Raw genomic sequence first — 115,343 nt, 5'->3', positions numbered from 1 at the left:
AGAATATGGCTTTCGTCTGGCTCAAAACCACGGTGCTGCAAGTAATCTTTAAAGGCTCTCAATCGTGTTCTTACTCCACCGTGCTCTAGATTCCCAAGGAAACCTATACTGTGGTGACCCAGCTCGATTAAATGATCGAGAGCTAGATGAACGCCTTTGGCGTCATCTGTTCTTACCTGCGGAATTGGTAGTGAACTGTCCCCGGTAATCGATACAATGGGGGGACCGCTTTGTTTGCTGCGTTCCAGAAGAGAATGGGTGGACAGATTTCCAATTAGAACGAGACCATCGAACCAATGGTTTATCATGAAATGCAGCTGACGCTCTGCAGTATGCGCATCGTAATCGGCGTGTCCCATAAGCATTTCCATTCCTTTATCGTGAGCGGCTTTTTGCACTTCACGTACAAGAAGCGATAGGAAGGGGTCATGAATGTCGCGAATGATCGCACCGATGACTCCTGAGCGCTTTGATCGGAGAGCAGCGGCGAAAGGATTGATCTGATAACCGAGTTCTTGGGCCGACTGCAGCACTTTTTGCCTTGTCTTTTCACTGATCTTTATACTTCCATCGCGGCTGTTTAGCACTCGAGATACTGTCGCAAGCGAAACGCCGGCTTTGGCCGCCACATCGGCAATCGTAATATTAACCATTAATCTCAACCTTCCCGTGTATTCTACTTCTTTAGGATATCAAAAAGCATTTAGATTGCAACATTATACGTATAACGTTTTCATTATTGTTCGGATATCTTTTTGATGTACAAGTAAAATGAAGCGAAAGAGCGAAAAAATGTGCAGAACAGGACAATATTGTAGGGGATTTTATGCTTATCGGAGCGATTGAAGCTGGAGGGACAAAGTTTGTATGCGGTATCCGTAATAAGCATGGAGTCATATTGGATAGTGCTGTTTTCCCAACAGAAACCCCGGATCTAACCATGAAGAAAGTGATCGAGTGCTTCCGACTGATTATTCGGTGTTGGATGAGTTTCTGCCGCACCATCATTATGCACGTAAACATGTTGCTTGCATCCTTGATATAGTTGGAGAACATGCCGGGGGGCCGTTGACGGGGGTGATTCAATGTAACTATAATGGTTTTATTGAAAGGGGGTGCCTCGCATGATCATCGTCAGCCGTTATACGATCGCGCTTCATATTTTGACTTGGCAGGCTTTTTGGGTGGAGAAGGACGAACCGAGGAGAGCCGCTCACCAGAGGGGATCGGAGAAGCACAGGCCGGGAACAGCTTCTGGCTCGGAGAAGCCGAACGACCGAAGGACCTGAGTCATCGGAAAAGGGAATCGGTCGCAGGAGCCGTCCGAGGAAGCCGGTCTGCCGTTAGAGTAAGCCGATTGGCGTTATTTTCCGCGTCGATCAATGCAACTAATTCAGTAGCATTGAGAGAGTAAGTGACATTGGGATCCCCAAGCAGCTGTATTTTTTTATAGGCCGACGGAGGGGGCGTATCTCGGTGTTCAATGAAACTGATTTAGTTATGTTGACGTTGAGAAGACCTCTGGTTCCAGCCGTGAATGAACCTGGTTATAGTTTTCATTGCGATGGCTTGAGAAGGGTCATGATCGGCGGCGTTGCATGTGTCGACGGCGATTGCCGGACAGCTGGTGACGGTGTTCTCGCTTGTTTATCAGTGTCGTCGCCGTTGCTGACGACACTGCCCGGGAGGATAGAACGCAGGAGATTGTTGTTCGGTTTGCTGCTACTGCTTGCCGTTGGAAACGTGGTCTGCGGATTCGCTTCCTCGTACAGCCTGATGCTGACCGGACGGATCGTAGCCGCGTTGGGGACATGCCTGTTCTCACAGGTGGCCGTCCCCACGCCTCCACTCTGGCCGTGCCCGCAAAGTGGGGGAGCGCGGTGGCGATCGTCATTGCTGGGCAGATCATCTCGCTGATCCTGGGCGTCCTATTCGGGACGTGGGTTACCATGACGTTCGACTGGCGCACGACGTTCTGGATCGTCTGAGGGGTTGTCCTGCACGCCGCGCTGGCCATCCGGCTGCTGTTCCCACATGTAGCGCCGAAATGCGTTATAGCGTATTTTTTGGACATTATAACAAACTAGCAGAGGAGATCCAAGATGCCTGTATTTTCGTTTTTAGTCTATATTTTAGTGAGCACCTTTACCCCGGGCCCCAACAATTTCATGGCGATGTTGTTTGCCCACCAGTACGGTTTTCGACGAACGATCCCATTTTGTCTGGGTGTTGGCGCCGGTTTTTTTGTCGTTGCGCTGCTGTGCAGTTACTGCAATCTGTTGCTTAAACATCTCATTCCCGGCATCCGGTGGTGGATGACGATTCTGGGAGCGGCCTATATGCTGTATCTCGCCGTTAAAATCGTGTTCCATCGCAAGAAAGCTACGAGCAGCAGAGAGGACAAAAACAACCGCTTTCTGACGGCGGTGCTTCTGCAGTTTATCAATCCCAAAGGCATTTTGTACGCCATAACGTCCGTATCGACTTTTATTCTCCCGTACCATTCTTCCCATCTGGCCTTGATCAGCTTCTCTTTGTTTCTGGCACTCTTGAGCGTGATAAGCACCTTCTGTTGGAGCATGTTCGGCTCCATATTTCAGCGATTGCTGTCGGCGTACCAAACCCCGTTTAACGTCGCGATGGGCCTGCTTCTCGCATACAGCGCGGTTTCCATCTTAATCGAATAAAAGGCACAGTGCCCTGCATACCATCCACGGAAACTAGCAACACAGAGACTAGCACGCATAATGCGCCACTTTACTCAGCAGGATCAGGTAACGGCCCACTCTCCATTCTTATGTAAAAAGGAGGCGTCCCCGGCTCCTTCTCTATGTACGTTTTGATCCGCTTTACATTGTTTCGCTCAGTCATGCACCATGCTGCCTTCCAGGAACTTCTCGTAGTCCATGGCTGCCATGCATACGGTTCCGGCAGCGGAAATCGCTTGACGGAAGCGCACGTCCTGCACGTCGCCGCAGGCGAATACGCCCGGAATGTTCGTTTCGGTCGTTCCTGGCTTCACCTGAACGTAGCCGGTTTCGTCCGTCCGTCAGGAACTTGGTGTTCGGCGTGTGGCCGATCACCGCGAAGACGCCGGCCGGGTAACTGGACGTATATCATCCATGCTTGGCGATTTCAATGCGGCGTGACGATAGAGAAGGCTTCACAGCTCATTGGTCATACAAAACGGTATCGGAAATCGAACCGCTGTGGTCAGAAATTTTTGCACCGTCCAGGAGGTCTAGTGCTTGTTTGAAGATGAGCTTGAATATAGCGAAAAGGAGTGTTGATATGAACTTCCATATGCATGAAGCCTTTGAGATTTTGGAGCGCACGCCGGAAACCTTGGAGTGCTTCTTATCCGGTCTATCCGAGGGATGGCTGCATGGCAATGAAGGGGAGGGAACCTGGAACACGCTTGAAGTCGTTGAGCACCTCGTTGAAGCGGAGAAGCATAACTGGATCCCGCGGATAGCATCCATTCTTGCGGAAGGGGAAAACAATCCGTTTCCCGTATTCGACCGCTATGCCCACTTGAAAGACACTTCCGAGAGAACCGTTGAAGAGGCATTATCAGAGTTCCGTGCGATTAGAATGGCGAACATATCCAAACTGAGGGCAGTCGTCAATCCTCACGATCTTGAAAAGACCGGTATGCATCCGGAATTCGGCGTCGTGAAGTTAAGGGAGCTCCTCTCTGCATGGGTTGTTCATGATTTTACGCACATGGTGCAAATGGTTCGGGTGATGGCGGAGAGATACCGGGCTGACGTTGGACCGTGGAGTGCATACTTAGGCATTTTAAAAAGGAGCTGATTTCTTCTGCTTTCGAAAAGTCAGGAAATTCATTGATAGATGGGTTCGTCAGGGTCGAATTGCCTGATACCGGACGGAAGCAGTTGGAGGATTAGCTTTACTACAAGGATGCAGGAGGGAATATAGGTATGAACAAAATTCAGGAGTTTAAAGTACTACATCAATCAAACGAGCTTTTATTGTTAGGAGTCGCGTGGGACTTGTTTTCTGCGTTGTCTCTGGAGAAAGCCGGATTCAAAGCTATCGGTACAACCAGCTGGGGAATAGCGAAAAGCTTGGGTTATCCGGATGGTGAAAGAATTGAATTTGATACAATACTAAATCGTGTAAAAACGATATTGGATCATGTGAACATCCCTGTTTCTGCCGATATAGAGTCGGGTTACGGAAAAGATGAAAATACGATCGTCGAGAATGTATTGAAACTTGCCGATATAGGCGTTGCGGGGATCAATATAGAGGATTCTCGCAAGAATCAAGCAGGACTCAAACCATTGAACGAACAATGCAGGCTTTTATCGAAAATCAGAGGGGCCCTAGAGAAGAGTGGCTATAAAGATTTTTATATTAATGCAAGAACAGATACCTATTTGCTGAGTATGGATCCGTACAACGAAATGACAGTCCGGGCGCAAGCCTATGTGGAAAGCGGCGCAAGTGGAATTTTTGTTCCTGGATTGAAGGACGATGTCGAAATAAAAGCGGCTGTAGAGCAAATTGCCGCGCCTCTAAACCTTATGTCTGTGCCAGGGCTTACAAGTTGTAAAAAACTCCAGGAACTTGGCGTCAAGCGGTTAAGTCTCGGCGGCGCCTTATATCGGAAGCTTCAATCATTACTGGATACGTGCGCGGCTCAAATTTATGAATCTCAGGATACGTCTTTGCTATTCGATTAACTGAAGAAAGGATAACGTAAAAGTTCCACAACGATTTACTGGATGTGTGCGGCGGCTCACGAACGGCGCGAGAGTCGTGCGGGCGTTCCATGAGTCGACGTGGGAAGCTAAAATAGAGGGCTCGTGAAAGGCACTTCATTAGGTGCCTTTTCTTTTCACTCTATAGATGATTCCTCCTATAGATGATTCCTCATTACAGATGTAGTTTTAAGCATTTTATAAACTGAGTGCGATAAGCTGATACCCGCATAAATGGAGTTACAAAGCCAAAATGGCTTCAGCATTAGGCTAAAGGGCAGGATAGTTCATATAAAGTAACGAATTGTTGATAATTCACATTTCTTCGAGAAAGGGATTCATTAAATGAAAAGAGTAGATGTTGCCTACGTGCTTCTCTTTGATGAACAAGAAAAAAATGTATTGATGGTCAAAAACAAGGGTATGAAATCTTCCTACTATACACTTCCTGGTGGAACAGTTGAACGTGGAGAAACACTTGAAGAAGCTGCTATTCGTGAGGTAAAAGAAGAAACGGGCTTAGAGGTTGAAATAAATGGTATTTTCAGTGTAAGCGAAGCGTTTTTTGTAGATAGGGAACATCACACAATTTTCTTTACCTTTAGGGGGAATGTAATTGGTGGAGAAATAAATATCTCATTTCCAGAAGAAATTGAGGAAGTTACTTGGATGGAACCACAAAGAGCAGAGGAATACATACATATACCAAGTGAGTTAAAGGGACTTATAATTGGTAAATCATCAGCACCATATGTACTCAGAGGAACTATCAATCACAATTCTTAATACAGTTTGTTGAAGTAAGGGGAAACGATAGTTGAATAAACGAACAGGAAGAAGCTGTCGATCAGCACCCAGGTACAATTAAACATCCAGCTGGATGTACCTTGCGATTTACCGACTAACGTAATCCGATTAGAAAAAAAGGAATACGAGCGGAACAGTTTCAGTTAGTATTCAAGAATGTTCGATATTCGGAAGGATGGCAGTTATTTTAAGAAAAGACGGGGATGCATCAGATAACGGTGACCATCCTGTAAGACGACAAAAACATACATCTTTAGTGCCGCTTAGCTGCTGCTTTTTCTATTATATATATTGGATATGATTTAAAAATGTGAGTATGTCGAGGTGAAAAATGGAGATTCGTATTTTGGATTCAAAAGATGCTGAAATATATCGTGACTTAAAGTTAAAGCCTCTGAAGGAAAATCCAGAGGCAATAACGGTCAAGTACATAGTCACCCACTAGGCGCATCAGTAGCCGTGTTGTTCAATCCGTGGCAGGCCATACCCTACCACTTCTTTCCATATCAAGACGGTAGTCGGTATATTTGCGCACGAATAAGTCGCGCCCAAGCTGCTCTGCAGCCTGCATGGGTAAACCCGGATCGTGGATCACTTCTCCACGGCTATTGCTGACCCCGCGGACGACGCCGACGAACTCGGAGTGAGTGTATCGGGAAAATTCCTGAAGTTGATGAATGATTCCGAGCGTAGCTCCCGGGTACGTCTCCTCGGAAGATAACACAAGTCCAATGCGTTTGCCGGACATGCGCTGGATGATCTGCGCCGAATCGGGATGGGAAGCCGCATTGTAACAAAACGTGCGGTCAAAGAATGATTTCGTTTGGGCGGATAATCCGTACCAATAAACCGGGGAGCAGAACACGACTCCGTCAGCAGACAAATAGTCGTCGATAAACAACGAACGAAAGTCGTCAGCGATTGAACATTCTCCGTCAGGCTTCCGGCATATCCTGCAGTCGCGTAGAAAACTCGAAATGTAATCGTCTATAAACCTTATTGCCACCGTAGCTCCGGCTTTCTCCGCACCCCGACGGACCGCATCAGCCAGCTCGGAAGAGTTGCCGTTCCGTCGGGGACTTCCTATAAGAACAAGCACCTTTTGATTCTCTGTCGTTGAAGTCATCTTTTACTCCTTTCCACCTCCGGGTGTAAAGTCATTTTCCATAAGCAAATTGTAATCTAAATAATCCATACCGTATAATGATTGGTATTGATATATCCATCTTTAATATTGATGGGCTTTCGGAGGAATATAGATATGGAAATGATGGACCTTAAAGTGTTCATAAGCGTGGCAGAGGAAGGCGGGATTTCCCGCGCGGCGAAAAAACTGGATTATGTCCAGTCTAACGTGACGGCCCGGATTCAGAAGCTGGAGTCGGAAATCGGAGCCGATTTATTCCATAGATATCCCAAAGGGGTCCGACTGACGGAAAAAGGTGCCCAGTTTCGCGATTATGCGCTCGCGATCTTGAGCCTTGCCGACGAAGCAATTAGAGCGGTGCAGGAGAAGTCGCATCCCAGTGGACCTCTTGTTATTGGGGTGGTGGAAACCGTGACCTGCGGCAATTTCATGAATGTGTTGTCGGATTTTCAATCCTGCTATCCTGAAGTGTCGTTGTCATTGGTAACCGGATCCTCATCTGAGCTGCTGTCAATGGTGATGGACCGTAGGCTTGACGGAGCATTCGTGACGGGCGATATAGCGCCATCGCAGTTGATTTTCGAATATACGGTAAAAGATGAAATTATGCTTTTGACCAGCGGGATGGCTGGCGCGTACCCAGATTTATCGAGCGCAAGATGGGCGGTTTCTCCAATAGGTTGCCCTTTCCGAAGGGTGCTTGAGGAGTGGCTTGACAGTGCGGGAATTTTGCGAAAGAACTTCATTGAAATTGGTTCGCTGGAAACGCTGATGAGCTGTGTCAAGTCGGGGCTTGCCTGCACACTGCTGCCGGCATCCGTCCTTAAAGGGGAGTACCGGTCGTTAGGGTCTTACCAGATACCGGAACGCCTTCGCTTTACGAGCACGAGTCTCGTTCGCCGAAACGACCGATTCAGCAGCAAAGCGTTTGCGGCTTTTGCCGAAATGGTACGCTTGAAAGGGCTGTAATTGAACGCGTCTTGACGAAAATGAGTTAATCTGCGGAGTTGTCGGCACACCTGTTTAAGGATCGCGCTCGGTTTAAATGATCTTTTCCCCATTGTTCGAGACAATCCAGAACGGGTCCAAGACTTTTCCCATGATCTGTAAGTGAGTATTCAACCTTAGGCGGAATTTCCGGAAAGACGGTCCGGTGAACGAGTCCGTGATTTTCCAACTCACGCAGGTGCTTTGTCAATATTTTTTGTGTAAGTCCGGGAATAAGCTTCGGAAATTCGCAAAAACGGACAGTCCTTTTTCGTAAATGACACAAAATTAGTAGACTCCACTTGCCGCCGATCATGTTCAGTGTGACGTAAGCGGCATAGTCGTTTTCCTCGTTTTTCACGGTTCTCCCTCCTGTTTAATACTTTCTTATTGGAAACTAACGCAATTAAAAGTGCCTACTTAACAAGCATGCATGTTCCCTTTATGGTAAGGATTGAAATTAATTTTATTTTTTATTATATAGGGAGGCTTCTCAAATGAACAAGAAGGTGTTCGTGACCGGTGCGACGGGCTATATCGGCGGGTCGGTCGCGCTCAAGTTGCGTCAGGCAGGTTTTCAAGTAACAGGGTTGACCCGAACAGACGAGGGAGCTGCCAAGTTAAGGGAATTAGGTATTTCACCATATATCGGCACTCTAAACGATTTCGAACCGCTCATACAGGCGGCAAAGGAAGCTGACATCGTGGTTAACGCTGCGGACTCGGATAACATCTTCGCGGTGACGACGCTATTAACGGCGCTTGAAGGAAGCGGCAAAACGTTCGTTCATACGAGCGGTTCCAGTATTGTCGGGGATAAGGCGGCGGGAGAATACGCCAGTAAGGTGTATCATGAAGAAATCATCGAACCACTTCCCGAAAAATTGGCGCGCGTCATGATCGACCGGACAGTGCTCGCGGCCGCCAATCGCGGCATACGTTCGATGGTCATTTGCCCTTCGCTGATTTATGGCACAGGTTATGGTATCCATAAGGATAGCATACAAGTTCCTTGGCTGATCGAGCTTGCATTGAAGCGTGGGGCAGCGTGTCATATCGGAAAAGGCGAGAATGTCTGGTCGAACGTTCACATCGACGACCTTGTCGAGCTATATCTATTAGCGATAGAGCGCGCGCCGGCCGGTTCTTTCTTTTTTGCCGAGCACGGCGAAGCCTCCATGAAAGAGATTGGTGAGGCGATCAATCGGGCATTCGAATTAGGGCCGGAAACGGAAATGATGAGTCTTGATGAGGCGATTAAGCAATGGGGCCCTGAAGCTGCTCATTTTGCTTTCGGTTCCAATAGCCGCATTCGTTCGACAAAAGCACGAAAAATGCTGGGATGGAATCCGAAAGGGACTGCGCTGCTCGAAGAAATTGAAAATGGGTGCTATAAAAAGTGACGTTCTGATATGAGCATAGGAGTCAAAAACGTTCAACATGCCAGGCATTCAGACTGCAAAGTTTGAATGCCATTTTTTTGTCAAAATGCATAGTTAGACGCAAATTTACTGTAAGATGACAAGATCATGCACACTTAAAGCCGCGTAACAGCGGCTTTGTTTGTTGTAACGATCTATGTTCTTGTAAAAAACCGACGACAAGAACATATATGGTTAATCGTGCTTGATAAGAAGTATCAACCACGGATGTGCTTGCCTGGGTAAATGCACGTTGTTCGGTTACCAGAAATATAAGGCATAAGGCAATGGGTTATTTCGTGCAGGTATTGGGGGATAGTTCTAAGCTTCCAAATATGCGTGGCTGAGCAGGGCGAAAGAAGAACCAACAGCGATAAGCTGCTGTCCGCGCTGACGGAGTTATATAGCTTATAGCTTTATCTGGGCTGCGTTCCGACAGATTGAATATATTGTAGATTTGTTTGCATTTCGAGAGCGGGGCGTGAGGATAGGTGTATGTCCATTGACAATATACCTCATCATCCAGTTGATGGAGGAATCTAAAGTGTCTGTGCTAAGATGAGTGTAAATTATGATTCAAGCTGGGGAACAAGGCTAGAAGGGGTGCACATTGAAGAAAATACTTGTCATTGACGATGAAGTCGCAATCAGAGATTTAATTGAGCTTGTACTGAGAAGAGAAAACTACGTCGTTCAAACGGCTGAAAACGGTAAAGTAGCCCTGCAGCTGCTCGATGCTTTTGGGCCGGACCTGGTGGTGCTTGACTTGATGCTGCCTGACTGCTCCGGATATGACCTGTGCAAGGAAATCACCGGGAAACGTGCTGTTCCTGTGATCATGCTCTCTGCCAAAAATGAAGTAATCGACAAGGTGTTGGGACTAGAGCTAGGGGCGGAAGATTACATGACCAAACCCTTTGACAATCGTGAATTGCTCGCTCGGATCAAGGTGATTCTGAGAAGAAACGAGAGCAGGGAGGAATCAAGTGAAGGAACAGAAGTGAAAGCTACACGCATCATTCATGAAGAGCTGACATTTGATCTGGAAAGCCGAAGGGTGCTGAAAAACGGTGTACCCGTGTCTTTAACGGCAAAAGAGTTTAAAATTCTGGAAACGTTACTCAAAAGACCAGACAAAATCTTTACCCGGGATGAGCTGCTGCAGATCGGATGGGGATATGACTTTATGGGAGACAGTCGAAGTGTGGATATGACCATCATGCGATTACGGAAGAAGCTGGAGGATAACGCAGACGAACCGAAATATGTCAGGACGATCTATGGATTTGGCTATCAGCTTGGAGGTGGCGAGGCCTGAAGTATGCAACCCGGTTACTGCTGAATTATTTATTTTTCTCCGTGCTGTCCTTTGGCATCATCATTTTTGCGGTGAATAAAGCCATCGATTACTACAGCTTCATTACCATTGAAAAACAGATGATGGAGAAGGCGGATCTGTCCGAGTTATCCTTTCGTGAGGTGTTGGCACAGCATAGATCATCGACAGGAGAGCCGCAGACAAAAGAAATCGTCAGACTTGCTCTGGAGAAGCTGAAAGCTTCAGGCAAGGAAGTACGTATATATGACAGCTCCAAGAAGTTGCTGGGCTTGGCTGTGGATGGCATCATCATTCATGATGGCAAACCTCTTATTTTTGAAAAGAATATTGAGAAAGCCCTGAGCGGCAGTTACGCCTACACCGTAACGGAAAATCATCTGCTTTATTTTGCCACTCCCATTCAGGATCAATACTACCAAAACGCTTATGTGTATGAGTTCGTGGAGGACATTTCCTACTTCTATGCGATTATGGATCAAATCCGTTATATCCTGTTTGCGGGTGCAGGCGGATTTATTGTACTGATTACGTTATCCAGTCTGTGGATTGCCCGCAACACAACCAAGCCGATTAAGCTGTTGCTTGGCGCCGCGCAAAGTTTCTCTAGACAGGAGTTTCGGAGAGTTCATCTAAATCGGAAGGATGAGCTGGGCATGCTGGCAGATGGGCTGGATTCCATGGGTCGGCAGCTTCATGATTACATTCAGTACCAGAAACAATTTGTCTCTAACGTATCTCACGAGTTAAAAACACCATTGGCAGCCATTCGTGGTTTCTCTCAATACTTGGTTGAAGGGGAGAACGAGAACAAGGAGCTGCAAAAAATCTATGCTCATCTGCTTCAGGAATCGGATCGGCTGACGCGCTTGATTAATGAATTGTTGTTGCTATCCCGATTCGACAAGGCTGGTTCTAACGAACTGGAAGTCGAGAGGACGGAAATGAACGGACTGATTCAGCAAGTCGCAACGAATATGGGTGCCAAGGCCAAAGACAAAGGAATCAAGATTATGTTCAGGGAGGCGGAAGCGGAACCGGAGGATAAGCTTCTGACGAGAGTCCACGCCGACGTGAATCCCATGCTGATGTCCCATGCGATCGCCAACCTTGTGGACAATGCCATCAAATATTCAGGCAGTCCATCGCTAATCGAATTGAAGTTGGAACATACGCCAAGCGAGGTAGTTATACGGATACGTGATCAAGGTATCGGTATCGCGGGTGATGAGCTGGAGAGAGTGCAGGAACGCTTTTACCGGGCGAAAAATGCAAGCACAGCGAACGGTTCAGGTCTTGGACTTTCGATTTGCAAAGAGATTGTAGAGCGGTTTAATGGATATATCGACTTGGAAAGTCAAGTCGGGGAAGGAACGACCGTTACGATTGTGTTACCCCGTGCGTAAAGACGCGCATAAATAGTTACGTTACAAGATTGATACAATTCTGTTATGAGACTAACAAATGCCTTTTTTATAATCACTTCATAAGAAGAAATCACACATTTATGGAGGGATCATGATGAAATGGATAAATAAAGCTGCAGCTGGTATCCTGCTGAGTATTTTACTAACGATGGCACTGACGGGCTGTCAGTCCAATGGTGCTAAGTCGCCAGAAGCGGCGCAGAACTCGGCTGAAAAAAACACGTCGAACGAACAGGCCGAAGGCGAAGGAGCATCAAATTCTACTGCGCCTGCTTCAGGAAATTCGGGAGGACAGAGTGCTGAAGCGATTAAGGAAGGTTCGATGGAGAAGGAAGGCAATGTGGTGCTGAAGGAGCTTGCTTTTGTCTATAATGAGCACACCATTGCAATTTCGGATACAGCGAATGAAGATCAGATGGAACAGATGCTGGGCAAACCCGATAATCTGAAATCTCATACGTACAGTGCCGGCGATGGAACAAACATGGATACGTTAATCGGTTTTACAGAAAAGGTGTATACGTATCCTGGTCTGGAGATTAAAACAATCAGTATACCGGAGGGGAAACAAGACTCCATCTTTCATATCGAAATGAAAGATCCTAAGTACGCGACAGTGCGAAACATTAAAGCAGGGGATAGCCTGGATATACTCAAAAACGCCTACCCTGAGGGGAAACTGCTTGGTGACGGAGCCCCTAATGAGGAGGATGAATTCCGTTACGAGCCATCCAATTATGTGGATGTGATGTCGTTTCATATCAAGGATGCTAAGGTGGAGAGCATTCAGATCTATAGCCTTCTGGATTAATATTTAGTGATCGATGTTGGTAAGCCATTCATACGATTCACCTTTAATACCTGCCCGGGAGAGGGGCAGGTATTTTCTCGTGTATAGACTCGCACATGTCGAAGGACAAGAACATAGCCCCATTGAGAGTCGCTATTATAGCGGCTTTTTTGATCCGATTACCGATTAGATAAGCATTGAACTATTAATTAAATTTATTAAGCTAACAGGCAGGGGAGTTTATTGATTTCACGAATACTGTACATATGAAGTTATTTACGAAGTTCGTAGATTAGACGTTATAAGAAACCGGCGCAAAGACGAATAACCAAGGTGCTTTTCCCGAAGGAGATGAGTTCAATGCTTTACATATTTAGTGGACTGCCGGGCACCGGAAAAACCACATTATCATCGGCTTTAGCAAGAGAACTAAAGGCTACGTATCTTCGGGTCGATGTCGTGGAGCAGGCTATGCGAGATGCTGGAAAGACCATCGAAGGGCCTGAGGGTTACATTGTGTGTTATGCCATTGCATCACAGAATCTTCAACTGGGCCTAGATGTGATTGCAGATACAGTTAACCCTATCCAAATTACGCGCCAGGCATGGCGCAACGTGGCCGATTCTCTCGGAATACCTTATGTGGAAATTGAAGTACTTTGCTCTGATTATATCGAGCACAGGAATCGAATCGAAATGCGTACAGCTGATATTCCAGGTTTTATACTTCCGACGTGGGAGCAGGTCAGAAATAGAGAGTATGATGTTTGGGATCGGGACCACATAGTCATAGATACAGCTCATCAAACTGTAGAAGAAAGTTTAAATACATTATTTAAACAATTGGAAGATAGAAGACTTTCTTGAACTAACGAATATCAGGTGGACAACCCTGCACCGTAACCGCATCGCGGCCGTTCCCTTCGGTCACTTAAGTCGGTGAGGGTTCGTGAACGCCTGAACGTTAGCCGAAAGAAGTTTTTAGTTTAGGAGGAGTCGATATGATATTAGAAAAAGTTATAAAAAGAATTGAAATACAAAGTGAATATAAGGATTTTGTTGATAAGTATGTGGATCATATCCTTAACGAATTTAAAGATAAGATTCATAGCATTTATATGTGTGGCTCGATTCCCAAAGGAAAGGCTACACCTTTTAAGTCAGATGCAGACTTTACTATTGTATGTGCAAATCCTGAAGATATTGATTACGAAAGATTGTCAAATATGAAAGACAGGCTTTTAGATGAATATCCCGTAGTAACTAAGATTGATACGACTATTTGCTCGATTGACGATGTATTAAGTAAACCAAATGAGTGGGGTTTTTGGGTAAAGATTATTTGTGTTTGCATATATGGTGATGACGTTGGTGAAAAAGTACCCCCGATTATGATTTCTCCAGAGTTCATTTTAGATTTAAATACAGAGACCAAGAAGGAAGTAGATCGTGTACATCGTTCACTTTCTAATGCTAGTGATAACACAATGAAGAATAGATATATTAAAGGTTACTCTAAGAGATTAATTCGTGCATTATACTCTTTAGTTTTAGAAGATACAGGTGTATGGCAAGATGACATTATTATGATGAAGAATGCCATATTAAACTATTGTGACATTGACTCCGCTTTAGTTGATTATCTGTATGCTTGTTACTTGGATAGTCATAATGTACTTGTTGAAGAGTTTCTGGGAATTGCAGATGAAGTATATAGCTATTTTGAGAACGCGTTAAATGCTATGGCTGCTTCCAGAAATTCCTTCGACTATCATGATATTGACGTTCCTGGTCACTCTGAGAAGTGAGTGACCACATCCAGTCCCCTGAGCCCGTCTGGACGTCACTGCATTAGTTGTTCGGCAAGCCTCACAACGATAAGCAGCGACTCTAAGGGGCCAGGACGTCGTCAATACAAAACGTTATCATAGTCCCATTGAGAGCCTCTATTATAGCGGCTTTTTTGTTTACCGTAATCGAATCATAATGTAACTTGCTCGTTCAAGCATACATCAAGAATCCATGGCCACGGACCGTAGCCCGCTTCAACGTTGATATGTTCCATTTTAGGCAACATCACGCAAGGAACCCCTAGGTCAAAGTACTGTGAAGCATCTTCCACCGAGCAATAAGGATCTGTTGACGATAAAACCAACAACGTTTTTTTCGCACCCATTCCGATCTCATGCATGTTTTCCGGTACAGGGAAAAAAGTCATCACTGGTTCATATTCCAAAAATGGCGAGGGTGGGGCTATAAGAATGGCTCGCTGAATTTTTCGTTTCGGAGTTGAAGCCGCGTAGTGGAACCACATGATGCACGCTAGACTATGAGCCACGACGATGACTTCTTCATCGTTTGGAATTTCTTCAAAGACAGAAGATAAATGATCGAGCCAAACATCCCTGTCAGGTTGATCTTTATCTGGAAAGTCAGGAAATCGGACTGTTTCACCTCGTTTTACTAGCTCTTGATGTAACCAAGTTTGCCAATGATCGGGGTCACTGCCGCCGACCCCATACAATAGCAGAAAACTTCTGCTCATGATGAGAGACACCTCCAATATGGTCGTTATGATCATTGCACACGATTCCTATCACTTCAATCTTCTTGTTCAAAGTGGCTTGTATGAGTTCCCACCCAACGTATGATTCAAAAACCATGCTCAACATTTGGAGTAGCCAAACGGCATGCCCCTTTTTAGCATGACCAGGATCGACTGGACAGCATTCCGGGGATTGACCGGCGACCCGCTGAGCAGATTCTTGCCGAGGGTGTCCCCACTGTATTCTACACTTGCCAGATGAAATCCTATATTTTTTTAGCATTCCCTCCAAAATCCACCCGAATGTTGAATATTCATCCCTGACATGTGCGCAAAAGTCGGCTTGATGAAAAATCAATGATTCGAGATCCTGAACAAGTTCGTTTGGTTTGTTTAATCAGAAACGAGCGATATGAGTAACTGGTCAACTGAAAAAATAATGATGGATAAACATGATATTCAAAACCTAAATGATCAATGAAACTGGCTTACTGGCGTTATTGCTCCATTGTTTTGCTCACGGCTTATGAGGCCGTATCATTCCAAATTTCATCAGGTATCCTGGGCTTGGCGGACATCGGATCCACTATTCCCTAGAGCAGGAAACAGGGCTTTACAACACCTTATGTCGAATAAGAGAGGAAGTAGATCACTTTCTGAAAGGAGTCATTTGGTATGATTGTAATCCCTGATACGTTTATTAAAAGAATGCACGAACTCCACGGTAAGCAAGGCGTAGCATGGGCGGAAGCGTTGCCTGGATTGATTGCCGACTGTGCAAGCCGTTTCGACTTTATCCCAGAAGCTCCATTTTCCGATTTATCCTATAACTTCGTGATCCGTGTAAAGCGCAGCAATGGGAAGCCCGCCGTCCTCAAATCATCTTTCAGGAAAGATGAGCTTTCTAGGGAAGTTAGTGTGCTTCGGGCTTATGAGGGCCGGGGGGCGATTCATGTCCTAGATGCAGACGATGAATGGGGCGTGGCCCTGCTAGAAGGTGCCGACCCTGGCACACCGTTGTCATCAATTGAGGATGATGCGCGTGCGACGGGTCTCTTTTGCGAAGTATTTCGCCGCCTTCATCTTCCTGCACCAACCAGTAGTCGGTACCCATCCATGAGGGAGCATTTTGCGGCAATCGAGCGATACCGCGAGCGATTCAACGACGTGAACATTGCCGGGCCACTGCCTAAGAACTGGGTGGAAAATGCTGAAGAATGTCTGTCGTATCTCATATCGACCACGAGTGAGAATCTTCTACTGCACGGCGATCTGCATCATGAAAACATCCTTCGCCATGGCGAGGAACAATGGGCTGTCATTGATCCCAAAGGCATCATGGGTGACATCCATTTTGATACTATCCAGTATCTGCTAAATTATGAGGATCGAGGTGGTGACTGCGAGCAGGTTCTGCGGAGCCGGATTGCAATCATAGCCGATCGTCTTGACCTGGACCCTCACCGAATCGCAATGTGGGGTGTGGCGCGAGGTGTGCTTGAGGCGTGCTGGACGATTGAAAACGGAGGAACGGATTGGTACAGAGGGATACAAATAACGGAACGCTTTGCCAAGTGCCTGCATTGAGATCTATACAAAGTGGGGGGGTTACGCTAACGGGCAGGATAACGCAAAAGCAGGTTATATAGGACATCATGAGGAATATAACGTACATACCGTAAATTTTGGAGTTGGTCAGATGGAGACGATATTATCAGAAGAAATGATCCGAGATGACATAATAAAAACATTTCAACGCCTTTTCGATTTGGATGTGCTTGAATCTACTGTAATAAGACGAGGTTGGTTAAACTTAAAATGGAAAGTTACAACTGATTCAGGTCAATTTCTACTTAAACAATACAACAAAAAAAGATATAAGATGTATAAACCAGAGGAGCTATTGCTTGCATTCTCTCAACAGGTTAGATTATTTGACAAAGGTCTTGCGTGTCCCAATTTGTTATCACACAATAAAAGTATATTACTTGAATCTGATAACGGAGAACTCTTCACGGTGATGGAATATTGCCAGGGCAAACTAATTCCACCAGGTAAAGCTAATGTACATCAAATATACGATTTAGGTCGAGAAACAGGAAAAATGCATCGATTATTAAACGATGGGACACTTAGTATTCAAAATAATCCACAATTTATCCCTCCAAGGCGTGAGGAACGCTTAGCATATTGGAACTCAGTTTGGGAACAGACAAAGGAAGCTGGTAAAACTAAATTGCTTTCTGATATAGAAACTCAACGAAGGGCAACTGAAGATATAGATATAGAAATACTCGAATTACTTCAATCAGGGTGGGCTCATCGTGACCTTTGGGTCGATAATCTATTATTTAATGATAGTCGACTAACTGCAATCCTTGATTTTGATCGGCTAAAATATGACTATCCGCAGCTAGATGTTGCTCGTGCTGTTATATCATGTGCGTTAGATGATAATTTAGATACCTCCCTTGCCTCAGCATTTATGGAAGGATACAGCGAAGAACACACCGTAGTAAAGGGTTACTTAACAAACTCATTAAAGTTGTTGTGGTATATGGAAAGCACCTGGTGGATAAATGCTAACATGGATGAACATAGTATACCTCCCGCTCGCTTCGCAAAGGAAATGATTTGGCTTGCTGAAAATCAAAAGAATATGTCCGATTTGTTAGGGAATATTTAAATAATACGAAACAATTATATGAAATAATGTAAATGATTAACCATTTTCTGTTAAGCTAACGGAATACAATAGTTCAAAACAACTCACAGCAGCCGGAACATAATCGGCTGCTGTTCTTGTTAAGCTAACGGGCAGGTTAACACAAATGAGATCGATCTCAGATTGATTAGGAAGCCAAGTTTCCCGACTGGGTGGCGCAGCGAGGCGCCGCTTCCTTCAATAAAAACAGCCAGCTGCGCGCCGGCTGTTTTTTTTGCCGAATAGTCCGCCGCAGAGGGCTTTTCGGGCCTCTGCAAGAATGGTCAACGCCAGGAAACGGGCGGACAAGAATGGGCATTTGCCAGAAATGGGCAGGGCATGTACCCTTGCCTTAAGACGCATGAAAGCGTTGACAATCACCTTTACCGATTCGAAGGAGGAATCCATGATGGACGTGCCTGCGGATAAGGTTACCGCGGCCGCAGAGGGCAAAAAAGCCGCCGGCTCCCCGCCCAGCCTCGTCTGGGGGGGCCTGAAGAGAGACAAGTATTTGTATTTGCTGGCACTTCCGGGACTGATTTATTTCATCGTTTTCCGGTACGTGCCGATGTGGGGGGTGATCATTTCATTCCAGGAGTATTCACCCTATCAAGGAGTCCTAAACAGCCCGTGGGTCGGGTTCGATCATTTCGCACGGTTTTTCTCGAATCCGGATTTCCTTCTGCTGTTCCGCAATACGATGGCGATCAATCTGCTAAGCCTGATCTTTTTCTTCCCGCTGCCGATTCTGCTCGCCGTGCTACTAAACGAAATTCGCGTTTCGTCTTACAAAAAAGTCGTGCAATCGATCATTTATTTACCTCATTTCCTGTCCTGGGTCATCATTGTCGGCATCACGTTTCTGCTTCTGTCCACCGGCGACGGCGTCGTGAACAAGCTGCTCGTCGCCTTCGGCTTCGATAAGGTCGATTTTCTAACGAACAAGAACTATTTCTGGGGACTGCTGACGCTCCAGTCCATCTGGAAGGACGCAGGATGGGGCACGATCATTTTCCTTGCCGCCATCGCGGGAGTCGATCCGCAGTTGTACGAAGCAGCCAAGATGGACGGAGCGAGCCGACTTAGGCAAATCTGGCACGTGACGCTGACGGCCATCCGTCCCGTCATCGTTATTCTGCTCATTCTGCGGATCGGTCATATGATGGACGTCGGCTTCGAGCAGGTGTTTCTGATGATGAACGGCGCCGTCTCCGATGTCGCGGACGTCTTTGATACCTACGTATACCGTCTCGGTGTCCGGCAGGGCCAGTTCAGCTTCAGCACCGCCGTCGGCTTGTTCAAGTCCGTCGTCGGCCTGCTCCTCGTCATCGGCGCCAACCGATTGGCCAAGAAGTTCGGCGAGGAAGGCGTCTACTAACCCATTTCACCTGCTGGAGGCGAACGTTCCAATGAGAGAAAGCTTGGGAGATCGCGCGTTCGGTGTCATCAACGTCATCGCGCTCGGCTTAATCAGCCTGATCACTTTCTTCCCGTTCTATTATGTATTCGTCGTGTCATTCACCGATCCGTCGGAATTTATCCGGAGAGGGCTGGTGCTGTTCCCGCAGCATTGGAGCCTCGTATCCTACAAATATTTGCTCTCCACCGATGCTTTCATGAGAGCTATCGGGAACAGCGCGTTCTTGGCGATCGTCGGCACCGCGCTGAGCCTCATCGTTACTTCAGGACTATCCTACGCGATATCCCGCAGAAGGCTGCAGGGAAGGCGGTTCATCATGCTGGCCATCCTGCTGACAACACTATTCAATCCGGGCATCATTCCACCGTATCTGCTTGTGCGGGATCTGCATCTGATCAACAGCATCTGGTCGCTTATCTTGCCGGTGCTGACAAGCGGCTGGTACGTTCTGCTGATGAAGGGCTTCTTCGACAGCATCCCGTCCAGCCTGGAGGAAGCAGCGCGGATTGACGGCTGCAACGATCTCAGCGTCTGGTACCGGGTCATCCTGCCACTGTCGCTTCCATCCATGGCGGCGTTCGGACTGTTCTACGCCGTCGCGTACTGGAACACCTTCTTCACGGCGCTACTGTATATTAACGATTTCGCGAAGCATCCGCTTCAGGTGCTGCTGCAGAACATGCTGATCGACGCATCCACCGCGGCGGGAGGGTCGGCCGCGGCTGAGATGATGTCGGAGCAGCGCATTCCGCCAGAGACGCTCAAGATGGCCGCCGTCGTTATCGCCACGGTACCTATCCTACTCGTCTATCCTTTCTTGCAGAAGCATTTCGCAAAAGGAGCTTTGGTCGGTTCCGTCAAGGAATAGACGAAGGCCAGACGATTAGAAGCAAAATAAAAAGGGGAGGTTCGCGTATGCGAAAAAGAAGGTTCAAGCTTGACAAAACGAAGATTACCGTTTCCTTGCTGTTCATCGCAGCCCTGCTGGTCGGCTGCAGCGGCGGAGGAGGCGGGGGAGGAGCTTCCGGCGACGGTCCGCTGAATGTCAGCATCATGACGATGTATTACACGCCGGAACCGCCGGGCAAGGATAACGTCGTCGTCAAGGAAATCGAGAAGCGGACCAACACCAAGCTGAACATTACATGGGTCTCGCCGAACAACTATGCCGACAAGGTAAACGTTACGCTCGCGTCTGGCGACATTCCCGACCTGATGCTGCTGGATAACGCCTTCACCGCCCAGGTTCGGACGATGGTGGCGCAGGGGGCGTTGTGGGATCTCACCCCATATATTAAGGACTACCCAAATTTGATGAAATTTCCGAAGGAAACCTGGACCAACACAAAGCAGGCTGACGGCAAAAACTACGGAATTCCCCGGGTCCGTCCGGTCGAAGGCGGCGGCTTCGTTTACCTACGCAAGGACTGGATGGACAAGCTGAACCTCGAGGTTCCAAAAACAATCGACGAATTTTACGACGTCCTTAAAGCATTCGTTGAAAAGGATCCGGACGGCAACGGCAAGGACGACACGATCGGGTACGCCAGCTTCGTCGACCAATCCGGCATGGCCTCCCTCGGCCAGCTGCAGAACGTCTTCACAAAGACGAACGGTGATTGGTCGCTGGTAGACGGCAAGCTTGTGAACGTCAATCTGCTACCTGGTGTCCGAGACGCTCTCGTCTGGATGAACAAGGCGTACCGGGAGAAGCTCCTTCCCGAAGATCTCGCGACGCTAAAAAATTCGCAGGCAAAGGATTTGCTCAAGGCGGGCCGGGCGGGAGGCTTCCAGGATACGGTCGAAGCCGCCTGGGAACCGACGGAGGAGCTGCGGAAGACCGATCCGAAGGCGGACTTCCTTCCGCTTGTCTCTCTGAACGGCTACGTCAACCGTGATTCCGGCTTCTTCGGAATGTACGCGATTCCGAAGACCGTGCCCGAAGCGAAGATGAAAAAGCTGCTCGAGCTGATGGACTACGGCGCTTCTGACGAGGGCAGTGATTTGGCAAGCTTCGGCATCAAGGACGTACATTACAAGGAAGAGAACGGCGTGAAGGTGCCGACCGAACAGGCTAAGACCGATATCGTCGCACAGCAGGCGCTTGGCCAAATTTTCATCAAATACGACAAGTATTTGCGCGCCTACCGTTCGGGTATGCCAAGCGACATACTAGAGCGGAACAAGCAAATTATTGACGAGCGGGCCAAGCTGAGCGTGCCGGAGGTTGCGGTCGGTCTCAATTCCGATACGAATACCAAGGTCGGCACCGAGCTGGGCAAGAAAATTCAGGACATGAAGACGAAGGTCATTTTGGGGAAAGCGCCAATCGAAGAGTGGGACAGATTCGTTGGAGAACTTAAGAACGATCCCGACCTGCTTAAAATCACCGAGGAAATCAATGCGTCCTATCAGCAGCGGATATCCAGCTCCGAATAAAGGTTTGGAAAGCACCACCCTCTTTTTTCTAATTTGGAAAAAGAGGGTTTTTCCCGTTCATCTTGCGAGAACCGGCTATTTTCGGGAATAGGCCGGTTAAGGCGTTTCAGTCGGCAAGGGAAGGTTATCGGACCGCGGTCCGGGCAGCTATTGAAAAAAAGAAAGGCAGGGAGCGTCATGAACCATTTCGTCCAAAGGGACTGGCCGGATCGGCCGCCGGCGATCAAAGGCCGTTTCTACCGAAAAAGCCTATTGATCGTGCTGAGCATCACATGCCTACCGACGGCAATTATTGGAATAACACTCTATCTACTCGGCAGCTCGCATATCGGCAAGGAGGTGACGAGCTCGAACGAGGCGCTACTCCTGAACGCGGTAAAGCGCATTAACGGCGATTTGAACCAGCTCGAACTGACGGCGACGCAGTGGGCGTTCGATCCGCGGTTCGACGGAAGTCTCAGGAACGTCGATCTGAAGGACCAATATACCGTTACTCAAAACCTGTACCGCACCTTGACGGTTATGAAGGGCTTCTATCCGCTGGTCGATCAGGTGCATCTGTTCGTCGACGGCAAGTCGCCCGTCGTTGTCTCCGACTTCGACGGGATCGAAGCCGTCTCCAGCCCAGACGATCTTGCCGGCTACCGGGCGGTCATGTCCAGCAAGCAAGGCGCGTTTTGGTTAAACGGCTTCCCACGGGTCAACCGGTCGGACGATCATACGGTGGCGCTCGTACATAAGGTTCCGGGCATCGGTCAGCCTTACGGTATCCTGATTTTCTATCTGGACCGGGATAAGCTCGTAAGCTTGGTGCATGAGCTGTCGCTCGGCAAGGCCGGCAGCTCCTTCATTATCGACGAGAAGGGCCGCTTCGTCGTGACCGAAAAAGGGGCGGGCCGTCCCGAAGGAACGCCGTTCGAGACTGCGCTGGCTGCCGAGATCAAGCGGCATGAAACGGGTTCCGGCACGTTCCTGTACAACTTTCAGGGCGAAACATATACCGTCACGTTCGGCGATTTTACCCGGCTGGGTCTGCACTGGACCTACGTCACTGCCGCTTCGCTTTCCTCGATGACGGCTCCGGTCAAAATGATGTCCAGGATGATTGTCGGTGTCAGTCTGTTCGGCTTTGTCGTTGCACTTCTTCTGTCCTGGCTTGCCTCCAGGCGGATCTATCATCCAATCCACCGGCTCGTCGGTTTGTTCCATGACGAGAGGCGCGCGCCCGATCCGCCCAGCGACGAGATCGGCTTTCTCGAGAAGCAGTGGCGCCACCTGAACCGGGAAAGCCGCGAGCTGCGGGAGAAGCTGGAGCAGGCGCAGCCCTGGATGCGGTCAAGTTTTTTGCTTCATCTCATACAGGGACATTATTATTCCTTCACGGAAGAGGAACTGCGGGAGAGGATGAACGCCTACGGCTGGAGCATGGACGGCAAGCGGTTTTTGCTCGTGCTCCTCCAGGTTCTGGGCTCAGTCGGCTGCAGGGGCGCTTCACGGACGGCGATGCTCAGCTCGTCTCCTTCGCGGCAGCGAATATTGCGCAGGAGTTGACCGCCGCTCGCGGCGAACAGGCGGATATCGTCAATTTCCAGGATCTATCCGTAGGCATCCTGTTGTCCTTCGGGCGGGAGCAGCCGGAGGAGGCGGCACGAGGCAGCGCCTTCCAGCTGGCGGCTTCGCTCGCGGAGACGATCTGCGCCGTGCTGAAGGTGCAAAGCACAATCCTGATAGGTCGGCCTCTGCCGAGAATTGCGGATTTGCCGGAATCATTGCGGCACCTTCGGCAAGCCGCCCGCTACCGCGATGTTCAGGAGGAGACGCAGATTCTTTCCCTGGAGGACCTTCTTCCCAGCATGGGAAGGGAGGCGGTGCCGTATCCGTTTGGCGCGGAGAAGGAGGTGAAGCAGGCAATCCGGATGGGGCTCCCCGAGGAGGCGGCCGCCGCCGTACAGTCTTTCGTGGAAATTCTCGTGCAGGAGGGAGGCAAGGAAATGTTCGTCCAGGACGGCGCGCTCCAGCTGCTCGGCAGCATCCAGCACGCGATTCTGGAAGCCGGCTACCAGCTGCGTGGGCTGTACGGGGACGATGATCTGTACGCCGAGCTTCGTGGAATGCGGGATCCCGAGAGGATGACCGAATGGTTTCGTGTCCGCGTAATCAAACCATACGGGAAAGCGCTGGCCTGCGACAAGGCTTTGCATCAGCGACGGCTCGTCGAGCGGGCAATGGAGTACGTCAAAGAAAATTACGACTCAGACGTCTCGCTGGAGCGCTGCGCCGAGGATTTGGGGACAAGCCCGTTCACGCTGAGCAAGGCGTTCAAACATATCGCCGACATCAATTTCATCGATTACTTGATCCAGCTGCGGATCGAGAAGGCGAAGGAACTGCTGGACGACACCGACATGAAGGTTGGCGAGATTGCCTTGCAGATCGGCTACCAACCCTCTTATTTGAACCGGCTGTTCAAGAAGCTGGTGGGCGTTACACCGGGGCAATACCGTGAGCGGAAGGCGAATCTCGAGTGAACGCTTGCGATAAATAACGGCGATCCACCCCGCGGCTGCGCCCTTTTCCGAACAGTACGGGCGATGGGAGTTCGAATGCGTAGAGCTTGAGAAGTTCGCCATTTCATCAACAACGGGTGAAATATAGCTTAATGATGACCCGAAGACAGCAGACCACAAAGATCGGCACGGCAAGTCTCAATCGATTGCCTGCACCGTCTCTTTCCGCAGCCTTTTGATGTCACTGATCGGTGGGAGACCAAACAGCCTTGCGTATTCACGGCTGTAATGCGTAGGGCTCTCGTAACCGACACGATAAGCCGCCTCGGCGGCATCGGGGGATTCGGCTAAATAGCAGACGGCGCGCCTCTTGAAGGCGAATTCGTTTCAGGTACTGCAGCGGGCTCAGTGCAGTCAATTGCTTGAAGTAACGATGCAGCGACGAGGGTCCCATATGGGCCGTTCTCGCGAGATCATCGATATGAAGCGGCTGGGCATCATCCAACTTGATGCGGGCGATGACTTTGGCGATCCGACACGTACCGCTGCCGGCGAGGGCAAGCTGCTTAAAGGCTCCGCCTTGGCTTCCCCTCATGATCCGGTAATAAATTTCACGGACGACCAGCGGCGCCAGAGAGGAATGTGCGAAAAATGGCTTGAACCGGTTCTTAGCTAACGGGCGGCGTAGTGACAAATTACAAACACTTGTAACAATACATGAAACAATACGAATCAAAATAATAATATAATATTTGTGTGAAATCGCTTTCGAAACGATGTGATACGGTATTCAAAAGAGAAGCATTCAGCTCACAAGCCTAGAGGAAGCACCTAAGATCCGGTAAGTTTTTTGGTGGAAACATGCAAGGAACTTTACAAGCGTGTCAACTGACATGGGTTTGGATTAGGCAACTGGCTGTCGAAATGTCAGCATAGGTACGCTTGCAAAGGTAAATGTGTAAAGGAGGTTCTGCTTTGGGAAATGAGTATACACCTATGGCATTCCAGTTGAAAACTGAACGACTCGATCTGAATATGTGGGAGGAATCCGATGCAGACTGGCTGAGGCATCTTATTCGTGAGCGTGGAGTGGACATGCCTACACTCGAAGCCACTCGAAGCCTAATCATCGATATGCGCAAGAAAGCACTCGAAAATGGGATTTCCCTGCTCACTATTCGCCGCCGTGACGAGGGCGATTTCATCGGATACTGTGGCCTTATTATCGGTCGTACTACACTTGAAGAGCCTGAGATCGCATACGAACTGTTCCGCAGTGCTCACGGTAAAGGCTATGCGACTGAAGCAGCGTCCGCGGTCTTGGACGCCGCGATAGCCACCAAGCGCAGTCGGCTCTGGTCTACTGTGGGTGCATGGAATGCTGCATCCTTCCGAGTTCTCGAAAAACTAGGCTTTGAGCGGCAACATAGTACCTGGAAAGAGAATGGAGAAGAAATTGTTTGGAACAAGCGTGAACTTTAGAGAGATGGACAATTTAGGGCTTTGCTGTGAAAAAACTAATCATATCTCATTAATCTCATTGTTTTCACGTTGGCTTCACTAACGGGATTGTAAAAACAAGATCAAAGGGCCATCCCTCAAAGGATAGCCCTAAAACTTGCCGTTACAGACAGTGCGGTGAACCGTATCACAGTAAATCATTAAGCTAACGGGAAACGATAGCTGAATAAACGATCAGGGAGAAGGCTGCCGATGCTGAGCGGCAGCTTTATTAAGCTAACGAGCAGTTTAATATATTGTGCTTATACAGTTGAATGGAGGGTCTGCCATGGGCATTAGGAATTATTTGATTGGAGGCGTTTCCGGCGCTGGCAAAACTACGGTCTGCAACGAATTGCAGCGGCGCGGCTACCATGCTATTCATGGTGACCGTGAATTGGCTTATCAAGGCGATCCGGAAACGGGTACCCCGACGGATGGCTTTAAACCCGAACACCACATTTGGCATGTTGATAAAGTAAAAGCATTGGTCGACAATCAGGATGAGGCGGTAACATTTTTCTGCGGTGGTTCGCGGAATTACCCCAAATTCATCAACCTCTTCGACGGCGTGTTTGTCCTTGAGGTCGACCTGGAAACCTCTCTCCGGCGGATTGATGAGCGAGTGGCGCTGGACCCAACTGACTGGGGTGGCAGACCAGAAGAACGGGAAATTAGTGCGCGCTTGCATCAAACGAAAGAAGGCGTTCCTAAAAACGGGATTATAATCGACGCCACCGCACCGATTGCGCACGTCGTTGACGAAATCCTCCGTCAAATCGAGTAAATGAACGCCAACGACAATAACTTACGGGCGCTCAAGGACAACCCAATACATCAGTGCACCCCGATACGAATAGCACCATCCACTTACGTAACGGGAAACGATAGCTCAATAAAGAATTTGAAGGCAGCCGGTTACTTAGATTGGCTGTCTTTTCTCAACTAATCGGTAGTTATCAGAAGCAGGTGAAAAGGACCATTGATAAAGATGGGATCTCTACATTCGGTTATCAACGCGCTGGAAATCTAAGTTCAGATGAAAGGGAAAAACTTGGACAGTACAAAATCAAGCTGAGTGGGCACCAACACGAGCTTTTGAAGTCATAATGAAAGGGTGTCCCAAAAGTAAACTTGGAACCTAATGCAACCCAAGACAAGAACTTGTACCGATTACCGATTAGATAAGCATCAAACTACATTTCACTGCACTCATTCATAAAGCTAACGGGCAGTTTATCACAGCAAATATTACGAAACCGGACAACGTCCTGCGAGTTATGACTAGATTAATTGCCATTCCCTAAGGGGCTCTTTTTTATTAAATCTTTTTTCTTGACCTTTACATTAATGTGAAGCTTTATAATTAAGCTAACGTTCCCAATCGATGAGGTGATCGTTTTGAAAATCGGAAAAGTAAGAAAAATAACTGGAGTTAGTGCCCGTTCGATTCGTTATTATGAGGAGAAAGGATTGATCAAAACATCTCGTCAAGAAAATAATTATAGAGAATATGACGAAAAGACAATCGAATCAATTAACACAATTCAACTTTATTTAGGATTAGGGCTGACAACTGACCAAATTCGGGACATTATCTTCTGTAGATTTCCTGAGCAACAAGAGCATAAAGAGAAAGACGTCTATTGTGAGGAATTGCTGCTTATGTATCAGTCGAAAATGCACGAGATTGACCAACAATTAGATGCTTTAACCAAAGCGAAGTTCAATTTGGCTGAAAAAATCGATCAGATGGTGCAAAAACGGGAGGAGGATAATAAATGACGATATTAGTTGCTGGGGCAACGGGAACCGTAGGGCGGCATGTCGTGGATCAACTCCTTCAAAGGGGACAAAAGGTACGTGCATTGACACGTAATCCGCAGCAAGCCAATCTTCCTCATGGTGTAGAGGTTGTCGCGGGAGATTTAAGTGATCCAAGTACGCTAGTTTCTGCGTTGGTTGGCATCAGCGGCATGCATTTAATTACAACAGGTGCCGAATATGCCCCGTTACAAACAGGACCAGAAATCGTTGAGCTTGCTGAGAAGGCCGGGGTGCGAAGGGTTACAGTTTTGTGGAACGGAGAGAAGGGCCCTTTTGAGAAGGCGGTTGAGTCAAGCAGTCTGGAGTGGACTCAGCTTCAAGCTTTTGAATTTATGGCAAACGCACGGAAATGGGCGAACTCTATACGCTCCGAGGGGGTTGTTCGAGACCTGTTCGGAGGATCACGGATTGCTCCTGTTCATGAAGCCGATATTGGAAGAGTCGCAGCAGTTGCACTAACTGGGGAAGGTCATGCAGGTCAAATCTATACATTAACAGGGCCTGAGAGTTTATCGGTTCAAGATAAAGTTCGGATAATCAGTGAGGTTATTGGACGTGAAATTCAATTTATCGAAAGCTCTGAAGAAGAAGAACGTGAACAGATGAGGAAGATGGGTGTTCAGGAGGATGCAATAGATTACGTGATTCGTTGGCACCTTAATCCGCCTAAATCTGCTTATACCGTTATGTCGACAGTGGAGGAAGTAACAGGACACAAACCGTATACGTTCGAAGAGTGGGTTAAGGAGAATGCAGAATTTTTTACCAATTCAGATAACGCTTGAATCTATTATTTTATTAGACAGACGTGTCAGAGCACACATCGCTGGTAGCGATACGTTCAACGATTCGTTCTGAATTGTTAAGCTAACGGGAAACGATAGCTCAGGCGGACTCCCGTATCCCGCATTAGCCTTGCATCCTGCTCCCACATCGACCGCTCCCAGTGCTCCGGATAACAGTTAACACCCATTCTCAATTCATATCCACCCCTATATCCCAATACTGTCACATTAAATTATAGAGCACGCTTTCATTGTGAACCATGGTTATCAAGTCATGGAATAGCACGAAATAGACACTAGTGTGCACAAAAAAATGACGCACCAATCGTGCGTCATTTACGTTTTCATTCGTAGTTATTGATGGACTGTTGATAGAAAACACGTTCTCTCCATTGCGTGGGGGTCATATTAAAGTGTTTTTTAAACTGCTTTGAAAATTCCATCTGATTGTCATATCCGACACTATTGGCAACTTCTTTTATGGTCATGCTGCTCTTTTTAAGAGATTGCGAAGCCATCTCCATTTTAAGAGAAATAATAAATTGCTGCGTACTTATGCCGCAAATGCTTTTGAAGATGCGTGCCAGGTGACTGCGGTCTATGTTTAAAAAATGGGCAATTTCGGAAACGGCTATCCGTTTGTGCACATTGCTTCTTATATAGTTTTTGGCATAAGAGACATAGGTTTCTGCCGTATTCTCATCTTTCGTCAATAATTTGCCCTTCGTAAGCGCCGCGATAAACGGCCAAAAATGGCTCATGATCGTTTCAAAGTCGGTCCAGCCTAAATCGATTATATTCTTCAGCGCGTTTCCGACGCCGTTATCATCATTGATGACGTGGTTCTCGTTCGAGAAGCCTGTCACGGACATCATCTTCTCCGAGAAGCTGCCGTCAAACTCTATCCAGCGATACAGCCACGGATCATGGTCATCCGCCTTATAATAAGCCGTTTGTTTCGGATAGATCAGGAAAAACTGTCCCGCGTGTACTTGATAAACTTTTTTATTAATATGCAACTCGCCATGCCCGCTGTAAATGTAATGGATGAGATAGAAGTTACGCGCCGCGGGCCCGAAGGAATATCCGTTATCGCACTGCTGTTCCCCATATTGCATGGGATAAATATCGGATGAGATTAAAGGACTTTTAGCATAATAGAGTTTCATTGCATTCAGCTCCCGGAACTACTATATCACATTTCCCCATAATCACTCGATAAAAACACATTTATCTACTCCACTATTTATCCTATCATAACAATAAAAATGCAACTAGCGAGGAGGATTTCTTATGGAGAAAGTATCAGCTAAGGTTACGTCAAGGACAGCGCCGGACAAGATCACGGATCCCGACTACATGTTTCCGGCTTTCTCGAACGGCAAGGTGCTTCTGAATAAAAAGCAAGGACGCCTCCCTGCCATGGGCTGGAACAGCTGGAATGCCTTCGGCAGCAAGAACAACGAGGCTCTCACAAAGACGATGGCGGACGCGATCGTCGATTTGGGACTTGCGGAGTTGGGATACAAGTATGTCGTGCTCGATGACGGCTGCTATAAGTCCGAACGCGTCAACGGATTGCTTTCTAACGAATCGATTAAATTTCCAAGCGGCTTTAAGGCGCTATCCGATTACATCCACGGCAAGGGACTTAAATTCGGTATGTACAACGATATAGGGACACATCTTTGCGCAGGCTCCGCGGTAGGCACTTGCGGCTTTGAGGATGTCGACACGAGGTCTTATATAGAATGGGGGGTTGACTTTATCAAGGTTGACAATTGCTACTACCTTTGGGATAACGCCACGTTCTCGGACTCGGCAAATGCCAAATATTCCTATGCCCCGAATATCAGAAGCATAACGGTTATGGGCGAAAAACTGAATATTACTTTTAATGCGGTGAAGGACGGTGTGCTTCTAGGCCAGGGCGCATCCAAAAACAGTGGCGACTATGTAACAAACATCGGTACCTTCGATGGAACAAACGTGGGGACAACACCTGTGGGCGACCGTTGGGGAGAGCTGGCGTTTACCGTGAACGCGCCAGCTGGCGGAAACTACGCCATAACCGTCAATTACGCAAGCGGCGAGGAGAATGGCATGGGACGCTGGCTTCAGCTTGCGGTTGGAAGCGCAGAGAATGAAACCCGATATTTTGATGATTTGCTTCCCCTTACCGAAAGTACGGCTGCCTTTGCAGATTCGGAAGAAATAACGGTTTCCCTAAATGAGGGAGAAAACATCATCCGTCTTATGAACCATAGAAGGCAGGAAAATACCCTTAATTCCTATGCAGTTTTGCTGGAAGGCTTGAACAAGGTTGACCCTAACCATGATATTGTATTCTCCATCTGCGAATGGGGGAAAACGCAGCCGCAAAACTGGGGATATAAGGTTGGAGACTCCTGGCGCATTCTTAACGATATAACCTTCAGCGTCGGCTCCGATGGCAATCCGGGCTCCGCCGAATGGAGTTCAAACCATACCGCAAGCATAACCTCGCAATATAGCAAGGCGGTCATTATGGATGAGTTTGCCGGGCTTGATAAGGGGTGGAACGATCCCGATATGCTTGTCATCGGTATGAACGGGATCACGACGACCATGAGCAAAACGCATATGACGATGTGGTGCATGATGAATTCTCCGATTATGCTTGGAATGGATTTAAGACGGATTGCAAAAGGCGACGAGCTATGGAGGATTATTGCGAACAAAGAGGTCATCGCCTTGAATCAGGATCCCCTCGGTGTCCAGGCCAAAAGAATTTACTGCTCGATCGACTATGACAATCCCGATACGGCCTATATTGCGAATATTAACCGGGTTGATATTCTTGCAAAGCCTCTTGCGAACGGAGATATGGCCATATCCTTTATCAATCTCAGCGACGCGAAAGATACGAAAATGCACTCCGTTGATGTAAGCCGCATTATCGATTATCTTGGGCATAAAATGGTTGATGCTGAAAAATTCAAACATGCAGCAAGCTATTGCCTAAAAGATTTATGGACAGGCGAGGTTACAACGAGGATATCAGAGACCTTTTCTGTTACAGGCATTGACGCCTATGACAATGTTACCCTAAGAGTTACCCCTGTATAGCAAGCTGATGATTGAGGATCTTGTTACTACCGAACAGTTTGTGACCATGGTCATTAGAAGCATAAAAGGCCATATAGAGCCAACGCGCGGCAGTTGGTCGTCAGGCTATATGGATTACGCGTTGTATAAGGGAATAATCGAGGACTATGATCTAACCAACATAAGCAAACCCATTGAGCGCCGTTCCGCTGCAAGAATCGTTCACGAGACCCTGCTGACAGAATTCGGAGAAAGAGACGAGCAAGATTGGTCGGCGGCAGAATATCTTAGGGACTTGTATTCCTGCCGTACCTGCGTCATGCATATCGCGCAGATGTATGTAAAAGGTATAATGCACGGACGTGACCCATACCTGTTCGATACAGCGGGCAGCTTAAATCGTGTGGAAGCCGAAGAAGTTGTTGCGAGAATGCTTGATAGGGAGCAACGTATGCCTCACACAGGGGGAAGAGTATTTCAAAGTAAACATCTGACCCCCGATGAAGCATGGGAGTTTATGGTGAATGACCCTACGGCTATGCTAGTAGATGTGCGGACGAATGAGGATTATCGAACAGGGCATATCCGGGGAAGCATTTGTATACCGTTACAGGATATCTCCAATAACCCGTTCTCGGTATGCGTGCGAAAGGATACTCCATTAATCCTTTACTGTCAAATGGGGTACAAAAGTTCTATAGCGGCACAAGCCCTTATAGATGCAGGTTATAGCAGAGTTTATACGATTCCAGGAATAGAGCAGTATTCGTATCCTTTAATATAGGAGACCGGCTGCTTCCGCTGTCCTCATAATAGCCCCCGTCTTTGTTTCGGGGGAATAGCATGGCAGGCTTCGAGGGTGCGGGATATGTGACGGGCTACGGCACGAATGCCGACGCTAATACTCGCTTCGTTGTCAGCGTGCTTGACGATGGTATGTATGGCGGGACGATTCGTTACGCGTCCGGCTATGGCGCCATCTTCTCTATTGAAGCGGAGGACGCCGTTGTCGCGGGTACTCCGGCAGGAGGCGAGCTTCCGTTGATTCGTGACGACGCGTTCGCGAAATATGCATCAAACAGGAAGTATGTCAACGGAATGACCTCTTACGACGGTGCGGAAAGATATCTCGAAATTGACGATATCGTAGTACCCGAGGACGGAATCTACAAGTTGGTTGTCCGATATGCCAATGGGGGAAGCGCGGGAACGCATGCCTATAACAACGATGTTGTGGAGAGATACGCTACGCGCAAATTAGCGTCAATGGCGGCGAGACGGAGACCGTATTCTTCAAAAACACAATATCCTGGCAGCAATTTGCTACTCAAACGATAGACGTGGAATTGAAGAAAGGCGCCAATTCGATCAGATTCTCGAATAACAATACGTATAATGGCGGGTCTAATCCATATGGCGGCAATATTACGGGCTCTGTATACGCAAACGGACGATCGTTAGGGACATTCACGGCAGTCGATTCAGGAAATCGTAAAGTGGGACTCGAAACGGTGCCAATCAAACAAGCCCAATATGGCATTGCTTCGTACTTCGATAATTTAAAACTGACGAATACGAGTTCTAACGCAGTCATTTTCTCGGATACCTTCGAAAGTGCGGCATACAGCGGAGAACCCCAGTATTATAGGGCGTCGGAAAACAATTGGAGCGTCATGTCACGCCTGAAGAGACCGAAATTTCCCGCAAAGTAGGAGGCAACCGCAATCAAGCATTGCAAGGAATGACAACTGTGAGTTCCAGTTCATCCGGCAGAGATATTACTCTCACCTGGAGCGATACTTCCGTTCGCGAAGCCGGCTTTATCATTGAGAGGCAGAAAGTTGGAACTTCAGCTTGGACAGAGATGTGGCGCACGGAACCTAATGCTACGCAAGCGGTATTTCCTGATACAACAGAAGGCTCCGCTTACAGCTACCGCTTCAAGCCCATGCATTGGAATCCGGCTTTGGATTAACTAAAGGAATGGTTTCGGACCCCTCGGCATTCTTATTTGAGGGGTCCATTTTTGTGGAAATTGTTAAGCGCAAAATGCGGAAACATAAAATTGTTTCCATGCAATCTCATTAAGCTAACGGGCAGGATTGCGTGGCAGCAACACAGAATCAGTGAAGAAATAATAAAAAGGTGATTTATTTAAAGGGTACGTTTATGCAATTACTTTTTCAGTACAATTGGCAAGTCCGTGATGAATGATTTCAATTATTGAAGAGAATAGCAGAGGCAAAATTAATTTAGGAACGTGCAGGTGGGATGAGCAGTATTTTTTCGAACACTTTTTCTCATCGAACCTTGTGTCCGTCGTGTACGTTCCGGAGAGCATCCCTGAAGCAACGGACTGTAGGCAATTACCCTGATGAAGTAGCACAACTTGCCCACATCGGAACATCATGGTATACCTCTCTGAAGCTAAAATGTTATTTCAATCATATATGGAAATGAGTGATCGGCGAATGGAAGCGAACAAGGAACTGAGTATCAGCCAAGTTGCCAAGTATACCGGACTGAGCCCACACGCCCTGCGATTCTATGAGCGTGAAGGACTTCTGCTGTCCGCGCAGGTTATGCGCGGCGACAGAGGGCACAGGCGCTACAGTCAGTCAGATGTCGAATGGCTCGACATCTGTATCAAGCTTCGAGCTTCAGGAATGCCTCTTGCCCAGATCAAACGATTCGCAGAACTGGTTCGCCGAGGGCAAGGAAACGAACAGCAGCGTTTGGAAATCCTTCGGGAGCACCAACGGCGGGTAGTCGCTCAAATGGATCAATTAAAGGACTGCCTGGATCTCATAAACTGGAAAGTCGGTGTTTACGAAGAACATCTCAAGCAAGGCACCGCGCAGCACCTTTGGACTGGAAGTGATTCGGATGATGCGCCTTCTGATGCTTGATCTGGATTGACTCTTGACATAGAGTTCGCTCTAAGTTGTACGATCCAGATATGTCAAGTTAAGAAAGGAATGGTAACCATTAATCAACAACAGGATTCAAGAACGGCGCAGCATTCAATCGGCTCAGGATTCGGCTATCGCAGCACCGCTGAAGAGGCGCTGCTCAATCTCGATTTATCGGGGCATACGGCACTTGTGACTGGGGGATATTCGGGGTTGGGCTTGGAAACGACGCGGGCGCTTGTCAAGGCAGGAGCGCGCGTCATCGTGCCAGCTCGCAGGGCGGACACCGCAGAACAAGCTCTCTCTGGCTTACAAAACGTAGAGATCGAGGAGTTGGACCTCTCGGATCTTGCAAGCGTCCAAGCGTTCAGTCGTCGGATTCTCGGCAGGGACCGGGGTCTGGACATGGCTATTCTTAGCGCCGGGATCATGGCTTGTCCAGAAACGAGAGTAGGACTCGGCTGGGAGGCGCAATTCGCGATCAACCATCTCGGGCACTTCGCCTTAATCAACTCGATATGGCCAGCGTTAGTTGCCGAAGGAGGAGCGCGTATTGTATCCGTGTCATCGGGCGCCCATCACATTACCCCGATCCGATGGCATGACGTTCAGTTCGAGCAAGGTTATGACAGGTGGCAGGCGTACGGGCAATCCAAAACCGCCAACATCTTGTTCGCCGTTGAACTCGACAAGCGCGGTGCAAGTCAAGGGGTTCGTGCCTTTGCTGTTCATCCAGGCTCCATTCTGACTCCGCTCCAGCGCCATTTTTCGAAGGATGAATTGGTCTCGTTCGGCTGGATTGACGAGCATGGAGCGCCTGCGGATCCAAGCTTCAAGACACCTCAGCAAGGCGCTGCTACACAAGTATGGGCTGCAACTTCTCTCCAGCTCATAGGTCTAGGAGGGGTCTATTGCGAGGATTGTGACATCGCAGAAATCGCTCAAGAAGGAGTTCCGAACGGTGTCAAGGACTACGCTATTGATCCTGAGGAGGCTTTGCGATTGTGGAATCTCTCTGTAGAACTCACATCAGTCAACATTTCGGGATCATGAGAACGTCACTGTTCGAATGAAGAGCTGGAAGGCACGTATAGATGTAAAAGAGGCACGTTTGTTATTAAAGTCAAACGCTCCGCTCTGCATCTTCTGATGTATACCATCTACAAGAAATTTAGCGGTTTAACATAGAGCCTCTCGTAAAGGGGGGCTCTAAAAGTTGCCGTTACAGACAGTGCGGAAGACCGTATCACAAATAGTGGTAAAGCGGAGGGCGGATTTCCGATCGCAATGGGGAACGCGATAATTGAACTAAAAAAAATGTGCAGCCCGCGTAACCGATTCAAATGATAACGATGGTGTTGTTGTTCCAATTGAGAGAAGACGAATGGCCACACCAACTTATACGTTATGCGGTTAAGAAGCTTGCAGCTCGTGAAGAGGTTCGGTTAACGTTTATCCTCATCGCTTTCGTCATACATATGCTTGCCATTTACTTGATAATGGTGCCCCATTAGATTTTATTCAAGGAATGTTGGGATCACGAGAAGGCATCAACGACACAGATCTACGTTCAGTTATGCGGGGAACGTCGGCGGGAATTATATAGGCGGTACTTCTAGGGCCAGAGGCCCGCTGAACTAAAGGGTAGATTTGCGACGTACCGAATGAAAGCAGTGTTCTTCTCAATTGCTAGGAAAATGGTACAAGTGTAAAAATAAGTTTTAATGAGGTGATCTTGCCTGTGAATTATATAAGTCCGAATTGGAACACATCCGTACTCATTACCATTGATACGCAAAACGACTTTACATTGCCGAATGCTCCTGCCCAAATTAAGGGTACTATTGAAGTGTTACCGAAAATGAGGTCTTTGCTAGAAAAGTATCGTGAAAAAGGACTACCGATTGTCCATGTAATTCGTTTGTATAAAGAAGATGGTTCAAACGTCGATATTTGCAGAAAAAAAATGGTTGAGGAAGGTGCCAAGTTTGTCGCTCCAAATTCAGATGGTGCCGAGTTAGTCAGTGAAATCCGCCCATTAAACTATAATTCTTTGGATGCTGACAAGCTGTTGAATGGCGAGTTTCAGTCGATTGGGGAAAATGAATGGGTTATGTATAAATCACGTTGGGGTGCTTTTTACAAAACAGACCTGGAAGGTTTCCTCAAACAGCGTAATATCGACACCATTGTATTTACAGGGTGTAACTTTCCTAACTGTCCACGAACATCAATTTACGAAGCCAGTGAACGTGATTTTCGTGTTGTGATGGTAGCAGATTCCATGTCACAAGTTTACGAAAAGGGTATTCAAGAAATGAAGAATATTGGTGTTTATGTTTGTAATTTAAATGATGTTATGAGTTCATTAAAATAATCCATAGTTGAACTATCGGATACTTTTTCGTAATGAGCGGTTGCTTCGGCAGCTGCTTTTAACGCTTCATTTTATTGGTCGCAATGAATATTTCGCTGGGGAGGTTGTTTTGATGAATGTTGTGGTTACAGAATACAACGATAATTGGAGACAGCAGTTTAGCGAGGAATCTCATATTTAAAACGTTCCAGATCACGAAGGACTGAACGATCCATTTCGACGACCGTGAGGTTGCGCGGAATGCAATTCGGGAGCGGGGAAGTTCGCCCGCTAATATTGCCGATCGCGCTCTCGGTCTAGGGATGACTTCTTCCTAGCGCGGATAGCGTATTGCTGTAGGGTTACGACGGAGACGATAGTTCCATGACACAGGCTATATGAGTCTAATTTTCATCATCTATGGTGCCCAGCAGGGCAGGGGAGGCTAACGGGCAGGATTCAAACAAAAAATGTTCATGTATTCCCAATATCTGGTACTCTATTTAAACAAACAAATATTAGAGGTGTCGAAATGAACATAGATGTCAATAAAGCACTTGTAAAACGTTACTTGAAGATGTGGAATACGGGGGATGTGACGATCGCCGACGAAGTTCTTTCCCCTACTTGGATGGATCATGCGCATCCAGAAGTAATTGGAACAAAAAGTGTCAAACAAGCAGTGCTAAAAGTTCGAGAAGTATACCCGGAATTCCGAATTACAATTGAAAGCATATTGAGCGAAGGAGACCTTGTGGCAGTACGTGGCATCGTTGAGAGAGAATCCACATCACGAGTTATGTGGTTTGTGAGAATAGAGGATGGTAAAATGAAGGAAATGTGGACAGGTTCTGAGATGTAATGCCAGATTATCACTACGCTAACGGGATACGATAGCTCAATAAAAACAAGAAGCCAGCCGATCATTTTGACCGGCTGGCTTTATTCAACTAACGGGCAGGATTGCATTGCAGCAACGCAAGGTGGCTTATTTAAGGCCTGTTTCACAATTGGGGTTCAGTCCCCAACCGATGTAAGCAGGTTTTTTTAATTGTAATTACCGTGGTACAGCACAGCAATCGATTTATTTCTTGATAGGCTTTTTGCTGTCTATTTGATGGGGCTGCTTGGGTTGTAGGGAGAGTAGCCTAAGAAGTTCCAGTCAAAAGGAATGACATTTTCAGCTTGGATCACGCCATTAATTCGAAATTCGACCAGACGCTGTGCTCCAGGAAATCTCAACTTTTCTTCCCCGCTAACCTCCCAAACAATTGATGATCGTCCAGTAAGTTGGAGCGTTCTGCCCATATTGAAATCGAGAAACAAGATTCCTGTATTGGGATTAATCTGAATATTGCCAAGCGTATTGAACAACATGTTCCCTCTGTAGTCGGGAAAAACCAATGCGTCATCATCCAACATTTTTATAAAGCCCGGATTGCCCCCGCGATGCGAAGCATCCGTTTTTCCTTCGGGGCCGCTGCTGGCAATAAAAAACGTATCTGCTTCGCGAATCCATCGGTTTTGTTCCGGGGTCAGTATCCCGAGTCTTCCGAATGTTTGCACAGGTCCGAGTCGACGATCAATCGGTGTCAGGCTCCTCATTTGAATATGTTTCGGACAATTCCCATAAATTTGTTCGACATCAACTCTTAGAACATTTTCATCCGTAAACTCGGCATTCCCGTTAACTCGAACCCGAATTTGGTGTTCAAAGTCAATAACGATGAGACCTACATTGCCATTGTGTTGAATGTTTGAGACAAATGGATCTTGGAGCACAAATTGGGTACAAACCTCTATCGTCTTCGGATCCTTCACTTGGATCATGCCCGGGTATCCAGTGATCAGAGACGCCCACAATGAACCTGTCGAGTCCGTTGATGCAATAACCGCAATAGATTGCTGCTCCAAGAACAAATCGAATCCTTGAGGAATAAAAGGTTGAATCATTCTCCCAATCGAATCGGCGGTCGCCTGCACACCAATTCTTTGCTGAACCATACGTTCACCCTCATGGAATACGCTCATCGACTGACTCCTCCTTCGCGGATTGCAGAATCATTGAATAACATCTAGGCCTGTGCTTTCTTTGGGCTGTAACGAACTGCACGGACAGCGATAAGCACAAAACTTAGAACCATGAACAAGATACCTGCCCAGATAATCGATCTCGTCCCGAAATCGCTGATGAATGCCGCGCCAACAAAAGTACCGAAAGATATTCCAAGATTCCCGAACGCTATGAAGAGGCCGTTCGCAAATGTGGGCGCTTCGTATGCTGCGGTAGTAATCGAATTCTGGCAGAGGTTGAGCCCCAGCGTATACAATATTCCCCATACGGCAATCAATAGGGTCATTGGGATAGAGTAATCTCCTAACACATAGATCAGCAGGTAGAGGATCCCGAAGATAATCGGGTAAGCCAATGCTGTTAGCATCGCACGCTTGTGCAGCAAGACGCCCGATAATATATTTCCAATGAATCCCGTTGCTCCAAAAACCAGCAGCATAAGGCTGATTTGTTTTCCGGACATGCCAGTGATTCCGTCTAGAAACTCTGCAAAAAAGCTGAAAGTCGCGTACATTCCGGCATTTAATATAATCATGGTGATGATACTGATCCATACAACAGGTTTGCGTAATACCCCTAATTGAGAACCATACGTCAGTTTTTCTTTTACAGGCATAGACGGAATAAAGATCAGTATGGCAATAAACGTAATCGCATTAATGATGGCAAAGAAATAAAGGGATGCTTGCATTGTTAGAACGTCCGCGAGCAAAGTAGCGATGGGAGATCCGATGACCATTCCGGCAGTGACACCCATGAATATTCTGGAGTTTGCGCGCGTAACGTACTCTTTGCTTACGGAATTAGCCGCAGCAACGAAAGCAACAGAGAAGAATACGGGATGCAAAAAAGCCGGGATAATTCTCGCGACGAGGAGCACCTCGAAGGTCGGTGCATAAACGGAAACAAACCCAGCAATTGAAAATAGTCCCATGACGAGTAACATGGACGTTTTGCTGTTTATTCCCGAGAGAAGCAAAGGCATAAACAGTCCGGAAAGCGCTTTCAATCTTCGTAAGAAACGGGGGATTAGTGGCGAAATCGGCGATAGCGGATTAGTAGATATATGTACAAAATACGAGTTTTGTGAAAAAGCACCAAAGAAATGGCCGATGACGGCCAATTTTTCTACTATTATATATTCACACTACTTCATCACTTATCCATATTGTTAACGGCTTTTCTCATCTCTTCATCCGTTAAATGCGTATAGATCATCGTCGTCTGGATCGATGAATGCCCCAGCTGGTTCTTCAGCCTTGGCACATCGTTGTTCTCCAGGTGGTAGCGGGTTGCGAAGGAATGTCTCAGTGAATGCACCGTCAGTGCCGGTTTACCAAACGCTGCAGCGTATTTTTCGATCAGCTTTTCAATCGATCTCGGTGTTAACCGCCGGCTTTTGCCTTTGCGGCCGATTGGCGCTGCTATAAATAAGTAATTTTCCGATTTTTCCGGTACATATCGCGTTTCCCGGATTTTTAAGTAGCTTTCCAGGTCTAATAAGGCTTGCTGGCTAAAATAAACATATTGTTCCTTGTTGCCTTTGCGCAGTACGCGCACTTGGCCTTTGTTCATATCCAAATCCTCAATATTGATTCCCGCTACCTCGGATAAACGCAGTCCTGACCCGAGGATCAGCGATACGATGGCCGTATCCCGCTCACGGTTAAATTCGTGGAACCGGACCATACGTTTGTTGCTTTTGTTCAGTTCACCGAAATCATGTGCCACAAACTGCCGGAACTTCTCAAAATCGTCTTCACGTAAAATTTTGCCCTCAATGCGGTTCGCCACAGTTTCTTGGCTTTCCTTAATGGAATTAAAGTCGATCTTAGCCATCACATTTCGTTGAATATACGGCTTGAGGTCCGACGTTTCAGCCTTGTTTTGCAGGTAATCAAACAACGACTTTAACGCCGACAATTTCCGGTTGATCGTGTATTTGTTGTTGCCCAGCTGATACTCCAGAAATGACAGAAAATTTTCGACTTCGCGCACGGTCAGTGATTCCAGAACATTCAATTCAACGTCTTTGCGATCATCCGCAGCCTGTTTCTCAGCCACAAGCCAATCAAAAAAGATAAGGTAATCGTGGCAGTAATTCAGCAGCGTCGTGTGCGACAGCTTGCGTTTGCGGCTATCGATGTATTCGGTCACGTACCAAGGAAGCTCCGCACATTTATCGTCAACGCGTTTCATGTAATGCAGCTTCGTGTTTTTATCCATTTATTGCTAAAACCTCCTTAAGTACAGAATAACTTATATTTATTTATTCGTCAAATTATTATTTTACGTAATTATAAATTATAAAGATGGCACGCACCTTGCAGATTCATCTATTCATTCATCTATTCATCTTAGTCACTACTCAGTATGCGGCGCTTGTTCCATCACATCCTCTACCCAAGTTCCAAAAAGCTCCGCGATAAACTTATTATCAATTAGACTCATCATTTTCGTTACGAATGATCTTCATTGTACATTAGTGTTAGTGTTAGTGTTAGTGTCAGTTGGCTTAGCTTTTAAACTAAAATCTTACGTCATCGAACAATCGCCCAGTTATAGATTTGCACCGCTGATATTCATGGACAGCATCTTAACTAAATCGTTCCTATATTAATGAGCCTGATCATTTATTACCGTCTATTTAAAAAAAGTACAATAAAACCGCGCTTACGCGCGGCTAAAATATTGCTAAGTTGTTTTTATTTAACCAACCATTTAAAACCGGTTAGGCCAAATAACCACCATCTTGATACAAATTACTTCATTGTCACCGGCAGCACCCCGCCGGCTTTCAGTTGGCCTAGCAGCACTTTGATCCCGGCGGCTGTATTTGGCTCCTGCTTACCATAAACCGCGATCCCCGAACGTATGTTCTTAATGTAGATCATTTCATATGGATTGCCCAGCGATAACAGCGTATAACGTTTGTTACGTTTGTTCATCTCATCGATCAACGTTTGATAATCGGCCCAGCCAAATTGACTGGCCACGTTACGGAACTGATATGAAGCCAGGATGACGTAATCCGCTTGATCCACCGCCTGAAGCGCCTCATTCGTTTTTCCTTGCCCGACTAGGGCTGTTACTGTTTTCAGCGACAGGTTATTTGCGGCTTGCATCAGCTGTCTCTCGAGCTGCTTCGCCTGCTCCTCATCGGCTGCGACAATCGCAACCCGATCGCCTTGACGAACGGAATCCGGCTGCGCACCGTCACGGCCGGCTAACAAGGTGACCGCTCGCTGTGCGATTTCCTGCTCCACTGTACGATGCTTCTCGGAACCAATGACACCGTTAAGCGCAGCCAATTGCTGTGTAAGGCTTTCGCTGCGGTCAAACAAACCGTATTTCGCTTTCAGCTCCAAAATCCGTTTCACTGACGAATGGATGGTTTCGATCGGTATCGCCCCGCTCTTCACCGCGTTCACCAGCGTTTGGTGCGCGGCTGCCGGATCTTGCGGCATGAGGATGATATCCACACCTGCGGAAACGGCACGTATCACCGCTTGATTTGCGCCAAAATGCTCCGCGATCGCATTCATCGTGAAGGCATCGGAAATGATGACGCCTTTATATCCAAGCTCCCCCCGGAGCAGTCCGGTCAGCACCTTCTTGGATAACGTAGCAGGGATCGGTACGCTGCTTCCGTCCTTAAGTGATGTGACGTGTTCGTTGTCTACTGCTGGAAACGCAATATGTGCGGTCATGATCATCTCTACTCCGTTATCGATGGCAGACCGAAACGGTTTGAGCTCAACGGCATCGAGCCGCTCCCGATCATGTGAAAGCACCGGCATTCCTAAGTGGGAGTCTACTACCGTATCGCCATGGCCTGGAAAATGCTTAACCCCCGCGATGACTCCCGATTGCCGTAGTCCTTGGATCTCTGCGAGACCCAGTCGTGTCACCAAATCCGGATCCGAGCTAAACGACCGCATTCCGATAATCGGATTATCCGGGTTGCTGTTAATGTCGAGCACCGGCGCAAAATTGACCTGAAGCCCGAGCGCCTTTAGCTCTTCCCCGGTCAGCCGTCCGGCCGCTTCGGCGAGCGTTGTATCTCCGGTTGCGCCGAGCGCCATTTGACCCGGCAGATTCGTACCTCCGGGGATTCGTTTAACGACGCCGCCTTCCTGGTCGATGCCAAGGAACAGCGGAATATCGCCTGCCTCCATCTGCAGATCATGCGTCAGAGTGGTGACCTGCCGAGCGTCTACGATATTTTTATCAAAAAGAATAAGTCCGCCCAAATCCTGATCATGGATGCTGCGTTTGACTCCTTCATTGACCGCAGTCGTCACTTGCCCGTTCCATTGCCTGATGTCTGGCATGAGCATTTGGCCGACCTGCTCGCTGACCGTCATATAGGACATCAGCTTATCCCAATCCTGTGCCTGAATGGCCCCTTGACGTTCGAAGCGAATGACCCGTGACATAAATACGGCAAACTCCGCACGCGTCACAGATCGGTCTGGACGAAAGGTGCTATCTGAATATCCGCCGATCAATCCGTTGGAGCTCATGATGAGAATAGGCGCTGCCGCCCAATGCTTTGCTGTATCCGTTATTGTTACGGGTTGCTGGCCTTTTACGAGTGAATAGGCCCGTGTAAGAAACGCCGCCGTTTCGGCACGGCTCATCGGTGCATCCGGATGGAAGGTGCTGTCAGGAAATCCGCTGGCCAGCCCATGTTTTGCGGCAATGGCAATTTCAAGATAAAAAGGATGGTTCTTAGGCACATCTGTATAGGTCATGCCGCCGCCCGCTTCTTGCTGCAGCTCCTGCGGATAAAGCTCCCGCACCATGAAAGTAACGGCCTGCGCTCTTGTGACTTGCCTTTCGGGCATAAACTTCCCGTAACCGTATCCAGCGACGGTTCCCCGTTCGGCCATATAGGTGATGCCGTCTTCCGCCCACTTCGAGTGCTGCAGATCGCTAAATCGTTCTTCCGCAGCTGCGCTTCCTGCCCATACGAGCACAGAACCGAGTACGGCACCGAATATCGTTATTAGTTTCACATTCATCTGTTCCACCCCTGTTGCTGTTCTATATACGTTGATTAGACGCAATGGATGAATTTTTGTTGCGTTAATCCTTTGACACTCTGCACATCGTGAAAATATACGGATCCCCTACTCTGAAGGAAATAAGCCCTTACTCATAAGCCATTACACTCAAGCCATTACTCCCACGGGATTACTCTTTCCCTTCCTATATATCCGCTGCTTTTACGCAAAAAAAAAGACCGCCGGCACAGATGCCGGGGCCTCATTACGAATGGTTTGAACCATCTGAATCGCTATTTTTTTAAATGATACGGTACCGTTGTCACAACAACATCTTTGCGGAATAAAAGATAAGTCCGGATCATCAAACTCGTCTGGTTGTGCAGCAGATTGTGCCAGCTCCGCTTTGGAATAAACTGCGGAATGATCACTGTGACCTGGTAGTTGGATTCGCTGGCTTTCCGGTGCACCGTATCGATAAATTTGCTAAGCGGATGAATGATGCTCCGGTACGGAGAATGCAGCGTCACAAGGCGCACGTCGGGCCGCCATTTTTGCCATTTTTCCTCAAACCGGTTCTCTTCTTCACGTTCAAACGGAATATATACCGCAATGATCTGATCCGCCGCCAGCGACTTCGCATAATTCAGGGAATGCTCCACGACATGCGTAATGCCCGAAACGGGGAGAATGATCACATTGCCTTCAATCGGTACCGCCGGCTCGCACGTCGACAGCCGCAGCTGCTCGCCAACCGCCTCATAATGCTTCTTGATCCGGTGGAACAGATACACGATCAGCGGCAAAAAGATCAGTACCGGCCAAATCTGCGCAAACTTGGTTGCGAAGAACATCACCGACACCGTGAAGCTGATCAGCGCGCCGATCGTATTGATGACGAGCTTCGTCACCCAACCCTGCGGTTTTTCCCGGATCCACTTGACGATCATTCCCGTTTGCGAGAGCGTGAAAGGGATAAATACCCCTACCGCGTACAGTGGGATCAAATGTTCCGTCTGTCCGTGGAAAGCGACGATCAGCACGATGGACAGTAGCCCAAGGATGATGATTCCGTTCGAATATCCCAAACGGTCACCGCGGACAGTAAACATCCGGGGAATAAACCGGTCTTTGGCTAAATTGACCGCCAGCAGCGGAAACGCCGAATATCCGGTGTTGGCCGCCAGGATCAAGATCAGTGCCGTCGTGCCCTGGATGAAAAAGTACATAAAATTCCGTCCGAACGTCTGATTGGCAATCTGGGATACGACCGTCTCCTGGGGATTTGGGGATATACCCAAATAATAAGCAAGAAATACGATGCCCGAGAAGAGTACAGCCAGCAGAATCCCCATTGCCATCAAGGTTTTGGCCGCATTGTTCGGAGCCGGATCCTTGAAGTTCGGGATGGCGTTCGAGATCGCTTCGACCCCGGTCAGAGCGGAGCTGCCCGAGGCAAAAGCTTTTAAGAGCAGGAACAGGCTGATTCCCGCCACCGGCGTCCCGACCGGCGTATGCAAATGCGGTGAAACGTGACCGGTCACGATGTTGTACATACCGACGCCGATCAAAATGAACAGCGCTAAGGCGAACAGATACACCGGATAAGCCAGGATGGAGGCGGACTCGGTGACGCCCCGCAAATTCAGCAGCGTGATGAGGATGACGAAGGTGACGGCAATCCCCACCGTATGCTCATGCAGCGCCGGAAACGCCGAAGTCAGCGCGTCCGTGCCCGCCGAAACGCTGACCGCAACAGTCAGAATGTAATCTACCAGCAGCGATCCGCCGGCCACCAGCCCGGGATAGATTCCCAGATTCTGTTTGGAGACGACGTAAGCGCCGCCGCCATGCGGATAAGCGAAGATGATCTGCCGGTAGGATAAAATGAGTGCAGCCAGCAAAATCAGTACGCCGATTCCGATCGGTATCGAATACCAGAACGCCGCCGTGCTGACCGTAACCAGAACCAGCAAAATTTGCTCCGGCCCATACGCTACGGACGACAGCGCATCGGAGGATAGAATGGCCAAAGCTTTTTTCTTATTCCGTTTTTGTTCTCCCAATTCGGTAGACTTCAGCGGCCGTCCGATCAAAAGTCTTTTCAATGCTGCCATAAAATGTTTGTCACCGCCAGTGTTAGAGTTGAAATGCTCATGATGTACCCGTTAGACACGTGTTCAACCCTTTTTGGGCACAACAAAAAAAGCCGCAGGAAAGCTGGACCTTCCCGTGGCTTTACGCGCACGACAAATCCCTCTTTCATAACGCTTACGAGGTTAGCTGACGGATTCGGGACCGAAAGTATCCCTACACTCAATAAATGAACATCAAGTGATTCACCCCTGGGACGAAGGCTTAGCTTCCTCCCTTTGGTTCCCCCGCTCCTGATTTCAGAATTCAGCGATCAAGGAGTACTACGTTTCAGGTTCACAAGTTCACGATTACGAATTGAATCTTACTCCTTCCGGATACCTGCTGTAAAGAAGCAAACGGTTTGAGATACGTATGAAAAAATTCAAAAGAACTTCATGTCAACGCTTACATTGGCGGCACTCTATTAATTTCTGGCTGTAGCTGTGCATATCGCTTGTTTACGCTATTAAATTCATATCGGACTTCTATATATTTCGATCCGCCGCATTCCTCAGCGAAGCCTCTACGGTATCCAGCCGGTTCAAGCAGTGATGCCGGACCATTTCGAGGTCGTTATCCAGCTGGTCTGGCTCCAGGTCACGCTGCAAAATATTCATGCACCAATGGGTCAGGTTTCTCAAATGATGGCGGTATGCATAATAACGCAGTAAATCCGGGTTCAGCTCCATCTGTTGACCTAGTTCCTGCTCATACCCTTTGAGAAAATGACCCAGTCCGTCCCCGATATACCCCACGATATCCAGCTCTGGGGGCGCGAGCATGGCTGCTTCCCAGTCCAGGACGACAAGCCGTCCGTCTGCGGTCTCCATCAGATTCCCTCCCCACAGATCACCGTGACAGAGCACATTGGGGGCCGGGTCAAGTACGAGACGTTCACGAACCCCTGTGATCTGGTGCAACAGCTCGGTTATGCGCGTTTGCTGAGGGATAACAAGCTCACGCAGCAGCTGGCTAGCGGGATTTGCACCGGGCTGAAGATGTTCAAGCTGCTCCAGGCATTGGATCAAATGCTCGGAAAAGGAGACATCATACGTTTCAACCGCAAGGCCGGATGTGGTAGTGAAAGGAGTCGACTTCCGAATCCGCGCCGCCAGCCGTCCAACACGCTCCAAGTTATGCTTGGAAAAAGGGTAAGCCTCAGCTAAGGTATCTCCTTCGATAAATTGAAACAGCACCGCTGTGCAATCAGGAAGGGAAAGCAGAAAAGCACCGCTTAAGGTTCGGAATGGACAAGGCAATTCCATAAATCGGCCGGTCTGATGCAATTCCCACATAAACGGCACATAACGCCTGCAGCGAAGGATGCTTTGGCGGTGGCTGTCATTGCTATGGTCAAACAGTTTCAGATAGGATCGCGTCCCATTTTCTCCCTCCACCCGGTAAGAATAGGCCGAATCTCCATAAGGGATAAAAATAAGCCTCCGGGCAGCAATTCCGTAAGCTTCGTTCAAGTGATGCACAAAAGCCCCTTCGTCCATTCGATATGACTGCCTCACTTCGCTCTCCCCTTTCCCCTTTACATCGTAGCGCGGTTAAAAGCAATCAAGCCCGGTGTCTGTGTAACCCGGACTTGATCGCACTCACCTCTTAGGAGATTAAAACAATCTTTCATTCATTCACCAATGTTAACAGGCAATGTTAACCGATGTAGACCACCGCACCGCCGCGCCTGTACGCCTTTGGCAGTTCCGTCTCCAGCAGCTCGAGTCTGCGTAACATGTGGTCGAGGTCGTCCCCATGCATGTGGCTTCGCGCCCATTCTTTAAGCTGGGACACTTCGCCCAAGACAGACGGGATGTCCTCGGACTCCACGTCTGTACCGTCCTGGAAAAGTGCGACCCACTGCAAGTTCAGCTCTTCCACCGCCGGCACCCAATATTTCTGGAAAAAGGATTCCGTCGCCACCGGAAGCATAAAGGACCGTTCAAATTCGTCTTCCGGGTCCACAATAATGGCGCTGATTGACATGTTATTTCACCCCAAATCGAATGTTGAATGTATAATCCGGGAATTCTTGACGCAGCTTGTTCAAGCTGTTCTCCGCGGCTGTCCGTAACGCCGGCGAGTCCCCGTCCAGCTGAAACTCAAAATGCCGGATTCCTTTGATTTGCTCCAGTGTCGGGATCTCCGCCGTTCCATCAGGCGTCGTTCGCGTCCCAACCGCCTTCTGCATCAGGTTGTTGATCCGCACCTTCGTTTTCTGGTACAACTGCTTATCTGTAAATTGCTGCGGCGTCTGCTGCGGCTTACCCGTTTTTGGATGGATGCGGTCGAGCCCTTGCGCCGACTTGGCTTCATAGAAGATGCCCTTCTCCAGATCGACGCCGTCAAACTCCCCAAGCGCTCCGTTCTTGGCATCGTGGAGCTCCACCCCACGGTACTTCGCTTTGCTCCAATGTACGTAATCGTCTGCATCGTTCTTCGGCGGCTGCTCCTCGGGATCTTTTTCCTTCTTTGGCGGTGGATCCTCTCCATCTGGCTTATGCGGCTTCTTGGGCAGGTCAGGTTCCGGCTTCGGCTCCTTTCGCCGTTTAAGCAGCTTCTCCAGCCAATCCTTCAGCCTGCTGCCGCCCTTCTTTCCGAAGCGTTCGGCCAGCCTGCCGAACGGAACACGGCTCAGTGCCAGCGCAAGCAGCGTAGAGATCACATTTTCGGGGGTGAGCAGCCTTTTCGGATCGCGGATATCCTTAGCGATTTCATGGCCGCTCGCTGGTATGCTCGCCGCCGTTAAGGCAATGCCGAGAGCGGGCCAGAAGCTGACGAACATGAAGGACAAAGCGAACGCTCCGAGCACGATGGCGCTTTTTTCCCAAAAACCGAGGCGGTCCCACCAGTTCTGCAGCGAATCGAACATGCATGAGAAGCAAGCCGGATCGGCGGGATGGACGTGCGCCTGGAAATAAGCGGCGAAGCCCGCCAGCCCGGCGACCAACAGAAGGGCCGCGGTTACACCGGCGGCGGCACGGAAATGCTTCAGCATCCTCGTTTGCAGGTCACCCTGCAGCGCGGCCGCTTCCTGATTGCCGTATAGGAGCGAGAAGCCCAGCTCCCTGCGTTCCCGGGTCCAGGACATGACGCTCGCCAGCCGTTCCCTGCGGGTCAAGAGAGACTCCAGCATATACCACAGCTCTGGCACCGGGTTGATCCATCCTTCGCCTTCCATTCTCGGCAGCCGGCTTTTCACCCGATTCAACGAGACGTAATCCAGCACGAGCCCAATTGCCAGCATCAGGAGGAACACGCCTTTCGTGCGGTATCCGCTCCCCGTCAGGTCGCTGATTTTCATAAACCAGTCCGGCAAGGAGCCCTGCCCGTTATATGCGGCATGATCGATGATCGACCAGACGAGCAGCAGTGCAGGCAGGGCGAAGATGGCGTCGCTCAGCCGCTTGCGCAAACGCACGGCCAAACCGAGCCCTAAGGTTATCATGCCGGTGTGCACAGGATGACTGACCGACATGATGGTCGGAAAGATGCTTTCTTCAAACCGGCCGGGGAACAGCGTCCAAAAATCCCAATGGATGGTTTCCCCACCAAGCATCGTCACACTGTAGCCGTACGTCCGCCCGATGATGCCGGAGTTCAGCCAGCGGCGCGTCAGCTCTTCCATCAATTGAAAGCCCACGCCCGCCCCGGCTCCGGCCAGCGTATAATCGGCAAGGCTCATGGAAGAGGCGCGCCGTGAAAAGAGTAGAAACAGACCGAGCGGCAGCAGCTTCCACACTTCCTCGAAGATCGGGGTCAGGACGGCCTGGGACCAGGTGTCCCGCGTATCCCCGCCAAACAGGCCGTGAGCCGCGAGCAGTGTCAGCGCCGTAACCGGGATGACGAGAAAGATGCCCAGCAGCATAAACATGGCCGCCTGCTTCCAGGTAAATGTTTTGCTCCGGCAAAGAAACCAAAACTGCAGCATGACATAAAAGGACCATAAATACTGAACGAGCATCGTGCGTGAATCCCGGTACAGGAACAGGCCCAGGATAAAAAACAAAAGGGATACCCAGCACCAAATCGTATATAAGGTTTTGAGCCAGGGGAGGCGCTGGAGCGTTCCCTGCACCCACCGATACACCCCTTCAGCGATATCCCTGATTCCGTTTCGGATGTTCCAGATCGTATCCGTTTCCATCTCCTCCTTCATGGCATCACCCTGATTCTGAGGGGCTGTCCTGACAAGAGCTGTGAAGTTATAAGATCGGCTTCCTCCCCAATATACCTTATATTCGTCTTGGTAGGGCAATGAATATGGGGATGTAAACCAAAACTGGACCATTTTCCCCCTCCAAGGGGACGAAGGTCAGCCGAAAGGCCGCCGCTAACTGGCACGAGTGGTGCATAGCTCCTATAATCAATCCGTCCTGTTCACTCGTTTCTGAAGATTTGCAGGACCGTGTCCGAGATAACCTGCTCCGGGACGTCTCCGTGCAGCGTATACAGAAAATCACCCTTCACGAAACGATACACCGCTTTCTCCGTTCGGTCATCGCGAAGCTCCTTCGTGGATGGAACGGCTTTCTGGTGAGACAGAACCGGATAAGGGGACGGACCGCGCAGCCGGGTAACGGACAAGCGTAATCCATTTGGGTAACGGATTCGAATCTCCGGTTCCATAAATTTATCGTCATACACCTCGACCGTGCGAATCTGATCTTCATCCGGAAAACGAAGCTCGCTTCGAAGAAACACCCTCGCCTCCTGCATCGTACTTGGGCGCAGGTTTCGGTCCCAAAATAGGCCTGCACTCAAAATCATCAATACGACCAAGGCTGTAACAGACATTGCACTGATCAGTATAAAAAGAAGCTGTCTGCTTTCCTTTTCCAACGGTCTGCTCCTTCCCGCTACGGTTTGAATATACGTGTGTATATTAACGACGCGAGAACACAGGCAAGGGTTACGGGGGTTAACCCGATACGAAATATAAATTTAATGAATTTGGACGCGGTTACTCCTGAAGGATCAGTTACATTTGATTTCAACTTGATATTAACCTGTATATGCGGGGCAAAATTCTGCCGGGACATGGTGGAGAACGATACTTATTAATGAGATTTATAATTAATATGATTAAATAAAAATGGTAACCCCCTCTTTTTCCTTTAACATCGTGCCTATGAAACCGAAAAGCACGCTCCCCACAGCGGGAATCGTGCTTTTTAAGGGTGATTCGCTAATTAATTCATGCCGTTAATTATTGGATGTCCGTCCTGTAGTTCCGAAGTCATTTCCCATCGGGCTCCTGCGCCTCTTCCAACCTGCGGCGCTTGGCATCCCGCATTTTCCGCCAGACGGAAACGAGGATGATGCAGCCGGAGAGAATGATATTGATCCAGACCGACAGAACAACCACGACATACGGCCCGGTGCCGGGCTTTACCGCCGTCAGGGAGACGAAACAGAGCAGCAGCAGGACTAGTGACATCGAAAGAACGATTCTGGACAGTGCTCCGAAGTCCCCCATCACACGCTTTTGATGGCGCCGATGTCAGCCATCTTGCGCTGCCACAGCTCATGCGCCTCCTCCGCGTAATGACAAGCCGTCTGCTCCGAGCCCACCAAGCGGAGCTGGGGCTCTTCCGAGGAGCAGCGGTCCGTGGCCATCGGGCACCGCGGATGGAAGCGGCAGCCAGACGGCGGTTTGGCCGCGTTCGGCATCTCCAGACTGCGCAGTGGCAGATCCGCCATCGCTTTGGCGATTTCGGGATCGGGCGTCGGAACGGCGGACAGCAGCGCCTGCAAATAAGGATGCTTCGGATGGCTGAGGACATCGTTGACCCCGCCAAGCTCCATCACGCGTCCGAGATACATAACGGCCATGCGGCCCCTTCCGGCGATGTAGCGGGCCGTTGCCAGATCGTGCGTAATATAGATGATGGCGATGTCCAGCTTGCGGTTCAGCTCTGACATCAGGTTCAGGATCGAGATGCGCAGCGACACGTCGATCATGGAGACGGGCTCGTCGGCCACGATGATCTTCGGATTCAGCGAGATGGCGCGGGCCATCAGAATCCGCTGGCGCTGGCCGCCTGACAGCTGGTGCGGGTATTTATCGAGGAAGCGTTCCGGCGGTGTCAGGCCGACGGTCTGCAGCAGCTCGATGACCCGTGACCGGGCCGCCTTGCGGCCGCGGACGATTTTACGCTGCAGGATGGGGGCCGACAGCGACTGGTAAATGGTCCGCATCGGATTCAGCGCGGCATAGGAATCCTGCTGCACCAGCTGAACGTCGCCGCGGAATTGGTTCGCCTTCTCGCCGCTGAGTTTCGTTACCTCCTGCCCCTTGTACAGCACCTTGCCTGAAGTCGGCTTTTGCAGGCCCGTGATGATGCTGCCAAGCGTCGTCTTTCCGCATCCGCTCTCGCCAACCAGCGCGATGATTTCGCCGGGATGAATGTCCAGGCTGACATCGACGACAGCTCCCACTTTCTGGGGAGGACCAAACATGCCCTGGCTCCGTTCAAAGTACATGCTTACGCTATCGAGCCGCATCAGCGCTTCGGAACTTTCCGTTCTGGCCGCTTCCCGCAGCCGCTGTCTGGGCTCTACCTCAAATTCAATATTTCTGGCATTCATGACGTACGCACCTCCGCAACCGACTCGGGATTCGGATATAGATGACAAGCGACTTCATGCCCAGCGGGCGTATACACCTTGATCGGATTCTGTTCCTTGCATTTCGCGTGCGCATATTCGCACCGCGGGTGAAACGGGCATCCCGGCGGCATGTTGAGCAAATCCGGCGGAGATCCGGGGATCCCCTTCCGTTCCGACACGTCTTCATACAAGCTCGGAACAGCTTTCATGAGCTTTGCGGTGTAAGGGTGCTTCGGCCGCTTGAACATATCGTAGACGTCGCCGGCTTCGACGACATTGCCTGCATACATCACGCCGACCCGGTCGGCGGCTTTGGCGACGACGCCGATATCGTGGGTTAGGAGCAGCATGGTTATATTCATGTCTTTGTGGATCTTTTTCAAAATATCAAATATATAAGCTTGAGTGATCACGTCCAGCGCAGTCGTCGGCTCATCAAGGATAACGAGCTGCGGATCGAGCAGCAGGCTGAAGGCGATCATAACCCGCTGCTTCATCCCGCCCGAGAGTTCGTGGGGAAATGAATTCAGTACCCGGTCCGGATCAAGCCGGACATAATCGAGCAGATTCCGCGCTTTATCCACCATCTGCTTCTCCGTATACGATTTGGAATGGGCCCGAAACGTCTCGATGATCTGATCCTTGATTCGGGCGACGGGATTAAGCGCGTTTTGCGCCGCCTGAAACACCATCGACACTTGCTCCCATTTATAAGCCTGCAGTTCTTTTTTACCCAGGCTCATCACATCCCGGCCATCAAACGTGATCGATCCGCCGGCAACGCGTCCGGGAACCGAAATCGCCCGCATGATGGCGGATGCCATCGTGGATTTGCCGCTTCCGCTCTCCCCGACCAGGGCGGTGATCTGTCCCTTGGGGATGACAAAATCGGCTTCATTGACAGCCCGCAGCAGACCTGCGCGCATCGGGAATTCGATCGTCAGCCCCCTCACTTCCACCAATGGTTCCATCATTTTCTCCTCCTTCATCGCCGGCCCTTACGATCTCAGTCTCGGATTCAGCGCCTCTTCCAGCCCGTTGCTGAAAAAGATGCAGGCCATTTGGAACAGCCCCAGGCACATGATCGGCGAGATCAGGTAGATATAGCCTTTGGGGTTGAAGATGCCGCCGGTGTTCTGTACGGCCAGCTGGATCATCATCCCCCAGTTTGTCGGGGAATATGGAGCTAGACCGAGCATCATCAGACCAACGCTGGCAACGATGGCCCCTTGGGCCGCCATAATAAAGTTGATCGCCAGATACGGCGTCAGGTTCGGAAGAATCTCCCGGAACAGGATATAGGGCGTTTTCAGGCCCATAATCCGGCAGGCGATAATAAATTCGCGGTTTTTCAACGACAGCAGCTGGGACCGGATCGCCCTGGCGAGCGGCGCCCATGACCATGCCGCCAATATAAAGGAGAACATGACCGGATTCTTGATCTGCACGAGCGCGGCGACGATCATCAGCACGGGAAAGCTCGGAACGGTCAGAAACAGGTTGGTGATGAACATCAGCACCGTATCGGTTTTGCCTCCGACAAAGCCGGATACCGCCCCAATCACGAATCCGAGCACCAGCGTAAACAGGGCGGCGAACAGCCCAATCGACAGCACGTCCCGGGAACCGTATACCAGCTGCAGGAATGTATCCCTGCCGCCGTAGTCGGTGCCCAGCCAGTGGGCGAAGGACGGGCTCTTATACCGGCCGTCGAAGTTGACAGTCATGTCCAGCGAGGCCATCATGGGCCCGAAGATGGCCATAAAGATGAAGATCGCCAGGATGATCATGCCTGAGAACGCTTTCTTGTTGCGGTACATCGTCTGCCAGAAATCGATAAATCCTTGACTCATCCGTCAGCCCTCCTCCAGCTTGACGCGTGGATCCAGCTTGGCATAAATGAGGTCCGAGGCCAGGTTGGCCAGAATGACCGCGATGCTGGTCACGAGCAGCAAGCCCTGCATCAAAGTATAGTCGCGCTGCTGTGTTGCCTGCCCGATGTAATAGCCCATACCGGGATAACTGAACACATTTTCGATCAGCGGCGATCCGCCGAGCATAAAGCCGAAATTGACGGCCAGCGTCGTAATCAGCGGCAGCATGGCGTTGCGCTTGACGTAACGGCTCATCAGCGTCCGTTCGGAGACCCCGCGGATGCTGGCGGCGACGATATAATCCTCACCCAGCACGTTGACCGCGCTCCCCTTCATCGTCAATGCCCAGGTGCCGATCGTCGTAATGACGTAAGTCAGAATCGGCAGCGCGCCGTGATACAGCACGTTTAGGATGAACGGAAGGTTGAAGCCGGGCTCCACGATCGGGTCATAAGCCCCGTTGACCGGGAACCAGCCGAATTGAAAGGCGAAAATAACAAGCAGCAGGATGCCGACGATAAAGTTAGGCACCGAAGACGTCAGGATCGCATAGATCGAGATGATCGGATCCAGAACCGTCTTGCGCTTGAACGCCATCATGGCGCCCAGGTTAATGCCGATCAGGAAGCTGATAACGAGCGACACGCTGAGCACAAACAGCGTCCAAGGCAGCGCGTTAGCGATAATTTCGTTTACCGAAACGTTCTGATAGATCATGGACATGCCCAGATTGCCATGCAGCAGTCCTCCCAGGTACCGTCCCAGCTGGGTGAAGATCGGCTCCTTCGGATTATAATTGATCATGGCCGTAATCTGGCGGTACGCTTCCTCGAGACTCATCCCGCGCTGGGTGGCAAAGTCCCTCGCCCACGTATCGATCGCACTGCCGGGCGTCATCCGCAGCAGGAAAAACGTAAGCAGCATCGCGAGGAAGACCGTGATCAGGGAAACACCGATTCTTTTTAAGACCCCTTTCAGGCTCATTCCTGTCACCTCCAAGTGTTTATCCGGCTTGTGCGGCCATTATCTCGGCCAATACTCTTCCGGCATGTACGTTGAGTTGAAGCCGTGGTTCAGGTGGGTGATGGCCAGCTGCTCATCCGGATCGGTAGCGAGCGGCATATCCCGGTTGTATTGAACGATTTGGTCCATCATCGGGAAGTTCCCGGACATCGTTTTGGTATTCAGCCAGGCGCCTGTGGCGTTCTGGAAGAAGTTCACGCCCCAGCAGTTTTCGTTGGCGATCCAGGCCAGGTTGTCGATGATTTTGCGGCGTTCCTGTTCGTCCTGAACATAAGGGAACCGCTTCATTTCCTTGTCGATATCGTACACTTTCCCGTCAATACCCTTCAGCTTCAGATCGAGTTTGCCGGTATCGACTTCGTTGCCGTCCGCGTCCTTCTTCTTGACGTTCGGGAAGCCGACCTTCGTTTTCGTTCCCTGCCAGAACAGTACCCGCATCGAGCTCCACGGATTCTGGAAGCCCCAGGACACGTCAACCCAGTCCATGGACATATCGTATTGTCCCTTGTCGGCGTTGGAGAAGTAGATGGTGCTGTCCACAGCCTTCAGCTTCGTCGGAATGCCGAATTTGGTGAACTGCTCCGCAGCGATTTGCGCCGAGTTCACGCCTGGTGCCCAGTTGTTCGGCGCTCCGATGATGAAGGAAGGCACCTTGCCGTCAGGATCGCGCCATAAACCATCGGATCCTTTGGTCCAGCCGATCTCCTTCAGCAGCTCGGCCGCCTTATCCAGGTTCGTCGTATAATCGGTCATCTGATCGAGGACGGATTTGTCGACTTCTTTTTCGAGTGACGAAGGCATGATGCCCGTCATCGATATTTTCGGGTATTCCTGGCCGTAAAAGTTGCCGATTTCGCGCAGCTTTTTCTTATCCAGCACATAGGTCAGCGCCTGCCGGAATTTGAGGTTGTCGAACGGCTTGTTGCGGATGTTGTACATCAGCCCCACGCTCGCCGGATCATACATCCGGTAGTGAACCAGATCTTTGTTCTGCTTCAGCAGCGATTCCAGGATGTCCTTCGGCGGGGTGCCGTCGTACCAGTCGAGCTTGCCGGCCTTCACGAGAGCGTATTGTGCCGAGAGCTCCGGAACGTTTTTGATCCAGATCTTGTCAAAATGGACCGCATCGGGTCTCCAGTAATCTTCAAACTTATCCAACAGCATATCGGTCGTCGTCACTTTTTCAAACTTATACGGTCCGGTGCCGACCGGAATTTTCGGGCCCGCACGGGTGAATTCATTCCAGTTCAGGGCGATTTTTTTGCTGAGCTCGTCCGTAATATCCAAGTTGAACGGTCCGTCCTTGGATTTGTCTGTAAGCGGTTTCGCTTCTTTCAGCAAAGCGTCGGCCTTATCCACGTATTTCTTGTAGATGTGGTAAGGAATTTGGCCCTGGAGATCCTGGGCGAGGAGCAGCTTTCTGAGTTCGGGATACGGCGCAGGGTTCATCCAGTGAAAAACAATGGTGTAGTCATCGGGGGTTTCGATCGAAGTCAAATACTTCGTCACTTCGGCCCCGTTGTTCAGCCGGTAGTACGCCCATACATCTTTACTGGTAAAAGGGGCTCCGTCATGCCACTTTACGTTCTGATGCAGATGTACGGTCGTCGTTTGCTCGGTATCCTCGGAGGATTCCGCCAGCCGATTGTACACATTGTTCATGGACCGGATAAAGAAGAAGAGGCCTTCAAACATGTAGCGGTTGTTCGTATCCCCGGTTCCTCCGGAGCCGAACGGGTTGCCTTGGTAAAGCGGTGGCTTGGGCCATCCGCCCAAGACGTGGAAAATCTTGTCCTTGTTGTACTTGATCTGCGCATCCGGAACCGGCTGCTGCATATCTTTCACTTCGCCGGCGCTGAGCCGGTCCACCAGGCCGGGAGCTGAGGTGCCGCAGCCTGAGACGATCATTACGGCTCCGAGCACAATGCTTAAACAAAGGCCTGATAATCTTTTGCGTCCGCTCAAGAGGTTCATGCAGTTCCTCCCGTCTAGGTTATCTTCTCCAGAAGATTGGCTCCTGGAGTATTCCCTATTATAGCGAACGATTTCAGAATCAAGTTCATAAAAACGCTTACATACTCTCCCGAAAATGTATAGAATCGTTTCGTTTTCGACGGTCGAAAACTTTTATATTCATTCTGTACCAGATGCCAGCAAACGGCTGGCACAGCCCCTGTTCACAGCAAAAAGGCCCTTTGGACAAGGACCTTCCGAGTTATTCACAGCATTAACTTTCCCCGCTGCGCCTCCATTCCATCGGCGTCATGCCCACATGCTTGACGAACAAGTCATGAAAACGGCTGGACGAGCTGAAGCCGACTTCGGAGGCGATAAATTCAACGGGCTTGCGCGAGGTGTGCAGCAGCCGCTTGGCTTCGTCAATCCGCAAGGAAATAATGTACTGTTTAGGTGACATGCCGATGCGGTCGGTAAACTTTTTGCGGAAAATGCTTTCCGACAAATAGTGGTTCGCCGCCAGATCCGACACCTTCAGCGATGTATGGTAATTCTGGTGAATTTCCTTCAGCGCGTCCTGAATCATTTGCTCTTCAGGATGCTCCGAGGGGGCTTCAGCCGCTTGGTCGCACGTTCCCGTATGGTAAGCAAGCAGCAATGTCTCCAGAGCATTGCGCAGCAGATCGTAGGAATATTCGGTCTTCTCTTCCCGCCTGCATTCTTCCTCAATCTGGTGCATGGCGGCTAACGCGCGCTCTGCGGCGCCAGGGGTCAAAGATGCCTTCAGGATCGGACCCGGACGCTGCGAAAACGCATGCGACATCAAATACTGGCAGTAAGGCGGAAGGTTCTGATCGTAGATGTGCAGCGAATAGCCTTCCCAGGCTTTGATACAGACGTAGCTGTGCTTCAGACCTGCCGGAATTAACAGAAGATCCCCAGGAAGTACTTCAACGTTCTGTTCCCCTGCAGCATAAAAGCCTTCTCCCCTCACCAGGAGGGTGATCTCGGCGGATAGGTGGGAATGGGATTGAAATATTCCTTCCTTGTTATCCTTGTCGCTCGGATTTGTATGAAAGTTCGCGATGCAGTCCATAAATCCGATATCCATCAGCGATCCCTATCCTTTTCGAATGAAATTGGTTGAAAACGGTAGCCTTACGATAACACATACCCTAAAGACTGTATGTCAGACGGAAGTATGGGGACGAATGGCCCCTGCCAGCCTTGAAAAAGGGTTCTCTACATGCATTGACGCCCGTCACGCCTTGCATGCACCTGCAACCTCAGCGCTTGACCCACACATCTTTGTAGTTGATTTTACCCCAGGTATCCAAGGTAATGCCGCCTAAGGATTGATCATGTCCGATGATGTGGATGCTGTGGTACATAAATAACAGATGATGGTCTCTCTTTAACTGATCTTCAATCCGCCTCAGCAAAATCCTTCTTACGGTGTAATCCGGTTCTGCCAGAACCTCGGACAGCGCCCGGTCTACCCCATCCTTCGCGGCTCCGTCCAAGTGGTTGCGGATATATCCGTAATGGGAACGGTACATTTCGATCAAGGACACGGAAGGTTCGTTACCGAGTACCTCTCCGGCATAAATCATATCGGCTTGTTTCAAGACGGATGGATTCGTCAGCTCACGGATCGGCATCACATGGACTTCCACCTTCACCCCGATGTCTTCGCAGGCCCGACGGATCCATTCGGTATCCAGCTCGTTACTGGTCATTTCGTAAGTGTACAGGGTCAGCGTTTCTCCACGGTAGGCGGATTCGGCCAGGCAGGCTCTCGCGAGCATCAATTCCCCGCCCCGCCCGTACGCCTCGTCATGGTCATACGGATTAAAGCCCGAGGAGGGCTGTTCTCTCTTTCCTCCCAGCTCCTTGACCATCTGTTCGCGGTTAATAGCTAAATGGATGGCCTCCCGAAGCTTAACGTCATGAAGAATTCCGTCCCTCGACAGATTAAAAGTCATATAGGTACTGCCTTCTTCGAGCCGGGTCAGCAAAGTGCCCGTTTTCTTCTTACCTGTCGGTTCAAAATAGAGCACCTGCGTGTCACGTTCCTGAAGTCTGTCGGGCTTGAGATGCTCCAAATAGTTCGGCCAAACCCAAATCTCGATGCGGTCCATCATCGGCCGGCCCTGGAAATACCGTTCGTTCGCTTCGAGGATCATGCCGTTATCGCTGTTCTCCTTCATGACAAATGGGCCTGTACCTACCGGCATCCGCCGTATATCCCGGGTCGCCGCAATGCGGTCCAGATCTTTAGGTACGATGGAGAAGCGTTCTGAAGCCAATAGATGCAGAAAAAGGGCGTTAGGTTCACTTAGGTGAAAACGTACGCTGATATCGCTCAGGACCTCAATCCTTGCCACATTCGCCATGAACCAGTCCGGCGGATTCAGCTGCCCAAAGCGCTGGAACGTAAATTGAACGTCTTCGGCCGTCATCACCTTCCCGTGATGAAACAGCACGCCTTTACGCAAATAAAAGGTCCATTCGGTGTACTCGTGATCCGATTCCCAGTAATGGGCGAGCCCCGGCTTGATCACGTGACCGGCCGTGTCGAACTCCACCAGCGTGTTCAAAATCTGTCGAATCAGGTGGGTCTCCGTGCGGCGAATGACGAACAGCGGCTCGAGATCGGGCACCGGCCGGTAAAATGGGAAACGGAGAATGTCCTTATGGTCGGAAGCCTTCTGCGCACCAAACTGCCCGGTCAGCCAATCGGAAAAATGGGATTCGGCCAGGGGGTCCGTATGCGCATGCAGCAGCCCAAACGCCTCGCCGACATGTCCTTTTAAAGCCAGTTCCTTGGCTTTGTCCAACAGCAGCTCCTGTGCATCGGCAACCAGGACGAGCCGCGACGTATTGCCCCGGCCCAAACCGCTCTGCCAATCAATAAGTCCCTGCTCCTTCATTTTCTGCACGAGCAGCTGTGCATTTCGCCGGGTGCATTCCCATATGTCCTCCAGCTCCTGCATCGTCACCTGGATCGAAGAGCCTCGGGGCTCGGAAGCAAAGTGTTGATTCAGTTTATTGTAGTAATGGACAACGTCCATATGAATTCCCCTCCTTTGCCATGAAAAGGCGAAAAATAAGTTTGCAGCTTTCGCCTTTCCCTTCGCCTTTTTCAAAATTATAATTTGACTTGTATGAAACGTAAAGAGAAGGTATTGAAACATGTACTCGGCAGAGCCCCGGTAAGGTCCGGGCGCCTACTAGTCTTACGGAATACTTCTTACTTGATGCTTTCTTGCATCTGTCGCCATCACGGCTCCGGAGGAAAATGTATGTACTGGCGCTGTCCTTCTATGTATGATCTTACATAATCTTCGCTCGTCATGTCTATGTACGCGAGTATTGATGTTCTCTACCTTACCGTTCATTTCCCTGGAAACCGTCATTCACCGGCCGTGGATCATCTATACAACCGAGTCTCTGCTGATGACCTTCGAACGCTGGGCCGAGCCAGGCCGTGGGTCTGCTGCTGTGGACGTTGAGAATCTTGTTGATCTAACAGCCAATGGTGCTTCCGGAATGATGGTCACAAACATCATCGTGTACGCCAAAGATCACTTGGAGTTCTCGCGCTATTGTATTGGGATTCGTTCTCTCTGCAGCTGGAGCAGGCTGGATTCATGATGCCGCTGGTTCACACACAATAACAAACGCCACTAGTGTACAAATGTTTTGGACGACTTTAAGGGAAATTCCGTTAGCTTCAACTTAAGCTGGCCCCATTTAGGTCAGACGGTTAAGTTCGGTGAGATGTTGCGCTTGCTGGTTGCCCTGTCGTGTTCTTCTTCGCTTAAGCGGTGGCAAATGAGATGATGAAGCCTACCCAATGAAGTTCTGCCCAAACGGGAAATCCGCGCTCCGAACGATCAAATTATTTCTTGGGTAATCGCAAAATGTTCATAGGTTCGACATCCGCTGTTGTCCCTCTATGTCGTTCATGCCGTTAAATGATTGAGGCAATCTGTCGAAACAGCACCGATTGAAAACGCTGCAATTTCCGATTATACTAGCTCCGCGGGTAAATCAACGAACAACGAACGATTGCGGAGGAGATGCTGACATGTTCTATTTATTGCCGCTTATGCTGGAAAGAGTCGGCATCCTGATTATCGTCGCCTTTCTGCTGTCCAGGATGACGTCGTTCCGCCAGACGCTGCATCACGAGGATCGGCTTCCCGCCAAGCTGCTGCTGATCGTCATTTTTGGCGTGTTCGGCATGATCAGTAACTATACCGGTGTAGAAATTCATGGAGGCGCCATCGGCTCCGAAATCTGGCAGGCCGGCGTGCAGGTTGACAGTGCACTGGCCAATACGCGGATTATGGGCGTGGCCATCGGCGGTTTGCTTGGCGGACCGCTGGTCGGACTTGGGGCCGGGCTGATCGCCGGGCTCCATCGGCTGACGCTTGGCGGATATACCGCTGCCGCCTGCTCTATATCTACCATACTGGCAGGTGTAGTCACCGGCTGGATCGGCAGGAGGTTCCGGAGGTCCGATCCCGGCGCGCCATGGCGTGCGGTTGCCATCGGAATTCTGATGGAATGCGTACAGATGGGGATTATTTTGCTGATAGCCCGCCCTTTCGATGCCGCAGTTCAGTTGGTTTCGGTCATCGCCCTGCCGATGATTGTCATGAACGGATTCGGCACCCTGATGTTTATGCTGATCATTCAGTCTATCCTGCAGGAGGAGGAGCGGACTCGCGCCCTGCAGACCAACCAGGTGCTTCATATTGCCGACCGGACGCTGCCCTTTTTCCGTCAGGGCCTGAACCCGGCATCGTGCCGGGAAGCGGCGAGCGTCATTCTGGAGGCCACGGATGCGGATGCGATCTCGATCACGGATCGGGAGCAGGTGCTCACGCATGTAGGTGCCGGCTCGGACCATCATGTCCCGCTCCACAGCCTGGCGACCCAGCTTACCCGGTCCGTACTGGAACAGGGACGGATGTCTGTTGCGACATCGAAGGAAGACATTCAATGCTTCCATGATGGCTGCAGCCTGCAGGCTGCGATCGTGCTTCCGCTGCAGGTGCGGAGCGGCACCGTCGGGACGCTGAAGCTTTATTATACGAACCCGGACCGGCTGGACCGTGTTCAGCGGGAAATGGCGGAAGGGCTTGGCCGCTTGTTCTCCACGCAGCTCGAGCTGGCCGAGGCGGAGATGCAGAGCAGGCTGCTGAAGGATGCCGAAGTCAAAGCGCTCCAGGCGCAGGTGCATCCCCATTTTCTGTTTAATGCGATCAATACAATTTCAGCGCTGTGCCGTACCGATCCGGACAAAGCACGGGAGCTGCTCATTCAGCTCGGAGTCTTTTTCCGCAGCAACCTTCAAGGTGCAAGGCAGATCCTGATCCCGCTCAGCCAGGAGCTGAGGCATGTGGAAGCCTACTTGACGTTGGAGAAGGCGCGCTTCCCTGATAAATTCGAGATGAAATTCGATATCGAACCGGAGCTTGCGGATTTGGAGATACCGCCGTTTACGCTTCAGCCCTTGGTCGAAAATGCCGTGCGCCATGCCTTCCATGGACTCGGTCCCCACCATAAAGGGAGCGTATGTATTGCCGCGAGCCAGAAAGGCCATGAAGTCATGATTGTAACGGCAGATAACGGCAAAGGAATCCCGGCGGAGCTGCTGGAACAGCTTGGTGAGCAGGCCGTTCATTCGAAAGACGGAACCGGCACGGCGCTGCATAATATCCGTAAGCGGATCGCGGAAATCTACGGCAGTGAGGGCTCGTTCCGGATCGTAAGCGATGCCGATACCCCCGGAACCCGAGTCGTGATTACGCTGCCTTTGCATCTTGCACATAGGAGGGAAATGCATGCTTAAAGGATTCATTGTCGACGATGAGCCGCTCGCCCGGGACGAACTGGCTTATCTGCTCGGGCGTACCAGACAGGTTCATATTGTCGGAGAGGCCGATTCGCTGGAGACGGCGCTGCATTCGATTACGGAGATGGAGCCGGACGTCGTGTTTCTTGACATCCAGCTGGCGGAGGATAACGGCATGGAGCTGGCCAAGCAGCTCTCCGTTCTGGAGCAGGTTCCGGATATCGTCTTTGCCACGGCTTACGATGAGTATGCGCTGCAGGCGTTTGAAGTCAACGCCTTGGACTATATTTTGAAGCCGTTCGAGGAAGAGCGGGTGCGGAAAACCGTCGACAAAGTCATGAAGCTCCGCTCCGCCCGCGAGAAAAGGGCAGCCCCTTCTCCCCCGCTGGGACCCGATCGCACAGGCAAGCTGGCGGTCAGCGCGGAAGAGCGGATACTGCTTATTGATATCGACAACATCGTCTACGTGGGATCCGATGACGGCAAGAGCGAGCTGGTCACAACAGGCGACCGGTACAAGCTGAATGAGCCGCTGGTCAATCTGGAGCGCCGGCTGGCCGGAACTTCCGTCGTCCGGGTGCACCGGTCTTACCTGGCTAACTTGAACGCGGTTACCGAAATTCAGCCGTGGTTCAACTCCGCCTGTATTCTCGTCATGAAAGACGAATCCAAGGTTCCCGTCAGCCGATCCTTCACCAAGGAACTGAAGCAGCTGCTCGGATTGTAGTCTGAGGATCAACAACTTACCGTCTTTTTGAGATCATTCCTTTACCGGCGGCAGATGGCCGGCAGTCCCTTTCATGTCTGACTTATCCAGTGGGGGCTCACCCGGAATACATCTGTCTGCCATTCACCGCCTTCTTTTGGCTGTTCATCCTTTCCTCCCGACTTTTCGGCCTGAAAACACCTTGAATCGGTTTTCATCAGGTATAGTACGGATAAAATCTCTTCACCCGTAACAAGCGGGGTGTGAATAAAGGAGGAACTCCAAAAATGAATGCGGTTACAATCGTCATAGCATCCATCTGTATTCTCATGATCGCCTACCGCCTGTATGGGACGTTCATGGCCGCCAAGGTGCTGAAGCTCAGCAACAGTACGCCAACGCCGGCCCATGCCCTTGAGGACGGCAAGGACTATGTACCGACGAACAAATGGGTCACCTTCGGCCATCACTTCGCCGCGATTGCCGCCGCGGGGCCGCTGGTCGGGCCGATCCTGGCCGCGCAGTTCGGTTACTTGCCAGGCCTCTTGTGGCTGCTGATCGGAGCCGTCATCGGCGGTGCGGTTCATGACGCGGTCGTCCTGTACGCGTCCATGCGCAAGCAAGGCAAGTCGCTGTCTGAAGTTGCCAAAGAAGAGCTTGGACCGGTCGCCGGCTTTTGCACGGGTCTGGCCATGCTGTTCATCATCATTATTACGATGGCGGGCTTGTCCATGGTCGTGCTCCATGCGCTCGAAAACAATCCTTGGGGTACCTTCGCCGTCGGCATTACGATTCCGATTGCTATGGGCGTCGGCCTGTACTACAAAAAAACCGGTAAGCTGAAGACCGCGACCACCGCAGGATTTATTCTGCTTATGATCGGCGTATTTGCCGGTCCTTATATTCAGGAAACGGCCATCGCCCAATGGCTGACGCTGGATGCCAAGACGCTGGCCGTGATTCTGCCGATTTACGCTTTCTTTGCAGCGGCGCTGCCGGTATGGCTTCTGCTCGCTCCCCGGGACTATCTGAGCAGCTTTATGAAAATCGGTGTGTTTGTTGCCCTTATTGCCGGTGTGTTTATCATTAACCCGGTGATCCGCTTTCCGGCTTTTACCGAATTCGCCGGCGGCGGGGGCCCAGTTATTGCAGGTCCTGTCTGGCCTTTTATTTCGATTACGATCGCCTGCGGAGCGATTTCCGGTTTTCATGCGTTCGTCGGCTCCGGAACGACGCCGAAAATGATCAATCAATGGACCGACATCAAGGTCATCGGCTTCGGGGCGATGCTCGTCGAGTGCGTGGTCGGCATCATGGCGCTGATCGCCGCAACTGCACTGCATCCCGCCGATTATTTCGCCATCAATTCCGCCCCGGCCGTGTTCCAGACGCTTGGGATGCATGTGGAAAACCTTCCGCAGCTCAGCAAGGAGATCGGAATGGATCTGGAAGGCCGCACCGGCGGAGCGGTCACGCTTGCGGTCGGCATGTCGTATATTTTCACAAAAATTCCGTGGTTCAGCCATCTGGCACCGTTTTTCTTCCAGTTCGTCATCATGTTTGAGGCGGTGTTCATTCTGACCGCGATCGATTCGGGGACCCGCGTCTCCCGTTATCTGATCCAGGACTTTTTCGGCGAGCTCTATAAACCGCTGAAGCGGACCGATTGGCTGCCCGGCAATATTTTTGCGAGTGCACTCGCCTGCTTCATGTGGGGATACTTGCTCTTTTCCGGTGATATCAGTTCGGTATGGGCCTTGTTCGGCGTCTCCAATCAGCTCATGGCTTCCATCGGCTTGATTATCGGAGCAACCGTTATTTTGAAAATCGCGGATAAGCCGATCTACGCTCTAACGTGCATCATTCCGCTCGCGTATCTATACGTCACGGTGAACTACGCAGGTTATTGGATGGTACGTCATGTGTACTTGAACCCGCAAGCTTCGGGATATAACGTTCTCAATGGTGTGCTTTCGATCATTATGCTGATCTTGGGCGTCATAATTTTAATCACAGCCATCAAAAAATGGATGGAGCTGTTAAGCTCGCCGACGTTACACCAGGGATCGCTGATTCCGTGATCCGTCTAATATATTTTTCATCTGTATACCAACCTGCCGCAAGGTCCTCCACTAAAGGCCTGGCGGCTTTTTTCGATTCATCCCCTGACATGGCAAGCCAATAATTAGCATTTGCTTCCAATATCAAGGAGTGATAATATGTATAGCGGCCATTCTGAGGCTGCATGAAATCATGATCATACAGGAAGAAGGAAGTAATTAACTACATGAATAACTCGATCCGTTTATTTAAGGTGTCCGGCATTGTGCATAAGGATCAACTTGTCGTTTGCGTCAAGGAATGGAAGCTCCTGAAGGAAACCGGGCGTTATTACGAAATTAAATCAGAAGATGCCAGCGTCAAGAGAGTGTATAAAGAAAAGCTCGGTGTGATCCATGACGACACCAAGGCATATGCGAACGGGCTGATTTCAAGTCACACCTTTTGTGCACATGAGGACATTGAAACCATGAAATCGCTCATTATTACAGAACTGGACTCCAAAATATCTTCCTACCTGCAAGACCTGCTGCTGAACAGAAAAGCACTGGAAAGCGCTGACGAAAACTCGATTTCACTTCATATTACTGAGCTGAAACGTTAACTTATAAATGACATGAATTCTTATGCAAGGGCGTCCATCCACTCGGTTGGCGCCCTTGCTGCTTGTAACGAGAATCATCTGTACCTGCGGTCCGATTCCTGAATCGGATAATCGTTGCCGCTCATATCCCGTCTTCGCATCAGCCCTTCTTCATCAAACTCCCAATGCTCATTCCCATGCGTTCTCATCCACTGTCCCGTGTCAGCGTCCCGCCATTCATACTCGAAACGCACCGAAATGCGATTGTCCGTGTAACACCATAGCTCCTTCATGAGCTTGTAATCCAGTTCTTTCGCCCACTTTCGTTTCAAAAAATCCCGGATGGCCTCCCTTCCCTTAAAAAACTCGGTGCGATTCCTCCACTCCGAATCGGGAGAATAAGCCATCGCCACCTGATCCGGATTTCTTGTATTCCAGGCGTTTTCGGCAGCTTTTACCTTGGCCAGCGCCGACTCATGGTTAAACGGGGGTTTAATAATATTAGACATGGACTCCACCTCACGATATAAACTATCCACAAAAATGCAGTTGTTATGGTTAGTATGATATAGTGCTTTCCATTAACCTGTCAATCCATTATTATGAGGTTAGTTAAAAAGAATGTCAGTTGGAGGAAATTTCATGACGTTAAATAATACGGGTTCGTTTCCACTGCTCTCCGGTCATCCTTCGCTGGATTTGGTCAATACCGAGTTGGTTCGCAGAGGCATCCGTCATGATCTGCTGATCCGTCCGGAAGATCTAACCGCTTGGCTTGAAGCACTAAATATGAAGGAAAGTCTGCCTTCACTTCAGCATGCATCATCGGAGATCACGAAAGAAGCGCTGAATAAAGTTAAAGAATTTCGGATTGTCGTCAGAGACATGTACGAGCGGCTGGCTGACGGCCGAGAGGTTACCCGCTCATGGATCCGCCTCATGGAAGCGTGTATTGCCAACGCTCCATTGTCCTATCACTTCCTGGACGGAAGACTCGTTCCCGTTCCGCTGGGGTCTGATACCGATGCGATCCTGTCCTTGGTTGCCCTGGATGCGCTCCGGCTGCTGGAAGCCGGTGAATTAGCTTATCTTCATCGATGTTCCAATCCCGAATGCGTCCTGCTCTATGTTGACCGTTCGGGACGACGGAAATGGTGCTCCATGAAGATTTGCGGAAACCGGATTAAAGTGGCGCGAAACCAGGCCAAAAAAGACCACAATCAAGATATGTGATCACTAACACCACCACCAATACAAACACCAATACAAACCGAACAAACTTTTTTTGTATTCCATTAAATCTCTAGCGGGACACAATAAAGAAAGTGGTTACGTAATATATATTATGTTAACCATTAATTTCGCGGATGACCAAGGCGCACTTTCAAGATGTCCTGGCTCCACGAGTTTAAACTTACAATAATCATTCTTTCCTCATTAGGAATGCATAAGCTTTTCGTAATAGTCCAATTTGGTCCGTGCTTCCGCGATCGTTTGGTCCAGCGCCTGCCGCTGCTCCTCCAACCGGTCCAATTGAGCCGTTAGAATTGACTTCCGGCTTTGGATTAACTTCATCTCTTCATCGTCCAGAGCTACCTTGTCTCTGAAACACTGCCCATCGGCAATAAAATCCTTAATGTCTTCCAGCGACAAACCGCTCTGTTTTAAGCATTTAATCGATAAAATTTGGTGGACATTTGCATCGCTATAGCTCCTGACACCACCCGTTCCACGTGAAGCTGGTTGGATCAGTCCCATTTTTTCATAATAACGCAGTGTGTCCAGACTAAATCCAGTCATTGTGGAAGCTTCCCGAATGTTATACATAGAAAATCACCGCCTTTCCCCCTTATTGTAAACGCTGGAGCTGACTCCAGGTCAAGGGGAACGTCAACCGAAATGAGGTATACATGTATGGATTTGGAGTGCTGCCCTTTTACTGATAGAATCAAATTAATTTTAATGACATGAAATACTTTCGCTTTCAGAATCGTGTCAGAAAGAGAGGAGAAGTGCAGGATGAAGGTACTACAAGTGTACACACGAGTGTATGTGAATGATATGGAGACGTCCCTTAAATTCTATGAGAACTTGTTGAGTGAAGTTTCAACATTTAGGTTCAAGTATGAAGCAGCGGGATTGGAATTAGCATCTGTGGGCGACATTTTGATTTTGGCTGGATCAAATCAGGCATTGGAGCCATTCCGTAAGACCAAGGCAACATTCAAGGTGGATAGCATTCATGAGTTTTATGACCACCTAAAGAGTTCAGGTTGCCAAATAATCCGGGATCTCACAAAAGTTCCAACTGGCACAAATTTTACGGTGCAGCATCCGGATGGCGGGATTTTTGAATACGTTCAACATCATGAGTAGGTATTTGCCCGCCATTGTGCGGGTATCTCTTTTTCCGTGCTTGGTCAATGTCCATGATAACCAGTCAATATCCATAAATGATAAATGTTTTAAAAAAAATGATATTTATGTTTACATAATAAATGTTACGTTAACTTGATGCTATCCCAACCTCTTTGAAGCCGCCCAGCGGCATTCGTGAATACTTGAATCACACTTGTTTTCATAAAAGACGTCTATCGACGTACCTCTCAAAGATGACAGACCGCGTTTAGCGGAAGTTTTGCTTGCGTGATCAGGAAGCGGAAGCTCCGAAACTTATACTTTCTGAACTCTTAAAAAAACCCATCCCCGTATCCGGGAATGGGTTGAAATCGTTCTTACGCTATGCTTGCCGTATTCGTCGTATCGTCGTTTGGAGCCGGTCCAGATCTTTTTGAAAAGGACTGAGCACGCTGTATACGTGAGCGCCGGATCCCTGTTTCCACAAATGCTTCGTGAAGTTGGCCAGCGTTCCGGACGGCCCCAGATCAACGCAAATATGCTCCGATGGGTTCATGCGCTGCATCGCTTCCCGAAACCGGATCGGATGCCGAACGGCATCCCAGACATAGTCTGAAGATAATGACGTGATGCCCATTCCGTACAGACCGGAAACCAGCTTCACCTGCGGCCGGTTCACATGGATTCCTGTCAGGGAAGGTTTATACGCCGTCTCTGCAGCGTCAATGGATGCGGAGTGAAAGCCGTAGCGCACAGGCAGCACCTGATGAGCGATCCGGGTTTGCTTTAAATACGCTTCCGCCTGCCGGATACCCTCGCTTGTGCCGGAAACGACGAAGTGGGACTGATCATTGACGGCCGCCAGCTCGGTATTCGTATGAAGCTCTGCGGCTTGCGTGAACAGCGCGGGATCACTTACGATGGCGATCATGCCTCCCGGCTCACAAGTATTCCGGACCGCATCGGCTTGATTCGCAACAAGCTCCAGAGCCGTTTCCCAATCGATGACGCCGGCAACGGCGCAGGACGCAAATTCGCCCAAGCTCGTCCCAAGTACGAGATCCGGATAGATTCCGTTTTCCATCATCACCTGCGCCAGTGCATATTCCACCATAAAGATGGCCGGATGGCTGTAGGATAAATGATCCAGCGGTTCCTCTGATTTTCGGCCGCTGCCGTACAATTCCAGGACGACAGACCTGCCTGTCGACTGGTACAGCCGCCGATCCATGCGGTCCATCCATTCCCGGAATCCGGAATGCCGTTCGTAGAGTTCGATTCCCATCCGGTAATATTGAGAGCCTTGACCGGGAAACAAGAAAACGACGGATTTTGCCATAATCGAATTGACCTCCGTAAGGTAGAAAAAGTCTTGATGATGATATTCTTCTACCAACTTACCATTTCATGTTTCCTCCGTCCATCTCCCTTACTAACGGACCCTTGATCAAACCTCATAACCGGGTTCAAGCCGCACCGTTGCCCCTGTCTCCCCCGCCTTCCGCACTTGATCCAGCAGCTCGTGAACCGCAAGTGCGGTTTGAAAGTCCGGCGCCTCGTGTGTATCATTCGCCAGATCCCGGTGGATCTGTTGGTAAATGCCCGCCACATTGTAAGCGGGTGTTCCCATCAGCTCGGCCGGAGGCAGGTGGAGATGCCCGGGAAGCGTCAGTTCCTTCAGCTCTCCCCTCCCCTGCGTGCCAAGCACGATCAGATCATCGATCTGGAACATAAAGTTTTGCCGTGATCGGATGTGTAAATCCCCTTTCGTGCCGTTGATCTCGATCGCGAAGCTTCCCACGTGCGCGTTGCGGATTTGGGAGCTGAAAACGGCCTGGCCCGGCAGAATCCCGCTGACCACGACATGATCCGGTGCCGATGCACGGATGATTTCACCCGTCTCTTCCACAGGGACCTGCCGCGTTTGCGTCTTCAATATGGCCGATATTTCGGAAAATGGTCCAAAGAGATACATGATCCCATCCAGAAGATGGCCGCCGGCGATCGTCAGCTGATTGGCTCCGTTCGCTTCGTCCAGCAAATAAACGTGGCTCTGGTCGATCTGCTTGGAACGGATCGGATACGTCGGTATGGCGTAATTAACGTGAACGGCAAGCACATCCCCAACGTAACCCTCTGCCAGAAGTTCCCGGACGTAGCGGATAACGGGATTGGCGCGCGACTGCAGCCCGGCGAAATGGCGAACTCCTCGGTCGCGGGCCGCTTGCAGCAATGCTGCCGATTCTGCGGTCGTCCGTCCGAGCGGGAACTCGCTGTACACATGCTTGCCGGCCTCAAGAGCTGCACGAATCAGCCGGTCATGCTCCGGAACCCGGACGGATACGGTCACCAAATCGACCTCTGGATGCAGGGCCAGCTCAAGCGGATCGGAAAAGGCATGCTCAACGCCAAAGTGATCGGCGCTCGCTTCTGCGCTTTCCTGCCGCGATGTACCGACGGCGGTCACCATAAACTCGGGCAGCGCCTTCAGAGCCGGAAGATGTGCCAGACCTCCCCACGCACCGTTCAAACCGGCACCGATGATTCCGACACGAAGAGGTTGATGATTTATATTCATAAGTAAGCCTCCTAATAAATGGATAAGGGATCCACCCGCCTCCTGGCAAATTGTGGAGGGGTTTTCGGGTTGGTAGACATAGATTAATACAGTGAGTACAATGTGAAAAGAAGGCACTTTTCGGTTCGTTACGAACCCGCGGGTGCGTTAGGAGGTGGATGATGGAAAACATACGAGCAGCGGAACCCGCATTTTCGGTAACGTCCTGCACGGCTCGGCGTGTACTGGAAATCGTTTCGAATAAATGGGCGGTCCTCATCATATTCGTATTGGAAAAAGGCACCAAACGGTACGGTCAGCTTCAGCGAAGCATCGCCGACATTTCCCAAAAAATGCTGACCCAGACGCTCCGCCAACTGGAGCGGGACGGACTGATTGAGCGCAGCGTCCTTCCGGAGGTTCCGCCTGTGGTGGAATATACCTTGACTCCGATGGGAGAGAGCTTGATCCCCTACCTGCGCCAACTAAACCATTGGCTGAACGAGCATTATCCTCAGATCGAACAAGCCCGGAAAGATTACGATGCGAGAGAAAAGTTTAAGGCAGACAAAAGCACGCAGACCGTTTAAGGTTTGCGTGCTTTTTTAAATGCATGGATGGTGTCAATACGAGTCGGTGCTGTGGCCCTTCCGTTCGGCATCTTCCACCGCTTCATGAGTGTGAGTGGCGCCCAGCGGGCCATGATGGCTGCTGGTGCCATGCTGCTTGATCCCCTCGGCGACGCGCCGGCCGTATTCCTCGTCACACTGGGTCAGATGGTGGATCATCTTCTCCTGTATGACCGGGCTGCAGGAAGACAGCGCATTAACCAGATTGCTGATCAGTTCCTTCTTTTCAAAATCGTCAAACGCACGGTACGTCTCCCCTGCCTGCTTGTAATCGTTGGTTCGTTCAATGCTGGCCCTCATCAGTTTGCCTTCCACATGCGGCATGTAGTCGATTTCCTCCCGGGGGGCTTCCTTCAAACCGTTCAGTGAGGACGGTTCGTAATTGATGTGAGGATTCTGTCCAGGCGCCATATCTACATCATACGTCATCTGGCCGTCACGCTGATTGGTGGCCACCCGCTTCTTCGGCGCGTTGATCGGCAGCTGGAGGTAATTTGGTCCGACGCGGTAGCGCTGGGTATCCGAATACGAAAGTGTCCGTCCCTGAAGCATTTTATCATCGGAAAAATCCATCCCGTCGACGAGCACGCCGGTCCCGAATGCCGCCTGCTCCACCTCGGCAAAATAGTTCTCTGGATTTTTGTTCAGCACCATCCGGCCGACCGGACGCCAAGGAATTTGCTCCTTCGGCCACAGCTTGGTATCGTCCAGCGGGTCGAAATCCAGCTCAGGATGGTCGTCATCGCTCAAAATTTGCACGAACAACTCCCACTCCGGATAATCGCCGCGCTCGATCGACTCGTACAAGTCCTGGGTCGCATGGTTGAAGTTTTTACCCTGAATGGCTTCCGCCTCGGCTTGGGTCAAGTTTTTGATGCCCTGCTTCGGCTCCCAGTGGTACTTAATCAATACCGCTTCGCCCTCGGCATTTACCCATTTGTAGGTATTGACCCCGGACCCTTGCATCTGCCGGTAGTTGGCCGGGATGCCCCAGGGGGATTGAACGAACGTTACCATATGCATCGTTTCCGGCGAGTTGCAGCAAAAATCGAAAAACCGCTCGTTGTCCTGGATGTTCGTGACCGGATCCGGCTTGAAAGCGTGGATCATATCGGGAAACTTGATGGCGTCGCGGATAAAGAAAATTTTCAGGTTGTTCCCGACCAGGTCCCAGTTTCCGTCTTCGGTGTAAAATTTCACGGCAAAGCCGCGCGGATCACGCAGCGTCTCCGGGGAATGGCCGCCGTGAATAACCGAGGAGAAACGGACGAAGACGGGCGTTCGTTTGCCCGCTTCCTGGAATAATTTCGCCCGCGTATACTTGGATACCGGCTCATCTCCAACCTTGCCGTAGGCCTCGAAGTATCCGTGCGCTCCGGCTCCTCTTGCATGCACGACGCGCTCTGAGATGCGCTCGCGGTCAAAATGCGTAATTTTCTCGATAAATTGATAGTTTTCCAGCGTTGCCGGTCCGCGGGTTCCCACCGTCCGCAAGTTCTGGTTGTTCTTCACCGGATGGCCCTGGCGCGTGGTGAGCGACATTTCGTCTTCGCCCGGAGCCATGCGGCGGTCAAGGGCATCGCCGGAACCGGTCACCGAAGTACCGTGCTCCATAGGCTTTTGTTGTTGGTCCATGCTGCTGTTCTCCTTTTCGTCTTTATGTACAAAGGGCTGGTTAATTTTAGATGGCAAAGATATAAAGTAGCGTTTCCAGCCGATTCCGTTTTTATGCCTTGAGCCTTCCCCGCTGCTAAAGTCCGGACATCAAAAAAATCCATTTTACATCAATTTATTCCGATTGATCCTCCGACTGAAATCGCTTAGCATGATTCTGAGCACGTCCAAGCGTGAGTCTCGAACAGCCCACGCCCGCACTCGACACAAACCAAGTGATGTCAAAGGGATTAGAAATAGGTACATACATTGATCAAAGAGGAGCAATCGAAATGGAGAGGATGTTTCAAAACCACGAAGTCCGCATCAGCCGCACGATAGAAGGCACCTGGGATTTTACCGTCGTCGACGAACCCGAGATGACCGCACAGGCCAGTCAGTCCTTCCCCTACCGGATGGCAGTGCCATCCTGCTGGGAGACGCATCCCGATTTCAGTACATACCAAGGCGTTGGCGCCTATCGAACGATCGTAAATATCCGGAGGGAAGCATCTGTCCGGCTTATTTTTAAAGGGATAAGCCACACGGCCCACATCTACTGGGACGGGGTGAAAGTTGCGCAGCATTATAACGCCTACACCGCGTTTGATGTGGTCATCCCGGATGTACGGCCGGGTGAGCATACGCTGATCGTTGCAGCCGACAACCGTTTCAGCGAAGCATCCGCCTTACATATTCCAAACGACTATTACACATACGGCGGTATCATCCGCCCAGTGGTCCTTGAGGAGCTGTATAGCCCTTACGTGCGGCAGCTTTATTTCACACCTGAATATAAAAGCGGCGAATGGAGTGCCGAGGTCCGCGCGGTCGCCAGCAATCCGAATGACATGGAGCGAACGGTCCAGGTAACCGGTACTCTCGCAGGAATCGATTTTTCGCTTGGAACCGTCACCTTGGCGCCAGGGGCTGAAAAAAAGCTGCAGAAGTCGTTTGCCTTTCCGGACGTTTCTTCCTGGTCGCCGGAAGAGCCATCGCTGTATCAGCTTCATGTCCGGCTGTACGAAGACAAGGATACGGACAGCCCGCCTCTTGATGATTTGATCGAACGGGTCGGATTCCGGACGGTGACCACCCGAGACGGAAAACTTCAGGTGAACGGCAAAGATGTGGTACTCCAAGGCTTCAACCGGCATGAAGATCATCCGATGGCCGGAGCGGCTCTTCCCGTATCATTGATGCTGCATGATCTCGACCTGATGCGTGATATGGGTGCCAACGCTGTCCGGACGAGCCACTATCCGAACGACGAACGTTTTCTGGATTTATGCGACGAGCTAGGTTTCCTGGTGTGGGAGGAAAATCATGCGAGAGGCTTGTCCCTGGAGCAAATGCGCAATCCGAATTTCGTCTGGCAGTGCGAACAAGTCAACCGCGAAATGGTGGAACAGCATTACAACCATCCTTCGATTATTCTGTGGGCGATCCTGAACGAATGCGCCAGCGATACCGAAGAAGGACGTGAGCACTACAGCCGGCAGCTGGGACAGCTGAGAGCGCTGGACGCCAGCCGCCCGCTGACGTTCGCTTCGCATCACAGGGAGCGGGAGCTCTGCTTTGATTTGGCGGATATCGTTTCCTTTAATCTGTATCCCGGCTGGTATACGGACGAGGATCCAAAGGCTCTCTGTGAACAGGCGCGGGCTTGGGCCGACCGGGCCGGTGGCGCCGGTAAGCCGATGATCATGAGCGAGTTCGGCGGGGATGGATATTATGGTTTGCGCGACAAAGCCAGGATGCGCGGCACCGAGGAGCGGCAGGCGGATATCATAGAAGCCAACCTGGCTGCATACACATCAAGCCCCTTCCTGTCCGGCATATATATTTGGCAGTTTTGCGACTGCCGTGTCACCGATGCGACCGGCTGGCTGTTGTCCCGGGCAGGTGCCCAAAACAGCAAGGGCATCGTCGACCGGTATCGCAGGCCGAAGCTGGCGTACGACGTGGTTAAACGATATTTTAAGGGGTCGCAGAACACGTAATATCGAATGAATCAGGATGTTTGCACACAAAAAAAGGATGGATACGTCCGGTGCTCCACCGGGCATATCCATCCTTAGCTATTTTAAGATAATGAGTGGCTGAGCAGCCAGGTATACAATTCCTTGTTGGCGTAAGTCTCGGTCCATGAGTCGTGATTCGCGTCCGGATACACCGTAAATTTCACGTTCCCGCCGATCTCTTCCAGCGCGTTCACGATTTGTTCGGATTCCGACAGCGGAACGACATCATCCTTAGCCCCATGGAAGGCCCAAATCGGGATATCCTTGATCTGCTCGGCATATTTCGGTTCCATTCCTCCGCAAATCGGGGCGACAGCCGCCCACTTATCTGGATACATCGCAGCCAGCTGCCATGCACCGTAACCGCCCATACTTAATCCCGTTAAATAAATGCGCTTTGGATCCACGCGATAGGTATCTTCCACTTCCTCCAGGAGAGCCATTAAAGCGTCTTCCTCCATCGCCCAGAACGAGTCTTCCGGGCATTGAGGTGAGATGGCGATGAACGGAAACTGCGGATCCTGATCGGCTAACTTCGGAATGCCATGCACTTTGACCAGCTCCACATCGCTCCCGCGCTCCCCCGAACCGTGAAGGAAGAGGATCAGCGGCCATTTTTTCTCAGGCTCACTTTCATAAGCTTCAGGCAGATGCAGCAGATAGTCCAGTTTGACCCGCTTCGTTATTTCTTTGTCCAGCCTCTTGGCACTTTGGCTCATGTTCTTATTCCCCGCTTTCGATTTATGTATTGGTTCCTCGGCTCCCTGTATGCCCGAACGGTGAACCTGTGCTTTCATCGTGACCGATGTTCCCGACATGCCGACTTCCGTGAACCCGAATCGTTCGTACAGCTTCATCGCACGATTTCTGGGGTCCACGCTTAAGGATACGGACGGTATCCCTGCGGCGTGCAGCTCCTCGAACGCCCGCTGCATGAGCAGGGTTCCAATCCCCTTTCCGCGGTGTTCCGGCAGGATGGCCATGCCCAGCTCCGGCGTATTCTCGTCCACATATCCGTATCCGGGATATTCCGGATCAAACAATCGGAGCGTGACCGATCCCAGCCGCTCCCCTTCGCTGGAGACGGCAATGAAGGCCATGTCGCCTTCCTTTCCCCAATCGTCCAAGTACTTCGATATTTCAGGGCGTGCAAGGATATCGCGGGACAATGGTGGCTCCCCTTCCGGCGTGTACATGGAAGCGAACAGCATTTCCCACAGAAACGGGAGATCCGCAGCCTCCGCCGGCCGGATGTTGATCGTTTCAGGCATATCTTCACCTCCATCGTTGTACGAGTGATATAAGTCGAAACATCGAAATGGTTTATTGGTACACTCTGTATTCTTTAGTTCAACTTATATAACGCTCGATTTAAGAGATCTGCATTCCAAGTTCAACATAACAGATCGCTGAATTGCTGGTCAATTGTGGAAATGTATCCGCTTTAAATTATGCTTGAAATCCTAAGTGGATGAACTATAATGAACATTATAGAACTGATATAAACCATTATGAACCTATGGAGGTACGAACATGGAAATTAGATACGCATCCCATCCCCAAGAAGTGAAAGCGTTTGATACGGCTCGCCTGCGCCAGGAATTTTTGATCGAGTCGATGTTTGTAGCGGATCAGCTCACGCTCTATTACACGCATGTCGATCGTTTCATCGTCGGCGGCGCGGTTCCGGTAAATCAGAGCGTCAAGCTCGAAGCCGACCCGAAAACGATGGGTGCCGATACGTTCCTGGAGCGCCGCGAGATCGGTATCATCAATGTCGGAGGACCGGGTACAATCAGCGTCGACGGCACGGACTATTCCATCGATTCGAAGGACTGCCTCTACGTGGGACTCGGTGCCAAGGAAGTGGTGTTCAGCAGCAGCGACAAAGCCAATCCGGCTAAATACTATCTGAACTCCACGCCTGCCCACAAAGCTTATCCGACGGTTAAGGCGGCCATCAGCGAAGCTTCGCCGAACAACCTGGGCAGCTTGAGCAATTCCAATGAGCGCACCATCTACCGTTATATCCATACCGGCGGAATCCAAAGCTGCCAGCTCGTCATGGGCATGACGCTCTTGAAGCCGGGCAGCATGTGGAACACGATGCCGTGCCATACGCATAACCGCCGTTCCGAGGTTTACTTCTATTTCGACATGCCGGAAGACGGCAACGTCTTCCACTTTATGGGTGAGCCGCAGGAAACCCGCCACCTCGTCGTCCGCAACGAACAAGGTGTTATTTCCCCAAGCTGGTCCATCCACAGCGGCGTTGGAACAAACAGCTATACCTTCATTTGGGGCATGGCCGGCGAGAACCAAATCTTTGAGGATATGGACCCTGTCGGCATGGATGAATTAAAATAAGATAAAACTCGAACGAATGGATGAATAACCAATGAACCCTTTACGCCGCTACGAAAACATTATGGAACTGCTCCTGGCCAAACAGGAGGTGACGGTTGCCGAACTGAGCGAACGGCTGAACGTCACCGGCAAGACGATCCGCGAGGATCTGGCCAAGCTGGAGGACAAAGGTCTGCTTCAGCGGGTGCATGGCGGAGCGATTCTGGCGCAAAGCGACCAGCTCGGCATTTTGTCCACCAAGGAACCGCTGGCGCGCCACGCTGCGGAGAAGGCGGATATCGCCCGCCTTGCCCTATCGCGCATCGAACCGAATGACGTCATCGCCCTGGACGGCGGCAGCACAACGCTTGAAATCGCCAAGGCGCTGGACAACCAGCCCCTGACCGTCGTCACCAACGATGTCCACATCATTTCGGAGCTTGCCCGCAAGGACGCCATCCGGCTTGTCGTTCCCGGAGGTTACCGCGTGCGGAACATGCTGGCGGGGCCGGAAGCGGTCACCTATGTTCGGCGGCTGAATATTCACAAGGCGTTTTTGTCGGCAACGGGCCTGCATCCCGAAGACGGGCTGACGATCTACACCGGAGAGCTTCTGGACATCAAACGGGCGCTCCTCGAGACCGCGCGTACCTGTTACGCTGTGGTGGACCATCACAAATTCGGACAAAGCGCCCTGCTGACGTTTGCGAAGCTGAACGAAGTCGAAGCGATCCTTACCGACTCAGGGTGCAGCCCTGAATTCGCTGAAGCCGTTCGCCAAGCGGGCGCCCGTCTCGAAGTGGCGAATGCGCAGTGAAGCATCCAACCTATCCCATGCAAAGGACTGATATTCGATGTTTGATTTGACGGGTAAAATCGCCCTGGTCACCGGCACCTCCGGCGGCCTGGGACAAGGCATGGCCGTTGGCCTGGCGGAAGCCGGAGCCTCGGTCGTATGCATCTCCTCGACGAACAGTGACCGGACGGTCGAGGAGATCCGCAAGCTTGGTGGGAAGGCGGAACAAATTTCCGCCGACTTAAGCGACACGGACGCCTTGGATCAAGTGTTTGCGCAGGCGCTTTCCTTCTATGGCGGCATCGATATTTTGGTGAACAATGCCGGTATCATCCGCCGTACGCCGGCAGCGGATCATGCGCGCCAGGATTGGAACGACGTGATCAATTTGAATCTGAACACCGTGTTCTTCCTAAGCCAGCTCGCCGGACGCCACATGCTCGAGCGCGGCAGCGGCAAAATCATCAATATTGCGTCCATGCTTACTTTTCAAGGAGGCATTAATGTGCCAGGATATACGGCGGCGAAGCATGCGGTTGCCGGGATCACCAAAGCGCTTGCCAACGAGTGGGCTGGCAAAGGCGTCCAGATCAATGCCATTGCCCCCGGGTACATGGAGACGAACAATACGGCGCAAATCCGCTCGGACGAACAGCGTCTGCAATCGATTACGGACCGGATTCCGGCAGGCCGCTGGGGCACGCCGGAAGATTTGAAGGGTCCGGTTGTCTTCCTCGCTTCCCAGGCATCCGATTATGTCAACGGCCACGTCCTCTGCGTCGACGGAGGATGGTTGGCCAGATAACGCCATATTCAATAAAAGCTGCGCATTACAGAAAGGGAATCGTTCCCTTCTTCTGAAATGCGCAGCTTTTTATATGCTGAAGTGAAGTCTCCCACTTTACAGCATGCTCGAATCGTTTCCGAATGGAGCCATTTTCAAAATTCTGACCAAAGAAGCTCTTCCGCCCTTTATTTTCATCATATGTGCGGGCATGACATCGCCAAGCTGGCTGAATCATCCGGATTTGTCCGCTTATCAAGCGTAACATTGTTTCGAAAAGATGTAACGATGGGAATAAACAAGCAGTTTTTTATAAAAATGATAGTTTATTGGCGAATTCCCCTCCTCCTTCCCTTCGACACATTGCGCAACAAGGGCGCTTTTTATCGACAAAACGACAAACCGTGCCCAAAAAACCTATTAGCCCGTAATGGCCTGTCAAATAGAACATAACAATGTTACGTTAAATTAAAGCGACCTGCCGCAGGGAAATTCCCCGAAGCAAATCGCCTTTTAAACTTTCATATTACGTTCATGTTCATCTTCCAGCCATAGGAGACGTCACTGTCAGCCTAAGTACGGAGTGACTAACTTCCTTACCCGATTAATGCCGTCCCACATGTCCCCGGGACCATCATAGACGATCGTAATTGGTCCTTCATACCGATGCTCTTTCACCAGCTCCATGCACGAAATAAATTCCGCATCGTCAAGGTTACCCTGTTCGTCCTGCTGCGCTTTGGCGTGGATGGATTCGCTTCTGGCAATCGTTCTGGACAATTCCTGCAGCTTGGTCGGCCCCTTAAAATTGCCGAAATCCGTCGTCAATCCAAGCTGGTTGCCGCAGTCATCCAGCAGAGCCAGGCAGTTGTCCGCCGTGGAGGTCATTGCATGAAAATTCTCGGTGATGATGCGAACCCCTTTATCCGACGCGTAATCGATCAGTCGCTGGAGCTGGCTGGCGGCGAGTTTGAGTGCTTCGGCATCGCCGGGATCGGCATCGCCGCCGATAATCCGGATCCGTTCTGCCCCCGCAGCGGACGCAATATCGATCCAGCGCTGCAGCCACTCCATATCTGCCTCACGGCGCGTTTCATCCGGATTCGTAATGTCGCCGTAATCGGCAAGCAGCGTATAGAAACGCATCCCCGCCTGCTGAATCGCCTCGCGAAGCTCTTGAAGATAGCTGCTGCTCGTGTCCTTGAAATGAAAGTGGCAAATTTCCATCGTGGTGAAGCCCTTGTCTCTCAGCACTGCCGGCAGTTCAAGCAGCGAGAGCTTCTCCGGCTGCTCTTCTACCCGGGTGACGTGTTCCTTCCGCTCGTCATCCCACTGCGTCCAGCGCAGCGGTCCCAGATTGCGGTGCAGACTCCACGTCGTCAGCGATAAATTTGGCATCCAATCCCCACACTTTCCTGTAGTTGCTGCCCGTATTGTGAAACCTTGGTACAAGTCCACTAAATCTCTTACTCCATAAGAATCGGGCAGTTCAATCGCGTTCCTAATGCGGTGTTAGCATAGGGTCTGCCGATAAGACACGTTTGTGGACGATGCCCTGCCGCCCTTAAACCCACCTCACCCTGAAAGCGATTGCATCTCCCCTAATACTGTAACTTCCGATTAGCGTTGTCAATACAGGCTCGCGACATTTCAAAAAAAGGAGGGGATACGCTCAGGTGGCATCATGAAAAATAACACCGAGCGTATACCGAATACCAGTCTGTACTGTGCTTACCCCATGACGGAGCGTGGTTCGGTAATAGCCTTTAGTCCCTTGAACCGGCCGGTAGTTTGTCGGGAAAATCAGCCCTTCACCCTGCTCGAGCGTGATCACATGCCCCCGGCTCTGCGCCCGCGGACGCTGCTCTACCAGCAGAAACTCGCCGCCGGTGTAATCCTGCTGCCTTTGATTCAGGGCGAACACGACCTGAAAAGGAAAATACGCTTCGCCGTACAAATCCTGATGCAGGCAGTTGTAGCCCCCGGCTTCGTACTTCAGGATCAGCGGCGTAGGCCGCAGCTGGCCTTGCCGGTGGCACTCTTCCAAAAATTCGTCAAGGGACGCCGGATACCCCGCATCCATGCCGAGCTGCTCATGCCAACGGTTGGCGGTCCGGGATAGCTCCGGGTACAGATTTTCCCTGAGCTGCTGGACCGCCGCAGGCAGCGGGCGGTCATAGTATTTATATTCTCCGCTGCCAAAGCGATACCGGGCCATCGAAATCGTGCTGCGGAACCGTTCTTCGCTTGCGTAGGTTCCAATCAGTTCTTCGCATTCTTCCGGAGTTAGAATGGCAGGCAGCTTGGCATATCCTTGATCGTCTAACGTCTTCCGGAGCGCGCCCCAATCCACCATCTGAATCCGTTCCCGGATACTAGTTGGCATGGCGCGGTCCCCTAGCCGGGATGGATTGGCGAGCTTCGAGCGCAAGCAGCCGCTCTTTCATTTCTAGGCCGCCGCGGTATCCCGTAAGCGCCCCACTCTTTCCGATGACACGGTGGCAGGGCACCATGATCAGCACCGGATTGGCTCCAATCGCCGCGCCAACGGCCCGCACCGCAGCCGGGCGTCCGATCTGGTGAGCGATCTCGGAATAGGTTGTGGTCTGCCCATAAGGAATGGAGCAGAGTGCCCGCCATACCTCCCGCTGGAACGGGGTTCCCCGGTCGTCCATTGGAATCGTAAATGCTTCTCTTGTTCCCTGAAGATATTCAGCGATCTCCGTAATGTAAGGAAGCATTGTCACTTCATCCCGAACCCATTGATGGTTCGGATAACGCTGTGCCGCCCAGGCCTCAAGTTCATCAAACGAACCGTCGTGGGAACCGACATAACCAAGCCCTTGGGCCGTAGCGGCTGCATAAAGGCTCCAGCCGTCTCCGTCGAGCCTGTTCCAATACAGGGTTACCAAGTCAGTTTTGCTTGCCGTGATCATGTTCATATTCATACGTTTGCACCTCCAGGGCAGCGCCGTGCTGCCAAATTTGCCGGAATTCCAGCGGCGTTTGGCCCGTCATTTTTTTGAACAGCGTAATAAAATACGGGACATTCGAATTCCCGACCCCCGCGGCAATCTCCGTGATGGATTGGTCCGTGTGGGCCAGCAGGTGTTTCGCTTCCTTTATCCTTTTGCGCTGGATATATTCAACCGGGCTGATACCCTGCACCCGCTTAAAGGTCCGCTGCAGATGAAAAGGACTTCCGTGACAGACATCAGCCAAATGTTCCAAAGACAGCTTATCCCGAAAATGACGGTCGATATAATCGGTGATTTGGTTCACCCATTCCTGATCGGGCAGCTTCTCGCCAGTCGGCTTGCACCGTTTGCACGGCCGAAAGCGGGCCGCCAGCGCCTCTTCCGCATGTTGAAAGATCCGTACGTTCTCCTTGTTGGGCGGTCTGGATTTGCAGGAAGGCCGGCAAAAAATCCCCGTCGTGCTGACCCCGTAAAAGAAACGGAAATCATACGCCGCATCGTTGGAAACAATCGCCCGCCACTTTTCCTCCGGAATATCCTCTTTTATCCGGCGCTTTATCTCGGTTTGGTCTATATCCCGGTCATTCCTGTGATCCTTCATCTGCCTCACCTCCATCCCCAGTATACCCTTCATTGAGCCGTTTGGGATGAAGTTGGGAATGTAAAAGCAAGATAACGAAATGAAAGCGTCCAGGTTTCGGTATACACTGGTAAGGTAAGCAAGATGCAAAGGAGGACCTCTTATGTCTACAACATGCCGACAAGAGACGATGCATTCGGTCTGGGATGCTCCTTATTTTACGGGCGTCACCACAATGAACATTTATTGCACCCCGTGGTGCGGCGGTCATCCTAAACCTGAAAATACAATTCGCTTCCATACCCGGGAAGAAGCCGAGCTTGCGGGGTACCGGCCATGCAGAAATTGCTGCTCCACCCTTCCCCGCGGCTCCTGGGAGGACCATAAGCACGAGATCAAGCTATTCGTCCCTGCCGAATTCAATTTCGAGGAAAACGTTAAATATTTGCTGCGCTCCTCCAATGAATGTCTGCACCGGATCGACAACAACCGGATTTACAAGGCGCTGTCCGTCGCAGACGAGACACCGGTGATCGAAATCCGTGCCGGTGACTGCCGGGAGCTGGTCGTCCGTTTTCTTGGTGATACGGCCCCTTCCCGCAAATGGGTACGCGCGGAGGTGGCCCGTTATGTGCGGGAGTGGTTCGATCTGGACCGGGATATCGTCCCTTTCTATCGTTTGGCCGAATCCGATCCCCTCTTGAAAGGTCCTGTGCAGTCCTTCCGAGGCTTGCGGACCGTGGGCATCCCTGACTTGTTCGAGGCCGTTACCTGGGGAATCCTTGGGCAGCAAATGAACCTGACCTATGCCTATACGCTCAAAAGACGCCTGGTGGAGAACTTCGGAAGAAGTGTGGATTGCGAGGGAAAAACGTACTGGATTTATCCGACACCGGACAAAATCGCGGCATGTTCTGTTGAAGATCTTGCCGTGCTGCGGATGACCGTCAAAAAATGCGAATACCTCATCGATACCGCACAGCGAATCGCCTCCGGTGAGCTCAGCAAGCTGGGGCTGCTTCAAACCGGAAGCCATCAGGCAGCTGAAAAGATGCTGACGAGTATCCGGGGGATCGGGCCTTGGACGGCGAACTACGTATCCATGCGGTGCCTGCGGTTTCCGTCAGCGTTTCCGATCGACGATGTCGGGCTGCACAACGCCATGAAGCATATATTGGGAAGAGACAGCAAGCCGTCCAAGGCGGAAATCCGGCAGTTGTCCGCAGGCTGGTCGGGCTGGGAGTCATATGCCACCTTTTACCTGTGGAGAGTCTTGTATTAGGGTGCGCCAACAAATTAACGCTATAAAACCGCTAAGCCATCGCAGATGATCGGCTTAACGGTTTTGTTTTTTTACTCTAAGACCAACGCAGATTGGCTAAAGTTCCTGCCAAAATATCTTACATCATATTTCTAATTTTCAAAAAATTCCTTTGCATATTCTACAACGCCATGGACATCGGTAAGACCACCTTCAATAAGCTCAACAGCCATGAAATGATCGTCAGAAACGTCGAATGGCGCTTTAATGCCATATGAATTGGCTTTCTTATAGCCAAATTTCGGATAATATTTGTCATGACCCATAACGACAGAACCCTTATAACCACGCTGTGCAGCGATTTTGTGGCCTTCCATAATCAGCAACTTCCCAATGCCCTTGCTTTGCATTTCTGGTAATACAGCAACAGGTGCAAGGGCAATCAGCGTATGATTCCCCACTTTTATTTCCGTAAAAAGAATATGACCCACGATTCTGTTCCTGCATTCGGCTACAAGGGACAATTCCGGAACATAGCTCGCCGAATTTCTAAGCCTTTTTACCAAATGATGCTCATCGTGGTCTGAATAGTAAGCATCTTCAAATGCTTTTTGTACGACATCGTAGACTTCGTTAATGTCTTTAAGTTTTTCTTGTCTAATGATAACATTCATTGGATTACCCCCTTGTTCGTGATGATGCCGCTACATGCTGTTAATCATCATTTTAACGCTTTACAAAGAAAAAAGTGAATACGGTCAATAGACTGTACTCACTTCTATGATCGATTATAAACGCTAGACATTCTTGTGAAAAGCAATATACCCTCTTGAAATGTTCTATGATCAAATTATCTTAAATAGACGGGATTGGTCAGGCAGGTCATCACCTGTGCCCCCAGTTCCCCCATATCGCGTCTTGCCTCCATCCGGTAAAAGAGCCGGTCCTGGGGCAGCTCACAGGTCAAGGTTAGCTCGTCATTCGCTGCCGTCCACTGCCGCTCCAATCCCCGGTCGGACCACAGGCTGATTTGATCTCCCTGGGCACGGCGGATCACGGCTTCCATCACAACAGTCCCGTGCTCAGAGTTCCGCTGTACCTGATCCCCGGCGTAAGTGCCATTGATCTGAAAATCGATAAACGTGGAGTCCGGATCAAGGGTCAGCACCACATTTCCCCGGCGAATCCCTTCCAGAATTCCGGCTGCGGTCAGTGACTCCGACTGCACGTGCGCGGTCGGCCGTCCATGCTGAACCCATGGATGGGGACCGTGGAAATCGCTCCCTCCCACAGCCACGATCCGCCGGCCTTCGGCAAGGCGCTCCTGCCACCAGCGTACCGCCGTTTCGTTCAGCTCCCGCCACGGGCCGTTCCACACCTCGATCGCATCGAACGGAACGTCAAAGCCGAATTCCCACGGGCAGTCCGGGCAGAAAGGATGATTCAGCACCGCAAGCGCTCCCTTTTCCCTTCCTTTGGCCAGCTGTTCCGAAGCTTGTTCCACCGTATACACCCTGAAGTCCTCCAGCGCATCCAGCTGTCCAAGCAAATTCGCATGACCCTTATAATTGGTCATCTCGACGCCTGGGATGAGCAGCAGTTCTTCCGTCTTCGCCAGGGTGTTCCGGTTTTGGGAGAACGTATTATGGTCGGTCATGGCGAGAAAGGCAAGCCCTTTATCCAGACACGAGCGGGAAACCTCGCTGACGCTGTGTTTGCCGTCGCTGTAATAGGTGTGGGCATGCAAATCGCCTGGAATCCACCGTTTATGCTTGAGCTGGATCTCGATGGAGACCGAAACCTCCGTTCCTTCATCCGGCACTTTGTAGGCTCCCAGCAGCACGGCCCACTCTCCTGAGGCGATATCGCCCGAGGCATATCCGGGGGTCGCGGTTTCCAGTCCGACGAACATTTCGGTTCTGGCACCGCCGCTCCAGCCGACGATCCGCTCCGGGGAACGCAGGCCGAGGTCGATCACCGTCTTCCCGTCAGCGCGGTCGTATTGGTAAGCGACATGGATCCGTTCAGCATCAGCCGGAACATGAAAGCGCACTTCCAGGTACGTTTTCTCCTCTTCGGGAGATATGTTCACTTGCCGCCCGATCGTTACGACCGGCAAAGGTTCCGTCTCATTCATATGTGCTTGCATGGCGTGTTCCCCCTCTTTCATCCTATTATTCCTTCGTGGCACCCAGCATGATTCCTTTCATAAAGAACCGCTGCACAAACGGATAGATGACGATCAGCGGCAGAATGGCGATCATGATTCCGGCCATTTTTACATTCGTGGTGATGAGGTAGTTGCTGGAAGAAGTGCTTGAATCGATAATCATGGCTTTCAGAGCTACCTGCAGCGTATATTTCGAGCTGTCATTGATGAAAATCAGCGGTGCTGTGAACATGTTCCAGCGTCCCACGAATTCAAACAGCGTCACCGTAGCCAATCCGGCGGTCGCCAGCCTCATATAAATGGCCGCGAAGATCCAGAAGTCGCCCGCACCGTCGATTTTGGCGGATTCCGAAATTTCGTAGGGGATGCTCATGAAGAAGTTACGCATCAGCAGGATTGAAAACCCCGAGACAAGTCCAGACAGAACGAGCACCGTCAGCGTGTTGATCAGGTGGAAGTCCTTGTTGACCACGTACAGCGGGATCAGCACCGCCTCCTGCGGAATCATCATCGTAATCAGGATGAAGGTGATCATCAGCCGTTTTCCCGGTACCCGGGGATGGATCAGCACATAGCCCGCCAGCGACGACAGCAGCACATGCAGCAGCGTTCCGAAGACCGTCACAATCGTGCTGTTCAGGAAAGGTCGCCACAGATCCAGACTGTTCCAGATCGTACGGTATCCATCCAGGCTGAATTCTTTGGGAAACAGGATGATATCCGGCCGCATGGACGCAACCCCGGAGGACAACGAGAGCGATATGACGTTCAGGAAGGGAATGATCATCGTCAGCATGAGGCAGATAATGAACAAGGCGTTGAGCCAATCGAACACCGTCATCCGCTTGGCGTTTAAACCGTAATTCGCGTGTCTCATCATCTATTCCACCTCGTCAAATCGGGTTAGTGTCCGCACGGCAAGCGTCAATATCAGCGTAAAGACCAGAACGAAAAAGCTCGCGGCCGCACCCACGCCAACCTGCATCTCCATAATGCCCTTCTGAAACGTGTACATCATCAGCACATCGACATGGGAAGAGGTCGACGGATTGCGGAGGACAAAGACCTGGTCGAAGATCCTTAGCACCCCGAGCGTATTCAGCAGGATAATGACTTTCATCGTTCCTTTCAGCTGGGGAAGTGTCACGAATCGCACAAGCTGCCACCTGGTAGCCCCGTCCATGCGGGCTGCTTCGTACAAGGACGGATTAATCGAAACGATCGCGGCAAGAAACAGGATACAGCTGTAGCCCATGTCCTTCCATGTGGAGACCAGGATCATGACCCATCTCGCCCAGGTGGACTCGGCCAGAAAATGGATAGGTTCGATGCCGGCCACCTTGTGAAGCACCAAATTGACGATACCGGTGTCGGGCGAAAGGAGGAAGATCCACATTCCCCCGATCACGACCCAGGACAGCAAATGCGGGATGTAGAGCAGCATCTGCGCCGTTTTTTTAAACCATGCCGTCATGACTTCATTCAAGGATAAAGCGATGACCAGGGGGGCGACAAATCCGAAGACCAGAATGCCTCCCCCGATCACCACCGTATTGCCCAGCGCTTTCCAGAAAAACGGATCATGCCACACGGCCGCATAATTCGCAAATCCGATATAGGGACGTTCGCCTATCAGCTTGTAGTCCTGAAAACTGATCTGCAGGCCCCGCGCGAGCGGATAATAACCGTAAATGATAAAGTAAATGACGACGGGAAGCATCATGGCATAGAGTACGCCGTATTTACGAATCGCTCTCATCTTGTCTAACTTCACATCCTATCGGGTAAAATCAAACCGCGGGAGCTATTCGTCGATCAAATTCGCGCTCTTCAGTTCCTCCCGCATTTTCTTGACGGCATCGGCGGCGGGCATTTCCCCGGACATGGCTTTCAGCGCGTAATTTTGTACGATTTTTTCCGCGTCCGGCCAGCCCGGAAGGGCTAGTTCCAGCGTCGCATGCTGTTTGACCAGTTCTTGGGCGGCCTCGACGCCGGGCAGTTTGTCAAACGGGGACTTGACGTTTTCGTTGTACCAGAACGGCACGCCGTGGTCCATGTTGTGCTCCTTGCCCTCTGCCGTCAGCGTATATTGGCCGCCGCTCTCGGTATAATCGACGTCTTTAATACCAAGGCTGCCGAGGGTGATGCCGTCCTTGGAGTTCCAGAACTCCAGGAATTTCTCTGCCGCTTCTACATGCGGCGCATTTTGCGGCACGATCCAGAAGTCGGGGTCGCCTCGGCGCATCAGGATGTTGCCGTCCGGACCGGCGGCGCTGGCGATCGCTTCCGCCTGGAACGTTGTATTCGGATCCTGCTCTTTACGCAGGTTGTTGAACATGCCAACCCAGGCATCCCAGTACGTCACCATGCCGACCCGGTCTGTCAGGAACAGGTTGCGCATTTTGCCTGTATCGTTCGTTACGAAGTTTGGATCCATGATGCCTTCCTTGACCAGCTTGGCAAACCATTCATACATCGGAATCGCTTCGTCGGAAGCATACGGGATCGTCCGCTTGCCGTCCTTCATCACATAGCGGTACTTCAAACCGGCCGCACTCATGAACCCCTGAATGTCATACAAGCCGGAAGTGCTCAAGCCGTAGGTGTCGTTTTTGCCGTTGCCATCCGGATCCTGCTCTTTAAAAGCTTTCAGCACCTGATAATATTCGTCCAGCGTTTTCGGCTCCTGCAGATGCAGCTTATCCAGCCAGTCCTTACGGACGATCGGCATCGTGCCGCCCTGGAATTTCGTGAAGACGGCATGGATTTTGCCATCCTTGTCTTTCAACTGATCCCATTCAGCGGTGGGAATCACCTTCGGATCAGAGAGCGTGCTCGACCCCTTAACAAAATCGCTTAGATCCGTCACCGCACCCTGCCCGACAAATTGATCCAGCTTGCCGAGGTCGCTGAGCTCGATCAGATCGTATTTCTCGCCCGAACCCAGCACGGTCAGCACTTTCTGGTCGTAGTCGCTCGCCGGCTTTTCGATCGTCACGTCAATGCCGGTTAACCGCTTAATCTCAGCCTCGAACTGTTTCATTTCATCCGGGGTTTTCCCGCCGACGTTAGCGGAGAGAATGCGAAGCTTCATTTCCGGCTGCTTGCCGGTATCCGCTCCCCCTTCCGCCGCCTTACCCGTGTCTCCTCCGCCGCTGCTGCTGCATGCCGAGACCAGGAGTGAACCTGCCAGCAGGGTTGCCATCAAAATGCCTGACTTTCTTTTCATTCAAAACACCTCCAACAATGATTTTTTTTAGATTATAGAATGATAAATTTTCAGCGGAGCTGAACGATTCTATAATCGCAAGAAAAACTTCCACTGGACGCGGTCTGTCTTCTTTGAAGGTACGTCGATAGACGTTTTTCTTATAGATAGCAATGTGTAAACGGTTTAATGGGTGCACGCGCAGGAACCGCGCTCCACCAGTTCGGACGGAAGGAGTATCCGCTTAACCCCGGCTGCGCCGGCAGTCACCTGCTCGATCAGCAGGCGGGCGGCTTCCATGCCGATGGTTCTTGCATCCAGCCTCATCCCGGTTAGCGGCGGATGCATCGCGGGCGGGAAATGCTCGCCTCCGCTGAAAGCGATAACGGAAAGATCAGCGGGAATGTGAAGTCCAAGCTCCTCCGCCGCTTGATAAATGCCCATAGCCATCGATTCGTTGTCCGCCAGAATGGCGGAAATTCGAGAATGTTCGCGAAGCATCTGCAGGGTCATCTCGTATCCGAAGCGGATCGAGGTTCCATCGTCATCCGGCTTGTTCAGGATCAGTCCTGCCAGCGAATCCACACCGGCTTCGCGGTGGGCCAAATAATAACCCAGCTCCCGATCCTCCGCCACGGTCCGGTCCTTCGCCGAGTTGAGAAACAATATCCGCCGGTGCCCTTGCGTCAGGAGAAGCCTGACCGCTTTGGCGGCCGCCGCGATATTGTCGTTATCGACGGAGCATACCTGTCCGGCCCGTTCACCTGATGGACGTCCTACCACAACGATGGGGACGTGTCTCTTCAGCCGGTCTTCAATTCGGGGATCGTCATGAATCGGGTCGAGCAAAATTTCTCCGTCCACCGGATCTGAAGCGATAAGCTCCACCTGCTTCAGCAGGGAAGGCTGCAAAATGTTGATCAATATCCGGTAGCCATGTTCATAACAAACCTCCATCATGCCGTCGAGCAATTCGTGCTGGAACGCGTCCAGCGGCATTTTCTCGCTGCGCATGTTCAGCCCGATAATGTTGGTTTTCCGGTTTACGAGGCTCCTTGCCCAGTAATTCGGCCTGTAGTTCAATTCCTCCGCCGCCTTAAGCACACGCTGCGTGACCTCTTTGCTGATGGGACGTTTCTTGCTGAACACGCTGGATACCGTACCTTTCGAAACCCCCGCAGCTTTTGCTACATCAGCAATCGTAACCACGTTCTCCTAATCCTCTCCTTCATGTCTTGGCTTGGAATTTGTCTCAAGTACAAGTCCTACATTAAACCGGTTTTGTTAAAAACGTTCCATGTTCATGAAATATGTATGTAAAACCTGAACATTCGATGATCAATTCCGGCATTAAACCGTTTTTTCTTGTCCAGCGGTTTGGCACATCCCGCCACGGACGCTGGATTTCAGCACAAAAAACCCCGCAAGCGAGGTTTTGCATTGATGCCTTATTCAGATATGCTGCGGTTTACTCAACAAGCCGAAGCCCGATGACGCAGCCGATGACGCCCACGATACAAAACAGTCGAACCGGCGTTTTCGATTCCTTGAAAAACATCATGCCCACAACGGCCGCTCCAACCGAACCGATCCCGGTCCAGACCGCATAAGCCGTCGACAAAGGGATCGACTCGATCGCTCTGACCAGCAATGAAAAGCTCGCGATGAAACCGCCGATAAGAATGAGGTTGTTGGTCCAGTTATTTTGTTCGGATACCCTTTTGATTCCAATCACGCCGACGATTTCAAGCAATCCGGCGGCAATAAGCAGCACCCAAGCCATTAGCTGTGTTCCTCCCCGCTGGTAAGTTTTAATCCGATGATAAACAGCAATAAGAGCAAAATAATGCCGACTTTCAGGAGGCCAATACCACCGGAATAAACAGCTTCCACAACCACGGTTCCGATCGTGCCGATCCCGGCAAAAACGGCGTAGGTTGTCCCGACCGGCAGAACCTTCGCTGCACGGATGACCAGCTCAAAGCTCGTCAGCAGGGCAATCAGCACGATGATGGAGGGAATCTCCACATATTTGAAGCCTGAAGCCCAGACGATTTCGAGGATTCCCCCGATCGCCACATAAGCCCACGCCTGGTTTTTGCTTAACGGTTTGCGCGGTTTCACGGGTTTCGCTGGCGTCGTGGTTTTTGCTTGTTCATTCATTTCGATCCCTTCCTTTCGTCTTATCCGTTTGCTGCGCTTGCTCGTGCCGCAAATACTCGTCGACGATGCGGTCGATGTAGTTCACCGTATCTTCATCCAGTCCAAGGACCTTTTCGCTTTCCCCGGCTTCGGGACGAATCCACTCCCAATACTTCTCCAGCACGTCTTCCCGGCCATCAAACCACCCTTCGCCAATGGTCAGCAGCCGCTGTGCCAACTGTCTGGATGCCGGTGAATCCGGCGGCTCCTCGAGGTGTTGATGGATGTCCCGCAGCAGGCCGATCCATTCATCCGACCGCGGATCATCCTCATCCATCTTCGGCAGCTTCTCGATAATCGGGAGCTCATCGGGAGCAAACTGCCGAATCCTGTTGTTCCGCTGGACGGATTTTGCTGCCGAGTCGGCTTCTCTTGAATGGAGCATCTGGATGAACAGGACCAGTTCTTCCACCGGCACGTCACCCCGGAGCTCGATTGTGCGCAGCGTCGTCAGCAGCCGGCGCTCAAGCAGCTCGAGGCGATGCTTTTCATCCTGGAGCAAATCAAGCTGCATCCGAATTGCGTGTGTCCATTTTTCAGCGTGAGACCCCCCGGCTTCCGCCTCTAAGACGTTTCGGATTTGTCCCAGTGTAAACCCAAGCTGCTTCAAAGTCGTAATGTGATGCAGCTTCATGATGTCGTCTTCGTTGTAGTACCGATATCCGGCATCAGATACGAAAGAGGGGGTCAGGATACCCATTTCATCGTAATAGCGCAGCGTGCGGATGGAGATACCGGCCTCCTTGGCCAATTGTCCAATTTTATACATCAACTTAAGCACCTCCCATACCCATACTAAACCCTCACGTATAGGTGAGAGTCAAGCACAAATACCGCTGGTTTCCCCAACAAAAAAAGCACCCCTTGTAGAGCATTAGAACAGCCCAGGGCTGTCCAATGTCTCTCAAGCGGTGCATTCGTATATTTCGTCAGCTTTAATGATTCCCTCCGAAACCGGTACGCCACGAGGGGTACAGCGGTTTCCATCCCAGTCCGCGGGCTTTGGCATTTGCCGCACCACGTTCCCAAGGCTGCCCCTCACATACAGTTGTGTGCAGCAGGGAAACACCGACCGACTCCGCAAAAATCGGGAGCCAATCGCTGCCCCGTGCCGGCTCGTCATCCACAATATTATAAGCACCGGACGGCCAATCCAGCGCTTGGAATGCGGCATGGGCGGCGTCCTCCACATGTACGAATGAGGAAACTCCTTCATTGGCAGACATTCGTCCCTCACGCATCTCTTCGGCCATATACCCGCCGCTCGTATACCATGTTCCGGGACCATAAAACAACCCGTAGCGAAGAATGACATGCTCCGGAATTTCCGCTGCGGTCTCCTCAAGTGCAGCAACGGCATCCACGGAACGTTTACGGGAAGGATCCGCAGATTCGACATCCAGAGGTACATTTTCTGTCGCCGGACCATTCCCCGGCTGATAAGCCCACGCAATGCTCTGGACAATGATTCGTTTCACGCCGGCTTCGCGGGCGGCATCGACCAAATGACGGGTTCCTTCCACCCGAATGCGGGAGTTTTCCGCGAAAACCCGGCTGCCGAGGGATGTCAGCTGGTGGATGACGACTTCCGGGCTTGCTTCGCGGACTGCTGCAAAAGTAGCATCCCGGTCAAATGCATCCGCGACGAGGGCTTTAGCTCCCAATGATTCAATGACTTGTATGTTTTCCGGCCGATGAGTCGTACCTGTTACCGTATGGCCGGCCTGGACCAGCCGCGGCACCAGCATACGGCCGACAGCTCCGGAAGCGCCTGCGATCAAAATATTCATGCGCCCTCTCCCCTTTCATGCATCGTAAATTCCATGACACGGCTATTGTAGCATGAGTCATTGACGGGAATAAGGGCCAATCCACAGCGGTTTGGAGCAGACCAATTTGAAAATAAACCTAAAGCTGAACTCAGATATGCCGTGTATTTTTTCTAGATGATCTCCCCTTCATCCTCTGGCCATTCTTCGGCAAGCGGCCGAACCCGGACAGCACTGACTTTAAAATCAGGCATTTTGCAGTATGGATCAAGCTCCGGATTGGTGGCCAAATTCACATTCTGAGCGTCTCCCCAATGCATCGGTATAAATACGGTATCCTCACGAATTTTGTCAGAATACCGGCTGCGTACGGTAACCGTCCCCCGTTTGGAACTGACGCGTACGAGCGCTCCGTCTTCAATCCGGTGCTTACGCGCGGTCATGGGATGAATTTCCATGAAGCTCTCTACGAACTTTGCGGCGAGCACCGGGCTGCGCCGGGTTTGAACGCCCGTCAAATAATGCGGAAGCACCCTGCCGTTGGTCATGATGAGCGGATATTCGCCGTCCGTTTCCTCGCCCTGTGAAGCAACAGGTACCGTCTGAAACCGGGCAAGTCCGTCGGAGTGAGCGAAAGAACGTTCAAATAACCGCCCTGTCCCCGGGTGGTCGGTTGACGGGCACGGCCAGTAAATGCCTTCTTCCCGCCGCAGGCGTTCGTAAGTGATCCCGAAGTAGTCGGCAATCCCGCCCTGACTGGCTTTTCTCAGCTCATTAAAAATTTCTTCTGCATCCTTAAACGGAAAATAAGCCCCTCTGCCGAGCTTTTCCGCAACCGAGCACAAGATTTGCCAATCATGGCGCGTCTCGCCCGGCGCCGGTCTGGCTGCTTCCCTCAGCAGCACGCGGCCTTCCAGATTCGTCAGTGTCCCTTCGTTTTCCATATAGGAAGTGACCGGCAGCACAACGTCCGCGTATCTTGCCGTTTCGGACAGAAACATATCGGCGACGACCAGAAAATCAAGCTTCCGGATACCCTCCTCCACCAGTGAAGCATGGGGATTGGAAACAACCGGATTCGAGCCCATGACGAATAACGCTTTGATCTGTTCCTGGTGTACGAGCTCCATCATTTCATAGGCGGATACCCCTTTTCCAGGGAGCTCTTCGGGCGGAATTCCCCAAACCTTTGCCACGAACGCGCGGTCGTTTTCATTTTCGATCGAACGGTAGCCGGGCAGCTGATCCGCCTTCTGTCCATGCTCTCGGCCGCCCTGGCCGTTCCCCTGGCCAGTAACAGCACCGTAGCCGCAGCCTTCCCTGCCGATTTTCCCGGTGGCCAGAACCATATTCAGAAAATTCCGGACCGCCATATGCCCATCGGCATGCTGCTCCACGCCGCGCGCAGTAAACACCATGCCGGTGCCCGCTTTGGCGTAAGTCACGGCAGCGGTTCTTATCTGCTCAACGCTTACGCCTGTTAACTCGGCAATCCCTTCCAAATCAATTCGGAGCAAATCAGCCTTGAGCTGGTCAAAATCCTTTGTGCGGCTCTGAATAAATGCCGAGTCGATCAAATTTTCGTCCAAGATGACCTTCAGCATACCGCTCACCAAAGCGCTGTCGGTTCCCGGCTTCACCTGGAGATGCAGATCCGCCAGCTCCGCCGTCGCGGTTGCCCGGGGATCAATGACGATGATGAATGCTCCATTCTCTTTCGCCCGGATAAAATAAGGCATGAGGGTCGGCTGGCACTCCGCGATGTTCGTGCCGGCGAGGATAATGCATTCGGCCAGCGGGATTTCCGACAGCTGATTGGTCAGCCCCCGGTCGATCCCGAATGTCTTCACTCCGGCTGATGCCGCAGCCGACATGCAAAATCTCCCATTATAGTCGATGTACCGGCTTCGGAGGGCCACTCTCGCAAATTTGCCAAGTGCATACGCCGTTTCATTCGTCAAAGAACCGCCGCCATATACACCGACGGCATCGCGGCCGTACGCCTCCTGAATGGCCGAGAACCGCGCTGCGACGGTGTCCAATGCTTCTTCCCAAGAGGCGCGGACCAATTCTCCGTTCTTCCGTACCAGTGGATCCAGGAGGCGGTCCCGGCTTGAAGCATGCTGGTGTGCGTTCATCCCTTTCACGCACAGCCGCCCCTCGGACGCGGCATTGGGGACTCCCGTCGCCTGAAAACCCGATCGCTGCCTGGCCTCCCCGGGTGCAATCTCTACGGTCATTTTGCACTGCACGCTGCAAAAAGGGCATTGCGTATTCATCGTCAAGGTCATATGCCCACCGTCCTTTCTTCAGAGTGTATGTCGGATTGTGCGTCGATTCCTGTGGATTGAGTGATGCTTATCGTTTCGAGCAGCGATTCGCGCTCATCGGGATCGAGCAGCTTCTCCCGTAAACGATGAAGCCCGTATCTTTCCAGCCACTCCCACACCGGTTCCCGATAATAGGCGGAATCCCGGTACAGCGCAAGGCAGCCGAGAGCCATGTCGATGATGTCCCCGGCATTGGGCAGGACACCGACCAGTTGAGCCGGCTTGACCGGATGCTCCATATGTCCGCCGGCGTACAATTCCCATCCGGCCGGGGATGCACCGATCCCGAGATCATGTACAAGGATGCCCGCCGGGTCGCGCGGACCCGCAGACACCGCGATGCCTACCCGTGCCGGCATGAACCATCCTGTACTTCTTCGCTCCAGTTCGAGCGCGATCCGCCCGGCCTCCGAATGCGGAATTCCTGGTGAGACGGCTGAGCTTGCCGACACACGGATCATGGGCTCTCCGCCGTCGGCGGAGCGATGGATGCCGAGATAATAGGCGGCGGCCGATCGGCATACCGGGCAGCCTTCCGGGCGCTTCCAGCCCAGACGCAGCATGGCTGCTTGGACGCTTGCATCGCTGCCCGGACTCAGCGCGGCCCGGATCGCTGCGCGGTCCATGTCCGTGCAGCCGCAGATCGGCACCGGAGCAGCGGCCGGAGCCGCCTTCTTCCCTCCTGAGGACTTCGCCAGCTCCAGAATCGCGGCCACCATCGGCTTGCAGCCTCCGCAGGAACCGGACGCCTTGGTCCGCTCCCGGATCTGGTCCACGGTTTGTGCCCCGTCCAGACCGGCGGCTTCCATAATGGCAGCTTTTGTGACACTGTTGCAATTGCAAACCGTGTCCTGATCCCCCATAGCTTCGGCCGTTTTGGCCAGTGAAGAATTCCCCCCGGCAGGCTGAGCCTTCAAGGCGGACACCGGCGCCCGCCGCTTTAAATAGCCCAACAGCTCCGTCCCTTCCGAAGTGTCACCAAAGAGCACAGCTCCGGCTATCCTGCCGTTTTTCATCGTCACCTTCTTATAGGTCCCTTTCACGCCGTCGAAGTGCTGCAGCGCCGTTTCGCAATCTCCACCCTGGATCAGCCCGGCGGAAAATACCTCGACGCCTGACACCTTAAGCTGTGCATAAGGGATTGATCCCGGATAGGGCTCCGTGTGCCGCCCGCATAAATGCATGGCGAGCACGCGGGCCTGCTCATATAACGGGGCTACCAGGCCGTAAACAATGCCGCGGTGCTCCGCGCATTCCCCAATGGCATATACATGGTCGGCACTCGTCTGCATATAATCATCCACGACAATCGCCCGGTTTGTGCGAATGCCGCTGGCTTCCGCTACGGAAATGTTCGGACGAATGCCCACAGCCAGAACGATCAAGTCAGCCCCAAGCCGGCTGCCGTCAGAGAACTGCAGGCCTTCCGCACGTTTTCTGCCGAGAATACGCTCCGTTCGTTTTTCAACCAGAAAACGCATCCCCTGCTGGGTCAGCTCCCGCTTCAGCATCTCCGCTGCGGAGGCATCCAGCTGCCGGTTCATCAGATACAAAGCGTTATGGATGACATCGACCTCCATGCCGAGGTTTAGCAGTCCCCTTGCCGCTTCCAATCCGAGCAGTCCTCCACCGATTACGGCTGCATGCTTATACGTTCGAGAAGCTTCCATCATCCGCTCACAATCTGCGATATTCCGGAAAGCCGTCACTCCCGGCTTATGAATGCCTGGGATTTTGGGCATAAAGGCCGAGGAGCCGGTCGCAATAATGAGCCGGTCATAAGGCTCCACACGCCCGGATGCCGTGTAGATCCGCTGCTGGCCGGGATCGACGCGAAGTACAGTTTCTCCTGTATACAGGGAAATCCCCCGTTCTGTATACCAAGCCCAATCATGGATCGTAATATCATCTACATTTGTTCCGCCTTGGAGCACTTTTGACAGCATAATCCGGTTGTAATTGGGATGGGGCTCATTTCCGAACACAGTGATTTCATACCGGTCGGGCGCAAAATCGCATATATGCTCCACGCATCTCATCCCTGCCATCCCGTTGCCGACTACGACAAGCCTGGGCTTCCCCATTGCAGTCACCTCCGCTAAAAAACTGTGTAGGCCAGGCCTAAAAATAAAAAAACCCGTCCCTTGGAGATCAAGAGAACGGGCGTCATTGCCAATTAGCCAACAGGTACACCGTTGTACCGGATAATGGATTTGAACTGAGCATAATCGAAAATGAAATATATGTCAACATATATTACACAACATTCTAATATTCACCAAAATCACGATGATTCATGTCTCGATAACAAAATTTATGTATAGTTTATTGACACGCATTTTACATTCCACTATAATTCATTTCGAAATCACAAAGACGTGATCTTTCATCCGGGAAGAATACTTCCCATGGCAATGAGGCCGCTGGTTGTCCGCTTATGGGCAATCTGCGGCTTTTTGTATCGTATGCGATAAAAGATATGGAGGAGATGGAGATGAAAGAAGGAACGACGTTTTGGAAAAGTGGGCATAAACCGTCTTTATTCAGCGCATTTTTCTATTTTGACATCAGCTTTATGATTTGGGTGCTCCTCGGGCCGCTGAGCGTCATTATGATGGAAGATTATCCGATGACCGCGTCTCAAAAAGCGAACCTGGTCGCGCTGCCGGTGCTGGGCGGTTCGGTACTGAGGCTGGTCCTCGGTTTCCTGACCGATTATATCGGGCCGAAGCGCACCGGACAGCTCGGAATGCTGCTGACGATGGTGCCGCTGATCTGGGGCTGGCGGTTCGTAGACTCGCTCGGCGAGCTGCACGTCATCGCCCTGCTGCTCGGCATTGCCGGAGCTTCGTTCTCGGCTGCGCTTCCGCTCGCCAGCCGCTGGTATCCGCCGCAGTATCAAGGACTGGCGATGGGCATCGCCGGAGCCGGGAACAGCGGCACGGTGCTGAGCACGCTGTTCGCGAACCGGCTGGCACAGCATTTTGGCGGATGGGAAGCCGTATTCGGCATCGCCTTGATCCCGATCGTCATCGTGTTTATATTCTTCAGCATTTTTGCCAAAGACAGCCCCAACCAGCCTGCCCCCAAAAAATTGTCCGAGTACGGCTCGGTGTTAAAGCAAAAGGATACCTGGCTATTTTGCTGGCTGTACTGTGTTACGTTCGGCGGCTTTGTCGGTCTGACCAATTACCTGACGATCTTTTTTCATACGCAATATAATCTTTCGGCTGTGCATGCCGCTGATTTTACGACCGTATGCGTCATCGCGGGGAGCCTCTTCCGTCCGGTGGGCGGGTATTTGTCCGATCGGATCGGAGGCGTCCGCATGCTGCTCATCTTGTATACCGGGGCAGCCATCATGCTCGCCTGCGTCTCCTCGCTGCCGCCGCTGTACGTGATCTCCATCCTTCTTTTTGCCGGAATGATGTGCCTGGGTGCCGGCAACGGCTCGGTCTTCCAGCTTGTGCCCCAGCGTTTTCGTGATGAGATCGGCATTGTTACAGGCATCGTCGGCGCTGCCGGCGGGTTCGGCGGTTATCTGCTGCCGCTTGTGCTCGGCGGATTGTACGAGTCTACCGGGTCGTACACGCCCGGGTTTCTGATTCTGAGCGGTGTGGCCGTAGCCAGTGTGCTGGTGGTGTTGGCGGCAAAAGGCCAATGGAAGAAAACTTGGTTTGCTGCGTCTTCCGCAAAGAAGCTAATAACGGATCCGGTGAATGCCGAATTCAAATCGTAATTCAAGATCGCTGGCGTATAACCTAGCGCCTTTAACGTCAAACAGCCAGTCCACCGATCCGTCAGATCGCGCAATATATCCGTCCAGACTAACCGCGAGATACAGCACTACTTTCGAGCTTTTCATGTTTTTATCGCTCCCTTCTGTCATATGTTACAATGTAACTACGACATAAATTGACGTGATTAGGAGGATATCATGAATGAGCGGAGATTAGCCATGATGCGGATCATCGACTCACGGAAGAAGTTTACGGCCCGCGAATTGGCCGAGCGTTTTAACGTCTCGGTCCGGACCATCCAGCGCGACCTGGATTACCTTCAGCAAATCGGTTTTCCGCTGTACAGCGAACAAGGGGCTCATGGCGGATACCGCGCGCTGGAGAACCGAATTCTGCCGCCGCTGCAGCTGACCCGAACCGAGGCGCTCGGCTTGTTTCTGATGCTCGAAATGCTGGAGAAGGTGCCCGATTTCCCTTTTGACGCGATCCGCTCCCACTTGGCCGTGCAATATTACGGGTCCCTGCCTTCCGACGTACAGACGAACATCGATCAGATGCGCAGCCATATTTCTTTCCGAATGATGCAGCTGCATGAACCTGCACCTTGGACGACTGAGATTTTAGAAGCTTCGATCGCCAAGCAGGAAGTCCGCATCGTGTATAAGTCCGCCAAAGGGTCTAAGGAGCACAACGTGTACCCCTATGGCATTTATTTTGAGAATGGCTATTGGTATATGCCTGCGCGAAATCCGGAGAAGACGCTTCTTTTTCGCGTGGACCGGATCCAGCATGTGGAGAAAACCGGTGCGAACGATCCGGAAGTGCCATCTTTAGCTGAGTGGATGCAGTCAACCGATGATCGGGACAAAGTCGAGGTGGTGCTGCGGTTTACCCCTTTTGGTATGCGGCTTGCCAAAGACGATCCGATTTTGCATACGGCTGCGGACGGACAGTGGAGCGGCCCGGTTCCGCTTGAAGAGTTCCCGTTTACAGCCCGGAGGCTGCTCCGTTTTGGCCCGGATGTTCAGGTTGTATCACCGCCCCGGCTGAGGGATTTGGTGCTTCAGCTGCTGCAAGACAGCATAAGCCAGTACAAGGAGTAGGCAAAAAAACACTCCCCGCAGGGAGTGTTTTTTACTGGTCTCTGACCCAAAAGGAATTGGTATACACATGCTTAAACCCTTGGACCAGCATATGGTTATGACTTGAAGAGCCGAACACCACATCCGTGTACACCGTCGACAGGCCAGTCCGCTTCGCCTCCGACAACCGATGGCGGATCAGCGTCGTCTGGCATCCCCTGCCCCTAAACGCGGGCAAGGTATAATCGTTGGCCAAATAGCCTTTTCCCGCATGGATGAACATTGATCCGATCCCGGCCAGCTGGCCATCCGAATAGGCGAGGTAATTCCGAAATTCTGGGAGGGTAAAGTACCGTTTTTTTCTCGCCAAAATATCAGCTGGGACGCCTCCCATCAGATCACTGACGGCCTCCAGCAAAACGTCGACATTGCCTTCGTCCACCGGTTCAATGGTAATATCCGGATGCACTGCTGCAGCCTCAGCCGGCTCGGCCTCTAAAAATGCCAGCTGATCTGTGGGCAGAAATCCCTTGCGGTGCAATGCCAGCGCAACCTGCTCGTTCAGCCGGGTTGGTGCCATATCAAAACAAGGACGGGCATTTCTTTGCTCGTATTCACTGACAATTTGGTCCAAATGCTCCAGATCCGCGATTCCGAATCCTTTCACCCGATTGTAATAGAGCGAATCCGGACCGGTAGCTTCGATTAGCAGACGGGCACTGCCGATTCGAATTTCTTCCAGACGTTTGTCTTGCGAGGAAAGCGCCCGCCCTGCGTTAAACCGGGTCAGTTCCAGCTCTATTTCCTCGATATCGTTTACTTTCTGATGTACCTTTTGCTGAATCAAACCTATTCCCCCTTACTTGTTCCGGGCTGCCTCATTCCCCCGGTGCTCGTACCAGGCTGCTGCTGGCCTTGTTGCCGGATATCCGAATTGCTCCCGGTATTTTTTCCTTTCTTCGGTAAAATCAGGCCATTCCCGCTCACTGCCCGGATGGTTGGCATGATGCACCAGACAGCGAAGAGCATCCTCCAGGCAAGGATCCTCCCAGTATCCGAGGTGCACCTCCATCCTGTCTATGAAGTCCGCACCGTCCAGGTCTTTAATCTCATCCAGCGAGTAGTATCCCATGCCAACCACCCTTGCGGCCACTTTCGGGCCAATCGAGGGCACGGATTGAAACATGGCCAGCCCCTTTAGCATGCTGGCGCGTTCGCGGGTGATTTCCAGCATTTGCGATAACTGTGCGGTATCGAGGGTGGCAATATCGTTCAGTTTCACTTTGAAGGCTCTTAAATGGGCGCGTTCCTCGGGGGTCAGCGGGAGCTTGGGCGGTGTTTGCTTCAAGTGTATCACCTCATGAATGGACTATCGATTCAGGCAGATCTGTCAATGAACGTCGATTGGACCTCCACTGGAACCCCATTATATACCAGGAAGCTTGGGGCGACAATTTTTCTGACGACAGCCCGCTAAAGCTTAGCAATTCCTCAAATATAAACAAAGCCCGGTATCAACCGATACCAGGCTTCGTTCTCTATTGTCATTTCTGATGATTTACGGGTACACGCTTGATGAACAGTGCAATCACAAATCCGATGACTGCGATAATCATTCCGAACATAAACGCATTTGAAACTCCTGAAGTTAATGCGTCAAGCGGATTGCCGCCGGGGTGCGCCTCAGCGTAATGCTCCTGGCCTGCCGACATCACGCTGACAGCAAGCGCTGTGCCAATAGCACCGGCTACCTGCTGCAGCGTGTTCATGATGGCTGTGCCGTCCGGGTAGTATTCACGCGGCAGCTGATTCAGCCCGTTCGTCTGTGCCGGCATCATAACCATCGAAATGCCGATCATCAGGCAGGTATGAAGCACGATCACGAGGAACGCCGCTGAAGCGGCCGTTACGCCCGAGAAGAACCACAGGGATGCGGCAGCCACCAGAAATCCGGGGAACACGAGCCATTTGGGTCCGTATTTGTCAAAGAGGCGCCCCATGATCGGCGACATGATCCCGTTGATGATTCCCCCCGGCAGCATGAGCAGGCCGGCATAAAACGCCGATTTGCCAAAACCACCTTGAAGGAACAGCGGCAGTACCAGCATTGACGACAGAATGATCATCATGCTGATGAAGATCATCACTACGCCAACGGAAAACATCGGATATCTAAAAGCGCGCAGATTAATCATCGGCTGCTTCATCGACAGCTGACGCCATCCGAACAGCAAGAGGCCGACCACACCAATAACTAGCGACAAGATTACTTTGGTGCTCGTCCAGCCACCGCTCCCTTCACCGGCGCTGCTGAAGCCAAACACGATGCCGCCGAATCCGATGGTGGACAGCGCGATGGACAGCAGGTCGATCTTCGGCTTGGTGATGCTGGACACATTTTGCATAAACGCAATGCCGAATACCAGAGCCAGAATCAAAAACGGCAGCGACAGCCAGAAAATCCAGTGCCAGCTGAGGTTCTCGATTAACAGACCCGCGATCGTCGGTCCGACCGCCGGCGCAAACATGATGACCAGCCCGATGATTCCCATCGCGCCTCCCCGCTTCTCCGGCGGAAAAATGACCAAAATCGTATTAAACATCAGCGGCAGCATAATGCCGGTTCCGATCGCCTGCACAACGCGGGCCACCATCAAAAATTCAAACGATGGCGCAAGCGCTGCTATCAGGGTCCCGACAATCGAAAAGCTGAGCGCTGTAATAAATAGCTGCCTTGTGGTAAACCACTGCAGCAGCAATCCCGACACCGGGACCAGAATGCCCAAGGTCAGCAGGTATCCGGTCGTCAGCCATTGCGCTGTCGAAGGCGTGATATGCATGACCTGCATCAAATCACTAAGCGCGATATTCAGCGCCGTTTCACTGAACATGCCGATAAATCCGGCAATGAGCAGTGAAATCATGATCGGTAAAACTTTAAATTTTTTCTCCGTTTGCATTTGAGCTTGCGTATGCTGTACGGCTGCTTCCACAATCCCATCCTCCTGTCATATGTCCAATGTCTCTCTTATCTCTCTTTATATGTCTCTATCTATTTTCTCTGATATTTGTAATCTCTCTATTCATTCGGCCTTATTTTTCTTTATGCGCTTCATCCGATGTATTTTTGGACAAAAGGCGGTCCAGCAATATGCCAACATATTTGGATGCAAGGAATATAGGTCCCGTATCCTTGTTCGTCTGGGCGATCAGCAGCGATCCTTCGAGCAATGAAAGGATGACTGTCGCGGCTTCCTGTGAACGGGACAGCTCTACCCCGGCATCCTGCAGCCGTGTGGTCAAGACTCTCTCCCACTCCTGAAGCACGCCTTGACAAGCATCCCTCAGGGAGTTGCTGATGCAGGAGGTTTCTACCGCATTCCAGAAGCTGAGCGGGATAAACCCTTCGAAATTGGTGGCTTTGGCATCGGCCGCAATCACATCGATACAATGCTGAATGGCCTGAGACGGATCGTCGAACCGGTTAAAAGCCTCTTCCCACTTGTCGGATACCGCGCTTTTAATCCGTAAAATGCATTCTTGGGCAAGTTCCTCCTTGCCCTCTGGGAAATAATAATACAGTGAGCCTTTTGGGCAATGGCTTTCCTTGATAATTTGGTTTAATCCCGTTCCGTGATAGCCCTGTTTGGCAAAAAGACGCGTTGCTGTTTCCACGATGGATTCACGGGAATTGGGCTTTTCCGTCATCGCGCTTATGACCTCCTTTCGAAATTATAACGAACGGTCTACATATTATAGTCGATGAAATGCGCTTTCTGTCAACTCATTTTTTTTATGAAAAATGTGGGTTGCCTTAACCTTTGCCGAAGAAAATACAAAAAAGCATTCCGACTGCCGTACAGCCGAAATGCTTTCTTTATACTCGTTTAAAACGTTACAGCGTACTTTGCTGTTTGATCCAGTCCCTTTTGAATAATGTCCTTGGCTTCGGCAGGCATCTGGTTATGTCCCTCGATAATGATTTCTTCCGGCGTAATTCCCCACAGCATCAAGTTGGATTTCACGAACCGGATTGCCCCTTCAAAAGGAGCCATGGCCTCAGTGGAGTAAATGCCGCCCCGGGCATTCAGCAGAACCACTTTACGCCCCCCGGCTAGACCGACGGGGCCTTCGGGTGTATATCGGAACATGGTTCCGGCTTGAGCCAAATAGGACAGATACGTAATCAGCGGGGCAGGCGCAGCGTAGTTCCAGAGGGGGAACGCGATGACCACCTTGTCGGAGGCGAGAAATTGTTCGATATGAACGCGTACCAAATCGGCGATTTTCGTCTCCTCTGGCGTCAATTCCTGTCCCTGGCTGCGCTTGAAGAGAGCGGTAAGTGCCGTGTTCCCATAATTCGGCAGGTTCAAGGCGAACAAATCCAGCTCGGTAACCACGTCATCCGGATGGGTGTCCCGGTACGTTTTGACGAACGTTTCGTACATTTGAACCGTAACCGATTGCTCTAACGGACGGTCATTCGCTTTGATCATTAACACATTGGACATGTTGTTGTGCGGCCTCCCATTAACAATATAGGTTTCAGAATAATTAGGCACATGAGTTCGGAGATGATTACATTGCGGACTTGATTAGGTTTCCGCATTTCGCAATTTTTTATGAATGGATTCACTCAAACACTACCTAAATCGTTGTTTTTTATTATTGAGGGGGAGGCTTAATTGGTTTATCGTTGTGTTAAACGATACTAATTATTACTAAATATTGATTTTTTATGTATTTTATTGATTCAAAATCGACACCCATGTTCCGATATAAGCTCGCTTGCCGAGTTTATATAACCAACATTCCGAAAGCTGACCGATAACAAGGTTGGCCCTGGCGAAGCAAGTTGAATGTAATTTTTTAATAAGGGGGTGGGACGGCCAAAGCGGTATCTGCAGCCAGAATGAGACATGTTGTTTTCATATTCGGATTAGAGGAGGAAATTTGGATGACTACGATTCGGTTACGACAGCATGGAGTGCTTAAATGGCTGTTCGCAGGCAGTTTAGCTTTGATCACGCTGCTGTGCACGTTGATGATCGTGGAGCGTGCTTCCGCGCATGGTTATGTCCAGTCCCCCGGCAGCCGCGCTTACTTATGCAAAACAGGTGCCAACACCAATTGCGGCCCGATTGTCTATGAGCCTCAAAGCTTGGAAGCTCCAAAAGGCTTTCCTGCCGCAGGCCCGGCAGACGGTAAAATCGCCAGCGCCAATGGAGCTTTTCCAACGCTGGATGAACAATCTCAGACCCGCTGGAGCAAGGTTAACCTCTCTCCAGGCACACATACCTTCAGTTGGACTTTGACAGCTAGACACGCGACGACCAGTTGGAAATATTATATCACGAAGCAGAACTGGAATCCCAATGCGCCGCTCACAAGAGATTCTTTTGACCTGACGCCATTCTGTTCGGAAAATTATAACGGTGTGCAGCCTGGAGCAACCTATACCAGCACCTGTAATGTCCCCAGCCGCACCGGATATCAGGTGATCCTCGCCGTTTGGGAAATCGCGGACACCGCCAACGCCTTCTACAATGTCATTGATGTGGACTTCGGCGGCGGCAGCGGCACTCCGGATACCACGGCACCCTCGGCGCCATCCAGCTTGAAGGCATCTGCCATTACGTCAACAGGAGCAACACTGACCTGGGGGGCTTCGAGCGATAATGTCGGTGTAACGAGCTACAAGGTCTATAACGCCAGCACGCTTGTCGCAACAACAGGAGGTTCTGCCTTAAGTTATCAGGTCACCGGACTTTTGCCCAATACATCTTATACGTTTACGGTTCGGGCCGTAGACGCTGCGGGTAACACTTCGGATGCCAGCAGTGCCGTAACATTCACCACATCCGGCACAAATCCACCGGACACCCAGGCACCTTCCGCTCCAACCGGTCTGCAGGTTGACGGTACACCAACATCGGGAACGGTTAAATTGAAATGGGCGGCTTCGACGGATAACGTTGGCGTAACCGGCTACCGGGTCTACAATGGAAGCACGCTGGCAGGCACCGTATCCGGCACAACGCTGACCTACACGGCCAGCGGACTCGCGGCCGACACGTCTTATACGTTTACCGTCCGCGCCGTGGATGCGGCGGGAAATGAATCGGCTGCCAGCAATGCGGTAACCGCTAAGACGGCTTCGTCCTCATCCGCAGCGGCATGGGCACCCAATGTTGCCTACACACCAGGCACGCTCGTTACCTATAACGGAGCGACCTATGAATGCCGGCAGGCCCATACCTCGCTGACAGGCTGGGAACCGCCGAACGTTCCGGCGCTCTGGCTGTTAAAATAACGAAAAAACGGCTTTCTTCCCGAAATCTGGCGGAAAGAAAGCCGTTTTATTTTGTGGCTGTTTCGACCCGATTACCTTAGTCTACTGGTCTTTTACCAGGATCCATCCCGGAATCAGATACCGTCATCAAAGGTTTGACCGTCAAGTCGTTATGTACCCGAATTTGGCAGGACAGACGGACATTCGGCTCGTAAATTCCTTTGGTGGTAAGAATAGCTGCTTCGGCTTCTCCGACAGGGCCAGCATCGCCTTCCAACACTTCCACCCGGCAGGTCGTGCATCTGGCATTTCCTCCGCAGCGGTGCAAAATATCCACCCCGTTGTCCTCCAGGGCCAGGACGAGCTTCTGCCCTTCCTCGGCTCTAATGGCTTCTCTGCCTTCTACTTGAATCGTTGGCATACGATCAACTCCTTTTATGATTTGGATCTAATGAACTGGCATTGCTAGCTGACAGCTCCAGCCTTCTATTATTTCTTATCTCAAGTCTGAATACAATGAGAACTTTGTCACAGGAGCATCCTTCACGTTTCATTACCCCAAGGAAGAACTACAGAAGCGTGGCATACCATTGCCGGACATCTTTTTCCAATCGCTGCGCAATCTCCGGGAACTCGTCCTTCAGATTGACCCGCTCGCCCGGGTCCGCCTCCAAATCCGACAAATGAACGTCGTCCGGCTGGGTGCGGTCAAAGTCGAGCTTGCCGCCAAGCACAAGCTTCCATTTGCCCTCCCGAACTGCGAGTTGGCTGCCGTACTCCCAGAATACTTGCTGATGTGGAGTGCCGGCCCCTTGCGTCAGCATCGGCACGATGCTGCTTCCGTCGATCTCTTCCGCCGCGGGGACGGGGAGACCAGCAAGATCCAACACGGTCGGCACGATATCAGCCATCATGCCGACGTCATCCTTCGTCTGTCCGGGAGCGATGATGGATGGATAGACGAGGATGGCCGGTTCCCGGATCCCGCCTTCGAACAAGCTGCCCTTATGCCCGCGGAAGATTCCTGCACTTCCGCCATAGTACACATCCTCCGTTCCGTCCAGGTAATTGCGCGACTCCGAAGACGGTCCATTGTCGCTCGAGAAGAAAATAATGGTGTTTTCGTACGCCCCCACCCGTTTAAGCGCTGCCACAATATCGCCGACTCCGTCATCAACAGCCGAGATCATGGCCGCCATCAGCTGACGGTCCCTTGGGAGGTGACTGTAGCGTTTCATGTATTTTTCCGGCGCATGCATCGGGTAATGAGGCGCATTATAAGCGGCATACAGGAAAAACGGCTTGTCGGCAGCCCGGCTTGCCTCGATAAACTCGACGGATTTGTCGGTGATCAGATGCGTCAGATACTCGCCGTCCCGCCAAACCTCTTCGCCGTTGCTCCATAAATCGTGCACGGGATTCACACTCGGCATTCCCCAGTAAAAAATGTGGGAATAATAGTCCACGCAACCGGCCTGGAAGCCGAAATATTCATCAAATCCTTTGGCATTGGGCTTGGTGTCCTCTGCCGATCCAAGATGCCATTTCCCGAATAAAGCCGTTCGGTAGCCATGTTCTTTGAGACGCTGTGCAAGGGTTTTGGCGTCGGCCTTTAATCCGCCCGTTCCCCTCTTTCCGCCTAAAATATGGCTGACACCTGTTTTTGCGGGATACTTTCCCGTCAGCAAGGCCGCCCGGGACGGTGAACAAACCGGCGAGTTCGAGTACCAGTTGGTAAAACGCGCTCCATCTTGTGCAAGCGCATCCAAGTGCGGCGTACGAATGGCATCGGAGCCGTAGCAGCCCAAGTCACCGTATCCCAAATCGTCACAATAAATCACAATCACATTCGGTCTCGTCAAAGTTGAGTCACACCTTTTATGTAGTTTTAGGATGCATTCTTCCTTCTTACTCCTTCGCCACAGAACGTGAGATTCCTTGCCTAAGCGTGATTTTTTAGCTTTTTAAGTGATTTCTCGTACGCTCAATATTTGTAGCGAAATCAGTGAGTTTCTATTTCCTTTATTGAAAAGGGACTTCGAATGATGCGAAAAAAGGACGCAGAACAAACTCTGCGCCCTTTCGTTTAACCAACCATCTGGATCATATTGTCTCGTTACCAGTGCGAGCTCGGCATCATCCTCCCCACTCCGTGAATCGGCCGTCGGGGGAATCATAAGCTTGTGCCCAGTAGTACCCGGGCGCCAGGATTCTGCGGGCGGCAAAGCCGGCTTTACCCGCAGCCGCATTGATCGCTTCGGATGAAGCGGTGTACGTACCTGTCGCTGTAGTGGCGCCACCGACATATTTTCCGCCCATAGAGGTAAACCGGCCGTAAACCGTTGCCTGAAGCCCGGCTCCCGTCTCTTTGTCGACGACCTGCAGGGAAACGGTCGCCTTGGTCCCGTCGTATGTGACCTGCATTTGCCCTACGATCATCGGCTTCAGATCGGTAGGACCCGTCGTTGCGGAGAACGGCTGGCTTGTAGGCCCTTCATTACCGGAGGAATCGACGGCCGTTATCTTATAGACATATGTCGTATCCGGCAGCAGCCCGACGTCGCGGAAATTCAGTTTGTTGGATATACCGGCCAGGTGGGCTGGATCCGGTTCAAACTGCGCATCCGTGCCGCGATAAATGTGGTACTCTTTCACGGTGGCATTGTCGGACGCCGGCCCGTAGGTGATATCGACCCGCTGATAATCAAAGGCTGTCGCCTGCGGCGTGCCCGTGACGGCTGAAGGCGGCTCGCTGTCCTGCGGCGGCTGCCAGAACACGCCTCCCGGTCCCCATGCAGACGGGAATATTCTCAGGTTACCGTAATGGTGGAGCGCGATCCCTCCAAAGGCAGGATTTCCTTCGAAAGCGGCGTACACTTTGTTCAGCTCCGACTCCATGTACGTGCGGCCTTCCTCATAGAAGCTGATGGCCTCCGGATCCCCACCGTCGGCGACATCGATCGTTTCCACGCCAATGACGACCGAATTCGGTTTGCCGATCTGATTCGCATAGTCGATTTCTCCGCGTGCTTGTTCAATGATCCCTGCACTGCCGTCCGCCTGATCCCGGTAGTCCATAATCGAAATGTAATCAAGCGTATCCTGAACGTGCTGGGACATCCATTTGACCGAGCCGTTCCACGAGATGCTGCTGGCGTCCACCGATGTGTCGAACCAGCGCGGGATGGCGGCTCCGACCTGCAGGTCCAGGCCGGAAGCCTGCTTGCGGTCCATCAATGCCTTGAGCATGTCAAGGTACTGTACCTGAACCGAAGGTTTGGCACTTTTAAAATCACCGAGGCTGTAAGGCTCCGTATCAATGTTTACACCGTCGAATCTCTCCCTTGGATCCGAGGATAAATTGTAATTCAGGATACCTTCGAACTCGGCCACCGCCTGGGTCCGGTACCGGGCATAGGCCCCGAAATAGGGCGGCGTCGTACCGCCGGCGATCAAAGCCTGCACCTGGTAGCCTTTATCATGAGCCCAGCCGACGAAATCCCTGACCTCCGGCCGTTTGTCCTCCAGCATTCGCATGCCGAAATAGGATCCGACCGCCAGGTACAGCGTCCTGATCGGTCTCTGCCCGAACGTCGACGTGTCGGATGCCATAGCATCCAGCACATTACGGGAACCTGGGTTCATGATCAGAGGGTACGATTCATTTTCCCAGATCCACATGGCCCGATCCTGGCCGTACACCTGCTGGGTAACGGTCGTCGGACTGGATGCTGCTTCAACCTGCTCGGCGCCAGGATCTGCATTCGTAGGGATCTCCGCATCCGAGTTCACTTCATTAACTGTATCTTCCGCGGGAGAGGCCGTCAGCTCATCTTGTGCCTTGGTGACATCTTGAGCTGTTGGGGCATCTTGTGCTTGAGGTACCTCTTGCTCTGTTAAGTTATCTTGTACCGCTGAAGCATCCTGTGCCGTTGAGACATCCTGTACTGTTGAGGCATCCTGTACTGTTGAGGCATCCTGTACTGTTGAGTCATCCTGTGCTGTTGAGTCATCCTGTGCTGTTTCGTTATTTTGCAGCGCTTGGGCATCTTGATCGATTTGAGCAACCTGGTCTTTCTGGACATTCAGTTCCGCTTCGGCATTCTGTTGGATATTTTGATCTGTTTGAACATCTTGATCATTCTGGGTATCCTGCTCTGTCCAGCCCTCTTGCTCCTGCTGGTCCTCCTGCAGCATTGCTTGGCTGTATACGTTCGCAACCTTCACATATTTTGCGCTGCTATAACCTGTATTTCCGTTTGAATCCACGGCTTTCGCTTCAAGACTATTGACCCGTCCGGCATAAGCCGCTGTCTTCCACTTGTATTGGTATCCTGATCCTTTGGGAGGCGCATCCTTCCACTCTCCGCCGTTAATCCGGATTTGTACTTTGCTGACCGGATTTTTGCCCCCTGCTTGAATGAGGACATTGACACTCCCCATCACGGGGCTCGTTTCGCCTGGGCTTGTAATCTGCACTTGCGGGAGCGCGGCGCCCGGATTATCTACCTCCACCGACATATAGGGAGACCAGGCCACATAGCGGGTCACACTGTCTTTTCCCCTAGCCGCCAGTTCTACCGGACCGTCGTACTTGGAGAAGTCGACGTCGGCATACCAGCTTCCGCTGCCGTCCGCTTCCGGATCATCCATGTGGGCACTGACGAGCGAATCGCCGCCTACGGCGAGCTCCACGTCATACACTCCTGAAAACGTTCCGGAAATCCGGGACATACCCGGCCCCAACGGGCCTGAAGGCTGGTCTATCGCGATGAGAGGCGCAGCAAAGACAGGCAAAGGAGGAATTCCAAACACCGAAAGAACGACTGTAAGGATCAGACAAATTCCGACGTGACGAACAGCTCGCGGGTTTCGGGCATGTCTTTGGGCATGCCCCTGCTTAATTGCCATAAGTCTCTTCACTTCCTTTACATAATGTGTGAATGACCTTGACATCGCAACGGGAAAAAGGGCTAGGAGGAAGGGTACAAGCTGAGGAATGTTAGTTTGAAGCGTTTACTTCTTCTTATTATGGCGAACGTTCGCTTAGAACCACATGTGACAAAAATGTGAACGATAAAAGGGGTTTCAGCATTTTTTCGCGGTTTTTCTGCCCGAATTTTATCATCCCGCCGGGTACCGCGATGTCCCCTGTACCTGGATAAACCTTCAGTGAACAAGCGCACGTACGCCAATGGTGGATGAAACTTATAACATCGAATCAGTCCCCTTCCCCACATAGCAAAGGCTGCTCTATACACCGCTTTCCCGTTCCGATATAGTGGAAGTTAAGCAGTATGAATTCGTTTCCAGCATATATTTTGGGAGGAATCGGAAATGGAACCTTTTGCGCAGAACTTGTTACAGGACAAAGTGGTGTTGATTACCGGGGGAGCAACGGGTCTGGGCCGGGCCATGGGTGAAAAGTTCGTGCGGCTTGGTGCCAAACTGGCGATCGCAGGGCGCCGGGAAGAAGTGCTGAAGCAGACCGCCGAACAATTTAATGATAGCGGTTACAAAATATTCTATGCTCCTTGCGACGTTCGGGAACCGGCACAGATTGCGGAGTTGGCGGATGCCGTTGAACGGCATTTCGGCCGGATTGACATTCTCGTCAACAATGCCGCCGGCAATTTCATCAGTCCCACCGAAAGGTTGTCCCCTCGAGCCGTAGACGCGGTGCTGAACATCGTACTGCACGGCACGTTCTATGCGACCCTGGAGATCGGCAAACGCTGGATCGAACGCGGCCAGGGAGGCACCATGCTCAATATCGTGACGACTTATGCTTCAACCGGATCGGCTTTTGTCGTTCCATCCGCTGCGGCCAAAGCCGGCGTTCTGGCACTGACCCGTTCCCTCGCGGTAGAATGGGCACGTTACGGGATTCGCCAGGTGGCGATCGCCCCCGGCCCCTTTCCAACCGAAGGCGCATGGTCCCGCCTCTCTCCTACGCCGGAGCTGGAGCAGCAGATGATCGATCGGGTCCCTTTGCGCCGGGTCGGGAATAAAGAGGAGCTGGCGAACTTGGCTGCCTACCTGGTTTCTGATTATGCGGGATATATCAATGGGGAAGTGGTCACCATTGACGGTGGAGAATGGCTGCAGGGGGCGGGCGAATTCAATGAGCTCCGCTCCGTCACCGAGGAACAATGGGATGCTCTCGCCAAATTAACCCGGAAAGGGAAATAAGAAAAAACGTCTATCGGCGCACCTTCCAAGAAGCCAGACCGCATTTAGCGGAAGTTTTTCTTGCGATATAAGGAAGCCCAATCTCCGAAGCTTATCCTTTCTTATATCCAAAATAACAGCACAAATAGGCTGCTCTGCATAAGGCAGCCTATATTTTTGCATTCATCGATGTCGTAAACCAGGTATTCAAACCTGATACTGCTTCAGAATTTCCTGAAGCTTCAGAGCCAGGCCAAGACGGCCGTCGATCCGGAGCGATCCGGTCATATACGCCATCGTCGTGTTCAAGTCGTTCCGGAGCAGTTTCCGAAGATGGCTCTCAGACATGGTCAGCGTGCAGTCGGCGTCGTCCGAAGCGTCCTCCACAACCCGCACGGTTCCGTCATGGAAATATACCTGCAAATGTTTCCCTGTATCTTTAATATGAAAATGGTAGGAGGCGTGCAGCCCGTCCAGCGCCCCCGGCTGTTCGTTCATTTTTCCGGCCATCGCTTCAAGTTCTTGTACCACGCTCATCCATCGTCCCCCTTTTATCGCTATCTGTTTGCGCTTCAGGGACATGCCTTTCCAGCACCCTGAAGGTGCCGGTGCCGAAGGCGAGCAGATCCCCGTTCTCTTTGCGGGCATAGGCCTGGGCTGTTATCAGCTTGCGCGAGCTGTGGATGATCTCGGCCGTCACAATGACACGCCCTTCACCCGTGGAAGCCACGTAGTTCATGTTCAAATTCACAGTAACCACATTGGCTTCCGGCCTGGCCAGCATAATGAGTATGCCCATGGCGGAGTCGATGGCTGAAGCATGCATGCCGCCGTGCACGATCCCGATGAGATTGAGATGATGGGGCAAAATATCAAAGGCTACCACGACCTGATCGCCTTTAAGTTCAATCAGTTCGCATCCGATAAAATCCCAAAAGGTATGCTTCGCGGCGTTCTCCAGCTGCTTCAGCTTCAGGTTCTTATTCAGGCTGTCCGTCGTTTCCGGATTCATGTCCTTGCCCTCCTTCTCATTTGGCGTCGCCGTGTGTCATCCCCTATAGGTCGACCTTCGATTGATTGACCAGCTTCTCATTCTCTTCTTCGATCAGTTTGCGGCGAAGCACCTTGCCCACCAGCGTCTTGGGCAGCGACTCGCGAAACTCGTAGATCTTGGGCACTTTATACACAGCCAGCCGTTCCTTGCACCACTGCTTCAGCTCCTGCTCGGTAACAGACGAGCCTTTCCGGAGCACAATGTAAGCCTTTACATTTTCGCCGCGGTAAGGGTCGTTCACGCCAGCCACGACGGCTTCCTCCACATCCGGATGCTCGAACAGCACCTCCTCGATTTCCCGCGGGTAGATGTTATAACCGCCGGCTATAATCAGGTCTTTGCGCCGGTCCAAAATGTAAAAAAAGCCCTCATCGTCCATCCTCGCCAAATCCCCGGTGTACAGCCAGCCATCCCGGAGCGTGCGCTCCGTATCTCCCGGCCGGTTCCAATACCCCTTCATGACCTGGGGGCCGCGGACGACCAGCTCGCCGATTTCGCCAAGCGGCAGCTCTTCACCCGTTTCGGGATGCACAACACGGGCTTCGGTATCCGGTAAAGGAATACCGATCGAGCCGTTTTTGCGTTTCTCCCATATGTTGTTGGCATGCGTAACCGGGGACGCTTCGGTCAGTCCGTAACCTTCGATCAGCTTGCCGCGCGTGACCTCCTCGAACCGCTCCTGTACCTCCAGGGGCAGCGGAGCCGCTCCGCTGATACATATATTTA

104 protein-coding genes, 3 pseudogenes and 1 riboswitch (2 of these 108 running past the window's edge) are annotated in these 115,343 nt (G+C 51.2%); of the genes and pseudogenes, 49 read left to right on the top strand and 58 right to left on the bottom strand.

All coding sequences use genetic code 11. The features are described from left to right. Window positions 1-653, bottom strand: partial view of a LacI family DNA-binding transcriptional regulator gene (locus tag MKY74_RS21400; protein WP_076165208.1) — the 5' portion only. Its footprint begins 361 nt before the window's first position; the window shows 653 of its 1,014 coding nt (coding positions 1-653); the start codon lies at window positions 651-653; the stop codon falls past the left edge of the window. A 471-nt stretch (window positions 654-1,124) separates the two neighbouring features. Between MKY74_RS21400 and MKY74_RS21395 the strand changes: the two genes are divergently transcribed. Together MKY74_RS21395 and MKY74_RS21390 are read left to right on the top strand one after the other, a co-directional pair. Next, the gene (locus MKY74_RS21395) at window positions 1,125-1,289 is read left to right on the top strand and encodes a hypothetical protein (RefSeq protein WP_208629230.1); all 165 of its coding nucleotides are present in this window, start codon (window positions 1,125-1,127) and stop codon (window positions 1,287-1,289) included. An 813-nt stretch (window positions 1,290-2,102) separates the two neighbouring features. After that, entirely contained in the window at window positions 2,103-2,687 is a 585-nt protein-coding gene (locus tag MKY74_RS21390) for a LysE family transporter (protein WP_076165214.1), read from the top strand. Window positions 2,688-2,863: 176 nt separating this feature from the next. Here the strand turns inward: MKY74_RS21390 and MKY74_RS21385 are convergent. After that, window positions 2,864-3,095 (bottom strand): annotated as a pseudogene (locus MKY74_RS21385) (NAD(P)/FAD-dependent oxidoreductase); the annotation flags it as partial. A gap of 196 nt (window positions 3,096-3,291) precedes the next feature. Here MKY74_RS21385 and MKY74_RS21380 point away from each other — a divergent pair. The 3 genes from MKY74_RS21380 (at window position 3,292) to MKY74_RS21370 (ending at window position 5,516) form a co-directional block, all read left to right on the top strand. After that, a complete protein-coding gene (locus MKY74_RS21380) occupies window positions 3,292-3,816 on the top strand; it encodes a DinB family protein (protein WP_076169261.1) in 525 nt (174 codons plus the stop codon). A 128-nt stretch (window positions 3,817-3,944) separates the two neighbouring features. Next, window positions 3,945-4,712, top strand: coding sequence for an isocitrate lyase/PEP mutase family protein (locus MKY74_RS21375; RefSeq protein WP_076165217.1), 768 nt, complete (start codon window positions 3,945-3,947; stop codon window positions 4,710-4,712). A 363-nt stretch (window positions 4,713-5,075) separates the two neighbouring features. Next, window positions 5,076-5,516, top strand: coding sequence for an NUDIX hydrolase (locus tag MKY74_RS21370; RefSeq protein WP_076165219.1), 441 nt, complete (start codon window positions 5,076-5,078; stop codon window positions 5,514-5,516). Window positions 5,517-6,003: 487 nt separating this feature from the next. On the opposite strand, the gene MKY74_RS21365 is transcribed toward MKY74_RS21370, so the two are convergent. Beyond that, complete coding sequence (locus tag MKY74_RS21365) at window positions 6,004-6,663, bottom strand: flavodoxin family protein (protein WP_076165221.1); 660 nt, start codon at window positions 6,661-6,663, stop codon at window positions 6,004-6,006. Between the two features lie 135 nt (window positions 6,664-6,798). On the opposite strand from MKY74_RS21365, the gene MKY74_RS21360 reads away from it, so the two are divergent. After that, window positions 6,799-7,653 (top strand): LysR family transcriptional regulator, encoded by an 855-nt coding sequence (locus tag MKY74_RS21360; protein WP_076165223.1) that lies wholly within the window; start codon window positions 6,799-6,801, stop codon window positions 7,651-7,653. A gap of 25 nt (window positions 7,654-7,678) precedes the next feature. On the opposite strand, the gene MKY74_RS21355 is transcribed toward MKY74_RS21360, so the two are convergent. Next, window positions 7,679-7,987 (bottom strand): winged helix-turn-helix transcriptional regulator, encoded by a 309-nt coding sequence (locus tag MKY74_RS21355; protein WP_076169262.1) that lies wholly within the window; start codon window positions 7,985-7,987, stop codon window positions 7,679-7,681. Window positions 7,988-8,168: 181 nt separating this feature from the next. Between MKY74_RS21355 and MKY74_RS21350 the strand changes: the two genes are divergently transcribed. The 6 genes from MKY74_RS21350 to MKY74_RS21325 all read left to right on the top strand — a co-directional run bounded on the left by MKY74_RS21350 (window position 8,169) and on the right by MKY74_RS21325 (window position 14,453). Then, window positions 8,169-9,074, top strand: coding sequence for an NAD-dependent epimerase/dehydratase family protein (locus MKY74_RS21350; protein WP_076165225.1), 906 nt, complete (start codon window positions 8,169-8,171; stop codon window positions 9,072-9,074). Between the two features lie 628 nt (window positions 9,075-9,702). After that, the gene (locus MKY74_RS21345; RefSeq protein WP_076165228.1) at window positions 9,703-10,410 is read left to right on the top strand and encodes a response regulator transcription factor; all 708 of its coding nucleotides are present in this window, start codon (window positions 9,703-9,705) and stop codon (window positions 10,408-10,410) included. A gap of 71 nt (window positions 10,411-10,481) precedes the next feature. Then, entirely contained in the window at window positions 10,482-11,834 is a 1,353-nt protein-coding gene (locus tag MKY74_RS21340; RefSeq protein ID WP_244169138.1) for a sensor histidine kinase, read from the top strand. A gap of 112 nt (window positions 11,835-11,946) precedes the next feature. Continuing rightward, window positions 11,947-12,666, top strand: coding sequence for a hypothetical protein (locus MKY74_RS21335; protein WP_244169139.1), 720 nt, complete (start codon window positions 11,947-11,949; stop codon window positions 12,664-12,666). Window positions 12,667-13,005: 339 nt separating this feature from the next. Beyond that, window positions 13,006-13,512: an AAA family ATPase gene (locus MKY74_RS21330; protein ID WP_076165236.1), complete on the top strand. Its 507-nt coding sequence runs from the start codon at window positions 13,006-13,008 to the stop codon at window positions 13,510-13,512. 134 nt (window positions 13,513-13,646) lie between these two features. Continuing rightward, entirely contained in the window at window positions 13,647-14,453 is an 807-nt protein-coding gene (locus MKY74_RS21325) for a nucleotidyltransferase domain-containing protein (protein ID WP_076165237.1), read from the top strand. Between the two features lie 173 nt (window positions 14,454-14,626). Here MKY74_RS21325 and MKY74_RS21320 read toward each other — a convergent pair whose 3' ends face one another. Further along, the gene (locus tag MKY74_RS21320) at window positions 14,627-15,190 is read right to left on the bottom strand and encodes an RBBP9/YdeN family alpha/beta hydrolase (RefSeq protein ID WP_076169263.1); all 564 of its coding nucleotides are present in this window, start codon (window positions 15,188-15,190) and stop codon (window positions 14,627-14,629) included. A 675-nt stretch (window positions 15,191-15,865) separates the two neighbouring features. Between MKY74_RS21320 and MKY74_RS21315 the strand changes: the two genes are divergently transcribed. The 7 genes from MKY74_RS21315 (at window position 15,866) to MKY74_RS21285 (ending at window position 24,281) form a co-directional block, all read left to right on the top strand. Next, window positions 15,866-16,777, top strand: a complete 912-nt coding sequence (locus tag MKY74_RS21315) for an aminoglycoside phosphotransferase family protein (RefSeq protein ID WP_076165240.1) — start codon at window positions 15,866-15,868, stop codon at window positions 16,775-16,777. Window positions 16,778-16,889: 112 nt separating this feature from the next. Next, window positions 16,890-17,876, top strand: coding sequence for a phosphotransferase (locus MKY74_RS21310; protein ID WP_076165243.1), 987 nt, complete (start codon window positions 16,890-16,892; stop codon window positions 17,874-17,876). Window positions 17,877-18,300: 424 nt separating this feature from the next. Next, entirely contained in the window at window positions 18,301-19,272 is a 972-nt protein-coding gene (locus MKY74_RS21305; RefSeq protein ID WP_144025323.1) for an ABC transporter permease, read from the top strand. Window positions 19,273-19,303: 31 nt separating this feature from the next. Continuing rightward, a complete protein-coding gene (locus MKY74_RS21300) occupies window positions 19,304-20,182 on the top strand; it encodes a carbohydrate ABC transporter permease (RefSeq protein WP_076165251.1) in 879 nt (292 codons plus the stop codon). A gap of 47 nt (window positions 20,183-20,229) precedes the next feature. Then, a complete protein-coding gene (locus tag MKY74_RS21295; protein ID WP_076165253.1) occupies window positions 20,230-21,753 on the top strand; it encodes an extracellular solute-binding protein in 1,524 nt (507 codons plus the stop codon). Window positions 21,754-21,930: 177 nt separating this feature from the next. After that, window positions 21,931-23,304: a HAMP domain-containing protein gene (locus tag MKY74_RS21290; protein ID WP_076165255.1), complete on the top strand. Its 1,374-nt coding sequence runs from the start codon at window positions 21,931-21,933 to the stop codon at window positions 23,302-23,304. Continuing rightward, entirely contained in the window at window positions 23,301-24,281 is a 981-nt protein-coding gene (locus MKY74_RS21285; RefSeq protein ID WP_076165257.1) for a helix-turn-helix transcriptional regulator, read from the top strand. The genes MKY74_RS21290 and MKY74_RS21285 overlap by 4 nt, the downstream gene beginning before the upstream one ends. 256 nt (window positions 24,282-24,537) lie before the next feature. Here the strand turns inward: MKY74_RS21285 and MKY74_RS21280 are convergent, their stop codons facing one another. Further along, on the bottom strand, window positions 24,538-24,714 hold the full coding sequence (locus MKY74_RS21280; protein ID WP_341013976.1) for a helix-turn-helix domain-containing protein: 177 nt from the start codon (window positions 24,712-24,714) through the stop codon (window positions 24,538-24,540). Here MKY74_RS21280 and MKY74_RS21275 point away from each other — a divergent pair, their 5' ends adjacent. The 5 genes from MKY74_RS21275 (at window position 24,715) to MKY74_RS21255 (ending at window position 28,372) form a co-directional block, all read left to right on the top strand. Then, window positions 24,715-24,936, top strand: a complete 222-nt coding sequence (locus MKY74_RS21275) for a hypothetical protein (protein ID WP_076165259.1) — start codon at window positions 24,715-24,717, stop codon at window positions 24,934-24,936. It begins immediately after the preceding gene. Between the two features lie 320 nt (window positions 24,937-25,256). Then, on the top strand, window positions 25,257-25,742 hold the full coding sequence (locus tag MKY74_RS21270) for a GNAT family N-acetyltransferase (protein ID WP_076169264.1): 486 nt from the start codon (window positions 25,257-25,259) through the stop codon (window positions 25,740-25,742). 307 nt (window positions 25,743-26,049) lie between these two features. Further along, a complete protein-coding gene (locus MKY74_RS21265; RefSeq protein ID WP_076165260.1) occupies window positions 26,050-26,547 on the top strand; it encodes an AAA family ATPase in 498 nt (165 codons plus the stop codon). A gap of 614 nt (window positions 26,548-27,161) precedes the next feature. Then, complete coding sequence (locus tag MKY74_RS21260; RefSeq protein ID WP_076165262.1) at window positions 27,162-27,545, top strand: MerR family transcriptional regulator; 384 nt, start codon at window positions 27,162-27,164, stop codon at window positions 27,543-27,545. After that, window positions 27,542-28,372, top strand: a complete 831-nt coding sequence (locus MKY74_RS21255; protein WP_076165264.1) for an SDR family oxidoreductase — start codon at window positions 27,542-27,544, stop codon at window positions 28,370-28,372. The genes MKY74_RS21260 and MKY74_RS21255 overlap by 4 nt, the downstream gene beginning before the upstream one ends. Before the next feature lie 344 nt (window positions 28,373-28,716). Here MKY74_RS21255 and MKY74_RS21250 read toward each other — a convergent pair whose 3' ends face one another. Next, complete coding sequence (locus MKY74_RS21250; RefSeq protein ID WP_076165266.1) at window positions 28,717-29,541, bottom strand: AraC family transcriptional regulator; 825 nt, start codon at window positions 29,539-29,541, stop codon at window positions 28,717-28,719. Window positions 29,542-29,665: 124 nt separating this feature from the next. Here MKY74_RS21250 and MKY74_RS21245 point away from each other — a divergent pair, with 124 nt between their 5' ends. The 9 genes and pseudogenes from MKY74_RS21245 to MKY74_RS21210 all read left to right on the top strand — a co-directional run bounded on the left by MKY74_RS21245 (window position 29,666) and on the right by MKY74_RS21210 (window position 37,589). Beyond that, window positions 29,666-31,480, top strand: a complete 1,815-nt coding sequence (locus tag MKY74_RS21245) for an alpha-galactosidase (RefSeq protein WP_076165268.1) — start codon at window positions 29,666-29,668, stop codon at window positions 31,478-31,480. A gap of 7 nt (window positions 31,481-31,487) precedes the next feature. Then, window positions 31,488-32,243: a rhodanese-like domain-containing protein gene (locus tag MKY74_RS21240; RefSeq protein WP_076165270.1), complete on the top strand. Its 756-nt coding sequence runs from the start codon at window positions 31,488-31,490 to the stop codon at window positions 32,241-32,243. Window positions 32,244-32,302: 59 nt separating this feature from the next. Then, entirely contained in the window at window positions 32,303-32,797 is a 495-nt protein-coding gene (locus tag MKY74_RS21235) for a hypothetical protein (RefSeq protein ID WP_076165272.1), read from the top strand. 325 nt (window positions 32,798-33,122) lie between these two features. Next, the gene (locus MKY74_RS21230) at window positions 33,123-33,434 is read left to right on the top strand and encodes a fibronectin type III domain-containing protein (protein WP_144025324.1); all 312 of its coding nucleotides are present in this window, start codon (window positions 33,123-33,125) and stop codon (window positions 33,432-33,434) included. A 496-nt stretch (window positions 33,435-33,930) separates the two neighbouring features. Continuing rightward, entirely contained in the window at window positions 33,931-34,368 is a 438-nt protein-coding gene (locus MKY74_RS21225; RefSeq protein WP_144025325.1) for a MerR family transcriptional regulator, read from the top strand. Between the two features lie 69 nt (window positions 34,369-34,437). Next, complete coding sequence (locus tag MKY74_RS21220) at window positions 34,438-35,424, top strand: SDR family NAD(P)-dependent oxidoreductase (RefSeq protein WP_076165277.1); 987 nt, start codon at window positions 34,438-34,440, stop codon at window positions 35,422-35,424. Window positions 35,425-35,860: 436 nt separating this feature from the next. Then, a pseudogene (locus MKY74_RS35735) lies at window positions 35,861-35,977 on the top strand (hypothetical protein); the annotation flags it as partial. A gap of 135 nt (window positions 35,978-36,112) precedes the next feature. Further along, window positions 36,113-36,748, top strand: coding sequence for a cysteine hydrolase family protein (locus tag MKY74_RS21215; protein WP_076165279.1), 636 nt, complete (start codon window positions 36,113-36,115; stop codon window positions 36,746-36,748). Between the two features lie 511 nt (window positions 36,749-37,259). Continuing rightward, entirely contained in the window at window positions 37,260-37,589 is a 330-nt protein-coding gene (locus MKY74_RS21210; protein ID WP_076165282.1) for an ester cyclase, read from the top strand. Window positions 37,590-37,837: 248 nt separating this feature from the next. On the opposite strand, the gene MKY74_RS21205 is transcribed toward MKY74_RS21210, so the two are convergent. The 17 genes from MKY74_RS21205 to MKY74_RS21125 all read right to left on the bottom strand — a co-directional run bounded on the left by MKY74_RS21205 (window position 37,838) and on the right by MKY74_RS21125 (window position 60,488). Continuing rightward, window positions 37,838-38,758, bottom strand: coding sequence for a pyridoxamine 5'-phosphate oxidase family protein (locus MKY74_RS21205; protein ID WP_076165285.1), 921 nt, complete (start codon window positions 38,756-38,758; stop codon window positions 37,838-37,840). A 44-nt stretch (window positions 38,759-38,802) separates the two neighbouring features. Further along, a complete protein-coding gene (locus tag MKY74_RS21200; RefSeq protein ID WP_144025326.1) occupies window positions 38,803-39,924 on the bottom strand; it encodes an MFS transporter in 1,122 nt (373 codons plus the stop codon). Between the two features lie 32 nt (window positions 39,925-39,956). Further along, a complete protein-coding gene (gene xerS / locus MKY74_RS21195) occupies window positions 39,957-41,027 on the bottom strand; it encodes a tyrosine recombinase XerS (protein WP_076165288.1) in 1,071 nt (356 codons plus the stop codon). A gap of 536 nt (window positions 41,028-41,563) precedes the next feature. Then, the gene (locus MKY74_RS21190; protein ID WP_076165290.1) at window positions 41,564-43,828 is read right to left on the bottom strand and encodes a glycoside hydrolase family 3 N-terminal domain-containing protein; all 2,265 of its coding nucleotides are present in this window, start codon (window positions 43,826-43,828) and stop codon (window positions 41,564-41,566) included. A 275-nt stretch (window positions 43,829-44,103) separates the two neighbouring features. Further along, entirely contained in the window at window positions 44,104-45,927 is a 1,824-nt protein-coding gene (locus MKY74_RS21185) for an APC family permease (protein ID WP_076165292.1), read from the bottom strand. A gap of 135 nt (window positions 45,928-46,062) precedes the next feature. After that, window positions 46,063-46,226, bottom strand: a riboswitch (cyclic di-AMP (ydaO/yuaA leader). A gap of 205 nt (window positions 46,227-46,431) precedes the next feature. Next, a complete protein-coding gene (locus MKY74_RS21180; RefSeq protein ID WP_144025327.1) occupies window positions 46,432-47,463 on the bottom strand; it encodes a phosphotransferase in 1,032 nt (343 codons plus the stop codon). A gap of 142 nt (window positions 47,464-47,605) precedes the next feature. After that, the gene (locus MKY74_RS21175) at window positions 47,606-47,935 is read right to left on the bottom strand and encodes a hypothetical protein (protein WP_076165296.1); all 330 of its coding nucleotides are present in this window, start codon (window positions 47,933-47,935) and stop codon (window positions 47,606-47,608) included. A gap of 1 nt (window position 47,936) precedes the next feature. Beyond that, a complete protein-coding gene (locus MKY74_RS21170; RefSeq protein ID WP_244169141.1) occupies window positions 47,937-50,108 on the bottom strand; it encodes a PrsW family glutamic-type intramembrane protease in 2,172 nt (723 codons plus the stop codon). A gap of 221 nt (window positions 50,109-50,329) precedes the next feature. Further along, window positions 50,330-50,653: a hypothetical protein gene (locus MKY74_RS21165; protein ID WP_144025328.1), complete on the bottom strand. Its 324-nt coding sequence runs from the start codon at window positions 50,651-50,653 to the stop codon at window positions 50,330-50,332. Window positions 50,654-51,188: 535 nt separating this feature from the next. Further along, complete coding sequence (locus tag MKY74_RS21160) at window positions 51,189-51,428, bottom strand: hypothetical protein (RefSeq protein WP_076165300.1); 240 nt, start codon at window positions 51,426-51,428, stop codon at window positions 51,189-51,191. Further along, entirely contained in the window at window positions 51,428-52,540 is a 1,113-nt protein-coding gene (locus MKY74_RS21155) for an oligopeptide/dipeptide ABC transporter ATP-binding protein (protein ID WP_084203672.1), read from the bottom strand. Before MKY74_RS21155 ends, MKY74_RS21160 begins: the two co-directional genes overlap by 1 nt. Beyond that, on the bottom strand, window positions 52,537-53,535 hold the full coding sequence (locus MKY74_RS21150) for an ABC transporter ATP-binding protein (RefSeq protein WP_084203673.1): 999 nt from the start codon (window positions 53,533-53,535) through the stop codon (window positions 52,537-52,539). The genes MKY74_RS21155 and MKY74_RS21150 overlap by 4 nt, the downstream gene beginning before the upstream one ends. Before the next feature lie 24 nt (window positions 53,536-53,559). Beyond that, entirely contained in the window at window positions 53,560-54,414 is an 855-nt protein-coding gene (locus MKY74_RS21145; RefSeq protein ID WP_076165305.1) for an ABC transporter permease, read from the bottom strand. 3 nt (window positions 54,415-54,417) lie between these two features. Further along, window positions 54,418-55,419, bottom strand: coding sequence for an ABC transporter permease (locus tag MKY74_RS21140; protein WP_076165307.1), 1,002 nt, complete (start codon window positions 55,417-55,419; stop codon window positions 54,418-54,420). Window positions 55,420-55,458: 39 nt separating this feature from the next. After that, complete coding sequence (locus MKY74_RS21135; RefSeq protein ID WP_076165309.1) at window positions 55,459-57,432, bottom strand: ABC transporter substrate-binding protein; 1,974 nt, start codon at window positions 57,430-57,432, stop codon at window positions 55,459-55,461. 253 nt (window positions 57,433-57,685) lie between these two features. Then, a complete protein-coding gene (locus MKY74_RS21130; protein WP_076165311.1) occupies window positions 57,686-58,525 on the bottom strand; it encodes an AraC family transcriptional regulator in 840 nt (279 codons plus the stop codon). Window positions 58,526-58,700: 175 nt separating this feature from the next. Then, window positions 58,701-60,488 (bottom strand): SgrR family transcriptional regulator, encoded by a 1,788-nt coding sequence (locus MKY74_RS21125; protein WP_076165313.1) that lies wholly within the window; start codon window positions 60,486-60,488, stop codon window positions 58,701-58,703. A gap of 1,019 nt (window positions 60,489-61,507) precedes the next feature. Between MKY74_RS21125 and MKY74_RS21120 the strand changes: the two genes are divergently transcribed. The 4 genes from MKY74_RS21120 to MKY74_RS21105 all read left to right on the top strand — a co-directional run bounded on the left by MKY74_RS21120 (window position 61,508) and on the right by MKY74_RS21105 (window position 66,654). Then, window positions 61,508-63,280, top strand: a complete 1,773-nt coding sequence (locus MKY74_RS21120; RefSeq protein ID WP_076165316.1) for a sensor histidine kinase — start codon at window positions 61,508-61,510, stop codon at window positions 63,278-63,280. Continuing rightward, the gene (locus MKY74_RS21115) at window positions 63,273-64,010 is read left to right on the top strand and encodes a LytR/AlgR family response regulator transcription factor (protein ID WP_076165318.1); all 738 of its coding nucleotides are present in this window, start codon (window positions 63,273-63,275) and stop codon (window positions 64,008-64,010) included. The genes MKY74_RS21120 and MKY74_RS21115 overlap by 8 nt, the downstream gene beginning before the upstream one ends. A gap of 266 nt (window positions 64,011-64,276) precedes the next feature. Further along, complete coding sequence (gene cstA, locus MKY74_RS21110) at window positions 64,277-66,070, top strand: carbon starvation protein CstA (RefSeq protein ID WP_076165320.1); 1,794 nt, start codon at window positions 64,277-64,279, stop codon at window positions 66,068-66,070. A 206-nt stretch (window positions 66,071-66,276) separates the two neighbouring features. Then, window positions 66,277-66,654, top strand: a complete 378-nt coding sequence (locus MKY74_RS21105; RefSeq protein WP_076165322.1) for a UDP-3-O-acyl-N-acetylglucosamine deacetylase — start codon at window positions 66,277-66,279, stop codon at window positions 66,652-66,654. 74 nt (window positions 66,655-66,728) lie between these two features. Here the strand turns inward: MKY74_RS21105 and MKY74_RS21100 are convergent, their stop codons facing one another. Further along, window positions 66,729-67,142, bottom strand: coding sequence for a nuclear transport factor 2 family protein (locus MKY74_RS21100; RefSeq protein ID WP_076165324.1), 414 nt, complete (start codon window positions 67,140-67,142; stop codon window positions 66,729-66,731). Between the two features lie 133 nt (window positions 67,143-67,275). Here MKY74_RS21100 and MKY74_RS21095 point away from each other — a divergent pair, with 133 nt between their 5' ends. Beyond that, window positions 67,276-67,866: a CGNR zinc finger domain-containing protein gene (locus MKY74_RS21095; RefSeq protein WP_076165326.1), complete on the top strand. Its 591-nt coding sequence runs from the start codon at window positions 67,276-67,278 to the stop codon at window positions 67,864-67,866. 204 nt (window positions 67,867-68,070) lie between these two features. On the opposite strand, the gene MKY74_RS21090 is transcribed toward MKY74_RS21095, so the two are convergent. After that, window positions 68,071-68,460, bottom strand: a complete 390-nt coding sequence (locus tag MKY74_RS21090; RefSeq protein WP_076165328.1) for a MerR family transcriptional regulator — start codon at window positions 68,458-68,460, stop codon at window positions 68,071-68,073. A gap of 192 nt (window positions 68,461-68,652) precedes the next feature. Between MKY74_RS21090 and MKY74_RS21085 the strand changes: the two genes are divergently transcribed. Next, entirely contained in the window at window positions 68,653-69,009 is a 357-nt protein-coding gene (locus tag MKY74_RS21085) for a VOC family protein (protein ID WP_076165330.1), read from the top strand. Between the two features lie 364 nt (window positions 69,010-69,373). On the opposite strand, the gene MKY74_RS21080 is transcribed toward MKY74_RS21085, so the two are convergent. Both MKY74_RS21080 and MKY74_RS21075 read right to left on the bottom strand, forming a co-directional pair. Further along, the gene (locus MKY74_RS21080; protein ID WP_076169268.1) at window positions 69,374-70,330 is read right to left on the bottom strand and encodes an acyltransferase domain-containing protein; all 957 of its coding nucleotides are present in this window, start codon (window positions 70,328-70,330) and stop codon (window positions 69,374-69,376) included. Between the two features lie 108 nt (window positions 70,331-70,438). Then, a complete protein-coding gene (locus MKY74_RS21075) occupies window positions 70,439-71,569 on the bottom strand; it encodes a Gfo/Idh/MocA family protein (RefSeq protein WP_084203676.1) in 1,131 nt (376 codons plus the stop codon). Window positions 71,570-71,730: 161 nt separating this feature from the next. On the opposite strand from MKY74_RS21075, the gene MKY74_RS21070 reads away from it, so the two are divergent. Next, window positions 71,731-72,138: a winged helix-turn-helix transcriptional regulator gene (locus MKY74_RS21070; RefSeq protein WP_144025329.1), complete on the top strand. Its 408-nt coding sequence runs from the start codon at window positions 71,731-71,733 to the stop codon at window positions 72,136-72,138. Between the two features lie 33 nt (window positions 72,139-72,171). On the opposite strand, the gene MKY74_RS21065 is transcribed toward MKY74_RS21070, so the two are convergent. Continuing rightward, complete coding sequence (locus MKY74_RS21065; RefSeq protein ID WP_432206598.1) at window positions 72,172-73,791, bottom strand: catalase; 1,620 nt, start codon at window positions 73,789-73,791, stop codon at window positions 72,172-72,174. A 332-nt stretch (window positions 73,792-74,123) separates the two neighbouring features. On the opposite strand from MKY74_RS21065, the gene MKY74_RS21060 reads away from it, so the two are divergent. Then, entirely contained in the window at window positions 74,124-75,833 is a 1,710-nt protein-coding gene (locus MKY74_RS21060; RefSeq protein ID WP_076165335.1) for a glycoside hydrolase family 2 protein, read from the top strand. Window positions 75,834-75,916: 83 nt separating this feature from the next. Here the strand turns inward: MKY74_RS21060 and MKY74_RS21055 are convergent, their stop codons facing one another. Further along, window positions 75,917-77,125 carry a GNAT family N-acetyltransferase gene (locus MKY74_RS21055; RefSeq protein WP_244169142.1) on the bottom strand — a complete coding sequence of 403 codons (1,209 nt, stop codon included), beginning with the start codon at window positions 77,123-77,125 and terminating at the stop codon, window positions 75,917-75,919. Between the two features lie 262 nt (window positions 77,126-77,387). On the opposite strand from MKY74_RS21055, the gene kduI reads away from it, so the two are divergent. From kduI to kduD, 3 genes are read left to right on the top strand one after another with little or no spacing between them, the layout of a single operon-like run. Continuing rightward, entirely contained in the window at window positions 77,388-78,221 is an 834-nt protein-coding gene (kduI, locus tag MKY74_RS21050; RefSeq protein ID WP_076165337.1) for a 5-dehydro-4-deoxy-D-glucuronate isomerase, read from the top strand. Between the two features lie 31 nt (window positions 78,222-78,252). Further along, entirely contained in the window at window positions 78,253-79,017 is a 765-nt protein-coding gene (locus tag MKY74_RS21045; protein WP_076165339.1) for a DeoR/GlpR family DNA-binding transcription regulator, read from the top strand. A 37-nt stretch (window positions 79,018-79,054) separates the two neighbouring features. Then, complete coding sequence (kduD, locus tag MKY74_RS21040; RefSeq protein ID WP_076165341.1) at window positions 79,055-79,801, top strand: 2-dehydro-3-deoxy-D-gluconate 5-dehydrogenase KduD; 747 nt, start codon at window positions 79,055-79,057, stop codon at window positions 79,799-79,801. Between the two features lie 546 nt (window positions 79,802-80,347). Here kduD and MKY74_RS21035 read toward each other — a convergent pair. The 4 genes from MKY74_RS21035 to MKY74_RS21020 all read right to left on the bottom strand — a co-directional run bounded on the left by MKY74_RS21035 (window position 80,348) and on the right by MKY74_RS21020 (window position 83,419). After that, complete coding sequence (locus MKY74_RS21035; protein WP_076165343.1) at window positions 80,348-81,178, bottom strand: sugar phosphate isomerase/epimerase family protein; 831 nt, start codon at window positions 81,176-81,178, stop codon at window positions 80,348-80,350. A gap of 274 nt (window positions 81,179-81,452) precedes the next feature. Next, the gene (locus MKY74_RS21030; RefSeq protein WP_076165345.1) at window positions 81,453-82,166 is read right to left on the bottom strand and encodes a 2OG-Fe(II) oxygenase; all 714 of its coding nucleotides are present in this window, start codon (window positions 82,164-82,166) and stop codon (window positions 81,453-81,455) included. After that, the gene (locus tag MKY74_RS21025; protein WP_279628437.1) at window positions 82,156-82,728 is read right to left on the bottom strand and encodes a methylated-DNA--[protein]-cysteine S-methyltransferase; all 573 of its coding nucleotides are present in this window, start codon (window positions 82,726-82,728) and stop codon (window positions 82,156-82,158) included. Before MKY74_RS21025 ends, MKY74_RS21030 begins: the two co-directional genes overlap by 11 nt. Continuing rightward, window positions 82,694-83,419, bottom strand: a complete 726-nt coding sequence (locus MKY74_RS21020) for a bifunctional transcriptional activator/DNA repair enzyme AdaA (protein ID WP_432206599.1) — start codon at window positions 83,417-83,419, stop codon at window positions 82,694-82,696. The genes MKY74_RS21025 and MKY74_RS21020 overlap by 35 nt, the downstream gene beginning before the upstream one ends. Before the next feature lie 82 nt (window positions 83,420-83,501). Here MKY74_RS21020 and MKY74_RS21015 point away from each other — a divergent pair, with 82 nt between their 5' ends. Then, complete coding sequence (locus MKY74_RS21015) at window positions 83,502-84,620, top strand: Ada metal-binding domain-containing protein (protein ID WP_076165349.1); 1,119 nt, start codon at window positions 83,502-83,504, stop codon at window positions 84,618-84,620. A gap of 131 nt (window positions 84,621-84,751) precedes the next feature. Here MKY74_RS21015 and MKY74_RS21010 read toward each other — a convergent pair whose 3' ends face one another. The 12 genes from MKY74_RS21010 to nirB form a co-directional block, all read right to left on the bottom strand. Next, complete coding sequence (locus tag MKY74_RS21010; protein WP_076165352.1) at window positions 84,752-85,273, bottom strand: GNAT family N-acetyltransferase; 522 nt, start codon at window positions 85,271-85,273, stop codon at window positions 84,752-84,754. A gap of 176 nt (window positions 85,274-85,449) precedes the next feature. Further along, window positions 85,450-86,748, bottom strand: coding sequence for a CehA/McbA family metallohydrolase (locus tag MKY74_RS21005; RefSeq protein ID WP_084203678.1), 1,299 nt, complete (start codon window positions 86,746-86,748; stop codon window positions 85,450-85,452). Window positions 86,749-86,773: 25 nt separating this feature from the next. After that, window positions 86,774-87,649, bottom strand: a complete 876-nt coding sequence (locus tag MKY74_RS21000) for a carbohydrate ABC transporter permease (protein ID WP_244169143.1) — start codon at window positions 87,647-87,649, stop codon at window positions 86,774-86,776. Next, the gene (locus MKY74_RS20995; protein ID WP_076165354.1) at window positions 87,650-88,528 is read right to left on the bottom strand and encodes an ABC transporter permease subunit; all 879 of its coding nucleotides are present in this window, start codon (window positions 88,526-88,528) and stop codon (window positions 87,650-87,652) included. Window positions 88,529-88,573: 45 nt separating this feature from the next. Then, window positions 88,574-89,998, bottom strand: coding sequence for an extracellular solute-binding protein (locus MKY74_RS20990; RefSeq protein ID WP_076165356.1), 1,425 nt, complete (start codon window positions 89,996-89,998; stop codon window positions 88,574-88,576). A 165-nt stretch (window positions 89,999-90,163) separates the two neighbouring features. After that, entirely contained in the window at window positions 90,164-91,186 is a 1,023-nt protein-coding gene (locus tag MKY74_RS20985; protein ID WP_076165358.1) for a LacI family DNA-binding transcriptional regulator, read from the bottom strand. A gap of 259 nt (window positions 91,187-91,445) precedes the next feature. Beyond that, window positions 91,446-91,760, bottom strand: coding sequence for a DMT family transporter (locus MKY74_RS20980; protein WP_076165359.1), 315 nt, complete (start codon window positions 91,758-91,760; stop codon window positions 91,446-91,448). Next, window positions 91,760-92,140: a DMT family transporter gene (locus MKY74_RS20975; protein WP_076165362.1), complete on the bottom strand. Its 381-nt coding sequence runs from the start codon at window positions 92,138-92,140 to the stop codon at window positions 91,760-91,762. Before MKY74_RS20975 ends, MKY74_RS20980 begins: the two co-directional genes overlap by 1 nt. Beyond that, window positions 92,133-92,948 (bottom strand): MerR family transcriptional regulator, encoded by an 816-nt coding sequence (locus tag MKY74_RS20970; protein ID WP_076165365.1) that lies wholly within the window; start codon window positions 92,946-92,948, stop codon window positions 92,133-92,135. Before MKY74_RS20970 ends, MKY74_RS20975 begins: the two co-directional genes overlap by 8 nt. A gap of 166 nt (window positions 92,949-93,114) precedes the next feature. Next, window positions 93,115-93,969 (bottom strand): NAD-dependent epimerase/dehydratase family protein, encoded by an 855-nt coding sequence (locus tag MKY74_RS20965; RefSeq protein WP_076165367.1) that lies wholly within the window; start codon window positions 93,967-93,969, stop codon window positions 93,115-93,117. A gap of 152 nt (window positions 93,970-94,121) precedes the next feature. Next, window positions 94,122-96,239, bottom strand: coding sequence for an assimilatory nitrate reductase catalytic subunit NasC (gene nasC / locus MKY74_RS20960; protein ID WP_244169144.1), 2,118 nt, complete (start codon window positions 96,237-96,239; stop codon window positions 94,122-94,124). Continuing rightward, on the bottom strand, window positions 96,236-98,362 hold the full coding sequence (gene nirB, locus MKY74_RS20955; RefSeq protein WP_076165369.1) for a nitrite reductase large subunit NirB: 2,127 nt from the start codon (window positions 98,360-98,362) through the stop codon (window positions 96,236-96,238). Before nirB ends, nasC begins: the two co-directional genes overlap by 4 nt. Window positions 98,363-98,772: 410 nt before the next feature. Here nirB and MKY74_RS20950 point away from each other — a divergent pair, with 410 nt between their 5' ends. Next, window positions 98,773-100,017 carry a nitrate/nitrite transporter gene (locus tag MKY74_RS20950; RefSeq protein ID WP_076169287.1) on the top strand — a complete coding sequence of 415 codons (1,245 nt, stop codon included), beginning with the start codon at window positions 98,773-98,775 and terminating at the stop codon, window positions 100,015-100,017. A gap of 27 nt (window positions 100,018-100,044) precedes the next feature. Here the strand turns inward: MKY74_RS20950 and MKY74_RS20945 are convergent. After that, a pseudogene (locus MKY74_RS20945) lies at window positions 100,045-100,167 on the bottom strand (dihydrofolate reductase); the annotation flags it as partial. A 48-nt stretch (window positions 100,168-100,215) separates the two neighbouring features. On the opposite strand from MKY74_RS20945, the gene MKY74_RS20940 reads away from it, so the two are divergent. Continuing rightward, window positions 100,216-101,121 (top strand): helix-turn-helix transcriptional regulator, encoded by a 906-nt coding sequence (locus tag MKY74_RS20940; RefSeq protein WP_076165374.1) that lies wholly within the window; start codon window positions 100,216-100,218, stop codon window positions 101,119-101,121. A gap of 31 nt (window positions 101,122-101,152) precedes the next feature. Here the strand turns inward: MKY74_RS20940 and MKY74_RS20935 are convergent, their stop codons facing one another. The 5 genes from MKY74_RS20935 to MKY74_RS20915 all read right to left on the bottom strand — a co-directional run bounded on the left by MKY74_RS20935 (window position 101,153) and on the right by MKY74_RS20915 (window position 105,611). Continuing rightward, window positions 101,153-101,947 (bottom strand): GNAT family N-acetyltransferase, encoded by a 795-nt coding sequence (locus MKY74_RS20935; protein WP_076165377.1) that lies wholly within the window; start codon window positions 101,945-101,947, stop codon window positions 101,153-101,155. A gap of 12 nt (window positions 101,948-101,959) precedes the next feature. Then, a complete protein-coding gene (locus MKY74_RS20930; protein ID WP_341012849.1) occupies window positions 101,960-102,457 on the bottom strand; it encodes a helix-hairpin-helix domain-containing protein in 498 nt (165 codons plus the stop codon). Between the two features lie 187 nt (window positions 102,458-102,644). Then, entirely contained in the window at window positions 102,645-104,060 is a 1,416-nt protein-coding gene (locus MKY74_RS20925) for a DHA2 family efflux MFS transporter permease subunit (protein ID WP_076169290.1), read from the bottom strand. Window positions 104,061-104,193: 133 nt separating this feature from the next. Continuing rightward, window positions 104,194-104,808 carry a TetR/AcrR family transcriptional regulator gene (locus MKY74_RS20920; protein WP_076165381.1) on the bottom strand — a complete coding sequence of 205 codons (615 nt, stop codon included), beginning with the start codon at window positions 104,806-104,808 and terminating at the stop codon, window positions 104,194-104,196. Between the two features lie 179 nt (window positions 104,809-104,987). After that, window positions 104,988-105,611 carry an FMN-dependent NADH-azoreductase gene (locus MKY74_RS20915; protein WP_076165383.1) on the bottom strand — a complete coding sequence of 208 codons (624 nt, stop codon included), beginning with the start codon at window positions 105,609-105,611 and terminating at the stop codon, window positions 104,988-104,990. A gap of 446 nt (window positions 105,612-106,057) precedes the next feature. Here MKY74_RS20915 and MKY74_RS20910 point away from each other — a divergent pair, with 446 nt between their 5' ends. After that, window positions 106,058-107,413: a lytic polysaccharide monooxygenase gene (locus MKY74_RS20910; protein WP_076165385.1), complete on the top strand. Its 1,356-nt coding sequence runs from the start codon at window positions 106,058-106,060 to the stop codon at window positions 107,411-107,413. A gap of 76 nt (window positions 107,414-107,489) precedes the next feature. On the opposite strand, the gene MKY74_RS20905 is transcribed toward MKY74_RS20910, so the two are convergent. The 3 genes from MKY74_RS20905 to MKY74_RS20895 all read right to left on the bottom strand — a co-directional run bounded on the left by MKY74_RS20905 (window position 107,490) and on the right by MKY74_RS20895 (window position 112,087). Then, entirely contained in the window at window positions 107,490-107,813 is a 324-nt protein-coding gene (locus tag MKY74_RS20905; protein ID WP_076165387.1) for a 2Fe-2S iron-sulfur cluster-binding protein, read from the bottom strand. A 148-nt stretch (window positions 107,814-107,961) separates the two neighbouring features. Continuing rightward, the gene (locus tag MKY74_RS20900; RefSeq protein WP_076165389.1) at window positions 107,962-109,254 is read right to left on the bottom strand and encodes a sulfatase family protein; all 1,293 of its coding nucleotides are present in this window, start codon (window positions 109,252-109,254) and stop codon (window positions 107,962-107,964) included. Window positions 109,255-109,528: 274 nt separating this feature from the next. Next, on the bottom strand, window positions 109,529-112,087 hold the full coding sequence (locus MKY74_RS20895; protein ID WP_144025331.1) for an Ig-like domain-containing protein: 2,559 nt from the start codon (window positions 112,085-112,087) through the stop codon (window positions 109,529-109,531). Window positions 112,088-112,729: 642 nt separating this feature from the next. Between MKY74_RS20895 and MKY74_RS20890 the strand changes: the two genes are divergently transcribed. Next, entirely contained in the window at window positions 112,730-113,584 is an 855-nt protein-coding gene (locus tag MKY74_RS20890; protein WP_076165393.1) for an SDR family oxidoreductase, read from the top strand. A 186-nt stretch (window positions 113,585-113,770) separates the two neighbouring features. Here the strand turns inward: MKY74_RS20890 and MKY74_RS20885 are convergent, their stop codons facing one another. The 3 genes in view from MKY74_RS20885 to MKY74_RS20875 are tightly spaced (at most 43 nt apart) and all read right to left on the bottom strand, a layout consistent with a single transcriptional unit that may run on beyond the window. Continuing rightward, a complete protein-coding gene (locus tag MKY74_RS20885) occupies window positions 113,771-114,100 on the bottom strand; it encodes an SCP2 sterol-binding domain-containing protein (protein WP_076165396.1) in 330 nt (109 codons plus the stop codon). Further along, a complete protein-coding gene (locus MKY74_RS20880; RefSeq protein WP_076165399.1) occupies window positions 114,078-114,575 on the bottom strand; it encodes a PaaI family thioesterase in 498 nt (165 codons plus the stop codon). Before MKY74_RS20880 ends, MKY74_RS20885 begins: the two co-directional genes overlap by 23 nt. Before the next feature lie 43 nt (window positions 114,576-114,618). Then, window positions 114,619-115,343 carry the 3' end of a long-chain-fatty-acid--CoA ligase gene (locus MKY74_RS20875; protein ID WP_076165401.1) on the bottom strand. 970 nt of this gene lie beyond the right edge of the window, so 725 of the gene's 1,695 nt are visible here — the last part of the coding sequence; its start codon lies off the right edge, out of view; the stop codon is at window positions 114,619-114,621.

Origin of the sequence: Paenibacillus sp. FSL R5-0378 (genome assembly GCF_038009285.1) — a bacterium.
Taxonomy (GTDB): domain Bacteria; phylum Bacillota; class Bacilli; order Paenibacillales; family Paenibacillaceae; genus Paenibacillus_AQ; species Paenibacillus_AQ favisporus.
The sequence above is the reverse complement of the archived record's forward strand: the minus strand, read 5'-3'. Positions and strand labels throughout refer to the sequence as shown.

Bases quoted from the DNA above. Each gene is read 5' to 3' on its own strand.
- MKY74_RS21280 (WP_341013976.1), bottom strand. From the start codon at position 24,714: ATGGGACCCTCGTCGCTGCATCGTTACTTCAAGCAATTGACTGCACTG.
- nirB (WP_076165369.1), bottom strand. From the start codon at position 98,362: ATGGGGAAGCCCAGGCTTGTCGTAGTCGGCAACGGGATGGCAGGGATG.
- MKY74_RS21095 (WP_076165326.1), top strand. From the start codon at position 67,276: ATGACGTTAAATAATACGGGTTCGTTTCCACTGCTCTCCGGTCATCCT.
- MKY74_RS20980 (WP_076165359.1), bottom strand. From the start codon at position 91,760: ATGGCTTGGGTGCTGCTTATTGCCGCCGGATTGCTTGAAATCGTCGGC.
- MKY74_RS21120 (WP_076165316.1), top strand. From the start codon at position 61,508: ATGTTCTATTTATTGCCGCTTATGCTGGAAAGAGTCGGCATCCTGATT.
- MKY74_RS20970 (WP_076165365.1), bottom strand. From the start codon at position 92,948: ATGTATAAAATTGGACAATTGGCCAAGGAGGCCGGTATCTCCATCCGC.
- MKY74_RS20905 (WP_076165387.1), bottom strand. From the start codon at position 107,813: ATGCCAACGATTCAAGTAGAAGGCAGAGAAGCCATTAGAGCCGAGGAA.
- nasC (WP_244169144.1), bottom strand. From the start codon at position 96,239: ATGACCTTGACGATGAATACGCAATGCCCTTTTTGCAGCGTGCAGTGC.
- MKY74_RS21030 (WP_076165345.1), bottom strand. From the start codon at position 82,166: ATGCCAACTAGTATCCGGGAACGGATTCAGATGGTGGATTGGGGCGCG.
- MKY74_RS21335 (WP_244169139.1), top strand. From the start codon at position 11,947: ATGATGAAATGGATAAATAAAGCTGCAGCTGGTATCCTGCTGAGTATT.
- MKY74_RS21000 (WP_244169143.1), bottom strand. From the start codon at position 87,649: ATGATGAGACACGCGAATTACGGTTTAAACGCCAAGCGGATGACGGTG.
- MKY74_RS20890 (WP_076165393.1), top strand. From the start codon at position 112,730: ATGGAACCTTTTGCGCAGAACTTGTTACAGGACAAAGTGGTGTTGATT.
- MKY74_RS21025 (WP_279628437.1), bottom strand. From the start codon at position 82,728: ATGAATATGAACATGATCACGGCAAGCAAAACTGACTTGGTAACCCTG.
- MKY74_RS21210 (WP_076165282.1), top strand. From the start codon at position 37,260: ATGAACATAGATGTCAATAAAGCACTTGTAAAACGTTACTTGAAGATG.
- MKY74_RS21330 (WP_076165236.1), top strand. From the start codon at position 13,006: ATGCTTTACATATTTAGTGGACTGCCGGGCACCGGAAAAACCACATTA.
- MKY74_RS20995 (WP_076165354.1), bottom strand. From the start codon at position 88,528: ATGAGAGCGATTCGTAAATACGGCGTACTCTATGCCATGATGCTTCCC.
- MKY74_RS20920 (WP_076165381.1), bottom strand. From the start codon at position 104,808: ATGACGGAAAAGCCCAATTCCCGTGAATCCATCGTGGAAACAGCAACG.
- MKY74_RS21140 (WP_076165307.1), bottom strand. From the start codon at position 55,419: ATGAGCCTGAAAGGGGTCTTAAAAAGAATCGGTGTTTCCCTGATCACG.
- MKY74_RS21275 (WP_076165259.1), top strand. From the start codon at position 24,715: ATGGGCCGTTCTCGCGAGATCATCGATATGAAGCGGCTGGGCATCATC.
- MKY74_RS21240 (WP_076165270.1), top strand. From the start codon at position 31,488: ATGATTGAGGATCTTGTTACTACCGAACAGTTTGTGACCATGGTCATT.
- MKY74_RS20880 (WP_076165399.1), bottom strand. From the start codon at position 114,575: ATGAATCCGGAAACGACGGACAGCCTGAATAAGAACCTGAAGCTGAAG.
- MKY74_RS21105 (WP_076165322.1), top strand. From the start codon at position 66,277: ATGAATAACTCGATCCGTTTATTTAAGGTGTCCGGCATTGTGCATAAG.
- MKY74_RS21150 (WP_084203673.1), bottom strand. From the start codon at position 53,535: ATGATGGAACCATTGGTGGAAGTGAGGGGGCTGACGATCGAATTCCCG.
- MKY74_RS21015 (WP_076165349.1), top strand. From the start codon at position 83,502: ATGTCTACAACATGCCGACAAGAGACGATGCATTCGGTCTGGGATGCT.
- MKY74_RS20990 (WP_076165356.1), bottom strand. From the start codon at position 89,998: ATGAAAAGAAAGTCAGGCATTTTGATGGCAACCCTGCTGGCAGGTTCA.
- MKY74_RS21320 (WP_076169263.1), bottom strand. From the start codon at position 15,190: ATGAGCAGAAGTTTTCTGCTATTGTATGGGGTCGGCGGCAGTGACCCC.
- MKY74_RS21035 (WP_076165343.1), bottom strand. From the start codon at position 81,178: ATGCCAAATTTATCGCTGACGACGTGGAGTCTGCACCGCAATCTGGGA.
- MKY74_RS21080 (WP_076169268.1), bottom strand. From the start codon at position 70,330: ATGGCAAAATCCGTCGTTTTCTTGTTTCCCGGTCAAGGCTCTCAATAT.
- MKY74_RS21135 (WP_076165309.1), bottom strand. From the start codon at position 57,432: ATGAACCTCTTGAGCGGACGCAAAAGATTATCAGGCCTTTGTTTAAGC.
- MKY74_RS21375 (WP_076165217.1), top strand. From the start codon at position 3,945: ATGAACAAAATTCAGGAGTTTAAAGTACTACATCAATCAAACGAGCTT.
- MKY74_RS21145 (WP_076165305.1), bottom strand. From the start codon at position 54,414: ATGAGTCAAGGATTTATCGATTTCTGGCAGACGATGTACCGCAACAAG.
- kduD (WP_076165341.1), top strand. From the start codon at position 79,055: ATGTTTGATTTGACGGGTAAAATCGCCCTGGTCACCGGCACCTCCGGC.
- MKY74_RS21225 (WP_144025325.1), top strand. From the start codon at position 33,931: ATGGAAGCGAACAAGGAACTGAGTATCAGCCAAGTTGCCAAGTATACC.
- MKY74_RS21160 (WP_076165300.1), bottom strand. From the start codon at position 51,428: ATGGGGGACTTCGGAGCACTGTCCAGAATCGTTCTTTCGATGTCACTA.
- MKY74_RS21355 (WP_076169262.1), bottom strand. From the start codon at position 7,987: ATGATCGGCGGCAAGTGGAGTCTACTAATTTTGTGTCATTTACGAAAA.
- xerS (WP_076165288.1), bottom strand. From the start codon at position 41,027: ATGGATAAAAACACGAAGCTGCATTACATGAAACGCGTTGACGATAAA.
- MKY74_RS21175 (WP_076165296.1), bottom strand. From the start codon at position 47,935: ATGTCAATCAGCGCCATTATTGTGGACCCGGAAGACGAATTTGAACGG.
- MKY74_RS21070 (WP_144025329.1), top strand. From the start codon at position 71,731: ATGGAAAACATACGAGCAGCGGAACCCGCATTTTCGGTAACGTCCTGC.
- MKY74_RS21055 (WP_244169142.1), bottom strand. From the start codon at position 77,125: ATGCCTGAAACGATCAACATCCGGCCGGCGGAGGCTGCGGATCTCCCG.
- MKY74_RS21395 (WP_208629230.1), top strand. From the start codon at position 1,125: ATGATCATCGTCAGCCGTTATACGATCGCGCTTCATATTTTGACTTGG.
- MKY74_RS21220 (WP_076165277.1), top strand. From the start codon at position 34,438: ATGGTAACCATTAATCAACAACAGGATTCAAGAACGGCGCAGCATTCA.
- MKY74_RS20975 (WP_076165362.1), bottom strand. From the start codon at position 92,140: ATGAATGAACAAGCAAAAACCACGACGCCAGCGAAACCCGTGAAACCG.
- MKY74_RS21170 (WP_244169141.1), bottom strand. From the start codon at position 50,108: ATGAAGGAGGAGATGGAAACGGATACGATCTGGAACATCCGAAACGGA.
- MKY74_RS21390 (WP_076165214.1), top strand. From the start codon at position 2,103: ATGCCTGTATTTTCGTTTTTAGTCTATATTTTAGTGAGCACCTTTACC.
- MKY74_RS21185 (WP_076165292.1), bottom strand. From the start codon at position 45,927: ATGGCAGCATTGAAAAGACTTTTGATCGGACGGCCGCTGAAGTCTACC.
- MKY74_RS21125 (WP_076165313.1), bottom strand. From the start codon at position 60,488: ATGGACGTTGTCCATTACTACAATAAACTGAATCAACACTTTGCTTCC.
- MKY74_RS21115 (WP_076165318.1), top strand. From the start codon at position 63,273: ATGCTTAAAGGATTCATTGTCGACGATGAGCCGCTCGCCCGGGACGAA.
- MKY74_RS20950 (WP_076169287.1), top strand. From the start codon at position 98,773: ATGAAAGAAGGAACGACGTTTTGGAAAAGTGGGCATAAACCGTCTTTA.
- MKY74_RS21290 (WP_076165255.1), top strand. From the start codon at position 21,931: ATGAACCATTTCGTCCAAAGGGACTGGCCGGATCGGCCGCCGGCGATC.
- MKY74_RS21190 (WP_076165290.1), bottom strand. From the start codon at position 43,828: ATGAATGTGAAACTAATAACGATATTCGGTGCCGTACTCGGTTCTGTG.
- MKY74_RS21245 (WP_076165268.1), top strand. From the start codon at position 29,666: ATGGAGAAAGTATCAGCTAAGGTTACGTCAAGGACAGCGCCGGACAAG.
- MKY74_RS21010 (WP_076165352.1), bottom strand. From the start codon at position 85,273: ATGAATGTTATCATTAGACAAGAAAAACTTAAAGACATTAACGAAGTC.
- MKY74_RS21065 (WP_432206598.1), bottom strand. From the start codon at position 73,791: ATGGAGCACGGTACTTCGGTGACCGGTTCCGGCGATGCCCTTGACCGC.
- MKY74_RS20915 (WP_076165383.1), bottom strand. From the start codon at position 105,611: ATGTCCAATGTGTTAATGATCAAAGCGAATGACCGTCCGTTAGAGCAA.
- cstA (WP_076165320.1), top strand. From the start codon at position 64,277: ATGAATGCGGTTACAATCGTCATAGCATCCATCTGTATTCTCATGATC.
- MKY74_RS21315 (WP_076165240.1), top strand. From the start codon at position 15,866: ATGATTGTAATCCCTGATACGTTTATTAAAAGAATGCACGAACTCCAC.
- MKY74_RS21365 (WP_076165221.1), bottom strand. From the start codon at position 6,663: ATGACTTCAACGACAGAGAATCAAAAGGTGCTTGTTCTTATAGGAAGT.
- MKY74_RS21005 (WP_084203678.1), bottom strand. From the start codon at position 86,748: ATGCAAGCACATATGAATGAGACGGAACCTTTGCCGGTCGTAACGATC.
- MKY74_RS21360 (WP_076165223.1), top strand. From the start codon at position 6,799: ATGGAAATGATGGACCTTAAAGTGTTCATAAGCGTGGCAGAGGAAGGC.
- MKY74_RS21100 (WP_076165324.1), bottom strand. From the start codon at position 67,142: ATGTCTAATATTATTAAACCCCCGTTTAACCATGAGTCGGCGCTGGCC.
- MKY74_RS21265 (WP_076165260.1), top strand. From the start codon at position 26,050: ATGGGCATTAGGAATTATTTGATTGGAGGCGTTTCCGGCGCTGGCAAA.
- MKY74_RS21380 (WP_076169261.1), top strand. From the start codon at position 3,292: ATGAACTTCCATATGCATGAAGCCTTTGAGATTTTGGAGCGCACGCCG.
- MKY74_RS21045 (WP_076165339.1), top strand. From the start codon at position 78,253: ATGAACCCTTTACGCCGCTACGAAAACATTATGGAACTGCTCCTGGCC.
- MKY74_RS21075 (WP_084203676.1), bottom strand. From the start codon at position 71,569: ATGAATATAAATCATCAACCTCTTCGTGTCGGAATCATCGGTGCCGGT.
- MKY74_RS21305 (WP_144025323.1), top strand. From the start codon at position 18,301: ATGATGGACGTGCCTGCGGATAAGGTTACCGCGGCCGCAGAGGGCAAA.
- MKY74_RS20885 (WP_076165396.1), bottom strand. From the start codon at position 114,100: ATGAGCGTGGTACAAGAACTTGAAGCGATGGCCGGAAAAATGAACGAA.
- MKY74_RS21295 (WP_076165253.1), top strand. From the start codon at position 20,230: ATGCGAAAAAGAAGGTTCAAGCTTGACAAAACGAAGATTACCGTTTCC.
- MKY74_RS21235 (WP_076165272.1), top strand. From the start codon at position 32,303: ATGGCAGGCTTCGAGGGTGCGGGATATGTGACGGGCTACGGCACGAAT.
- kduI (WP_076165337.1), top strand. From the start codon at position 77,388: ATGGAAATTAGATACGCATCCCATCCCCAAGAAGTGAAAGCGTTTGAT.
- MKY74_RS21090 (WP_076165328.1), bottom strand. From the start codon at position 68,460: ATGTATAACATTCGGGAAGCTTCCACAATGACTGGATTTAGTCTGGAC.
- MKY74_RS21270 (WP_076169264.1), top strand. From the start codon at position 25,257: ATGGCATTCCAGTTGAAAACTGAACGACTCGATCTGAATATGTGGGAG.
- MKY74_RS21205 (WP_076165285.1), bottom strand. From the start codon at position 38,758: ATGAGCGTATTCCATGAGGGTGAACGTATGGTTCAGCAAAGAATTGGT.
- MKY74_RS21350 (WP_076165225.1), top strand. From the start codon at position 8,169: ATGAACAAGAAGGTGTTCGTGACCGGTGCGACGGGCTATATCGGCGGG.
- MKY74_RS21300 (WP_076165251.1), top strand. From the start codon at position 19,304: ATGAGAGAAAGCTTGGGAGATCGCGCGTTCGGTGTCATCAACGTCATC.
- MKY74_RS21255 (WP_076165264.1), top strand. From the start codon at position 27,542: ATGACGATATTAGTTGCTGGGGCAACGGGAACCGTAGGGCGGCATGTC.
- MKY74_RS20940 (WP_076165374.1), top strand. From the start codon at position 100,216: ATGAATGAGCGGAGATTAGCCATGATGCGGATCATCGACTCACGGAAG.
- MKY74_RS21085 (WP_076165330.1), top strand. From the start codon at position 68,653: ATGAAGGTACTACAAGTGTACACACGAGTGTATGTGAATGATATGGAG.
- MKY74_RS21130 (WP_076165311.1), bottom strand. From the start codon at position 58,525: ATGGATATCGGATTTATGGACTGCATCGCGAACTTTCATACAAATCCG.
- MKY74_RS21310 (WP_076165243.1), top strand. From the start codon at position 16,890: ATGGAGACGATATTATCAGAAGAAATGATCCGAGATGACATAATAAAA.
- MKY74_RS20910 (WP_076165385.1), top strand. From the start codon at position 106,058: ATGACTACGATTCGGTTACGACAGCATGGAGTGCTTAAATGGCTGTTC.
- MKY74_RS21060 (WP_076165335.1), top strand. From the start codon at position 74,124: ATGGAGAGGATGTTTCAAAACCACGAAGTCCGCATCAGCCGCACGATA.
- MKY74_RS20925 (WP_076169290.1), bottom strand. From the start codon at position 104,060: ATGCAAACGGAGAAAAAATTTAAAGTTTTACCGATCATGATTTCACTG.
- MKY74_RS21155 (WP_084203672.1), bottom strand. From the start codon at position 52,540: ATGAATGCCAGAAATATTGAATTTGAGGTAGAGCCCAGACAGCGGCTG.
- MKY74_RS21370 (WP_076165219.1), top strand. From the start codon at position 5,076: ATGAAAAGAGTAGATGTTGCCTACGTGCTTCTCTTTGATGAACAAGAA.
- MKY74_RS20965 (WP_076165367.1), bottom strand. From the start codon at position 93,969: ATGAATATTTTGATCGCAGGCGCTTCCGGAGCTGTCGGCCGTATGCTG.
- MKY74_RS21325 (WP_076165237.1), top strand. From the start codon at position 13,647: ATGATATTAGAAAAAGTTATAAAAAGAATTGAAATACAAAGTGAATAT.
- MKY74_RS21250 (WP_076165266.1), bottom strand. From the start codon at position 29,541: ATGAAACTCTATTATGCTAAAAGTCCTTTAATCTCATCCGATATTTAT.